Source organism: Comamonas denitrificans (assembly GCF_042654745.1).
Classification (GTDB): domain Bacteria; phylum Pseudomonadota; class Gammaproteobacteria; order Burkholderiales; family Burkholderiaceae_C; genus Comamonas; species Comamonas denitrificans.
The window spans coordinates 1-111095 of record NZ_JBHSEY010000001.1 but is presented as its reverse complement, the minus strand read 5'-3'; the positions used below and the strand labels follow the sequence as shown (position 1 = coordinate 111095).

Annotated in this window: 116 protein-coding genes and 2 pseudogenes (1 of these 118 running past the window's edge); 70 read left to right on the top strand and 48 right to left on the bottom strand. The window is 60.1% G+C overall.

Annotated elements, in window-relative coordinates; genetic code table 11:
* The 9 genes from ACFO24_RS00590 to fliR all read left to right on the top strand — a co-directional run.
* Positions 1-443: the 3' portion of a flagellar export protein FliJ gene (locus ACFO24_RS00590; RefSeq protein ID WP_207574596.1), read on the top strand. It extends 22 nt beyond the left edge of the window; the window shows 443 of its 465 coding nt (coding positions 23-465); its start codon lies beyond the left edge, outside the window; it ends in the stop codon at positions 441-443.
* 3 nt (positions 444-446) lie between these two features.
* The gene (gene fliK / locus ACFO24_RS00585; RefSeq protein WP_377736132.1) at positions 447-1718 is read left to right on the top strand and encodes a flagellar hook-length control protein FliK; all 1272 of its coding nucleotides are present in this window, start codon (positions 447-449) and stop codon (positions 1716-1718) included.
* A 163-nt stretch (positions 1719-1881) separates the two neighbouring features.
* Positions 1882-2457 carry a flagellar basal body-associated FliL family protein gene (locus tag ACFO24_RS00580; protein ID WP_207574594.1) on the top strand — a complete coding sequence of 192 codons (576 nt, stop codon included), beginning with the start codon at positions 1882-1884 and terminating at the stop codon, positions 2455-2457.
* 21 nt (positions 2458-2478) lie between these two features.
* Positions 2479-3474: a flagellar motor switch protein FliM gene (gene fliM / locus ACFO24_RS00575; protein ID WP_207574593.1), complete on the top strand. Its 996-nt coding sequence runs from the start codon at positions 2479-2481 to the stop codon at positions 3472-3474.
* Positions 3474-3920, top strand: a complete 447-nt coding sequence (gene fliN / locus ACFO24_RS00570; RefSeq protein ID WP_377736127.1) for a flagellar motor switch protein FliN — start codon at positions 3474-3476, stop codon at positions 3918-3920. The genes fliM and fliN overlap by 1 nt, the downstream gene beginning before the upstream one ends.
* Before the next feature lie 10 nt (positions 3921-3930).
* Entirely contained in the window at positions 3931-4290 is a 360-nt protein-coding gene (locus tag ACFO24_RS00565) for a flagellar biosynthetic protein FliO (protein WP_377736125.1), read from the top strand.
* The gene (fliP, locus tag ACFO24_RS00560; protein WP_207574591.1) at positions 4290-5027 is read left to right on the top strand and encodes a flagellar type III secretion system pore protein FliP; all 738 of its coding nucleotides are present in this window, start codon (positions 4290-4292) and stop codon (positions 5025-5027) included. Before ACFO24_RS00565 ends, fliP begins: the two co-directional genes overlap by 1 nt.
* 15 nt (positions 5028-5042) lie before the next feature.
* A complete protein-coding gene (gene fliQ / locus ACFO24_RS00555; RefSeq protein WP_377736122.1) occupies positions 5043-5312 on the top strand; it encodes a flagellar biosynthesis protein FliQ in 270 nt (89 codons plus the stop codon).
* A 25-nt stretch (positions 5313-5337) separates the two neighbouring features.
* On the top strand, positions 5338-6102 hold the full coding sequence (gene fliR, locus ACFO24_RS00550; RefSeq protein WP_207574589.1) for a flagellar biosynthetic protein FliR: 765 nt from the start codon (positions 5338-5340) through the stop codon (positions 6100-6102).
* Between the two features lie 103 nt (positions 6103-6205).
* On the opposite strand, the gene ACFO24_RS00545 is transcribed toward fliR, so the two are convergent.
* On the bottom strand, positions 6206-6835 hold the full coding sequence (locus ACFO24_RS00545) for a response regulator (RefSeq protein ID WP_207574588.1): 630 nt from the start codon (positions 6833-6835) through the stop codon (positions 6206-6208).
* Positions 6813-7958, bottom strand: a complete 1146-nt coding sequence (locus ACFO24_RS00540; protein WP_377736118.1) for a hybrid sensor histidine kinase/response regulator — start codon at positions 7956-7958, stop codon at positions 6813-6815. Before ACFO24_RS00540 ends, ACFO24_RS00545 begins: the two co-directional genes overlap by 23 nt.
* Positions 7959-8073: 115 nt before the next feature.
* Between ACFO24_RS00540 and ACFO24_RS00535 the strand changes: the two genes are divergently transcribed.
* From ACFO24_RS00535 to ACFO24_RS00505, 7 genes are all read left to right on the top strand, one after another.
* Entirely contained in the window at positions 8074-8526 is a 453-nt protein-coding gene (locus ACFO24_RS00535) for a hypothetical protein (RefSeq protein ID WP_207574642.1), read from the top strand.
* A 38-nt stretch (positions 8527-8564) separates the two neighbouring features.
* Positions 8565-8927, top strand: a complete 363-nt coding sequence (locus tag ACFO24_RS00530; RefSeq protein ID WP_377736116.1) for a response regulator — start codon at positions 8565-8567, stop codon at positions 8925-8927.
* A gap of 38 nt (positions 8928-8965) precedes the next feature.
* A complete protein-coding gene (locus tag ACFO24_RS00525) occupies positions 8966-11101 on the top strand; it encodes a chemotaxis protein CheW (protein WP_377736114.1) in 2136 nt (711 codons plus the stop codon).
* Between the two features lie 25 nt (positions 11102-11126).
* Positions 11127-11615, top strand: a complete 489-nt coding sequence (locus tag ACFO24_RS00520) for a chemotaxis protein CheW (RefSeq protein ID WP_207574584.1) — start codon at positions 11127-11129, stop codon at positions 11613-11615.
* Positions 11616-11707: 92 nt separating this feature from the next.
* On the top strand, positions 11708-12592 hold the full coding sequence (locus ACFO24_RS00515) for a CheR family methyltransferase (RefSeq protein ID WP_207574583.1): 885 nt from the start codon (positions 11708-11710) through the stop codon (positions 12590-12592).
* Between the two features lie 37 nt (positions 12593-12629).
* Positions 12630-13406, top strand: coding sequence for a chemoreceptor glutamine deamidase CheD (gene cheD / locus ACFO24_RS00510; RefSeq protein ID WP_377736110.1), 777 nt, complete (start codon positions 12630-12632; stop codon positions 13404-13406).
* 20 nt (positions 13407-13426) lie between these two features.
* Positions 13427-14518, top strand: coding sequence for a protein-glutamate methylesterase/protein-glutamine glutaminase (locus ACFO24_RS00505; protein ID WP_377736108.1), 1092 nt, complete (start codon positions 13427-13429; stop codon positions 14516-14518).
* Positions 14519-14834: 316 nt separating this feature from the next.
* Here the strand turns inward: ACFO24_RS00505 and wrbA are convergent, their stop codons facing one another.
* Both wrbA and ACFO24_RS00495 read right to left on the bottom strand, forming a co-directional pair.
* Positions 14835-15428 carry an NAD(P)H:quinone oxidoreductase type IV gene (gene wrbA / locus ACFO24_RS00500; RefSeq protein WP_377736106.1) on the bottom strand — a complete coding sequence of 198 codons (594 nt, stop codon included), beginning with the start codon at positions 15426-15428 and terminating at the stop codon, positions 14835-14837.
* Positions 15429-15501: 73 nt separating this feature from the next.
* Positions 15502-16127 (bottom strand): annotated as a pseudogene (locus ACFO24_RS00495) (uracil-DNA glycosylase family protein).
* A 58-nt stretch (positions 16128-16185) separates the two neighbouring features.
* Here ACFO24_RS00495 and ACFO24_RS00490 point away from each other — a divergent pair.
* From ACFO24_RS00490 to ACFO24_RS00445, 10 genes are all read left to right on the top strand, one after another.
* On the top strand, positions 16186-17541 hold the full coding sequence (locus ACFO24_RS00490) for a replication-associated recombination protein A (protein WP_377736103.1): 1356 nt from the start codon (positions 16186-16188) through the stop codon (positions 17539-17541).
* A gap of 391 nt (positions 17542-17932) precedes the next feature.
* A complete protein-coding gene (locus ACFO24_RS00485) occupies positions 17933-18580 on the top strand; it encodes a DUF47 domain-containing protein (RefSeq protein WP_377736101.1) in 648 nt (215 codons plus the stop codon).
* A 31-nt stretch (positions 18581-18611) separates the two neighbouring features.
* The gene (locus ACFO24_RS00480; protein ID WP_377736099.1) at positions 18612-19622 is read left to right on the top strand and encodes an inorganic phosphate transporter; all 1011 of its coding nucleotides are present in this window, start codon (positions 18612-18614) and stop codon (positions 19620-19622) included.
* 210 nt (positions 19623-19832) lie between these two features.
* The gene (rpsP, locus tag ACFO24_RS00475) at positions 19833-20087 is read left to right on the top strand and encodes a 30S ribosomal protein S16 (protein ID WP_377736097.1); all 255 of its coding nucleotides are present in this window, start codon (positions 19833-19835) and stop codon (positions 20085-20087) included.
* A gap of 92 nt (positions 20088-20179) precedes the next feature.
* The gene (rimM, locus tag ACFO24_RS00470) at positions 20180-20749 is read left to right on the top strand and encodes a ribosome maturation factor RimM (protein WP_377736094.1); all 570 of its coding nucleotides are present in this window, start codon (positions 20180-20182) and stop codon (positions 20747-20749) included.
* Between the two features lie 16 nt (positions 20750-20765).
* Positions 20766-21563: a tRNA (guanosine(37)-N1)-methyltransferase TrmD gene (gene trmD / locus ACFO24_RS00465; RefSeq protein ID WP_377736091.1), complete on the top strand. Its 798-nt coding sequence runs from the start codon at positions 20766-20768 to the stop codon at positions 21561-21563.
* A 137-nt stretch (positions 21564-21700) separates the two neighbouring features.
* Complete coding sequence (gene rplS / locus ACFO24_RS00460; protein WP_207574573.1) at positions 21701-22099, top strand: 50S ribosomal protein L19; 399 nt, start codon at positions 21701-21703, stop codon at positions 22097-22099.
* A gap of 84 nt (positions 22100-22183) precedes the next feature.
* Complete coding sequence (locus ACFO24_RS00455) at positions 22184-22909, top strand: CoA pyrophosphatase (protein WP_377736088.1); 726 nt, start codon at positions 22184-22186, stop codon at positions 22907-22909.
* Between the two features lie 39 nt (positions 22910-22948).
* The gene (gene ampE / locus ACFO24_RS00450; RefSeq protein ID WP_207574571.1) at positions 22949-23887 is read left to right on the top strand and encodes a regulatory signaling modulator protein AmpE; all 939 of its coding nucleotides are present in this window, start codon (positions 22949-22951) and stop codon (positions 23885-23887) included.
* Positions 23888-24176: 289 nt separating this feature from the next.
* Positions 24177-25685 (top strand): methyl-accepting chemotaxis protein, encoded by a 1509-nt coding sequence (locus tag ACFO24_RS00445; RefSeq protein ID WP_377736085.1) that lies wholly within the window; start codon positions 24177-24179, stop codon positions 25683-25685.
* Positions 25686-25744: 59 nt separating this feature from the next.
* Here ACFO24_RS00445 and rsgA read toward each other — a convergent pair whose 3' ends face one another.
* Together rsgA and ACFO24_RS00435 are read right to left on the bottom strand one after the other, a co-directional pair.
* On the bottom strand, positions 25745-26728 hold the full coding sequence (gene rsgA / locus ACFO24_RS00440; protein ID WP_377736082.1) for a ribosome small subunit-dependent GTPase A: 984 nt from the start codon (positions 26726-26728) through the stop codon (positions 25745-25747).
* A complete protein-coding gene (locus tag ACFO24_RS00435) occupies positions 26725-28059 on the bottom strand; it encodes a M48 family metallopeptidase (RefSeq protein WP_377736079.1) in 1335 nt (444 codons plus the stop codon). The genes rsgA and ACFO24_RS00435 overlap by 4 nt, the downstream gene beginning before the upstream one ends.
* Positions 28060-28088: 29 nt before the next feature.
* Here ACFO24_RS00435 and orn point away from each other — a divergent pair, with 29 nt between their 5' ends.
* On the top strand, positions 28089-28694 hold the full coding sequence (gene orn, locus ACFO24_RS00430) for an oligoribonuclease (protein ID WP_377736077.1): 606 nt from the start codon (positions 28089-28091) through the stop codon (positions 28692-28694).
* A 317-nt stretch (positions 28695-29011) separates the two neighbouring features.
* Complete coding sequence (locus ACFO24_RS00425) at positions 29012-30964, top strand: DEAD/DEAH box helicase (protein ID WP_377736075.1); 1953 nt, start codon at positions 29012-29014, stop codon at positions 30962-30964.
* Positions 30965-31049: 85 nt separating this feature from the next.
* On the opposite strand, the gene ACFO24_RS00420 is transcribed toward ACFO24_RS00425, so the two are convergent.
* The 4 genes from ACFO24_RS00420 to ACFO24_RS00405 form a co-directional block, all read right to left on the bottom strand.
* Positions 31050-31400 (bottom strand): DUF1840 domain-containing protein, encoded by a 351-nt coding sequence (locus ACFO24_RS00420; RefSeq protein WP_377736073.1) that lies wholly within the window; start codon positions 31398-31400, stop codon positions 31050-31052.
* Between the two features lie 259 nt (positions 31401-31659).
* The gene (locus ACFO24_RS00415; RefSeq protein WP_377736071.1) at positions 31660-32277 is read right to left on the bottom strand and encodes a hypothetical protein; all 618 of its coding nucleotides are present in this window, start codon (positions 32275-32277) and stop codon (positions 31660-31662) included.
* Between the two features lie 96 nt (positions 32278-32373).
* Positions 32374-32628 carry an acyl-CoA-binding protein gene (locus ACFO24_RS00410; RefSeq protein ID WP_207574563.1) on the bottom strand — a complete coding sequence of 85 codons (255 nt, stop codon included), beginning with the start codon at positions 32626-32628 and terminating at the stop codon, positions 32374-32376.
* 133 nt (positions 32629-32761) lie between these two features.
* Positions 32762-33442, bottom strand: a complete 681-nt coding sequence (locus tag ACFO24_RS00405) for an RNA pyrophosphohydrolase (protein ID WP_207574562.1) — start codon at positions 33440-33442, stop codon at positions 32762-32764.
* Between the two features lie 111 nt (positions 33443-33553).
* Here ACFO24_RS00405 and ACFO24_RS00400 point away from each other — a divergent pair, with 111 nt between their 5' ends.
* Together ACFO24_RS00400 and ACFO24_RS00395 are read left to right on the top strand one after the other, a co-directional pair.
* Positions 33554-35296, top strand: coding sequence for a proline--tRNA ligase (locus tag ACFO24_RS00400; protein WP_377736065.1), 1743 nt, complete (start codon positions 33554-33556; stop codon positions 35294-35296).
* Between the two features lie 4 nt (positions 35297-35300).
* The gene (locus ACFO24_RS00395) at positions 35301-35930 is read left to right on the top strand and encodes a lytic transglycosylase domain-containing protein (protein ID WP_207574560.1); all 630 of its coding nucleotides are present in this window, start codon (positions 35301-35303) and stop codon (positions 35928-35930) included.
* Between the two features lie 124 nt (positions 35931-36054).
* On the opposite strand, the gene ACFO24_RS00390 is transcribed toward ACFO24_RS00395, so the two are convergent.
* From ACFO24_RS00390 to ACFO24_RS00370, 5 genes are all read right to left on the bottom strand, one after another.
* A complete protein-coding gene (locus ACFO24_RS00390; RefSeq protein WP_207574559.1) occupies positions 36055-36792 on the bottom strand; it encodes an amino acid ABC transporter ATP-binding protein in 738 nt (245 codons plus the stop codon).
* 202 nt (positions 36793-36994) lie between these two features.
* Positions 36995-37666, bottom strand: a complete 672-nt coding sequence (locus ACFO24_RS00385) for an amino acid ABC transporter permease (RefSeq protein ID WP_207574558.1) — start codon at positions 37664-37666, stop codon at positions 36995-36997.
* Between the two features lie 2 nt (positions 37667-37668).
* The gene (locus tag ACFO24_RS00380) at positions 37669-38427 is read right to left on the bottom strand and encodes an amino acid ABC transporter permease (RefSeq protein ID WP_377736060.1); all 759 of its coding nucleotides are present in this window, start codon (positions 38425-38427) and stop codon (positions 37669-37671) included.
* A 105-nt stretch (positions 38428-38532) separates the two neighbouring features.
* Positions 38533-39432: an amino acid ABC transporter substrate-binding protein gene (locus ACFO24_RS00375; protein ID WP_377736057.1), complete on the bottom strand. Its 900-nt coding sequence runs from the start codon at positions 39430-39432 to the stop codon at positions 38533-38535.
* Between the two features lie 164 nt (positions 39433-39596).
* On the bottom strand, positions 39597-40547 hold the full coding sequence (locus ACFO24_RS00370) for a LysR substrate-binding domain-containing protein (protein WP_207574555.1): 951 nt from the start codon (positions 40545-40547) through the stop codon (positions 39597-39599).
* Between the two features lie 84 nt (positions 40548-40631).
* Here ACFO24_RS00370 and ACFO24_RS00365 point away from each other — a divergent pair, with 84 nt between their 5' ends.
* The 3 genes from ACFO24_RS00365 to ACFO24_RS00355 are packed head-to-tail and all read left to right on the top strand — an operon-like array spanning position 40632 to position 43605.
* Positions 40632-41198, top strand: coding sequence for a TRAP transporter small permease (locus ACFO24_RS00365; RefSeq protein ID WP_377736054.1), 567 nt, complete (start codon positions 40632-40634; stop codon positions 41196-41198).
* A gap of 20 nt (positions 41199-41218) precedes the next feature.
* A complete protein-coding gene (locus ACFO24_RS00360) occupies positions 41219-42517 on the top strand; it encodes a TRAP transporter large permease (protein WP_377736051.1) in 1299 nt (432 codons plus the stop codon).
* A gap of 35 nt (positions 42518-42552) precedes the next feature.
* A complete protein-coding gene (locus ACFO24_RS00355) occupies positions 42553-43605 on the top strand; it encodes a DctP family TRAP transporter solute-binding subunit (protein ID WP_377736049.1) in 1053 nt (350 codons plus the stop codon).
* Positions 43606-43687: 82 nt separating this feature from the next.
* On the opposite strand, the gene ACFO24_RS00350 is transcribed toward ACFO24_RS00355, so the two are convergent.
* Positions 43688-43981 carry a hypothetical protein gene (locus ACFO24_RS00350; RefSeq protein ID WP_377736047.1) on the bottom strand — a complete coding sequence of 98 codons (294 nt, stop codon included), beginning with the start codon at positions 43979-43981 and terminating at the stop codon, positions 43688-43690.
* Positions 43982-44047: 66 nt separating this feature from the next.
* On the opposite strand from ACFO24_RS00350, the gene hemA reads away from it, so the two are divergent.
* From hemA to paeA, 5 genes are all read left to right on the top strand, one after another.
* Positions 44048-45352, top strand: coding sequence for a glutamyl-tRNA reductase (gene hemA / locus ACFO24_RS00345; protein WP_377736045.1), 1305 nt, complete (start codon positions 44048-44050; stop codon positions 45350-45352).
* Positions 45353-45483: 131 nt separating this feature from the next.
* Positions 45484-46566 (top strand): peptide chain release factor 1, encoded by a 1083-nt coding sequence (gene prfA, locus ACFO24_RS00340; RefSeq protein WP_377736042.1) that lies wholly within the window; start codon positions 45484-45486, stop codon positions 46564-46566.
* Entirely contained in the window at positions 46559-47446 is an 888-nt protein-coding gene (gene prmC / locus ACFO24_RS00335) for a peptide chain release factor N(5)-glutamine methyltransferase (protein ID WP_377736040.1), read from the top strand. Before prfA ends, prmC begins: the two co-directional genes overlap by 8 nt.
* A 106-nt stretch (positions 47447-47552) precedes the next feature.
* Entirely contained in the window at positions 47553-47870 is a 318-nt protein-coding gene (gene grxD, locus ACFO24_RS00330; protein ID WP_207574548.1) for a Grx4 family monothiol glutaredoxin, read from the top strand.
* Positions 47871-48075: 205 nt separating this feature from the next.
* Positions 48076-49410, top strand: coding sequence for a polyamine export protein PaeA (paeA, locus tag ACFO24_RS00325; protein ID WP_377736037.1), 1335 nt, complete (start codon positions 48076-48078; stop codon positions 49408-49410).
* A gap of 30 nt (positions 49411-49440) precedes the next feature.
* Here paeA and ACFO24_RS00320 read toward each other — a convergent pair whose 3' ends face one another.
* The 11 genes from ACFO24_RS00320 to ACFO24_RS00270 form a co-directional block, all read right to left on the bottom strand.
* Positions 49441-50583 (bottom strand): acetyl-CoA C-acyltransferase, encoded by a 1143-nt coding sequence (locus ACFO24_RS00320; RefSeq protein WP_377736035.1) that lies wholly within the window; start codon positions 50581-50583, stop codon positions 49441-49443.
* On the bottom strand, positions 50574-52037 hold the full coding sequence (locus ACFO24_RS00315; protein WP_377736033.1) for an AMP-binding protein: 1464 nt from the start codon (positions 52035-52037) through the stop codon (positions 50574-50576). The genes ACFO24_RS00320 and ACFO24_RS00315 overlap by 10 nt, the downstream gene beginning before the upstream one ends.
* 14 nt (positions 52038-52051) lie before the next feature.
* Positions 52052-52633, bottom strand: a complete 582-nt coding sequence (locus ACFO24_RS00310; protein ID WP_377736031.1) for a biotin transporter BioY — start codon at positions 52631-52633, stop codon at positions 52052-52054.
* A 25-nt stretch (positions 52634-52658) separates the two neighbouring features.
* Positions 52659-53252 (bottom strand): CbiQ family ECF transporter T component, encoded by a 594-nt coding sequence (locus ACFO24_RS00305; RefSeq protein WP_377736029.1) that lies wholly within the window; start codon positions 53250-53252, stop codon positions 52659-52661.
* The gene (locus tag ACFO24_RS00300; protein ID WP_377736026.1) at positions 53245-53979 is read right to left on the bottom strand and encodes an energy-coupling factor ABC transporter ATP-binding protein; all 735 of its coding nucleotides are present in this window, start codon (positions 53977-53979) and stop codon (positions 53245-53247) included. The genes ACFO24_RS00305 and ACFO24_RS00300 overlap by 8 nt, the downstream gene beginning before the upstream one ends.
* A gap of 209 nt (positions 53980-54188) precedes the next feature.
* A complete protein-coding gene (gene moaD, locus ACFO24_RS00295) occupies positions 54189-54446 on the bottom strand; it encodes a molybdopterin converting factor subunit 1 (RefSeq protein ID WP_377736024.1) in 258 nt (85 codons plus the stop codon).
* Complete coding sequence (locus ACFO24_RS00290) at positions 54443-55693, bottom strand: molybdopterin molybdotransferase MoeA (RefSeq protein WP_377736022.1); 1251 nt, start codon at positions 55691-55693, stop codon at positions 54443-54445. The genes moaD and ACFO24_RS00290 overlap by 4 nt, the downstream gene beginning before the upstream one ends.
* A gap of 6 nt (positions 55694-55699) precedes the next feature.
* A complete protein-coding gene (mobB, locus tag ACFO24_RS00285) occupies positions 55700-56251 on the bottom strand; it encodes a molybdopterin-guanine dinucleotide biosynthesis protein B (RefSeq protein ID WP_377736020.1) in 552 nt (183 codons plus the stop codon).
* Between the two features lie 81 nt (positions 56252-56332).
* A complete protein-coding gene (thrC, locus tag ACFO24_RS00280; protein WP_377736018.1) occupies positions 56333-57757 on the bottom strand; it encodes a threonine synthase in 1425 nt (474 codons plus the stop codon).
* Complete coding sequence (locus tag ACFO24_RS00275; protein ID WP_377736013.1) at positions 57757-59091, bottom strand: homoserine dehydrogenase; 1335 nt, start codon at positions 59089-59091, stop codon at positions 57757-57759. The genes thrC and ACFO24_RS00275 overlap by 1 nt, the downstream gene beginning before the upstream one ends.
* 281 nt (positions 59092-59372) lie before the next feature.
* Positions 59373-60644, bottom strand: a complete 1272-nt coding sequence (locus ACFO24_RS00270) for a pyridoxal phosphate-dependent aminotransferase (RefSeq protein WP_377736010.1) — start codon at positions 60642-60644, stop codon at positions 59373-59375.
* Between the two features lie 153 nt (positions 60645-60797).
* Here ACFO24_RS00270 and ACFO24_RS00265 point away from each other — a divergent pair, with 153 nt between their 5' ends.
* The 26 genes and pseudogenes from ACFO24_RS00265 (at position 60798) to ACFO24_RS00140 (ending at position 83257) form a co-directional block, all read left to right on the top strand.
* The gene (locus ACFO24_RS00265; RefSeq protein ID WP_377736007.1) at positions 60798-61175 is read left to right on the top strand and encodes an Mth938-like domain-containing protein; all 378 of its coding nucleotides are present in this window, start codon (positions 60798-60800) and stop codon (positions 61173-61175) included.
* A 176-nt stretch (positions 61176-61351) separates the two neighbouring features.
* Positions 61352-61849, top strand: a complete 498-nt coding sequence (locus tag ACFO24_RS00260; RefSeq protein WP_207574535.1) for a peroxiredoxin — start codon at positions 61352-61354, stop codon at positions 61847-61849.
* Between the two features lie 143 nt (positions 61850-61992).
* Entirely contained in the window at positions 61993-63798 is a 1806-nt protein-coding gene (locus ACFO24_RS00255; RefSeq protein WP_377736004.1) for a PhoH family protein, read from the top strand.
* A 3-nt stretch (positions 63799-63801) separates the two neighbouring features.
* Entirely contained in the window at positions 63802-64203 is a 402-nt protein-coding gene (locus ACFO24_RS00250; protein ID WP_207574533.1) for a hypothetical protein, read from the top strand.
* 328 nt (positions 64204-64531) lie between these two features.
* Positions 64532-65644 (top strand): aspartate-semialdehyde dehydrogenase, encoded by a 1113-nt coding sequence (asd, locus tag ACFO24_RS00245; RefSeq protein WP_377736002.1) that lies wholly within the window; start codon positions 64532-64534, stop codon positions 65642-65644.
* Positions 65645-65977: 333 nt separating this feature from the next.
* On the top strand, positions 65978-68653 hold the full coding sequence (locus tag ACFO24_RS00240) for a motility hub landmark protein FimV (protein ID WP_377735999.1): 2676 nt from the start codon (positions 65978-65980) through the stop codon (positions 68651-68653).
* Positions 68654-68687: 34 nt separating this feature from the next.
* The gene (gene truA, locus ACFO24_RS00235; protein ID WP_377735997.1) at positions 68688-69542 is read left to right on the top strand and encodes a tRNA pseudouridine(38-40) synthase TruA; all 855 of its coding nucleotides are present in this window, start codon (positions 68688-68690) and stop codon (positions 69540-69542) included.
* 17 nt (positions 69543-69559) lie between these two features.
* Positions 69560-70252 (top strand): phosphoribosylanthranilate isomerase, encoded by a 693-nt coding sequence (locus ACFO24_RS00230; RefSeq protein ID WP_377735995.1) that lies wholly within the window; start codon positions 69560-69562, stop codon positions 70250-70252.
* Positions 70253-70264: 12 nt separating this feature from the next.
* Positions 70265-71533: a tryptophan synthase subunit beta gene (gene trpB / locus ACFO24_RS00225; RefSeq protein WP_377735993.1), complete on the top strand. Its 1269-nt coding sequence runs from the start codon at positions 70265-70267 to the stop codon at positions 71531-71533.
* Positions 71530-72345 (top strand): tryptophan synthase subunit alpha, encoded by an 816-nt coding sequence (gene trpA / locus ACFO24_RS00220; protein WP_207575701.1) that lies wholly within the window; start codon positions 71530-71532, stop codon positions 72343-72345. The genes trpB and trpA overlap by 4 nt, the downstream gene beginning before the upstream one ends.
* A 68-nt stretch (positions 72346-72413) precedes the next feature.
* On the top strand, positions 72414-73289 hold the full coding sequence (accD, locus tag ACFO24_RS00215) for an acetyl-CoA carboxylase, carboxyltransferase subunit beta (protein WP_207575702.1): 876 nt from the start codon (positions 72414-72416) through the stop codon (positions 73287-73289).
* A gap of 78 nt (positions 73290-73367) precedes the next feature.
* A complete protein-coding gene (gene asd / locus ACFO24_RS00210) occupies positions 73368-74222 on the top strand; it encodes an archaetidylserine decarboxylase (protein ID WP_377735989.1) in 855 nt (284 codons plus the stop codon).
* 359 nt (positions 74223-74581) lie between these two features.
* Positions 74582-74947, top strand: coding sequence for a hypothetical protein (locus tag ACFO24_RS00205; protein WP_377735987.1), 366 nt, complete (start codon positions 74582-74584; stop codon positions 74945-74947).
* Positions 74948-74964: 17 nt separating this feature from the next.
* Positions 74965-75036 (top strand): annotated as a pseudogene (locus ACFO24_RS00200) (zinc ribbon domain-containing protein); the annotation flags it as partial.
* A gap of 3 nt (positions 75037-75039) precedes the next feature.
* Positions 75040-75921: a hypothetical protein gene (locus ACFO24_RS00195; protein WP_377736244.1), complete on the top strand. Its 882-nt coding sequence runs from the start codon at positions 75040-75042 to the stop codon at positions 75919-75921.
* 66 nt (positions 75922-75987) lie between these two features.
* Positions 75988-76326 (top strand): hypothetical protein, encoded by a 339-nt coding sequence (locus ACFO24_RS00190; RefSeq protein WP_377735985.1) that lies wholly within the window; start codon positions 75988-75990, stop codon positions 76324-76326.
* A 276-nt stretch (positions 76327-76602) separates the two neighbouring features.
* Positions 76603-77526 (top strand): helix-turn-helix transcriptional regulator, encoded by a 924-nt coding sequence (locus tag ACFO24_RS00185; protein WP_377735982.1) that lies wholly within the window; start codon positions 76603-76605, stop codon positions 77524-77526.
* Positions 77527-77547: 21 nt separating this feature from the next.
* A complete protein-coding gene (locus ACFO24_RS00180) occupies positions 77548-77868 on the top strand; it encodes an SHOCT domain-containing protein (protein ID WP_377735979.1) in 321 nt (106 codons plus the stop codon).
* A 7-nt stretch (positions 77869-77875) separates the two neighbouring features.
* Positions 77876-79456, top strand: a complete 1581-nt coding sequence (locus ACFO24_RS00175) for a hypothetical protein (RefSeq protein ID WP_377735977.1) — start codon at positions 77876-77878, stop codon at positions 79454-79456.
* Between the two features lie 21 nt (positions 79457-79477).
* Positions 79478-80476: a hypothetical protein gene (locus ACFO24_RS00170; RefSeq protein WP_377735975.1), complete on the top strand. Its 999-nt coding sequence runs from the start codon at positions 79478-79480 to the stop codon at positions 80474-80476.
* Positions 80477-80550: 74 nt separating this feature from the next.
* Complete coding sequence (locus tag ACFO24_RS00165; RefSeq protein ID WP_377735972.1) at positions 80551-80835, top strand: YkgJ family cysteine cluster protein; 285 nt, start codon at positions 80551-80553, stop codon at positions 80833-80835.
* Between the two features lie 149 nt (positions 80836-80984).
* A complete protein-coding gene (locus tag ACFO24_RS00160; RefSeq protein ID WP_377735970.1) occupies positions 80985-81200 on the top strand; it encodes a hypothetical protein in 216 nt (71 codons plus the stop codon).
* Positions 81201-81207: 7 nt separating this feature from the next.
* The gene (locus ACFO24_RS00155) at positions 81208-81978 is read left to right on the top strand and encodes a hypothetical protein (RefSeq protein WP_377735968.1); all 771 of its coding nucleotides are present in this window, start codon (positions 81208-81210) and stop codon (positions 81976-81978) included.
* A gap of 70 nt (positions 81979-82048) precedes the next feature.
* Positions 82049-82534: a helix-turn-helix domain-containing protein gene (locus ACFO24_RS00150; RefSeq protein ID WP_377735965.1), complete on the top strand. Its 486-nt coding sequence runs from the start codon at positions 82049-82051 to the stop codon at positions 82532-82534.
* Positions 82531-82791, top strand: a complete 261-nt coding sequence (locus ACFO24_RS00145) for a hypothetical protein (RefSeq protein WP_377735963.1) — start codon at positions 82531-82533, stop codon at positions 82789-82791. Before ACFO24_RS00150 ends, ACFO24_RS00145 begins: the two co-directional genes overlap by 4 nt.
* A gap of 133 nt (positions 82792-82924) precedes the next feature.
* On the top strand, positions 82925-83257 hold the full coding sequence (locus ACFO24_RS00140; protein ID WP_242700503.1) for a helix-turn-helix domain-containing protein: 333 nt from the start codon (positions 82925-82927) through the stop codon (positions 83255-83257).
* Between the two features lie 20 nt (positions 83258-83277).
* On the opposite strand, the gene ACFO24_RS00135 is transcribed toward ACFO24_RS00140, so the two are convergent.
* From ACFO24_RS00135 to ACFO24_RS00110, 6 genes are all read right to left on the bottom strand, one after another.
* Positions 83278-84009: an ABC transporter ATP-binding protein gene (locus tag ACFO24_RS00135; RefSeq protein ID WP_377735960.1), complete on the bottom strand. Its 732-nt coding sequence runs from the start codon at positions 84007-84009 to the stop codon at positions 83278-83280.
* On the bottom strand, positions 84006-84878 hold the full coding sequence (locus ACFO24_RS00130; protein ID WP_377735957.1) for an ABC transporter ATP-binding protein: 873 nt from the start codon (positions 84876-84878) through the stop codon (positions 84006-84008). The genes ACFO24_RS00135 and ACFO24_RS00130 overlap by 4 nt, the downstream gene beginning before the upstream one ends.
* Positions 84875-85969: an ABC transporter permease subunit gene (locus tag ACFO24_RS00125; RefSeq protein WP_377735955.1), complete on the bottom strand. Its 1095-nt coding sequence runs from the start codon at positions 85967-85969 to the stop codon at positions 84875-84877. The genes ACFO24_RS00130 and ACFO24_RS00125 overlap by 4 nt, the downstream gene beginning before the upstream one ends.
* On the bottom strand, positions 85966-86895 hold the full coding sequence (locus ACFO24_RS00120; RefSeq protein WP_207575716.1) for a branched-chain amino acid ABC transporter permease: 930 nt from the start codon (positions 86893-86895) through the stop codon (positions 85966-85968). Before ACFO24_RS00120 ends, ACFO24_RS00125 begins: the two co-directional genes overlap by 4 nt.
* Before the next feature lie 129 nt (positions 86896-87024).
* Complete coding sequence (locus ACFO24_RS00115; protein ID WP_377735953.1) at positions 87025-88185, bottom strand: branched-chain amino acid ABC transporter substrate-binding protein; 1161 nt, start codon at positions 88183-88185, stop codon at positions 87025-87027.
* 324 nt (positions 88186-88509) lie between these two features.
* On the bottom strand, positions 88510-90699 hold the full coding sequence (locus tag ACFO24_RS00110; RefSeq protein WP_377736238.1) for a TonB-dependent receptor domain-containing protein: 2190 nt from the start codon (positions 90697-90699) through the stop codon (positions 88510-88512).
* Positions 90700-90992: 293 nt separating this feature from the next.
* On the opposite strand from ACFO24_RS00110, the gene ACFO24_RS00105 reads away from it, so the two are divergent.
* Together ACFO24_RS00105 and ACFO24_RS00100 are read left to right on the top strand one after the other, a co-directional pair.
* Complete coding sequence (locus ACFO24_RS00105) at positions 90993-91436, top strand: hypothetical protein (RefSeq protein WP_377735951.1); 444 nt, start codon at positions 90993-90995, stop codon at positions 91434-91436.
* A 158-nt stretch (positions 91437-91594) separates the two neighbouring features.
* Positions 91595-93580, top strand: coding sequence for a TonB-dependent copper receptor (locus ACFO24_RS00100; RefSeq protein ID WP_377735948.1), 1986 nt, complete (start codon positions 91595-91597; stop codon positions 93578-93580).
* Positions 93581-93671: 91 nt separating this feature from the next.
* On the opposite strand, the gene ACFO24_RS00095 is transcribed toward ACFO24_RS00100, so the two are convergent.
* The 6 genes from ACFO24_RS00095 to ACFO24_RS00070 form a co-directional block, all read right to left on the bottom strand.
* A complete protein-coding gene (locus ACFO24_RS00095) occupies positions 93672-95168 on the bottom strand; it encodes an FAD-linked oxidase C-terminal domain-containing protein (RefSeq protein ID WP_377735945.1) in 1497 nt (498 codons plus the stop codon).
* A 183-nt stretch (positions 95169-95351) separates the two neighbouring features.
* Entirely contained in the window at positions 95352-96263 is a 912-nt protein-coding gene (locus tag ACFO24_RS00090; protein WP_377735942.1) for a LysR substrate-binding domain-containing protein, read from the bottom strand.
* Positions 96263-97114 (bottom strand): formyltetrahydrofolate deformylase, encoded by an 852-nt coding sequence (gene purU / locus ACFO24_RS00085; RefSeq protein WP_207575721.1) that lies wholly within the window; start codon positions 97112-97114, stop codon positions 96263-96265. Before purU ends, ACFO24_RS00090 begins: the two co-directional genes overlap by 1 nt.
* 64 nt (positions 97115-97178) lie before the next feature.
* A complete protein-coding gene (locus tag ACFO24_RS00080; RefSeq protein ID WP_207575722.1) occupies positions 97179-97475 on the bottom strand; it encodes a BTH_I0359 family protein in 297 nt (98 codons plus the stop codon).
* Between the two features lie 41 nt (positions 97476-97516).
* Positions 97517-98302, bottom strand: a complete 786-nt coding sequence (locus ACFO24_RS00075) for a DUF3108 domain-containing protein (RefSeq protein ID WP_377735938.1) — start codon at positions 98300-98302, stop codon at positions 97517-97519.
* Positions 98303-98381: 79 nt separating this feature from the next.
* Complete coding sequence (locus ACFO24_RS00070) at positions 98382-98858, bottom strand: hypothetical protein (protein WP_377735936.1); 477 nt, start codon at positions 98856-98858, stop codon at positions 98382-98384.
* A gap of 164 nt (positions 98859-99022) precedes the next feature.
* On the opposite strand from ACFO24_RS00070, the gene modA reads away from it, so the two are divergent.
* On the top strand, positions 99023-99760 hold the full coding sequence (gene modA, locus ACFO24_RS00065; protein ID WP_377735934.1) for a molybdate ABC transporter substrate-binding protein: 738 nt from the start codon (positions 99023-99025) through the stop codon (positions 99758-99760).
* Positions 99761-99794: 34 nt separating this feature from the next.
* Here modA and ACFO24_RS00060 read toward each other — a convergent pair whose 3' ends face one another.
* Positions 99795-101255 (bottom strand): aminotransferase-like domain-containing protein, encoded by a 1461-nt coding sequence (locus ACFO24_RS00060; protein ID WP_377735932.1) that lies wholly within the window; start codon positions 101253-101255, stop codon positions 99795-99797.
* Positions 101256-101347: 92 nt separating this feature from the next.
* Between ACFO24_RS00060 and ACFO24_RS00055 the strand changes: the two genes are divergently transcribed.
* Positions 101348-101992, top strand: a complete 645-nt coding sequence (locus ACFO24_RS00055) for a LysE family translocator (protein WP_207575727.1) — start codon at positions 101348-101350, stop codon at positions 101990-101992.
* Positions 101993-102002: 10 nt separating this feature from the next.
* On the opposite strand, the gene ACFO24_RS00050 is transcribed toward ACFO24_RS00055, so the two are convergent.
* The 6 genes from ACFO24_RS00050 to ACFO24_RS00025 all read right to left on the bottom strand — a co-directional run bounded on the left by ACFO24_RS00050 (position 102003) and on the right by ACFO24_RS00025 (position 107288).
* A complete protein-coding gene (locus ACFO24_RS00050) occupies positions 102003-102878 on the bottom strand; it encodes a YkvI family membrane protein (protein WP_377735930.1) in 876 nt (291 codons plus the stop codon).
* Positions 102879-102884: 6 nt separating this feature from the next.
* A complete protein-coding gene (locus ACFO24_RS00045; protein ID WP_377735928.1) occupies positions 102885-103070 on the bottom strand; it encodes a hypothetical protein in 186 nt (61 codons plus the stop codon).
* 197 nt (positions 103071-103267) lie between these two features.
* Positions 103268-103756, bottom strand: coding sequence for a pantetheine-phosphate adenylyltransferase (gene coaD, locus ACFO24_RS00040; protein WP_207575731.1), 489 nt, complete (start codon positions 103754-103756; stop codon positions 103268-103270).
* A 9-nt stretch (positions 103757-103765) separates the two neighbouring features.
* On the bottom strand, positions 103766-104482 hold the full coding sequence (gene rsmD / locus ACFO24_RS00035; protein ID WP_377735926.1) for a 16S rRNA (guanine(966)-N(2))-methyltransferase RsmD: 717 nt from the start codon (positions 104480-104482) through the stop codon (positions 103766-103768).
* A complete protein-coding gene (locus ACFO24_RS00030; protein ID WP_377735923.1) occupies positions 104479-105864 on the bottom strand; it encodes a M16 family metallopeptidase in 1386 nt (461 codons plus the stop codon). The genes rsmD and ACFO24_RS00030 overlap by 4 nt, the downstream gene beginning before the upstream one ends.
* Positions 105864-107288 carry a M16 family metallopeptidase gene (locus ACFO24_RS00025; protein ID WP_377735921.1) on the bottom strand — a complete coding sequence of 475 codons (1425 nt, stop codon included), beginning with the start codon at positions 107286-107288 and terminating at the stop codon, positions 105864-105866. Before ACFO24_RS00025 ends, ACFO24_RS00030 begins: the two co-directional genes overlap by 1 nt.
* Before the next feature lie 157 nt (positions 107289-107445).
* On the opposite strand from ACFO24_RS00025, the gene ftsY reads away from it, so the two are divergent.
* Positions 107446-108699, top strand: a complete 1254-nt coding sequence (gene ftsY / locus ACFO24_RS00020) for a signal recognition particle-docking protein FtsY (protein WP_377736234.1) — start codon at positions 107446-107448, stop codon at positions 108697-108699.
* A gap of 15 nt (positions 108700-108714) precedes the next feature.
* On the opposite strand, the gene ACFO24_RS00015 is transcribed toward ftsY, so the two are convergent.
* The gene (locus tag ACFO24_RS00015) at positions 108715-108861 is read right to left on the bottom strand and encodes a hypothetical protein (protein ID WP_207576021.1); all 147 of its coding nucleotides are present in this window, start codon (positions 108859-108861) and stop codon (positions 108715-108717) included.
* A gap of 4 nt (positions 108862-108865) precedes the next feature.
* Positions 108866-109297: a helix-turn-helix transcriptional regulator gene (locus tag ACFO24_RS13325; protein ID WP_417286491.1), complete on the bottom strand. Its 432-nt coding sequence runs from the start codon at positions 109295-109297 to the stop codon at positions 108866-108868.
* Between the two features lie 274 nt (positions 109298-109571).
* On the opposite strand from ACFO24_RS13325, the gene ACFO24_RS00005 reads away from it, so the two are divergent.
* The gene (locus ACFO24_RS00005) at positions 109572-109997 is read left to right on the top strand and encodes a pilin (RefSeq protein ID WP_377735916.1); all 426 of its coding nucleotides are present in this window, start codon (positions 109572-109574) and stop codon (positions 109995-109997) included.
* Positions 109998-111095 lie beyond the last annotated feature (1098 nt).

The window sequence follows — 111095 nt, the reverse complement described above, 5'->3', positions numbered from 1 at the left end:
TGGTGGCCATTGAGTTGGCTACGCGCAAGCGTGACGAAGCCCGCCAGCTGTTGCGCCAGCGCCAGCAATCTCTGGCTGCCGCCCAGGAGCAAATGCAGCAGCTGCAGTCCTACCAAGCCGAAATGCAGCAGCGCTGGGGGGCCCACGAGGGGGCCCAGCTCAAACCCGAGGTGATGTACCACCACCACCAATTTATGCAGCGTCTGCAGCACGCCATTGAGCTGCAAACCAAAGTGCTGCGCGACCAAGAGCTGCGCCTGCAGGCGGCCCAACAAGCCCTGATGAATACCGAGCTGCGCCTCACCAGTTTGCAAAAAGTAGTGCAGATGCGGCGCAAGGACATGGCATTAGCACAACAAAGACGCGAACAAAAGCAGACAGATGAGCGTGCAGCGCTACAGTTTATTGGCCGTACCTTCGGCATGCAGTTTCAGGAGGCATAAGCCATGGCAGTGACCACTTCGGCATCGATTGCCCCGCCGCCCGGCCTGGCCAAACCAGGGGCCAACGGAGCCGCGAAAAAAGAAGCCGACCATGACCTAGCCGCCCTGCCCTTTGGGCAGCTGCTCCAAGGCCTGGCAGACGACCCCCAGGCAGAGGCCCACAGTGCGCTGGCCGCCTTAGCCCAGCTGGCCGCAGCAACCCCAGGGGCTAAAGAATCCGCACTAGATTCGGAGGCGCTGAACGCCGAAACTGCAGGGCTGCTCCCCGGTGCCGTACTGGGTTTGGAGCATCTGCAAACCTTGGTGGGACAAACCTTGCGTTTGGATACCCAGGCCGATCGGCTGCAGCGCGAGGGCAGCAGCACCCCGTTGCCCTCGGCATTGCTGCCTGCGCAGTCCGCTATGGCCAAAGCGCTGGCAAGCGGCGAAACCCCCGCCGTGGCTTTGGGTGTTCAGTCGGCTGGCACCAACCCTCTTGCTGCCGGGCAGGCGCTTGTTGTTGATGCGCAGCAGGGGCAGATGGAGGCTGCGGCCGAAGATGCCCAAAGCCTGCTGGGCACTGCCCAGGCCGAGCCCGAAGTTGATACCAGCGCGGGCAAATTGCTGTTGCAAACAGGAGTATGGCAATTGGTCAGCCCCAGCGCCGCCGCGCCAGCGGCAGCCCTATTGGGGCACATGGGCCAATGGGCCACACAATGGCTGGGCAGCGCCGGTGGTGGTGGCGTGGCCGGGAAAAATTCTGAATCAGCCAATGGGTCAAAAAATACCGTGGGGCTGGAAGCCCTGCTGAGCGGGGGAGGAACTGGGCAGCGCCTGACCGAGCAAGCCGTCCAAGCCAGCACCGCCAGTCAAAATGCCCAAAACAACCCGGCCCCACAACCGCAGGCACAAGAGAATTTGCGCTTTTGGCTGCAAGGTGATCAGCAGCGCGGCGAAGTGGTAGTGCAACGCGACGGCAAGCCTTTGCGCGTGCAAGTGCAGATGCGGGGCAATCAAGCGCATGTAGTGTTTCGCAGCGACGAGGCCGAAGTGCGCACCCAGCTGGATGCTGGCTTGGCGCAATTGGGCGATTTGCTGGCCCAGCAGGGGCTGGCCTTGGCCGGTGCCCAGGTTCAGCCAGAGGCCCAGCCGGGGCAGTCGCACAATGCCGCACCCTACGAAGGCCAGGCACACCAAGGCCGCGTACAAGTGGCAGCCTCTGCTGTGGCCGGGGCAGCTGAAAACGCCAATGCCGGCCAGCCCAGCGGGCCAGGGCAGCTCAACGTTTATGTGTAGACAATCGCTGCTGCGCACGGCCGATGGCGGAAAATCATTTCTGTTTTAGGTGCTTATTCCGTGAAGAGCTTTGGACTAATTTGGCTATGATTTGTCACCTTGGTAGTAAATAGAGAGAATCCGCCCCTTATGGGTAAAACACTGATCGTGTTCCTTGAGAGGAATGGATCGGTTTCAAGAAGGAACCAACGTGGCCGCCTCTGGAGCAGCAACCGGTGATCAACCACCGGTAAAAAGTAAGAAAAAGTTAGTCATCATCATCCTTGCCGTTGTGGTGCTGCTGGTTGCAGCGGCAGGGGCTTTTTTGGTTCTGAATCAACGCAAGAATGAAGCCGACGAGGATGCCAAAGCGGCCGTGGTGGTGGTTCCTACCTTTTTGCCCTTGGAAAACTTGGTGGTCAATTTGTCCGATCCAGGGGGCGATCGCTTTATTCAGCTGGGCATCACCCTGGAATTGCGCGATGAAAAAGTGGCGGAACAGGTCAAGCAATACATGCCCAGCATTCGCGATGCGATTTTGCGCCTGGTGTCGCAGCACACTGCAGAAGACTTGCTGGGCCGCGAAGGCAAAGAGCAGCTCGCGCTTGCCATCCGCAAAGAGGTCGCCCGCCCGCTGACGGGCGAGACCAGGCGTAGCCGTGTGCAGGATGATGAAGACGGTTTTGAAGACGATGCGCCACGCCGCAAACCGGCTGAGCCGGTGCGCCGCGTGCTGTTTTCCAGCTTCATCATCCAGTAATTTAAGACTGGAGTGGTTGCCATGAGTGATTCTTTCCTGTCGCAAGAAGAAGTCGATGCCCTCTTGGAAGGGGTGACGGGCGAGAGCCAAAAAACCGATGTTGCCGAGGCGGAAGAAGGTGCGTTTCGCAATTACGACATTTCCAGCCAAGAGCGCATTGTGCGCGGTCGGATGCCGACGATGGAAATCGTCAATGAGCGTTTTGCCCGCAACTTCCGCATCGGCCTGTTTAACTTTATTCGGCGCAGCCCCGAGGTATCGGTGGGCAACGTCAGCGTGCAGCGCTACAGCGCCTTTTTGCGGCGTTTGGCGGTGCCGACCAACTTTAATATTGTTGGCATTCGACCTCTGCGCGGTAACGGCTTGGTGGTATGCGATCCGTCGCTGGTGTTTGGCATTATTGACACCTTGTACGGTGGCGCTGGCCGTTTGCAAACCCGGATTGAGGGGCGTGATTTTTCTGCGACTGAGCAGCGCGTGATCAACCGTCTGGTCGATGTCATCAGCGAGGAATACAAAAAGGCCTGGAATGGTATTTACCCATTAGAACTGGCCTACCAGCGCTCGGAAATGCAGCCGCAGTTTGCCAACATTGCCACGCCCAGTGAGATTGTGGTGTCCACCTCGTTTCAGCTGGAAATTGGCGATGTCTCGGGCGCAATCCATATTTGCATGCCCTATGCCACGATGGAGCCGATTCGCGATATTTTGTATTCCTCCACCCAGGGCGACTCGATGGAGGTCGATCGTCGTTGGGTGAAGGTACTGACCCGCGAAATTCAGTCGGCGGAGGTGACCTTGGTGGCGGAGCTGGCCCGCACCGACGCATCGGTGGAGCAACTCTTGGCGATGAAACCGGGTGACTTTATTGAGTTAGTGCGGGAGCCGCGCATTCGCGCCTCGATTGGCGGGGTTCCTGTGTTCGAATGCCAATATGGCACGCACAATAACAAATACGCAATTCGCATTGAGCAGTGCTTGCGCAGTGTTGAGTCCAATTGGACCGGAGAGAAATAATGGCGATAGACCAGAATAACGAAGCACCAGGTGGCGATGATCCATTTTCGGATTGGGCCGAAGCCTTGGAAGAGCAAAAACAGGTCGATGGCACCCCCGCAGCGTTGGACAGCGAGCAAGGCGGTCCTTTAACCGGCAAACCCAGCAGCGCCTATGCGCCCACTGGCACAGAAGTGCCGGTAAACGATATCAACATGGTGCTGGACATTCCAGTGCAGTTGTCCGTGGAGCTGGGGCGCACGAAAGTGCCAATCAAATACATCTTGCAACTGGCCCAAGGCTCGGTGGTGGAGCTGGACGCTTTGGCCGGCGAGCCCATGGATGTGCTGGTCAATGGCTACCTCATTGCCCAGGGGGAAGTGGTGGTGGTGAACGACAAATTCGGTATCCGCCTGACCGACGTGGTCACCCCCTCGGAGCGCCTGCGGCGCGTCAGCCGTGGCTGATGCCAGCAGTTTGAGCACCTCTCTTTTGGCTTTAGCGGCCATGGTGGTCGCCATGGCCGCTTTGCCGTGGGGACTGCGCCGCTGGCAGCAGCGCAACCAGATGGCGCGCGGGGTGGTGCAGGCCCAGATTCAGGTGCTGGGGGCCCTGGCCGTGGGGCCGGGGCAGCGCATTGTGACGGTGCAAGTACAGCGCAATGAGCAGACGACGTGTTTGGTTCTGGGGGTGACGGCGCACAGTATTCAGTGCCTGCACGTCCTGGGAGAGTCAGCGCAATCGGCCTCTTTAACGCCTGAAACCATTACCCCATCAGCGCAGAGTGCTACTCATTTTGCGCAAACCCTGGTGGCCGAGCAGGGCAAGGATTCGTGATGCGTGGAGCCAGGCTTTTACTGCTGGCCGCCAGCTTGCTGCCTGCACTGGTCGGTGCCCAAGAGGCCCCAAGCCTGCCCTTGATGGTGGGCAGTGGGCCCAACAACAGCTTTTCTGTTCCGATTCAAACGCTGCTGTTTTTTACCGCGCTATCGTTTTTGCCGGCCGTGTTGTTGATGATGACCGGGTTTACCCGCATCGTGATTGTGTTGAGCCTGATGCGCCAGGCGCTGGGAACCCAATCGTCGCCCCCCAACCAGGTGGTGATTGGCCTGTCGTTGTTCCTGACTTTGTTTGTCATGGGGCCGACGCTGGACCGGGTGTATGCCGAAGCGTACAAGCCCTACAGCGAAGGCAGCCTGACTTTTGAGCAGGCATTGCCCCGGGCCGAGGCACCCATGCGGGCCTTCATGATCCGCCAAACGCGCCAGTCCGATTACGCTTTGTTTGCCCGCTTGGCCAAGCTGCCCGAAGGCACGCAAATTGAAGAAGCCCCGTTTCGCGTGGTCGTGCCATCGTTTGTGATCAGTGAGTTGAAAACGGCTTTTCAAATCGGCTTCATGATTTTTATCCCGTTTTTGGTCATCGACATGGTGGTCTCCTCGGTGCTGATGTCCTTGGGGATGATGATGCTCTCACCGGTGCTGGTGGCGTTGCCCTTCAAGCTCATGCTGTTTGTGCTGGCCGATGGCTGGAATTTGCTGGTCGGGTCGCTGGCGGCCAGTTTTGCCACCTAGCCAAGGAGTGCTGCCATGAATGCACAAGCCGTTTTAACCTTTGCCCAAGAAGCGCTGTTGCTGTTGCTGACGATTTCGCTGCCGGTACTTTTGACGGTGATGGTGGTGGGGCTGGTGGTGAGTATTTTCCAGGCCGTCACCCAGATCAACGAAAGCACCCTGTCGTTTGTGCCCAAGATGGTGGCGGCGGTGGTCGTGTTTGCGGTGGCCGGGCCGTGGATGATCAGCACCATTGTTGATTTCATTCGACGCACGTTTGAAAACATCCCCACGGCGCTGGGCTAACCGCCAGCGTGCCAGGCAGCTGCCCGTGATTGGATTTTCCGAAGCGCAAATCATGGCGTGGCTCTCGCCCGTCATTTGGCCGTTTTTGCGCATCTTGGCTTTGTTTTCGGTAGCCCCCGTGTTTTCACAGCGGGCCATCCCGATGCGCTACAAGGTGGGCATGGCCTTGGTGATTGCCCTGGGGGCCCAGGCCACGTTGGCCAACCAGCCCGTGATTGCCGTCAATGACCCACGGGCGGTGGTGGTGGCCATTCAGCAAGTGGGCATTGGCCTGTCGGTCGGTTTTGCCGCGCGGCTGATCATTGCCTCCCTGGAAATGGCGGGCGAGGCCATTGGGCTGCAAATGGGGCTGAATTTTGCGTCCTTTTTCGATCCCGTCAGCGGGGGGCAATTAAGTGCCGTCTCGCGCTTTTTAGTGCAAACCTTCACCTTGTTTTTTATTGTGGTGAATGGCCATATTTTTGTCTTGCTGGCCGTGATCAAAAGCTTTGAAGCCTTTCCGGTGGATGGGCACTTTCTCGATGCCGTCGCCCAAATGCGCTTGCATGAACTGGGCAGCGCCTTGTTTTCCAGTGCCTTGTGGCTGGCCTTGCCCATGATGGCGCTGCTGCTGTTTGTGAACTTGACCATGGGGGTGATCACCCGTATTGCGCCGCAAATGAATATTTTTGCGGTGGGTTTTCCCATCACTTTAACGCTGGGCATGATCGGCATTACCGCGACGTTGCCCGTCATGGAGCAGCCATTTTTTCGCCTGCTGGAGCAGGTGTTTGCGGTGTTTGGTGTCTAAATAAAGAGCGCTTCGCGCACTGTTTAAAGCAAAAATTAATTAAAACAGCCTAAAAATAAATAACAACAAGCGGTCAATGCTCTGATTATTGATATTTCTGGGCTTACACCAGATTGTTGCGGATGGCATACACCGTCAGCTCAGCATTGTTCGTCAGCTGCAGTTTTTCTAGCACCCGGGCCCGGTAAACGCTAACCGTTTTGGGGCTGAGCATCAGCTCTTGTGCAATATCTGTCAGCCGTTTGCCGGTGGCGATTTTTTGCAATGTCTGCATTTCACGCTCAGACAAGCTGGCGTGGGGCGCTTGGTCGATGGGGTGCGCCAGGCTCTGGGCCAGCATTTGCGCCACCTCCTGCGTGAGGTATTTGCGCCCGCTGGCCACGGTGCGCACGGCTTCGACCAGTGCCAGGGGATCGCCCGATTTGTTGGCATAGCCCTCGGCCCCCGCTTTGATGCAGCGCAGGGCGTATTGGTCCTCGGGGTACATCGAGACCATCAGCACCCGAATGTGCGGGTGGCTTTCGCGCACGCTGGCCAGCACCTCCAGGCCATTGCGCCCCGGCATGTCAATATCCAGCAGCAGCACCTGGCACGGGGCGCTGCGCAGCAGCTCGCGCAGCTCAGTGTAGTTGCCCGCCTCACCGGTCACGCGAATATCGACCGCCTCGGCCAGCGTATCGCAAATGCCGCGGCGCAGCACAGCGTGGTCGTCACACAGTACAACGTGGATCAAGCTCATCTCCTTGGCAGTCTGAACCGGCCAATGGTAGCGAAACGATGATGCTGGTTCCCGCTCCGGGCTGGCTGCTGATGTCCAGCCAGCCGCCCACAGTGCGCGCCCGCTCTGCCAAACCGCGCAGGCCAAAGGCTTTCGATTTTTCTCGGGCTGTTGCACTTATGCCACAGCCATCGTCGCGCACCTCCAGGGTGAGGAAGTCGGCATCGCACGCCAGCTCCACGCTCACCTTGGTGGCTTGGGCGTGTTTGCTGATATTGGTCAGCGCCTCTTGCGCCGTGCGGTAGGCCACCACTTGCAGCGCTGCGGGCACCTGCATCTGCGGGTTTTGGCACACCCAGTGCACTGGCAGTTGTGTGCGCTGGGAAAAATTTTGCGTCAGCCAGTGCACCGCCGCTACCAGCCCCTGGTCCAGCACGGGGGGACGCAGATTCATCATGATGCGCTGGCTGGCTCCCAGGGCGTGCTGCAGCATCTCCAGGGCCGCCTGGCCATGCTCGGCCACCCCGGTGGCGTTGTGCGCATTGCGCACCATCCACGACACATCAAACTTCACGGCCGTGAGGGCACCGCCAATGTCGTCATGAATTTCACGAGCAATACCCGCACGCTCTTGCTCAATAGATGTCTGTAAATGCTCTGTTAATGCGGCCAACTGTGCGCGAGATGCTTCTAAATCTTGCAGTGCCTGGGCTTTGGCCCGGCGTGTTTCGGCCATCTCCAGGGCGCGGGCCAAGACGTGGGGCAGGCGCACGATGGCATCTTTCAAAACATAGTCCGCCAGCCCTTGCTGGATCGCCTCCACCGCCGCCGTCTCACCAATGGCCCCCGATAGCAAGATAAATGGGGTGTCCCGTGCCTGGGCCTGCTGCTGCAGGGCCTGCCATGCATCCAGGGCCGTAAAGCCAGGCAGGTAGTAATCGGCAATCACGGCATCGAATACCTTGGTACTAACCTCAGTAGTGAAATCCTGCAGATTGTCCGTCCAGTGGATGTTGCAGACTATCCCCGCTTGGCGCAGACAATGCCGCAGCAGCTTGTGATCGGCCACGCAGTCCTCCAAGTGCAACAACTGCAATGTGCAGGACGTAGAAGAATTCGACGGCGGGGACGCTATCATTAGAGACATTTTGAAATAGTTGGACAAAACCAAATTGCTAAATGGAACACACTATTGTGCTGCCTAGATGAAAGAAGAAGGATCGGCAACCATGATCCCTAACCACGGAGAAGTCATGCAGGAAACACAAACGCCACCCACTGAGCCTGTGGTTCAGGTGCCGGTCATGGTGGCGGCCGAATTGCAAGATTCCTTGTTGGTCGTTATGCGTGATTTACAGCGCTTGGTCGGTCTTTTAGACCATGCCACAAGCAACTTGATGGCGCGGTTTTCCGAGGCCAACGGCCTGCTTAACGACGGCGTAGAGCTTGGCTCCAATACCGCTGAACTTGAAGCGGCACGCACGGCCCTGCGCAGTGCGGTGACGGAGTTGCAATTTCACGACATGGCCACCCAGCTCATTTGGCACACCTCGCAGGTCCTGCAAGGCTGTGCCTTTCGTCTGTCGGCAGAAACCATGGAACGGGATGAAGATGAGCTAGAGGCACCGATTGAGCCCATTGTTCCTGAGCGTCCCAACCCCGTCACCCAAAGCGAGATGGACGTAGGCTCCATCGAACTGTTTTAATTTTTTAGATAAACAACACCCTCTGCTGGAGTTTGTACATGCACGTAATTCTTACTGTCGATGACTCGCCATCCATGCGAAAAATGGTGTCGTTCACTTTAACCGGCGCAGGTTACAAAGTGATCGAAGCGGTCGATGGCGTAGATGCCTTGGAAAAGGCCCAAGCACACCCCTTCGCTCTGGTTTTAGCCGACCAGAATATGCCCCGGCTCGATGGCATTGGGCTGACCAAAAAACTACGCGAAGACCCGCGCTTTAAGCAAGTGCCGATTCTGATTTTGACCACCGAATCGAGCGATCAAATGAAGCAAGCTGGCCGTGCAGCAGGTGCCACGGGGTGGCTGGTAAAACCCTTTGACCCCAATCGCTTAATTGAAGTGATTCAAAAAGTTATTCGCTAAGCGCTGCCTAAGAACTGCAGCAGTTAAGGAGTTTGAAGATGGCAGATACCCACGGCAGTGCGGATAGCGATTTTGACCTGACCCAGTTTTACCAGGTCTTTTTTGAAGAGGCGGCCGAAAATCTAGATCAGATGGAGCAAATGCTGCTCAATTTGGATTTAACGCAAGCCAACGATGAAGAGCTCAACGGCATCTTCCGCTGTGCCCACTCGATTAAAGGGGGCTCGGCCACCTTTGGCTTCACCGATGTGGCTGAATTAACCCACAAGATGGAATCGCTCCTCGACCGACTGCGCCGCCATGAAATCACTCCGATTCCAGAAATGGTCGATGCCCTGCTTGAATCGGCCGATGCCTCGCGCAGCTTGTTGGCCCGCCACCAAGCTGGTGGGGCCGGCGAGGCCGTGGCCACCGGGGATTTGGTGCGGCGCATTGTGGATTTGGCCGCAGGCAACCGCCCCAATGCAGCCCCCGCCACAGCCACGGCAGCAGTGGCGGCACCAGCGCCGCAGGCTCCAGCCCCAATCAAGGTGGCTGCACCAGCACCGGCCTTGGCCCAGGGCGAGCGCTTGCTGCAGCTGAAAATCGGCCCCGTCGAAAATTTGGAGGCGGTCGATGCCATCAAAGAACTGTTTCGCGATATTCCAGGCCTGGGAAGCATCGAAGACCTGGCGTGTGATCAGCCTCAGCACCGCCTGTTTCAAGTAAAAACACAAGCCACCAACGACGATTTGCTCGACTTGATGGTCTTTCATGTCAGCAAAGAACAAGTCCACATCACCGACCAGGTGGGCGCTGTGCCATCTGCAACGGCCCCGATGGCCATGGGCTTGGCCGATCCCGATGCAGCCTTAATGGAGGCCGATGTCGATCACATTCAGCCTTATGGCTTGTTCGATGGCGCACCGGGCACCCCCAATACAGCGGTCGCCATACCCTCCGCTGCTGAGACGGATGCCGTAAAAACCGAAGCCCCCAAAGCGGCTGTGCGGGCCAATATGGCGCAGATGGAATCGACCAGCATCCGGGTGGATGTGAAAAAAGTTGATCAGTTGATCAATTTGGCTGGTGAGCTGGTCATTATTCAGGCCATGCTGGCACAAAACAGCCAAACCCTTGATCCCACAGCCAATCAGCAATTGCTCTCTGGTTTAGCTGATTTGGATCGCAACACCCGTGATTTGCAAGAAGCGGTGATGTCGATTCGGATGATTCCGATGTCCACGGTATTTAGCCGCTTCCCGCGCATGCTGCGGGACCTGGCGAATAAATTAGGCAAAAAAATCAACTTGGTCACCCAAGGTGAAGCCACCGAACTGGACAAAGGTTTGGTTGAAAAAATCACCGACCCGCTGACCCATTTGGTGCGCAACAGCTTGGACCACGGCATTGAGATGCCAGAGGACCGAATCAAAGCCGGCAAGAGCGAACAAGGCACTTTGACACTGTCTGCCGCCCACCAAGGCGGCTCCATTGTGATTGAGGTGCGCGACGATGGCCGTGGCATGAACCGCGAAAAACTCATCCGCAAGGCCCGAGAGCGCGGTATTGATGCCCCGGACACGATGACCGATAACGAGGTCTGGATGCTGATTTTTGCCCCAGGCTTTTCGACTGCCGAGCAGGTGACGGACGTTTCCGGACGCGGTGTTGGCATGGACGTGGTGCGCAAAAACATCGCTGCCTTGAATGGTTCGGTGGAAATTGATTCCGTCGAAGGGGTGGGCATGCGCGTCTCGATCCGCTTGCCACTGACCCTGGCCATCATGGATGGCATGTCGGTGGGCGTGGGCAAGGAGGTATATATCCTGCCGCTGTCCTCGGTGGTCGAATCCTTCCAAGTCAATTCCGCCGATGTCAGCACAGTCACCCAAGGCTCTCAGCTGGTCAAAGTGCGCGATGAATATATGCCGGTTATCGGATTGGAGAAGGTCTTTGCCGTACCGCGCCAACCGGGTGACAAATCCACCAGCGATATTATGGTTGTGATTGAATCGGATGGCAGTCGGGTGGCCTTGTTGGTCGATGAGCTCTTGGGGCAGCACCAAGTGGTTGTGAAAAATCTGGAAAGTAATTATCGTAAGGTTCCAAATATTTCTGGAGCAACTATTTTAGGTGATGGCACCGTTGCCCTTATTTTGGACACCAGTAGTTTGGTGCGTAAATCTCGATAAACATCGAAAATGCAAGGGATCAGGAATGGCAACGCTTATTAAAAATACAGGAAATAAAGATTCTGGTACGCGTGAGTATCTTACTTTTCGACTTGGAGAAGAAGAGTATGGCATTGATATCCTGAAGGTGCAGGAAATCCGTGGCTATGAAGAGCCTACACGCATTGCAAATGCACCTGATTTTATTCGAGGTGTTGTGAATTTGCGTGGCACCATCGTGCCTATTGTGGATATGCGGCGTAAATTAAATTGCGCCAACGTTGAATACAATAGTTTTACGGTGGTGATTATTCTTAATTTGCATAATCGTATCGTGGGTGGGGTGGTGGATTCCGTCAGTGATGTGATGGAGCTGGCCGCCGATGCGATTCGTCCTGCACCAGATATTGAGAGTGCCATTGACAGCTCCTGCATTCTTGGGTTGGGATCCACAGGGGGAAGAATGTTAATTTTGCTGGATATTGAAAAACTCATGTCCAGTGTAGAAATGGGATTGGTGGCACCCACTGAATAAAACAGGAAGAAAAATACATTCTTTTATCGATGGAGTTACGAAGTCGTTCGTACTGTTAGTGCTGCAAAAGTTTGCAGCAGCAGGTGGAGTTCATGCGCCAATTTGATCGTTCTACGCCTCTGGCTGTGCAGCCAGCAACCGCAATGGGCAGCGGATCTGTTGCGCAAGAGCGCGAGTTTGCCTGGACTTCTGCGGATTTTTCCCGTGTCCAAAGTTTGATTTATAAGCATGCCGGCATCAGCCTGCACGATGGCAAACACGCCATGGTGTATAGCCGTTTATCGCGGCGACTTCGAGAAACCGGATACGAAAGTTTTGATGCTTATTTGGATTGGTTAGAGCGACACGGCGATGCCAATGAGTGGCAGCAATTTGTTAATGCATTAACAACCAACTTAACGGCTTTTTTTCGCGAAAATCATCACTTTGAGGCACTGGCTCAGTTGTTAAAAACCAAGCCTGCCAATACCCCTTGGAGGGTGTGGTGCAGTGCCGCTTCTACAGGCGAAGAGCCCTATTCTATTGTGATGACAGCCCTTGAAAGCCTGGGTGCTCAGGCAAATTTTAAACTCATTGCCAGTGATATTGATTCCAGAGTACTGGGTGCTGGGGCCCATGCTGTTTATCGTATGGAGACTGTAAAAAGTCTGAGCCAAGAGCGATTAAAGAATTTTTTCTTGCGCGGTAAAAATAGCAATGCAGGGATGGTACGCGTCAAGCCTGAGCTGCGGAAGATGATTGACTTTATTCAGGTTAATTTAATTAAAGATGATTGGCCTTTTAAAGATTTATTTGATGTGGTTTTTTGTCGCAATGTTATGATTTACTTTGATGCATCTACACAGCGAAAAGTGCTTGAAAAAATTCACCGCGTTATGAAACCAGGCGGAACATTGTTTGTTGGGCATGCGGAAAATTTTAGTGATTCGCGAGATTTGTTTGTCTTAAAGGGAAAAACAATCTATGAACGCGTTTAACTTTTTTAAAAAATAACTAGAGAAATAAAGGCAAACCATGAATCCTATGCACACAGGGCAGGGGAGCACCTCACCCCAGGCGGGGAGCAGCGGGAGTGCCTGGGAAAGCAAGCGCAGCATCATGCCGCAAATTGCGAGACCAAGTATTGCGGGGGTTGGTCGGCGTGCGCCAGTGGGCGGACCTCCTTTGTCTTTGGCTGATTTGGGGAATTTACGAGAACGCCAGCATAAGCCTGGAGAAGCTTCTTTTTATTATTTTGATCATCATTTTCAATATGGCGCTGTAAAAGTATTGCCGGGTGAATATTATGTCACCACTGAAAATATGATGATTTGCACGGTGCTGGGATCATGCATTGCAGCGTGTTTGTGGGATCGTAGTTTAAACATTGGCGGCATGAATCATTTCATGTTACCCGAAGGGGATATTGCAGATACCTCGGGCCGTTATGGTTCTTTTGCCATGGAGGTTTTGATTAACGAGATGTTTAAACTAGGTGCCCGCCGGGAAAATATGCAAGCCAAAATATTTGGTGGCGGCCAGGTCATGGCAAGTTTTACCACGATGAATGTGGGGGAGCGCAATACCGATTTTGTAACTCAGTATTTGCAAACGGAGCGTATTCCCATCGTTTCAGAAGATGTGCTAGATATTTATCCCCGCAAAGTCGTGTACTTTCCCACAACCGGGAAAGCCATGGTTAAACGTTTAGCCCACGCCCATCCGGAGGCATTGGTTGAGCGCGAACGCTCAACCGGCAGCGCAGTCCAATTGGCCAAGCGCAGTGCCGGTGGCAGTGTGGATTTGTTTTGAATAATTAAGGCTAAAAACGCATGAGTAGCAAGATTCGGGTAGTGGTGGTGGATGATTCTGCATTAGTGCGCAGTTTACTGACCGAAATCATTAATCGCCAACCAGATATGGAGTGCATCGGCACGGCCAACGATCCTTTGATTGCACGTGAAATGATTCGTGAGCTCAATCCCGATGTCATTACCCTGGATGTTGAAATGCCGCGCATGGATGGCATTGATTTTTTGGGGCGCTTGATGCGTTTGCGGCCCATGCCGGTGCTGATGATTTCCACTTTGACCGAGCGTGGAGCGGAGGTCACCATGCGGGCGTTGGAGTTGGGGGCGGTGGATTTTGTGGCCAAACCCCGGATTGGGGTGGCCAATGGCTTGACCCAGCTAGCGACCGAAATTGTCGAAAAAATCCGTATCGCGGCAAAAGCCCATGTGCATCGCATGGTGCGTCCACCAGTCCCTACGGGCACGCAGGCAAGTGCGCCAGTGCTGTCCAGTACCGCCTTGCTGGGGCGGCTGTCCACCGAAAAATTAATAGCTATTGGCGCTTCAACTGGGGGCACTGAGGCTATTAAAGAGGTGCTTATCCAGATGCCTGCAGATGCACCCGCTATCATTATTACCCAGCACATGCCGCCGGGGTTTACCACCAGCTTTGCGGCACGGTTAAACAGCCTTTGCCAAATTACCGTCAAAGAGGCGGTGCATGGTGAGCGCATCTTGCCTGGGCACGCCTATATTGCGCCCGGTGGCAAACAGTTTGCGATCAGCCGCAGTGGTGCCAACTATGTGGCGGTGGTCAATGATGATCCACCCGTCAATCGCCACAAACCTTCGGTCGAAGTGCTGTTCAAATCGGTGGCCCAGCATGTGGGGCGCAATGCGTTTGGCATCATGCTCACCGGCATGGGGGCGGATGGTGCTGCGGCCATGCGGCAGATGAAGGATGCAGGCAGCTACAACTATGTGCAGGATGAGGCCAGTTGCATCGTCTTTGGCATGCCCCGTGAAGCCATCGCCCATGGCGCAGCCGATGAAGTATTGCCTTTGGGAAAAATTGGCGAGGCCTTGCTGGGCCGTCTGCGCTCGGCGGGTGGAGAAGTGCGCCACCGGATTTAATTTCGCTCGCTGGTTCGCAGCTTTGGGTCGGCGGCACTTGGCTGCCTGCGCAGGCCACCCTGCAGGGGCGATGGCCAGGGGCACCAAAAAGCCCCTGCATAACAGGGGCTCGGTGGCCATTGGGCTTGTCGTGCTCAGGCCTGTTTAGAACGTGTTTACGATTTCCGCGCGAAGGGGTGCGGGATGCGGATCGGGATGGGCTGCAAGGCGCAAACCACAGACATAGCCGTAGCTATGGCGAGGATTTGCAACGCCGCAGACCGCCCGAGGCCGCGACTGCACACCCGCGAGGAGATCGTGAACACGTTCTTAGTGGTTAGGCCGTTAATTTGTCGGCCATCTCGATGAGGCGCTTGGTTTGGTGACCGATCGAGGCTTTGACCTCGTCGGTAAATGCAGCCCCTTGGGTGTGGCTGTACCCATAAGGGTTGCCGCCGGTTTTAAAGAGGGCCGGGTCGGTAAACCCTGGGGCAACGATGATGCTGCCCCAGTGCATCGCGGTGTAATAAAAGGTCAGAAGGGTCGATTCCTGCCCGCCGTGGGCGTTTTGCGCGGAAGTCATCGCCGAGACGGCTTTGTTTGCCAAGCCGCCTTGGGCCCATACACCCCCCAAGGTATCAATAAACGCCCGCATTTGACTGGCCATGCCGCCAAAGCGGGTGGGGGCGCAGAACAGGTAGGCGTTGGCCCACGCCATGTCAGCGGCGCTGGCCGTGGGGATGTGGGCCATGGCATCGGCTTGGGCTTTCCAGGCGGCTTGCCCTTCGACCACAGCGGCGGGCGCGGTTTCGGCCACCTTCAGCAGCCGCACTTGAGCGCCTGCTGCTTTCCCCGCTTCGGCAGCGATGCTAGCGATTTGGTAGTTGGTGCCGTAAGTGGAGTAATAGACCACAGCAAGTTGCACACGCATACATCATCTCCTTGAATAGCCATCGAAAGACATGGGGCATCTTGCTACAGATGGTGCCCAGGGAGAACTAGGGTTAGCCATCAACGGCCAGGAGCTGGGCGATCCGCTGGCGCAGCACGGGCAGAAACTCTGCCTCCAGCCAGGGGTGCTGTTTTAACCAACCGTTGTTGCGCGGGCTGGGGTGCGGCAGGACGATGGTGCTGGGCAGTTGTGCCAGCTGCTTGCCGCGCAGTTGCTCCACGGCTTGGGTGATATTGCGCGGCAGATGCGGCAGGTGCCAGGCCAGGGCGTACTGCCCCAGGACGATGGTCAGTGCCACCTGGGGCATGCGTGCCAGCAGCGGTGCTCGCCAGGTGGGGGCGCACTCTGGGCGCGGGGGCAAGTCGCCAGATTTGCCCGTGCCAGGGTAGCAAAACCCATGGGGAGCAGGCTGACCAGGTGGGGGGCGTAAAACTGCGCGGGGGTCAAACCCAGCCAGGCACGCAAACGTTGGCCGCTGGCATCGTCAAACGGGATACCGCTGGCATGCACTTTGCGTCCGGGCGCTTGCCCGGCGATCACGATGCGGGCGCTGCTGCCCGCCTGCACCACCGGGCGCGGGCCCAATGGCAGATGGGCCGCACACAGGGTGCAGGCCCGTACGCGGCGCAGCAGGGTGTCCAAATCTTGTTCTGGCGGGGTGACGTAGTGCGCATCCATAACGGGCAAGTGTAGGAAAGAGCGCGACGGGGGCGGTAGGCGCTAGGATGGCAGCCCTATGGCCAAAGCAGCTTCTTTTCCCAGTTCGACACCCTCCCCCCACCCGCCACTGGCAGAGCGCCTGCGCCCGCAGTCCCTGGCCGAAGTGATTGGCCAGCAGCATGTGCTGGGGCCGGGAATGCCGCTGCGCCTGGCCTTTGAATCGGGGCGGCCCCACAGCTGTATTTTGTGGGGGCCGCCGGGCGTGGGTAAAACCACGATTGCCCGGTTGATGGCCCAGGCGTTTGATGCCCAATTCATTGCCATCAGTGCCGTGCTGGGCGGCGTGAAAGAAATCCGCGAGGCGGTGGAGCAGGCCCAGGCCGCTGCCAGCGGCTTGCTGGCGCAGCGCACCATTGTGTTTGTCGATGAGGTACACCGCTTCAACAAAAGCCAGCAGGATGCTTTCTTGCCGCATGTGGAAAGCGGACTGTTTACCTTTGTGGGAGCCACCACCGAAAACCCATCGTTTGAAGTTAATAGCGCCTTGCTCTCGCGCTCGGTGGTGTATGTGCTGCAGCCATTGGCCTTGGAAGATTTAGAGCAAATTGTGGTCAAAGCGCAGACTGTACAATCGCTACCAGCTATCGAAAAAGAAGCATTGCAAACCCTGGTGGCCTATGCCGATGGCGATGCCCGGCGGTTGCTCAATACCCTGGAGACGTTGGCGGTGAGCGCTGAACAGGCCGGTGTCCACGAAATCACCACCGCCTGGCTACAGCAGGTGCTGGGCCAACAATTGCGCCGCTACGACAAGGGCGGCGAACAGTTCTACGACACCATCAGCGCCCTGCACAAAAGCGTGCGCGGCTCCGACCCCGATGCCGCCCTGTACTGGCTGGTGCGCATGCTCGATGGCGGGGCTGATCCACGCTATCTGGCGCGGCGCATTGTGCGCATGGCGTGGGAAGACATTGGCCTGGCGGACCCCCGGGCCTTGCAAATGGCCAATGATGCCGCGCACACCTATGAGCGCCTGGGCAGCCCGGAAGGCGAATTGGCCCTGGCCCAAGCCGTGCTGTACCTGGCGGCTGCGCCCAAAAGCAATGCCGGCTACATCGCCTACAAACGCGCCCGGGCCCTGGTGCAAAACGATGGCAGCCGCCCCGTGCCGCTGCACTTGCGCAATGCGCCAACCAAACTCATGCAGCAACTGGACTATGGCAAAGGCTACCGCTACGCCCACGATGAGGCCGATGGCTTTGCTGCAGGGGAAAATTATTTTCCTGAAGGCCTGCAGCCGCCCCCGCTGTATGAGCCGGTAGCGCGCGGGCTGGAAATCAAGATTGGCGAGAAACTGCACACGCTGCGCCAGCGCAATGCACAGGCACAGGCACAGGCACCAAGCCCACCCCTGGCCAAAGAAGCCAAATAAGCCCAATCCGCCTGGGCGAGCGGCTGGGGCATGGCCTGCCCAGCGCGTTGCAGTGAAACAACAAAAAACAAAAAATTGTTATCTTTTGTTTTATAAATTTATAAGCCATTGAAAAAATTCAATAAATATTAGAAATTGAAGTTTTTCGCCCCCTGCTTTTCCAGCACTCCCTAGGGTTATGCCTAGGTTCTTCCGCCGCAGCAGCACCGCTGTCGTGGAAAATTGCGCCACTTGGCCAGGTAGGCATCCACTGCTTGCCTGGCTTTTATATCGGCTGCTTCCTGACTTGATGGTGTCAAGCCCAGGAGCAGCCACCCCAGAGCTGGTGTGCATCCTGCGTGACGGGCACACTGGGTTTAATCTATTACGCAATCCATCCGAAGGAGCGTTCATGCTGTTTGGCAAGCTATTGCCGCGCGAAGGCAATTTTTTTGAAATGTTCAACCAGCACGCCCAGCGCATGGTTGAAGCAGCGCAAGCATTTTCTGATCTGGTGGCGAACTACAGCGATGTTGAGCTACGCGAGAAATTCAACCAAGCGGTCGATGAGGCCGAGCAAGCCGCTGACCGTGTAACCGATGAAGTCAATCGCACCTTGCACCAAACCTTCATCACCCCCCTGGATCGCGAGCACATCCATGCCTTGATCGACACCATGGACGATGTGGCCGACCTGATTCAGGACAGCGCCGACACCATGTTCCTCTACGACGTGCGCGTAATGACCCCCGAAGTCATTGAGCTGACGGGGCTGAACATGCGTTGCTGTGAGCTGGTGCGCGATGTAGTCAAGCTGCTGGACCGCGTCAGCGATAGCAAAACGGCCGATGCCGCACTCAAACTGTGCAATGAAATCGACAAGGTCGAATCCGACGCGGACCGCGTCCTGCGCTCGGCCATGAGCAAGCTGTTCCGTGAAGAGCAAGACATGCGCGAGCTGCTCAAGCTCAAGGTGCTCTATGAGCTGATGGAGTCGGTCACCGACAAATGCGAAGACGTTGCCAAGGTGGTTGAGGGCATCGTCCTCGAAAACGCCTGATTTCTCCCAGCACAACAAGGAATTCCGGATTATGGAACCCATACAAGCTGCCCTATGGGTGGTCATCCTGCTGGTAACAATGGCCTTGGTGTTCGACTTCATGAACGGGTTTCATGATGCTGCTAACTCCATTGCCACGGTTGTCTCTACCGGCGTGCTCAGACCGGGCCAAGCGGTGCTGTTTGCCGCATTTTTTAACGTTGCCGCGATCTTCGTCTTTCACCTGAGCGTGGCCGCCACCGTCGGCAAAGGCATCGTCGAGGCCGATATTGTCGATACCCACGTGGTCTTCGGCGCACTGGTGGGGGCCATTACGTGGAACCTTATCACCTGGTATTACGGCATCCCGTCCAGCTCCTCGCACGCCTTGATCGGTGGGCTGGTGGGCGCGGGCTTGGCCAAGGGCGGTTTCAGCGCCCTGATTGCCGGCGGAATTTTGAAAACAGTGGCGTTTATTGTCATCTCGCCGCTGCTGGGCTTTTTGCTCGGTTCGTTGATGATGGTGCTCGTTGCCTGGGTTTTTCGCCGCGCCCGCCCCAACCGGGTCGATGGCCTGTTTCGCAAGCTGCAACTGGTCTCGGCGGGTGCTTACTCTCTGGGCCACGGCGGCAACGATGCCCAAAAAACCATTGGCATCATCTGGTTGCTGCTGATTGCCACGGGCTACACCTCGGCCAGCGAGGCCAGCCCCCCCACCTGGGTCATCATCAGCTGCTACGCCGCCATTGGCTTTGGCACCATGTTTGGCGGCTGGCGCATCGTTAAAACCATGGGACAAAAGATCACCAAACTCAAACCTGTGGGCGGCTTCTGCGCCGAAACCGGCGGTGCCCTGACCCTGTTTGTGGCCACCTTCCTGGGCGTGCCAGTCTCGACCACGCACACCATCACGGGGGCGATTGTGGGCGTGGGCTCCACCCAGCGGGCCAGTGCTGTGCGCTGGGGCGTAGCGGGCAACATCGTCTGGGCGTGGCTTTTGACCATTCCGGCCAGCGCCTTTGTGGCCTCGATTGCCTACTGGATTAGCTTGCAGCTGTATTAAAAAAGAAGCTGCTCACGCTTTATTTACAAAGGTTTGAGTGCATTTGCAGGCTAAAACCTTTGTTTTTAAAGCGCAGACAGCTCTTTTTTTAAAATCACCCCATCCTCTTCTTTTCCTATATAATCGCGCGTTTTCGGCGTGTCGCTGGCCGGGTGGCCATGTCGCGTGTCTCAAACGTTGAAAAATTTACCACCACCCGAAGGAATAACCATGGTCGTCATCCGACTTTCCCGCAGCGGCTCCAAAGCCCGCCCGTTCTTCAACATCGTTGCCGCTGACAAGCGTGTGCGTCGCGACGGCGCTTTCATTGAGCGCCTGGGTTTCTACAACCCCAACGCCCGTGGCGCTGAAGAAGGCCTGCGCCTGGCGCTGGACCGCGTGGCTTACTGGAAGAGCGTTGGTGCGCAAGCTTCGGACACCGTTGAGCGTCTGGTCAAGCAAGCTGCTGCCAAAGTGGCTGCCTAACTAGCGGTCGCTAAGCCTCGCGCTTCTGACTGCAAGCAAAGCTCCGTTAGCATCGCTGACGGGGCTTTTTTTATGGATTCAATGAGTTGTTTATGAGCGAATTGCCCCTGTTATCTGCCACCGACCTGCCCAGCGATGCCGTTGAAGTTGGGCGCATTGCCGATGCTTGGGGGGTGAAGGGCTGGTTCAAGGTTGTAGCCTTCAGCAGCGATCCGCAGGCTTTGATGGCCGCGCCGCAATGGTTTTTGCAGCCCGCGGAAAAAGGCGCCAAAACCTTTGCGGGCACCGTCATCCTGCCCGTCAAGCAAATTCGCTGGCATGGCGATGGCCTGGTGGCCACCAGCCTGGACGTGGTCAGCCGCAACCACGCCGAAGCCTTGCGCGGTGCCCGTATTTTTGTGGCCCGCGAGCATTTTCCGCAGGCCCAAGATGGTGAGTATTACTGGGTTGATTTACTCGGGCTGACAGTGCGCAACCGCGAGGGCGTGGTGCTGGGCGTGGTCAAAGACCTGCTGTCCACCGGCCCGCAAACCGTGCTGGTGCTCAGTCAAGCGCTTGAGGGCAAAACGATCGAGCGCATGATTCCTTTTGTCGATGCCTATATCGACAGCGTTGATCTGCCGGGCAAAACCATCGTCGCCGATTGGCAACTGGATTACTAAGACTGCCGCCTGGGCCATGCGCTTTGACATCCTGACCCTGTTCCCGCAAATGTTTGCGCCATTTCTTGAAAACGGCGTGACCCGCCGTGCCTTTGCCAGCGGCCAGGTCGAAGTGCATTTATGGAATCCGCGCGACTTTGCCGAGGGCAATTACCGCCGGGTGGATGACCGCCCTTTTGGCGGCGGCCCTGGCATGGTGATGCTGGCCGATCCGCTGCAGCGCTGCCTGGATGCCGCCCAGCAAAGCCGGGCGCAAGCGCTGCCCGAAGAGGCGGTGGTGCCTGTGGTGCTGTTTTCACCCATTGGCCACACCTTGCACCATGGCGCGGTGGCGCAGTGGGCCCAGGGCAGCGGGGCCATTTTGCTGTGTGGGCGTTACGAAGGCATCGACCAGCGCTTTATTGATGCCAACGTCACCCACCAAATCAGCCTGGGGGATTTTGTTCTCTCCGGTGGGGAGCTGGCCGCGCTGGTGCTGCTCGATGCCATCACCCGCCTGCAGCCTGGGGTGCTCAATGACGCGGGCAGCTTTCAGCAAGACAGCTTTAATCCGGCCTTGGATGGTTTGCTCGATTGCCCGCACTACACCCGCCCCGAAGTGTGGCAAGGCCACAGCGTGCCTGCGCCGCTGCTGTCGGGCCACCATGCCCACATTGAGCGCTGGCGGCGTGAGCAAAGCCTGCGCCTCACCGCCCAGCAGCGCCCACAACTGCTGCAACAAGCCCGCCGCCAAGGGCGTTTGACGGCGCAGGACGAGGCCTTCTTGCGCACACTGCCAACTGCGCCGGACGATGCCGATATTGCAGGGCATTAGTTGCTCCTGATTGGGGGATTGCTATAATGCGCGGTTCTTTGATCCTCTTTCCGGCCGCTGCAAAATGTTTTGCAGCTTATGGTGCCAATCCCGGCACTTGCCAATTTCGGCGCGGTTACGATCAATGTGGATGAACCATGAATTTGCTGCAAACCCTTGAGCAAGAAGAAATTGCTCGTTTGAACAAAGAGATCCCTGACTTCAACCCTGGTGACACCGTCATCGTGAGCGTGAACGTCGTCGAAGGCAGCCGCAAGCGCGTGCAGGCTTACGAAGGTGTGGTGATCGCCAAGCGCAACCGTGGCCTCAACAGCGGCTTCATTGTGCGCAAGATCTCCAACGGTGAAGGTGTGGAACGTACCTTCCAAACTTACTCGCCCCTGATCGCCAAAATCGAAGTCAAGCGCCGTGGTGACGTGCGCCGTGCCAAGCTGTACTACCTGCGTGGTCTGACTGGCAAGAAAGCCCGCATCAAGGAAAAACTGCCCCAGCGCAAAGCGGCTGTGGCCGCCGCAGCCCCTGCTGCTGCGGAGTAAGCACCGCCCCCCTGCCCAGCAGGGGAACATGGGACTGGACAAAAGCCGCTACAGTTTTGCTGTGGCGGCTTTTTTGTTTTTGCTATGTCTTCCCCCTCTTCTTCCCCCGGTTTTCAGCGCCCTGTCGGCATTCCATCGTTCGACCCCCGGCAAGTACCGATTTCTGGCCGCGATAGCCACTTGCCCGCGGTGGCCCGCCTGGCGCAAACGGAGCAAGCCCTGCGCCAGCGCTTTGCCAAGCCCCCGGTGTGGCAGCCAGAGTTGCGTGGCGAGCCGGCCTTTGTTGAGCGCCCGGTGGCTGAAGCGGCTGTGCTTTTGCCCCTGGTGCAGCGCTCCAGCGGGCTGACGGTGCTGCTGACCCAACGCAGCGCGCAGCTTTCCAGCCACTCAGGGCAAGTGGCATTCCCGGGGGGGCGCACCGACCCTGAAGACCGCGATGCCATCGCCACCGCCTTGCGCGAAGCCTGGGAAGAGGTGGGCTTGGCCCCGCAGCGCGCCCAGGTGCTGGGCAGCCTGCCGGTGTACACCACGGGCTCGGCGTTCAACGTAACCCCTGTAGTAGCCCTGGTGCCGCCCCAGCCACTCAAGCCCAATCCGCAAGAGGTGGCCCAGGTGTTTGAAGTGCCGCTGGCCTTCATCCTCGATCCGGCCAACCACCAACGCCACCGCATGTTCTGGCAAGGGCGTGAGCGCGAATGGTTTGCCATGCCTTACAAAGACCCGCACGACCCCTTGGGAGCTGAGCACTTTATCTGGGGTGCCACGGCGGGCATGCTGCGCAACTTTTACCGCTTTATGGCTGCGCAATAAACACCTCATGTGCCGCTGGTGGCCGCTATGATCGACGGCATGAGTTTTTTTGCCATCCTGTTTGCCTTGATGCTGGAGCAGGCCCGCCCCCTGCAGCGTGACAACCCCGCTTACCAAGGTTTGAAAGCCTGGGCCGTCTCGGTGCGCCGCAGCTTGGATGCCCAAGTCGATGAAAGTGAGCAAGTTCTTGCCACCTCGCCCTGGCTGGCCGTAGGCACCGCCGTGCTGGTGCCCGTCCTGGCGGCCATGGGTGTGTATTGGCTGCTGTTGGCCACGGTTGGCTGGCCGCTGGCGCTGCTGTGGAACGTGGCAATTCTTTACCTCACCCTGGGGTTCCGGCAATTTAGCCACCATTTCACGGCCATTCGCGATGCCTTGACCGAGGGCGACTTGCCTGCCGCACGCAGCGCCTTTGCCCACTGGCACCCACAGGCCGATCCCGCACCGACTGAGCAAGGCTTGCTGGAGCAGGTGGTGGCCCACTCCGTGGTGCAAGCCCACCGCCATGTATTTGGCGTATTTGTGTGGTTCACCCTCTCCATGCTGTTGGGCTTGGGGCCGGCGGGTGCGGTGCTCTACCGCACAGCGGAATATTTGGGGCGCGACTGGTCAGCCCAGCCCAGTGCGGGGGTGCAACCGGTCAGTGAACGCCTGCAAGCGGCAGTGCAGCGTGCCTGGTGGTGGCTCGATTGGCTGCCCGCCCGCTTAACGGCCATTGGCTTTGCGGTTGTTGGAAGCTTTGAAGACACCCTGGCCGGGTGGCGCACCTATGCGCAAAAAGCCCCCCAGGACAACGATGGCCTGGTGATCGCAGCCACGGCTGGGGCACTGCACATTGATCTGGGGGCGTACGGCATGCCCAACGGCCTGGCACCTCAAATGCAGCATTTGTACAGCTTGGTGGGCTTGGTATGGCGCTTGGTTGCGGTGTGGCTGCTACTGCTGGCGCTATTAACCCTGGGGCGCTTATTGGGTTAATTGATCTGCCTCAACAAAGACATAGGCTTTTTGTTGGATTGGTGTTAAACCGTTGTTAGCACGGTTCTTCTAGACACAAAAAACCTCTAGTATCAGCGGCTGCACAGCACATTCATCCAAACATTGGTTTTGGCCAATGTGCTTTACACAGTGAGGCCCTATGCGCTCTATTGCTGATTTATCGACACAGCCTGCCACTGCGGCAGCTGCTTTCTCGTCTTTGCCATCGCACCGGGCGGGCGCGCAAAGCGCTTCCTCGGTGGGTCGGGGTTACGATTTTCCAGAGTCCATGCTCTTGATGTCCACCACCGACAAGCAAGGGCGCATCACCCACTGCAATCAGGCGTTTGAAGAGGTCAGTGGCTTTAGCAAGCACGAGCTAATGGGGCAACCGCACAACATCGTGCGCCACCCCGACGTGCCGTCCGAGATTTTCAAGGATCTGTGGGCCACCATTGGACATGGCCGCATTTGGCAAGGCACGGTGAAAAATGCACGCCATGGCGGTGGCCATTATTGGGTGCGGGCTTACGTTACCCCGGTGCTGCAAGCGGGTAAACCGATTGGTTATATGTCGGTGCGGGCCCGGGCCAGCGACCAAGAAATTGCCGAGGCCCAAAAACTCTACGCAGACATCGTGGCCGAGCGCGGTCGTGCCAAACCGCGCTTTATTCTGCACGGGGGCCGCATTCGCGTCTTTGGCTGGCGCAACCAGTGGGGCAAGTTGCAGCGCCTGAGTTTGACCCAGCGCCAAGCCGTTTTGCAGCTGCCGCTGGTGGTCTTGGCGCTGCTGTTTCCCCTGCTGGGATGGACGGCACCTTGGCAGCTGGGCGTATTGGCCGCCTTGCTGCTGGGCTGGTCGGCGATGGCGCTGGGCTGGTTGCACCGGCGCATTACCCAGCCATTGGAGGCCATTCATGCCCTGAGCGCTGAAATCGCCAGCGGTGAGCTATCGGGCACCTTGCCCAAAGATTTGCCACCGCATCCGCTGGGTTTGCTGCAGGAGCGGATGAAGCAAATCCACATCAACCTGCGGGCCGTGTTTGGCGATGCCAAACACGAAATTGATGGCTTCTATGCCGTGGCCCGGGAGCTGACCGAGGGTGCAGGGCGCTTGTCCGAATGCACGGACCGCCAAGCGCAGGACTTGCAAGAGACGGCCACCGCCATGGAGCAAATGGCCCAAACCATTGCGCAAAGCCGGCAAACAACAGAGCAAATTCAGCGTGAGACCGAGCGCAGTGCCCAGCTCTCGACCGAAAGCGAACAAGCCATGCAGCGCAGCCAGCAGTTGATGCAAGAGCTGCAGCAATCGTCCCAGCAGATGGGGCACATCATCTCCACCATCGAAAGCATTGCTTTTCAAACCAATATCTTGGCCTTGAATGCCGCCGTCGAGGCCGCCCGTGCCGGGGAGCAAGGCCGAGGGTTTGCCGTGGTGGCCGCTGAGGTGCGCAATCTGGCGCAAAACAGCGCCAAGGCGGCGGGGGAAATCCGCCAGCTGATTGCCGGCTCAACCGAGCAAATTAGCCGCAGCGCAGCGCAAATGCAGTCGGCCAGCCAATCCATGGGCCAGTCGGTGCAGGCGGTGCAACAGGTGCGCAAGGAAATGCAAGGCATGCTGGTCACCATGACCGAACAAAGCGCGGGCATCGCCCAGGTGAATGTGGCGCTGGCCGATCTGGACCACGTCACCCAGGACAACGCCCGCATGGCGCACGACTACGCCCAGTCGGCCGAGCGCATGGACGGCAGCACGGGGGTGTTGCGGCGCACGCTGGATGTTTTTCGGTTTTAATATTTAGATAGCTGTCACCGCTTGTATATCAACAACTTCATGGCTTTAATAGCCTGAAATCAATAATTCACAGGCGCAGACAGCTCTTCAAACAATGCGGCATACAGCCGATGCCGTTGGGCGTTGATGCTGTGCCCCACCTGTGCCAGCACGGCGCAACCAGGTTCGTGCAAGTGGGTGCAGTTGTAGAACTTGCAGCTGCTGGCGTGTTGGTGGATGTCGGGCATAAAGTGCGCCAGCGCTGTGGGGGCAATGTGGCGCAGGCCAAATTCTTGAAAGCCGGGCGAATCAATCAAGGCGCTGCGCCGCGCGCCATCCAGCCAGTACCAGGTGGTGGTGGTGGTGGTGTGGCGGCCCGAGTTGAGCGCTTGCGAGATTTCCCCCGTCGCCGCCTGCGCTTGGGGAATGAGCAGGTTGATCAGCGTGCTCTTGCCCGAACCGGACGGCCCCAGCACCAAGGTGGCTTTGTCGGCAAACAGCTGGGCCAGCAGGGCGGTTTGTGCATCGCTGGGCTGGGCCAGATTCAGCCCCAGCGTGCGGTAGTGCGGCTGCCCCTCTTCATCGGTGATGGCGCGGTACGCCGCCAAGCGCTCCCAGGCCTGGGCAAAGGGCGCGGTTAAATCACTTTTGTTCAGGGCAATGATGGGGGGGATGCCAGCGGCCTCTGCGGCAATCAAGGCGCGGGCCAGTTGGCTTTCAGAGAACACCGGCTCGGCCGCGATCAGGATCAGCACTTGGTCAATATTGGCCGCAAAGGATTTGGTGCGAATCTCGTCCTGGCGGTAGAGCAGATTGCGCCGCGCCTGTACTTTTTCGATACTGCCCTCCTCCCCCTGGCCTGGGGGGGCGGGCAGCCACAGCACGCGGTCACCGACCAGGGCTTGATTTTTTTTGCCCCGGGGGTGGCAGATGCGGCGGTTGCCATCGGCGCTCTCCACCACGCAGTGGCGGCCATGGCTGCCCACGACCAAGCCCTCTTGCAAGCCCACACCTTCTGTATTGCTAGCAGCTGGCGCTGATTTGGCGCTATTTTTACGACTCATACACGGCTTTCTTGGCGCTGTAGCTGCGCTAAGCGCTCTACTGCTGGGGGGTGTGAATAGTAAAAGCGGGCGTACAGCGGGTCCGGGGTGAGGGTGGCCGCGTTGTCCTCATACAGCTTGAGCAGCGCACTGGCCAAGGCCGCCGGCTGCGCTTGGGCGGCCGCGTAGGCATCGGCCTGAAATTCATCGCGGCGCGAAAAATGCGCCATCAGCGGTGCCAGCCAAAAACTAAACACCGGCACCACCAGCAAAAACAGCAGCAGCGCCACGCCAGGGACGTGGCCCATTTGCGCCCCGCTTAACATGCTGCTGCTCGATCCCAGGGCCAAGGCCAGCGAGGGGGCCACGCCCAGGCCGGTATAAAACCACGGCTGCTGGCTGACCCAGCCCAGCAGCGCCAACCCGCCCAGGCTGAGGGCAAACATGCCCAGCATGCGTTTGGTGATGTGGCGGTGTTTGAAGTGGCCCAGCTCGTGCGCCAGCACCGCTTCGACCTCATCGACATTGAGTTTTTTTAATAGCGTGTCGTAGAACACCACGCGCTTGGCATTGCCCAGGCCGGTGAAATAAGCATTGGCATGGGCCGAGCGACGGCTGCCATCCATCACAAACAAGCCCTTGGCGGCAAAGCCGCAGCGCTGCATCAAGGTGGTGACGCGCTCTTTCAGGGCCGCATCTTCCAGGGGCTGAAATTTGTTGAACAGTGGTGCGATAAAGGTCGGGAAAATCCACATCAGCAACAGCTGAAAGCCCGTCCACAGCCCCCAGGCCCACAGCCACCACAGGCTGCCAGCGGCTTGCATCAGCCACAGCACGGCAGCCACCAGGGGCAGGCCAATCACGGCGGCCAGTACGCTGCTTTTGCACAAATCTGCCAGCCACAGGCCCAGCGTGCTTTGGTTAAAGCCAAAGCGCTGCTCCACCACAAAGGTTTGGTAGAGCGAAAACGGCAGCTCCAACACGCCGGAAATCAAGGCAAACGCAGCCACCAGCGCAATTTGCTGCCCCAGCCCAGGCCCCATGGCGGCCAGCAGTGCCTGGTGCAGGGCATCTAGCCCGCCCAGCAGCGTCCAACCCAAAAGCAGCATGGCCCCCCAGGCCAGTTGCAGCAGGCCCACTTGCGCCTTGGCCAAGGTGTAGTCGGCCGCTTTTTGGTGCGCGGCCAGGGTGATTTTTTCAGCAAATGCGGCAGGCACGGCGCTGCGGTGGCGGGCCACATGGCGCACTTGGCGGGTGAGCAAACCCACTTGGGCCAAAAGTTGCAGCGCCAAGGCGCAGGCAAAGGCCGCCGTGAGGAGAAAACTGGGGGAAAAGAGGCTGGAGGACGACATGTGGCGCGAGTGTAGGCGACAATTTGTCCATGCTTTCCCCCGCTTCCAGTGAAACCCCGGCTGTTGTCAGCCCTCCTGCCGTTCCCCATTTGCCCAAGTCCGACCTTAACTTGGTGTGGCTCGATTGCGAGATGACGGGGCTGAACCCCACCACCGAACGCATCATCGAAATTGCTGTGGTCGTCACCGATGCCAATCTCCAAGTGCGCGTGCCTGGCCCGGTGCTGGTGATTCACCAAAGTGATGAACTGCTGAACGCCATGGATGCTTGGAACAAAGGCACACACGGGCGCAGCGGCCTGATCGACAAGGTCAAAGCATCCACCCTGAGCGAAGAGGATGCGCAGGAGCAGTTGCTCACCTTCCTGCGCCAGTACGTCCCCAAGAGCAAAGTGCCGCTGTGCGGCAACAGCATTGGGCAAGACCGGCGTTTTTTGGCGCTCTACATGCCCAAGCTAGAGGCCTACCTGCACTACCGCAATGTGGACGTAAGCACCTTGAAAGAACTGGCCCTGCGCTGGAAGCCCGAGGCCGTGAAATCTTTTAAAAAAGCCCAGCGCCATACCGCCTTGGCCGATGTGCTTGAATCCATTGACGAATTGCAGCACTACCGCCAGCATTTTTTATTGCCGTGACAAAAATCAGTAACTAGGCTAGAATCGCTGGCTTGCCTTTAAGGGTTGTCCCTAGAACTCTTTGGCAGATTTGTTACATCTTCCCATCACACTACCGGGCACGTTCATGCCACGGCGCTTTCAAGCTTTTACAGCCCAGTGCCCGCATTAGAACCATCCAGGCCCACCGCGATGCCGCTGCACCCTGCAGCCCAAAGGCATCAGACGGAATGTTTGACGGTGGATGTTGTTCCCCGTAACCGTCAAAAACGTAGCCATCCTTTTTGATCTCCACTGCGCAAAGGGCAGTGGCATGGCCGCGTTGTTATTGCATCACTATGAATACTGAAACTTTAGACCAGCCCATCGTGGCTGACGTGGCCGTGTCTGCTCCTGCCGTGGTTATTGAATCTGCTGCCCCTGCGGTGGCCGCTGTGGCCGAAGGCCCCAACCCCTTTATCGCTTTAGGCCTGGATGGCGCGCTGGTTCGTGCTGTCTCCGATCTGGGCTACACCCAGCCCACCGAAGTGCAAGCCAAAGTCATTCCCCTGGCCATGGGCAGTGGCAAGGCCGACGAAGCCAGCATCGACTTGATGGTGTCCAGCCAAACCGGCTCGGGCAAAACGGCTGCTTTCTTGCTGCCCGTGCTCAATACCCTGATCGCACAAAAAGCCATCGAAGCCGCTGCCGAGCAAGCCGAATTTGAGCGCCAGCGTGCCCAAGCGGCTGCCAGCGGTGAGGCCGCCCCAAAGCGTGCCAGGCGCAAAAACCCCATGCAGTCGCGCAATTTCAAGGCGGCCGTGCCCGGTGCCTTGGTGCTGTGCCCCACCCGTGAGCTGGCCCAACAGGTGGCGCAAGATGCCATTGAGCTGGTCAAGCACTGCAAAAATCTGCGTGTGGCCAACGTCGTCGGTGGCATGCCCTACCAACTACAAATTGCCAAGCTGCAAAACGCCGATTTGGTCGTGGCCACGCCGGGCCGTTTGCTGGACTTGCAGCGCAGCCTGCAAATCAAGCTGGACAAGGTGCAGTTCTTGGTGGTCGATGAGGCCGACCGCATGCTCGACCTGGGTTTTGCCGATGATCTGGAAGAGGTCCACCAAATGACCGCCCAGCGCAAGCAAACCATGATGTTCAGCGCCACCTTTGCGCCGCGCATTCAGCAGCTGGCCATGCGCGTGATGCACGACGGCGGTGCCAATGTGCAAAAAATCACCATCGCCACGCCCCAGCAGGGCCACGACAACATCCAGCAAAAACTGTACTGGGCTGACCATGCCCAGCACAAGCGCAAGCTGCTGGACCACTGGCTGCGTGACACCACCATCAACCAGGCCATCGTGTTTGCCTCCACCCAAGTGGAGTGCGACGGCCTGGCGCAAGACTTGGCAGAGGCCGGTTTCTCGGCCGCCGCTTTGCATGGCGCATTGAGCCAAGGGCTGCGCAACCGCCGTCTGCGGGCACTGCGTGAAGGGCAAATTCAGATTCTGGTTGCCACCGACGTGGCGGCACGCGGTATTGATGTGCCCACCATCACCCACGTCTTCAACTACGGTCTGCCCATGAAGGCCGAGGACTACACCCACCGCATTGGCCGCACCGGCCGCGCTGGGCGCGAAGGCATGGCCGTGACCTTTGCCGAATTCCGTGACCGCCGCCGTATTTTTGATATTGAAGGCTTTACCCGCCTGCAATTCAAACCCGAGACCATTGAAGGGCTGGAGCCACAGCAACGCTTCCCCAGCGGCTCCGAAGGCCGCCGTGGTGCGGGTGGCAACGACCGCGGTGGCTTCCGCGGTGGCCGCAGCGAAGGCGCGCCACGCCGCGAGGGTGGGTTTGGCGGCGGCAGCAGCTATGGCCGCAAGAGCGGGTTTGGCGGTGCCGGTGCTGCTGGCGGCGGCTTTGGCCGTGATAGCGAGCGTCCCCGCTTTGGTGACCGTCCCCAGCGCGATTTCCGTGATGCAGGTGGTGATCGTGGTGGCTTTGGTGCTGGCCGTGGCTTTGGCAACCGCGAAGCTGGCAATCGTGAAGGCGGCAGCCGTGACTTTGGTGCCAGCCGTGGTTTTGGCAATCGCGAAGGCGGTAGCCGCGACTTTGGCGCTGCACCCGCGCGTGAGTTCGCCCCCCGCCGCGATGGCGAAGGCTTTGGCCGTGGCAAACCCTTTGGCGATCGCAGCGAAGTGCGCCGCTTTGACGGTGAGCGCCGCGGCGCTGGTAATTTCGGTGGCGGCAAACCCGCTGGCAAGCCTTATGAACCCCGTGGCGGCAAGCGTTTTGCACGTGAGCATTAAGCAGCCCTAGCGGCAGCGCGCCAGCCATAAAAAAAACCGCTGCTCAACACAGCGGTTTTTTTGTGGGTGAGGGCGAAAGACCGGCTTACTTTTTCGGTGTCCAGGTCAGGTCTTTGTTTTCGGCCAGGCTGGCGCGCAGCATGTCCGCCAAAGGAGCCACCCGCTGGCGCAAGCTGATAGCCCCCAACTCGGCCGATTCCGCACCCGCTTTGGCACTGGTCTCGGCATCGGGCGACTGCGCGGCCAGCTCCAGCGCTTTGCGCCGCGCTTCATCGGCCTCAACCGCCTTGGCCAGGGTCTCCAAGGCTGCGGGAATTTGCGCCACCGTGATGATGCCGGGCTCGCCAGGTGTTTTGTCCAGCAACTGCAAGATGTGTTTGGCAGTGGCCTCCAGCATCAGCAAATCAGCTGCTGCACGCGATTGGAAGGTGTACATACAGAGTCCCTTTCTTTTGTGAGTAGTTTTGATGCATCCCGAAAGCCATTGTGCCGCGCTTATCCTGAAAAAGTCATTCGGCACAGCCCTTAGAACGTGATCACGATCTCCTCATGGGTGTGCGGGCGCGGCTTCGGGCGGTCTGCGTCGTTGCAAATCCTCGCAATAGCCAAGCTATTGCTGTGGTTTGCGCCTCGCAACCCATCCCGAACCGCATCCCCCACACCTTCATTCGAGATCATGAACACGTTCTTAGTGGCTAATTGCTGTCGCCAATCAACTTCAAATACGCCCGCCGTGTGGTCGGTGCGACCGAAGCGACCACCTGCTCGTACTGGGTTTTATGCCGTGTGACCAGCCGAATCGAGGCAATCGTGCGTGTTTTACCAAACCAATGGCAGGTGTGCTGCATCAGTAGCAGCTCGGCCGTCATGGTGAATGCAAAATCGCGCCGGGCCGCTGCATCCAGCCCTTCCGGGGCACAGGCAGCGCGAATGGCCTGGGCATGCAGCGCCAGCGCCTGGCGCATGTCAAAGGTGTAGGCGGGCAAGATGCGGTCCAGCAGCGGCAAGCCCAGGGGCAAGGTACTCACCCGAGTGGCTTCGGCGCTTTCTGTGGCAAAACCATCGGCAAAACGCTGGAAATGCTCCACCAATTCTTGCTCTTGCCGCCCCAAGGCATTCCAGGCGTGCTGCTGGCGCTCTGGGTCTTGAAACTCCAACGCCTTGAGATAACCATCAATCAAGGTGCCAAGAATTTTTTCTACCCGCGTGGGGGCCAAATGCTTGGCCAGCAATCCCATGCGACGGCGCTGCTCATTGGTTTGCAACCAAAAAATGCCTGCCCCAATGATCAATATCCAACTTAAACCACTCATAGCCACTCCCTGATCTGCCAAGTGTAGTCAGGGAATGCCGCGCTCCGCGCATAAAAAAACGGCCATTGCGGCCGTTGTGTTCGGCATGCGCTGTTTTTAGCGCAGCGAGGTAATCAGGTCGATGTAGCCTTGCTTGGCTTCGTCCAGGCTTTGGCCTTTGAGCTTTTCCCAAGCATCCCACTTGGCGCGGCCCACCATATCGGTGAAGCTGGGTTTTTTGGCTTCGTTATCCCCTTCGGTCGCTTGCTTGTACAAGGCGTAAATTTTCAGCAGCGTGGCGTTGTCGGGGCGCTCGCTCAGGCTGGTGGAGTTTTTTACGGCATCTTCAAAGGCAGCGTGCAAATCGGACATGGCGGGTCTCCAAAACAAAATTTGTAAAAACGACAGGAAAGTTGCAGTGTAGTCGAATTAAAAGAACGATCGTTCTTTATTTTGATTCGGGCGCAAAAATGGCCCCGCAGGGCCATTACGTGCAGCTGAAATTTTAGATGGTGCCGGAGGGCGGCTCAGGATCAAAGCTGGCCCCTGGGGGCAAAGCCATGGGCAGGTTGCCCGGGGCCCAGGGGGTGCGCAAAGCGCTGCGGGTCGGCTCAAGACCAGCATCTGGGCCGCGCAGCTCACGCCGTTCACCTTCGCGCTCGCCTTCGCGGTTGCGCATGCCGCCGCGCAGGTAGCGGTTGCGTGGCTGCTCGCCGCGCGGTAAGAAGCGGGCCAACTCAGTCAGCGCCATCTCGTACACACCGCGTTTAAATTCCACAACCACTTCCAGCGGCACCCAGTAATCGTTCCAACGCCAAGCATCAAACTCGGGGTGGTCGGTGGCCCGCAAGTTCAGATTCCAGTCGTAGCCCGTAAGCTGCAGCAAGAACCAAATTTGCTTTTGCCCTCGGTAATGGCCGCGTGCTTCGCGGCGTATAAATCGGTCTGGCACCTCGTAGCGCAACCAGTCGCGGGTGCGGGCCACGATGCGCACATGTTCAGGCTGGAGCCCGACTTCCTCGTGCAGTTCTCGGAACATGGCCTGCTCGGGCGATTCACCCCGATCAATGCCACCTTGCGGAAACTGCCAACTGTGTGTGCGTATGCGTTTGCCCCAGAACACCTGGTTCTTCTGGTTGAGCAAGATGATGCCGACGTTTGGGCGAAATCCGTCCCGGTCAAGCATAATCAAACCCCAATTTTTAACTTGGGTTCATTATGCATGGCCCCTTGCTCTCGGCAAGCGGGCCATGCCCATTTCCTGCACTACCACGCTCTTACTACCGGCCTCATTGCTATGAAAGCTTCGCATTTTTTAATCTCGACCCTGAAGGAAGCGCCTGCCGACGCTGAGATCGTCAGCCACCAACTCATGACCCGTGCGGGGATGATTAAAAAGCTCGGTGCTGGCGTGTACAGCTACATGCCCATGGGCCTGCGCGTGATCCGCAAAGTCGAAGCCATCGTGCGCGAGGAGATGAATCGCGCCGGAGCAATTGAAGTGACCATGCCCGTAGTGCAGCCGGCAGAGGCATGGCAAGAGACGGGGCGCTTTAGCAAAATGGGGCCTGAGCTGCTGCGCTTTCAGGATCGCCACGGGCGCGATTTTGTGATTCAACCGACCAGCGAAGAAGTGGTCACCGACATCGCCCGCCAAGAGTTCAAAAGCTACAAGCAGCTGCCCAAGAATCTGTACCAAATTCAAACCAAATTCCGCGATGAGCGCCGCCCCCGGTTTGGCCTGATGCGCGGGCGCGAATTCACCATGAAGGATGCCTACTCCTTCGACAAAGACCGCGACAGCGCCCAAGCCAGCTACCAAACCATGCGCGATGCTTACCAGCGCATTTTTGACCGTTTTGGCCTGCAATACCGTGCCGTGCGGGCCGACAGTGGTGCCATTGGCGGGGACTTGAGCGAAGAGTTTCAGGTGATTGCTGCCACCGGTGAAGATGCCATCGTGTACTGCCCGAACAGCGATTACGCCGCCAACATCGAAAAAGCCGAGAGCTTGGCCCCCGCCGGCCCCCGCCCAGCGGCCAGCGAGGCGCTGGAAAAAATCGCCACCCCCGGCAACAGCACCTGCCAGGCCGTGGCCGATCAGCTGGGCTTGCCGCTGGCCCGCACCATCAAATCCCTGGTGCTGGCGACGGACGAGGTCAATGAAGCAGGCGAAATTGTTAAAACCCAAGTCTGGCTGCTGCTGCTGCGTGGCGACCACGATATGAATGAGGTGAAAGTCGGCAAGGTCGAAGGCTTGGCCAATTTCCGCTTTGCCAGCCTGGCAGAGATCCAAGACCATTTCGGGTGCGAGCCGGGCTATTTGGGGCCGCTGAACTTGCAAAAACCCGTGAAACTGGTGGTCGATCGGGAAGTTGCCGTCATGGCCGACTGGATTTGTGGTGCCAATGAGAAAGACTTTCACATCCGGGGCGTGAACTTTGGCCGTGACCTGCCCGAGCCCGCGCTGGTGGCCGACCTGCGCAACGTGGTGGCTGGCGACCCCTCGCCCGACGGCCAAGGCCCGCTGGCCATTGAGCGCGGCATTGAAATTGGCCATGTGTTCTACCTGGGCACCAAATATTCCGAGGCCATGAACGCCACCTTCTTGGCAGACAACGGCAAACCCACGCATTTTGAAATGGGTTGCTACGGTATTGGCATTACGCGCCTGCCGGCCGCAGCCATTGAGCAAAACCACGATGAGCGCGGCATCATCTGGCCCGATGCGATTGCGCCGTTCACCGTGGTGCTTTGCCCCATTGGCATGGACCGCAGCGAATTGGTCAAACAAGCCGCCGAAAAACTCTATGCCGACCTGCTGGCGCTGGGCGTGGATGTGATTTTGGATGACCGGGGCGAACGCCCAGGGGCCATGTTTGCCGATTGGGAGCTGATTGGCGTACCCCACCGCGTGGTGTTGGGCGACCGGGGCCTGAAAGAGGGCCTGGTCGAATACCAACACCGGCGCGATGCCGCCGCCACCCCCGTGCCGCTGGCCGACGTGGTGGCACAACTCAAAACCCGGCTGGGGCTGTAACGCCATGGGCCTGCTCACGCGCCGCCATTGTTTGCTCGGGGCCGGTGCCTGGGCGGCTTTGGCCCAGCTGCCAGCCCAGGCCGGGGCGCAGATTGAAGAGCCGCTGATCGACTCTGTGCGCTCGGCACTGCAAGCGGCGGTGAATGAGCTCTCGCCCCCAGAGCCGATTTTTGCCTCGACCGATTCGCGCCTGCAGTATCTGCGCTGGCTGACCGCCACCAGCGACAAGCTGCGCAAGCGCATGCCCGACTGGGAGGTGCGCCGCGATTTTTTACAAACCCTGTGGTATGAGGCCACCCGCGCCGGGCTGGAAGTGTCGCTGGTGCTGGGGCTGATTCAGGTGGAAAGCGGCTTTCGCAAATTCGTCATCTCCCACGCCGGGGCACGGGGTTATATGCAGATCATGCCGTTTTGGACGCGGGTGATTGGCGACGGCGACCCCGGCAAGCTGTTTCACATGCAGACCAATCTGCGCTTTGGCTGCGTCATCCTGCGCCACTACCTGGAGCGCGAAAAAGGCAATATGTACTTGGCATTGGGCCGCTACAACGGCAGCCGGGGCAAGCCGCAATACCCCAATGCCGTGTTTGCTGCGCAGCGCCAGTGGGTGTTTCAAGCGCAAGAGCAAATATAAATAATATAAAAAAGAGAGCTGTAAGCGCTTATTTATATGGATTTATAAGGCTTTAAGCCCTAAAAATTATATAGATAAAGCGCAAACAGCTCTCTTTTAAAGAGCAAAAGCAGCCACGCTGCAATCAATGCTGCAAGATTTTGCTTAAGAAATCCTTGGTGCGCGGCTGGCGGGCCTCGGGGTGGCCGAAGAAGTCGTCTTTCGAGCAGTCCTCCAGCATCTTGCCGCCCACGTCCATAAAGATGACGCGGCTGGCCACTTTTTTGGCAAAGCCCATTTCGTGGGTCACGCACATCATGGTCATGCCCTCATGGGCCAGGCTGACCATCACATCCAGCACCTCGCCCACCATTTCGGGGTCGAGGGCGCTGGTGGGCTCATCGAACAGCATGACGATGGGGTCCATGGACAGCGCCCGGGCAATCGCCACGCGCTGCTGCTGACCGCCCGAGAGCTGGCCGGGGAATTTGTCCCGGTGCGCCAGCAGGCCCACGCGCTCAAGGTACTTCAGGCCGTGGGCCTTGGCATCGGTGTCGTTGCGGCCCAGCACCTTCATTTGGGCGATGGTCAGGTTCTCGGTCACCGTCAGGTGCGGAAACAGCTCAAAGTGCTGAAACACCATGCCCACCTGGCTGCGCAGCTTGGGCAGATTGGTTTTGGGGTCGTGTACACCCACGCCATTCACCCAGATTTCGCCCTGCTGGATAGGCTCCAGCGCGTTGATGGTTTTGATCAAGGTCGATTTGCCCGAGCCAGACGGCCCGCAGACCACGACCACTTCGCCTTTTTCGATGTTGGTCGAGCACTCGTTCAGCACCTGAAAGCTGCCGTACCACTTGGAGACGTTTTTCATTTCAATCATAAGAATTCCTTTCGCTGTTGCGCTGTGCACGCGCCGGGCTTAGAACGTGTTCACGATCTCCTCATGGGTGTGTGGGCGCGGCTTCGGGCGGTCTGCGTCGTTGCAAATCCTCGCAATAGCCAAGCTATTGCTGTGGTTTGCGCCTCGCAACCCATCCCGAACCGCATCCCTCACACCTTCATTCGAGATCATGAACACGTTCTTAGCGGATGATGGCAATCTTCTTGTGGATGCGTTTGACAATCCACGACAGGCCAAAGCAAATCACAAAATAAAGTACCGCCGCAGCGATATAAGCCTCGACCGGGCGGCCATAGTTTTTGCCCGCCACTTCAAAGCCCTTGAGCATGTCGTAAGCGCCAATGGCGTACACCAGCGAGGTGTCCTGGAACAGGATGATGGTTTGCGTCAGCAGCACCGGCAGCATGTTGCGAAACGCTTGCGGCAGCACCACCAAGCGCATGTTCTGCCCATAGCTCATGCCCAGCGCCTGCCCGGCAAACACCTGACCACGGGGCACGGACTGGATGCCCGCCCGCATGATTTCCGAGAAGTACGCCGCCTCAAAGGCCGTGAAGGTGATGATGGCCGAAATCTCTGCGCCAATCGGGCGGCCAATGAGCATGGGCACCAGCAGAAAGAACCACAAAATCACCATCACCAGCGGAATGGAGCGCATACCGTTCACGTAGATGGTGGCGGGCACATCCAGCCACTTTTTCCCGGACAAGCGCATCAGCGCCAGCAGCGTGCCAAAAAACACCCCGCCCACGGTGGCAATCACTGTCAGCATCAGGCTAAAGGCCAGCCCTTTAAGGACAAAGTTGCTGATCAAGTCCCAGTTGTAAAACGACCAATCGAGTGAAAGATTCATGCTCAATGCCCCCCACCTGCCATGCTCGGCGCACTCAGACCCGGCACCCGCGAGCGTTTCTCAATCCAGGCCATGATGCGGTTGATGGCAAAGGCCGAAATGACGTACAGGCCCGTCACTGCCAGGTACACCTCGACCCCGCGCCCGGTTTCTTCCTGCACCTGCATGGCGTACATGGTCAGCTCGGCCACCGAGACGGCAAAGGCCACGGAAGAGTTTTTGAAAATATTCATCGTCTCGCTGGTCAGCGGCGGAATGATGATGCGCAGCGCATTGGGCAGCAGCACATAGCGGTACACCTGCCAGGTGGTAAAGCCCATGGCCATGGCCGCATGGCGCTGGCCGCGTGGCAGCGCCTCGATCCCTGAGCGCACCTGCTCGGCAATGCGCGCCGAGGTGAAAAACCCCAGGGCCAGCACCACCAACACAAAGCCGGAAACCGATTTGAGCGCCGGGAAAATCGCCGGAATCACGTGGTACCACAGAAAAATCTGCACCAGCAGCGGAATATTGCGGAAAAACTCCACCCACGCATTGCCAAAGCGCACCGCCCACTTGTTATTGGGCAGGGTGCGCAGCACGCCAATAATCATGCCGCTGGCCAACGCCAGCAGCAGGGCCAATACCGACACCGACACCGTCCAGCCCCAGGCAGACAGCATCCAGTCAAGGTAAGTGATGTCACCATTCTTACCAAAACATCCGGGCACCGGGCTGCGGTCCAGGGTGTCTTCACAAAACATTTGCCAATCCCATGCCATAGGGGGCACCTCCTCTTAAAGCAGAGCGATCACCAACAATGAAACACCAACAAAAACGCCCCGCCCGCGCAAAGCGGGCAGGGGCGTGATCGGCCAACTCAGTAATTACTTGTTGTAATCTTCCTTGGGCTTGTTGTTGGGGTTGGCCCAGGCATTTTTGGTGGCATCCGACAGGGGCAGGCCCACAGCCACGTTGGCAGGCGGGATCGGCTGGATGAACCACTTATCCCACAGCTTGGCCAAGGTGCCATCGTTGGCTTGGCGGGCGATGGAGTCGTTCACGGCTTTCAGGAACGCTGGGTCGTTCTTGCGCACCATGCAGGCGATGGGTTCGGTGGACAGGGGCTCGCCCACAATCACGAAATCCTTGGCGTTTTTGGATTTGGAGATGTTGCCCGCCAAGATGGAGCCATCCATCACAAAGGCATCGGCCCGGCCGGTTTCCAGCAGCAAGAAGCTGTCGGCATGGTCTTTGCCAAGGATGTTTTTAAAGTCGATGTTGCCGCCGCGCTTGCTTTGGCGCAGCAGTTGCACCGAAGTGGTGCCGGTGGTGGTGGCCACGGTCTTGCCGTTGAGGTCTTCCACGTCTTTGATGTTGGAGTCTTTGCGCACTGCAATGCGCACCTGCTCCACATAGGTGGTATTGGCAAAATCCACCTCTTTTTGGCGGTTCAGGTCGTTAGTGGTGGAGCCGCACTCCAGATCCACCGTGCCATTGGTCACCAAGGGAATACGGTTTTGCGAGGTCACTGGCTGGTATTTAATGTCCAGCTTGGCCAAGCCCAGATTTTTTTGCATATCGCGGACAATGTTTTCGGCCATTTCCGTGTGGAAACCCACAAACTTGCCGTCGCCCAGGGTGTAGCCCAAAGCGCCGGACGATTCCCGCACGCCCAAAGTAATGGCACCCGAGGATTTGACTTTGGCCAGGGTGTCGCCCGCCTGGGCCATGGCGCTGGTGGCGGCCAATGCGGTTACCGCCAGTGCTAGCAAATGTTTTTTCATAAGGGGGGTCTCCTTGCTGTTGCCAGCGTGATACGAAAGCGTGTGCAAATTGTGCATGCAAAAAATGGCACGCAAAAGAATAAGCGCTTCATCGTAAAGGACGCAGGCTGCCCGGCTATTGGTGGTTTCCTCCGGAAAAACCCTTAAACCTGCATTTTTTTTGTTTATCCGGCCAAAGGCAAGCCTGCCGCCTGCTCTTGCAAGAAATGCCACAGGGCATGCACAACCCGGTTTTCTTTGTTGCTGTGATTGGGGTTGGGTTTTTCGCGGTAGCCCAACAAATTCATCGGCAGCGAAAATTGCGGGCCGCCAGGCAAGGCGGCATTCACCAAGCGGCCATTTTGCAGCTCATCGCGCACAGCGCTAAAGGGCAAAAAGGCCACCCCCAAGCCCTCCAGCGCCATGGCTTTCAAGCCTTCAGCCATGTCGGTTTCATAGGCCCGCTCTAAGTGCACGGGCACGCCGGCCTCTTTCAGAATCAGCTCCGTCAAGCGGCCCAAGTAAGCACCGGGGCCATAGGCCAAAAACGGCAAGGGGCGCTCACTGCTACCGGGCAGTGGAAACAGCGGCTGGCCCAGGTTGTCCGGTTTGCAATACGGGGCCAGCAGTTCTTGCCCCAGATTGACCATTTCGTAGCGCGAAGCATCCAGCTCCAGCGGTTGTGAGCTGTGGTGGTACACGATGAGCAGGTCACAACCGCCCTCCACCAAGCGCATCACCGCATCGTGGACGTTCAGCGCAATCAGGCGGCTTTTGAACGGCCCGAAGCTGGCTTGCACCTGCGCCACCCAGCGCGGAAAAAAGGTAAAAGCCAGCGTATGCGGCACGGCAAAGCCCACCATGCTGGCATCCGAGCTGGCGTGCGCCCGCAGCATCGAGCGCGTGCTTTGCAGCGCTTGCAGCATCTCCAGCGCCTGGTCATACATGGTCTTGCCTGCCGGGGTCAGGCGTGTGGGATAGGAGCTGCGATCGACCAGATCGGCCCCGGCCCAGGCCTCCAGCGCCTGGATGCGGCGCGAGAAAGCCGGTTGCGTAACGTGACGCAGCTGGGCAGAGCGGCTAAAGCTGCGCGTCTCGGCCAAGCTGACAAAATCTTCAAGCCATTTGGTTTCCATCGCGCAATTATCGCGCTGCCTTCGTGTTTGGCGGGTGCTGGCTTTGCAGTTCGTCAGGGGTGAAGTTCGCAATAATGCGCCGCTATGACCGATTTCCCGCCCACTGCCAATCCTGCATCCCCGCCCACGGCCAAAGCCTTGGCCTTAGAAGATTGGTTGGTCGTGCTCATCATGGCCGCCCTGGCCTTGATCACCTTTGCCAATGTGCTGCTGCGCTACTTCACCGACACCTCGTTTGCCTGGACCGAAGAAATTTCCATCTTTTTAATGATCGTGCTGGCCATGGTCGGTGGCAGTTCGGCCGTGGCGCGCGACCAGCACATTCGCATTGAATTTTTCAGCGGCAACGGCAGCGCCCAGCGCCGCCGCCGTTTGGCCCGACTGGGGGCGCTGATGACGGCCCTGCTCTTTACCGTGCTGGCCGTGCTCAGCGTGCGCCTGGTCTGGGACGACTGGCGCTACGAAGAAACCTCGCCCGGCATTGGCGTGCCGCAGTGGTGGTATTCGATGTGGCTGCCCATTTGCTCGGTGGCCATTGCCTTGCGTGCCTTGGGCTTGTTTGTGCGCCAAGGCCATCCAGCGGCCTTTGCCCCTGAAATGATCGAGGGCACCGAGGCCGCCGAAAACACCACCGCACCCGCCCAAACGTAGAAACCACAGGCGGATCAGCCATGATTGCCAGCCTGCTGTTTATTGTTTTCTTGAGCATGATGATGGCCGGCGTGCCCATTGGGGCCGCCCTGGGGCTGGCGGGGGCGGCCTGCATCGCCCTGGCCAATGCCGACAGCCAATGGTTTGGCCTGTTGGCCGTGCCGCAAAACTTTTACGCCGGACTGGGCAAATACCCGCTGCTGGCCATTCCGATGTTTGTGCTGGTGGGCTCAATTTTTGACCGCTCGGGCGTGGCGGCGCGGCTGGTAAATTTTGCCGTCGCCATCGTTGGGCGCGGGCCCGGCATGCTGCCGCTGGTGGCCATTGGCGTGGCCATGTTCATGGGCGGCATCTCCGGCTCGGGCCCGGCCACGGCCGCAGCGGTGGGTGGGGTGATGATTGCCGCCATGCACCGCGCCGGGTACCCCGCCGGTTTCTCCGCCAGCGTGGTGGCCGGCGCAGCGGCGACCGATATTTTGATTCCGCCCTCGGTGGCTTTTATTGTGTATTCGGTGCTGGTGCCCGGCGCTTCGGTGCCCGCGCTGTTTGCGGCCGGCCTGTTTCCTGGGGTGCTGGCCGGGCTGGCGCTGATTATTCCTGCCGTCTGGCTGGCCCGCCGCCACGGCATGGGCCAACTTGAAGCCAGCTTGCCACGCCCGCCGTTCTGGAAAAGCTTGCGCGAAGCCGCCTGGGGGCTGGCCGCGCCGGTGCTGATTTTGGGCGGTATGCGCATGGGCTGGTTCACCCCGACCGAGGCCGCCGTGGTGGCCGTGTTCTACGGCCTGTTTGTCGGCATGGTCGTGCACCGCAGCATTGGCGTGCGCGATTTGTTTGACATCCTGCGCGAAGCGGGCGAGTTGTCGGCGGTGATTTTGATCGTGGTCTCGCTGGCGGGCATCTTCGCCTTCTCGCTGTCCACTCTGGGGGTGATTGACCCGATCACCCAAGCCATCGTGAACTCCGGCCTGGGCTCCACGGGCATTTTGCTGTTGGTGCTGGCCCTGCTGCTGGTGCTGGGCATGTTTTTGGACGGCATCTCCATCCTGCTGATTTTTGTGCCCCTGCTGTACCCGCTGATGGTGCATTACCAATGGGACGTGGTGTGGTTCGGCGTGCTGACGGTGCTGACGGTGGCCATTGGCCAATTCACCCCTCCGATGGCCGTGAACCTGATGGTGGCCAGCAAGATCGCCCAAGTGCGCATGGAAGCCACCACCCGCTGGGTGCTGTGGTTGGTGCTGGCCATGACCGTGGCCATGCTCATGGTGTTGCAGTGGCCGCAGATAGCGCTGTGGCTGCCACACAAGCTGGGGTATTGATCACCCCGTGTTCGTAAAACGATAGGAGACATCTCATGAAACTGCAAAAACCTTCTTTGCGCACCCTGCTGACCGCCACGGCGGCTGCAGCCACCTTGCTGGCCGTGGGCCTGCCCACCGCCGCCCAGGCGCAGGCCAAGTACAAGGACGAATACCGCATGTCGCTGGTGCTGGGCACCGCCTTCCCCTGGGGACAAGGCGGCCAGCTGTGGGCCGATAAGGTGCGCGAGCGCACCAACGGGCGCATCAACATCAAGCTCTACCCCGGTACCTCGCTGGTGCAGGGCGACCAAACGCGCGAGTTCAGCGCCATCCGCCAGGGCGTGATCGACATGGCGGTGGGCTCCACCATCAACTGGTCACCCCAGGTCAAAGCGCTGAACCTGTTCTCGCTGCCCTTCTTGTTCCCCGACTTTGCTGCCGTCGATGCCGTCACCCAGGGCGCACCGGGCCAAGAGATTTTCAAAATTCTGGACAAAGCCGGCGTGCAGCCCCTGGCCTGGGGCGAAAACGGCTACCGCGAAATCAGCAACTCCAAACACGCCATCACCCAACCGGCCGATTTGAAAGGCCTGAAGCTGCGCGTGGTCGGCTCCCCGCTGTTCATGGACACCTTCACCGCCCTGGGGGCCAACCCCACCCAAATGAGCTGGGCCGATGCCCAGCCCGCCATGGCCAGCAAAGCGGTGGATGGGCAAGAAAACCCGCTGTCCGTATTTCAAGCGGCCAAGCTGCAATCGGTGGGCCAAAAACACGTCACCCTGTGGGGCTACATGAACGACCCGCTGATTTTTGTGGTGAACAAAGACGTGTGGGCCAGCTGGACCCCCGAAGACCGCGAGATCGTGCGCCAGGCCGCCATTGATGCGGGCCGCGAAGAAATCGCCATTGCCCGCAAAGGCTTGGTCGAAGCCGGCAAGCCTTTGGTCAAAGAGCTGGAGGCCCTGGGTGTGACCGTCACCGACCTGAACGCCGAGCAGCGCAAAGCCTTTGCCGATGCCACCAAGGCCGTTTACACCAAGTGGAAACCGCAAATTGGCACCAACCTGGTCGATATGGCCGAAAAGGCGATTGCTGCTCGCAAATAAAGAGCTGTTTACGCTCAATTTAAAAAGGGATTCAGGCATATATTTACCTGAATCCCTTTATTTATAAGCGGCAAGCGCTTTGCTATTTTTCAATTGCGGGCTTGCCCCCTGGGGTCAGCAGCCACTGGCCCGAGCCCATGGCCAGCACCAAAGCCACGTAAGTCACCAGCTTGCCATCGCTGCCCGTCAGCACCAAGCCCGCCCCCAGCACACTGCAGCCCACCACAAAATTCAGGCCCACGCCCGTCCACAGCGGCAAACGCCGAGGTATGCGCAGCAACCATGCCCCCAGGCCCAAGGCCACGGCCAAAAAGGCCGCCGGGGCGAAAAAGTTCAGCAAGTGCCAAAAAAAGACGATGAAATCCATGTTCAACATGACCCAGATCAAGTGTTTCCCCTCGGGCTAACCCTGGGCCGGTAACTAATTTTATAATCGCGCCCTATGGCAGTTTGGGCATTAGGCATCAACCACAACACGGCACCGCTTGATTTGCGCGGCCGTTTTGCGTTTGCACTCGATCAAATCGCCCCTACGTTGCAGGGGCTGCGCAGCGCATTGACCAGCGCCACCCACCACCCGCAGGTAGAAACTGCCATCCTCTCCACCTGCAACCGCACCGAAATTTACTGCGCCGCCAACGCCCCCGCGCTGGACCACACCCTGGGCTGGCTGGCCCAGTCCGGCGGTGTCAGCCCCGAGGTGCTGCGCTCGCACTCCTACTTGCTGGAAGACGGTGGTGTGGCCCGCCATGCCTTTCGCGTGGCATCGGGCCTCGACTCCATGGTGCTGGGCGAAGCGCAAATTTTGGGCCAACTGAAAAACGCCGTGCGCGCGGCCGAAGATGCCGGGGCGCTGGGCAGCACCTTGCACCAGCTGTTTCAGCGCAGCTTTGCGGTGGCCAAAGAGGTGCGCAGCAGCACCGAAATCGGTGCGCACAGCATCAGCATGGCCGCCGCTGCCGTGCGCCTGGCCAGCCAGCTGTTTGAGGATTTGACGCAAATTCGCATCCTGTTTGTTGGCGCGGGCGAGATGATTGAGCTGGTCTCAACCCACTTTGCCGCCCGCCATCCCAAGCAGATGACGATTGCCAACCGCACGGCCGAGCGCGGCGAAAAACTGGCCTCCCAGTTTGGTGCCAGCACCATGCCGCTGGGCGAGCTGCCCGAGCACCTGCACGAATACGACGCGGTGATCAGCTGCACCGCCTCCACCCTGCCCATCATCGGCCTGGGCGCGGTCGAACGGGCCTTAAAAAAGCGCAAACACCGCCCCATCTTCATGGTCGATCTGGCCGTGCCGCGCGACATCGAATCCGAGGTCAAAGACCTGCGCGACGTGTACCTCTACACCGTCGATGATCTGGCCAGCGTGGTGCGCACCGGCCAGGCCCAGCGCCAGGCGGCCGTCGAGCAGGCCGAAGTCATCATCGACCACGGCGTGCAAAGCTTTTTGCATTGGCTAGAGCAGCGCAACCCGCAAGGCGGCGCGGTGCCGCTCATCCAGCAGCTCAACCAGCAAACCGATGCCTGGCGGGCCCAAGAAATCGCCCGCGCCAAAAAGCTGCTGGCCAAGGGCGAGGATGTGGACGCCGTGCTCGAAGCCCTCTCGCGCGGCCTGACGCAAAAAATGCTGCACGGCAGCATGACCGCCCTGCGCCAAGGCAGCGACGCAGAGCGCGCGCAGGCCGCCGCCACGGTGCAGCGCCTGTTCCTGCGCGGACACACAGCCCAGGGTTCGCAGCGTTAGCGCTGCCCCTTGCTTTCGTAGCTGCTAGCGCTTGTCCTGATTGATTTTTAAGGATAAAACACCTGAAAACCTTGTATTTCAAGCGCTAACAGCTATTTATTCAATAGCTTTCTGCCTCTTTAGCCCTTCTTATGCAAGATTTTCTGCGCCGCCAGCTGGAGCGCTACACCCAGCGCCTGCACGAACTGGACTTTCTCCTCTCGCGCGAAGACATCATGGGCGACATGCAGCAGTACCGCCGCATCTCGCGCGAACACGCCGACGTGACGCAAATCGCCGGCCGCTACGCCCGCTACCAGCAATGCGAGGCCGACCGCGCCACCGCGCACGAGCTGCTCAATGACCCCGATATGGCCGAGATGGCCCAGGAAGAAATCGCCAGCGCCGATCAAGAGCTGCAGCAGCTGGAAGACGAATTGCAGCGCCTGCTGCTGCCCAAAGACCCGGACGACGAACGCAACGCCTTCATGGAAATCCGCGCCGGCACCGGCGGCGATGAATCGGCCCTGTTTGCCGGCGACCTCACGCGCATGTACACCCGCTACGCCGCCGAGCAAGGCTGGCGCGTGGAGATCATGAGCGCCAATGAAAACGAGATTGGCGGCTTCAAAGAAGTGGTGCTGCGCATCGAGGGCGACAACGTCTATGGCCGCCTGCGCTTTGAATCGGGCGGCCACCGCGTGCAGCGCGTGCCCGAAACCGAGACCCAGGGCCGCATCCACACCAGCGCCTGCACGGTGGCCGTCATGCCCGAGCCGGACGAAGCCCAGGCCATCACCCTGAACCCGGCCGACCTGCGCATCGACACCTTCCGCGCCAGCGGGGCCGGGGGCCAGCACATCAACAAAACGGACTCGGCCGTGCGCGTGGTCCACCTGCCCACCGGCATCGTCGCCGAGTGCCAGGACGGGCGCAGCCAGCACAGCAACAAGGCCAAGGCGCTGCAGGTGCTGCAAGCACGGATTCAAGAAAAAGAGCGCAAAGAGCGCGAAGCCAAAGAAGCGGCCCTGCGCAAAGGCTTGGTGGGCAGCGGCGACCGCAGCGACCGCATCCGCACCTACAACTTTCCACAGGGGCGGCTGACCGACCACCGCATCAACCTCACTTTGTACAAGTTGCTGAACATCATGGAAGGCGATTTGGGCGAAGTGCTCGATGCCCTGCAAGCCGCCCGCGAGGCCGAGTTGCTCGAAGAGCTGGCGATCAATGCCTGAGCCCGCCCTGTTCACCACTGCGCCCATTGATGCGCCCATTAGTGCGCCCATTGATGCGCTCACCATTGCCCAGGCGCTGCGCCAGGCCCAGCAGGCCGGGCTGGAGCGCATCGACGCGCAACTGCTGCTGCTGCACCTGCTGGGGCACAACAGCCGCGCCTGGCTGCTCACGCACGACGATCAGCTGCTCACCCCCGCGCAAGCGCAACAGTACGCCGCCCTGTGTGCCCAGCGCCTGGATGCGGTGCCGGTGGCGTACCTGACGGGCTGCAAAGAATTTTTCGGCTTGCCGTTGCAGGTGGATGCACGCGTGCTTGATCCGCGCCCGGATACAGAAATTTTGGTCGAATGGGCGCTGGAGCACATGGCCCCCCATACCCCCTGCTGTGTGGCCGATTTGGGCACCGGCAGCGGGGCGATTGCCTTGGCGCTGCAACACCAGCGCCCGCAGGCCAGCGTCACGGCCGTGGATGTCAGCGCCGATGCGCTGGCCGTGGCCCAGGCCAATGCCCAGCGGCTGCAGTTGCCGGTGCGCTTTATCCAGGGCGCATGGCTAAGCCGCGTCGATGGGGTGTTCGACCTCATCGTGAGCAATCCGCCCTACATCCGCCAGGACGATCCGCACATGGCGGCCCTGCGCCACGAACCCCGCCAAGCGCTGACCAGCGGCGCGGACGGGCTGGACGATATCCGCACCATCGCCGCCCAGGCCCCGGCACATTTGCACCCAGGCGGCTGGCTGCTGCTGGAGCACGGCTGGGACCAGGCCGAGGCGGTGCAAACCCTCTTGCGCCAGGCCGGTTTTGCGCACGTCAGCAGCCGCCAAGATCTGGCCGGGCAGTGGCGTTGTACCGGAGGGCAGTGGCTAAATCAAAATTGAAAATCCATCTTTCTCCCTGCGCCCCCCCAGTCCACCCAGACAATGAAATAATCCCCCGCTGTTGCGCCTTTGGAGCGCAGCGTCTTTTTAGCCCTGGAGTTACTGCATGAGCGACGTTCACCAACGCATCGACCAATTGGTCAAATCCAACAACATTTTGCTGTTCATGAAGGGCAGCGCCAGTTTTCCGCAGTGCGGCTTCTCGGGCCGTGCGGTGCAGATTTTGAAAGCCTGCGGCGTTGAGGCCAGCCAGATCGCCACCGTAAACGTGCTGGAAGATGACGAAATCCGCCAGGGCATCAAAGACTACAGCCAGTGGCCCACCATCCCCCAGCTGTATGTGAAGGGCGAATTTATTGGCGGCTCGGACATCATGATGGAGATGTACGAATCGGGCGAGCTGAAAAAGCTGCTGGCCGCCTGAACGGGCCACTACAGCGCGCAGTGTGGGCCTGGGGGTAAATATCCCAGCGTCCACAGAAACAAGCGCTTATGATGAACCGCCCATTTTTGGGCGGTTTTTTCGTTTTTGGCCGCAGGGCAGCGGCACAAAAAATCTTGCACGCCCGCATGCGCAGGAGGCATGCATTTTGGCAACCTTGGGCATGTTGCCAGCCACCCATTGACTTATGACTTTGACCCAAAGCCTTCTTACCATCGCCTTGCTGATTGCCACCAGCGCTTTTTTCTCTATGTCCGAAATTGCCCTCGCGGCCTCGCGGCGGGTGCGCCTGCGGCAGATGCTGGAGGATGGCGACAAGCGCGCAGAAGGGGTGATGCACATTCAAAGCCAGCCGGGGGAATATTTCACCGTCACCCAAATTGGCTTGAATGCGGTGGCCATTTTGGGCGGTGTGGTCGGCGAAGGGGCGCTATCGCCCTACCTGACCGAGGTGGTTGCGCTGTGGCTGCCGCAGCGGCCTGCGCAAACCACGGGGTTTTTGCTGTCGTTTGTGGCGGTAACTTCGCTGTTTATTTTGTTTGCCGATCTGCTGCCCAAGCGCGTGAGCATGGCCAAGCCCGAAGCCCTGGCCGTGCGCCTGCTGCAGCCCATGCTGTGGTGCATGTTGGTCTTAAAACCGCTGGTGTGGCTGTTTGACTGGCTGGCCAACGCGGTGGTCAAAATTTTCCGCCTGCCTGCCGTGCGCGATGAGCGCATCACCAGCGACGATATCTTGGCCATGACCAAGGATGGCACCCGCGCCGGGGTGCTGGCGCTGCGGGCGCAGCAGGTGATTGCCAATGTGATGGACATGAACTCGCGCACCGTGCCCTCGGCCATGACGCAGCGCGACCGCATCGCCTATTTTTTGCGCGATGACCCCGACCACATCATCCGCGCCCGCATTGCCGAAGAGCCCTATTCCACCTACCCGGTGTGCGATGGCGACATTGACCATGTGATTGGCTACGTGGATGCCAAAGACCTGTTCCAGCGGGCGCTGAACAACCAGCCGCTGTCGCTCAAAGACGGCAGCCTGATTCGCCGCGTGCTGATCGTGCCGGACAAACTCACCCTGGCCGAAGTGCTCGACCAGTTCCAGCAGGTGCGCGAAGACTTTGCCGTGATCTTGAACGAATACAGCCTGGTGGTGGGCGTGGTCACCTTGAACGATGTGATGAGCACGGTGATGGGCGATTTGGTCAGCCCCGATGCCGATGAAGAGCAAATCGTGCGCCGCGATGCCAACTCGTGGCTGATTGACGGCATCACGCCGATTGACGATGTGCTGCACGCCCTGCAGCTCGACGAGCTGCCGCACGATGAGGAATACGCCACCTTGGCCGGCTTTCTCATGGTCATGCTGCGCCGCGTGCCCCGGCGCACCGACAGCGTGGACTGGGGCGGCTACAAGTTTGAGGTGATCGACGTGGACAGCTACCGCATCGACCAGGTGCTGGTCACCCGCTTGGCCGCCGATGGCACGGCCATGCCCACCCCAGCAGAAACCGCGGCCGAATAATCACAAAAACAATAGCTGTATCCGCTTTATTTATAAGCCCAAACGCACTAAAATAGCACTACCCAGGCCCCCCGCCCCGGCAATGGCGGCCAGGCCGGTTTGCCCCGGCTGCAATTGCGCCAGGGCCTGCACCAGGGCAATCGCCCCCGAGGCCCCAATCGGATGCCCCCGCGCCAGCCCGCCGCCTTGGCGGTTGAGTGCCGCCAGCGGCACCCCCAAAGCCTGGGCAAAGACCAGCGCCTGGGCGGCAAAGGCATCGTGCAGCTCCAGCACCTGCAGCGCTGCGGCCTGCAGGCCATGCCGTTGCAAAAGCTGCAGCGCCGCACATTGGGCCGCCAGCATGGGGGTTTCGGGGGCCGCGCCCACACTCACCGCCCCCAACCAGTGCGCACGCGGCTGCAGCTGCCAGCGCTGGCAGGCCGCCGGGCTGGCCAGCAGCAGCAGGGCGGCCCCATCGGCTTTGGGCGAAATGGCCACGGTGCTCAGGCTGCAATCCTGGCCAGCGGCACTGCGCCCAGGGCGCACTACGGGCATGCGCGCGGCCCGCGCCGGGGTCAGGGCGCGGGGGTAGGCATCGCGCAGCAGTGCGGCCACCGGCACCACGTCATCCCCCGGCGCAGCAGCCAGCGCCCGGGCGTGGCTGGTCACCGCCCAGGCCTCCTGCGCCGCGCGGGCCAGCGATTGCGCACCGGCAATGGCCGCTGCGGCATCCAGCATGTCCCGATCGCGCCCCGGCGGGGCAAAGGCGGGGCGCTCGTAGGTTTGCGCCACTTCTGCGGCATGGCGTGGGCGGTGCTGGCGAATGGGGGCGCGGCTCCAGGCCTCGGCCCCACCGGCAATCACGATGTCGGCCTGCCCCAGCGCCAGCAGGGCGCAGGCGTGGGTGATGGCATCCAGCCCGGCGCAGCACTGGCTATCGAGCGTCCAGGCCGCCACCCGGTCGGGCAGCCCGGCACTCAAGGCGGCCAGGCGGGCCGGGTTGCCATTGGCCCCCAGGGCATTGCCCAGAATGAGCGCATCCACCGCCTGGGCCGGCACCCCCGCACGCTGCAGCAAGTGGGTGATGAGCGGGGTGGTCAAATCCGGCACCGCGCAAGCGGCCAGCGCCCCACCCACCGGGGCCACCGGGGTGCGCGCCCAGCCAAGAATGGGCCAGCAGGGACTTACCGCCATGGCTGCAAGGCGGCGGGCGGCTGCCCGGCCAGCGCCTGGGCCACGGCCGCTTGCAGGGCTGCCGTATCGGTTTTGCCGCTGCGCGTTTGCGGCCACGCGCCCTGCCAGCGCCACCAGCGGCGCGGGGTTTTAAAGGCTTCGAGCTGCGCCCGGCAGCCTGCGGCCAGGGCCGTGGCCGCTGGCAAATCCGCACCGTGCAGCACGGCATGGATGCGCAGGCCGCGCAGTGCATCGGGCAGGCCGATCACGCTGACCTGGGCCACACCAGGCTGGGCCAGCAGCCAGGCTTCCACTTCTTCGGGGAAAAGATTCTTGCCCTGGGTGACCAGCATGCGGCTTTCGCGCCCGCACAGGTAGAGCTGGCCGGCGGCATCCAGCCAGCCCATGTCGCGCACGGTCAGCCAGCCGTCGTGCAGCTCGGCGGCCGAGCCATCCAGGGCATGCACGTAATCCATGAACAGCATGGGGCTGCGCAGCCAGATGCGGCCCACCTCGCCCACCGGCAGGCTGCAGTGGGGCGTGGGGCCGATGCGCAGCTGCACATTGCCAAAGGGCTGGCCCACGGTCTGCGGGTGGGCGCGGTCGGCCACGTCCATCCAGGTGATGTAGCTGGCCTCAGAGGCACCGTAGAACTCTGTCACCCGCGCCTGCGGCACAAGCGCTTGCAGCTGCGGCGTGTGCTCGCGCATCCAGCGGGCCCCGCTGATCAAGACCAAGCTGGGCTGGGCCAACGGGGCCCAGCCCTTGCGCTGCGCCATCTGCATCAGCAGCAAAAGCTGGCTGGGCACGGCAACCAGGGTGCTGCCGGGGGCTTGCTGCAGCTGTGCCCAGGTGGTTTCTGCCGAAAATTTCTCTTGCACCCGCGCCCCGCGCCCCGTCCACAGCCCCAGCATGGCGGCAAACAAAAACAGCGAATGGCTGATGCGCCCTGGGGCCAGCACCGGGCCGGTGAGCTGCGCCCCAAAGGTGTGCGCGGTGATGGCAAAGCTTTCCACCCACGAGCGGTGGTGGCGGCGAAACCCCTTGGGCTGGCCCGAGCTGCCCGAGGTAAAGCCAATGTAGAACGGCATCAGGTCTGGCGCTGCAGCCCGGTAGGGGGGCAAAGCGGCCACCGCCGCCTGCACCGATTGGGCAATGGCCGGGGGCCAGGCCGCATCGCCAATGGCCGCACAACGGCCACTGACCAGCACGGCCAGAAACTGCACCAGTCCCTCGACCACCCCCAGGTGCAGCGGCAGCAACACGGTGGGCGCGGCTTGCTCGCACGCCGATTGCCCCCATTGCACCGCCTGCGCCTGCACCCGCTGGTGCAGTTGGGCAAAGGTGAGCTGCTCGCACTCACTGGCCAAGGCCACCGCCTGCGGCTGCACCTGGGCCCAGTGCGCGATGCAATCGTGGACTAAGCGCCACGCCGGTGGCACGGGCGCGGACATGGGCGCGGTGGTGGGATGCATGGGGTGCATGCAGCTCATGCGGCTTTGCCACCCAGCGGCCAATCGGGCAGGGCCTTGGCCACGGTATGCACCACCAGCGCACACAGCACGGCCTTGACTAGGTCGCCAGGCACAAAAGCCAAATCAACCAGAAAGGCTTTTTCCAGCGGCATTTGCGCAATCAGCACCAGCCCGGCAATGCCCAGGGCGTGCAAAAACACCACCCCACCCAGCACCGAGGCCACCAAGGCACTCAAGGCCGCTTGCTTGGGTGTTTTGCTGGGCAAGCGCCCCATGAGCAGGCCAATCACGCCCGCCGCCAAGGCGTAGCCAATCAAATACCCCGCCGAGGGCAGCATGAACACGCCAATCCCCCCGCGCCCGCCTGCGAGCAGCGGCAGCCCCACGGCCACGGCCAGCAAAAACAAGGCCAGCGACTGAAAGCCGCGCTTGCCGCCCAGCAAGCACCCGGCCAGCATCACCCCCAGCGACTGCAGGGTAATGGGCACGCCAAAGGGCAGGTCAATCTTGGGCACCAGGCCCAGCACCGCCATGACAGCGGCAAACAGGGCAACGGTGGACAGCGATTGGGCGCTGTTGCGCGTCAAAGTGGTCATAGCAAAACTTTCCTTTTTAAAAAAACTAACCGCCCAGGCGGACAAACAACGCATCGGCCACGCGCCGCGCGGTTTGCAACATGTGTACGGCCAGCGGGGCGACCAGCCGCCAGCCGCCGCCGCGCCCGGTGCGCAGGCGGTAGGCATCGTCCAGCTTGCCCCACTGGATGAAAAAGTGCTCGGTAAAGCGCAGCATCAAGCCCAGCTGCAGCGACAGGCGCTCGGGGTCCACCCCCAGCGGGCGCAGCGGCTGCAGCAGCCATTCCAGCACCGCCACCACATCGCCGGTGCGGGTGGTCACCGTCAGCGCCACCCCCAGGCTGGAAGCGCAAAACAGCCGCAAGGCACTGGCCACGCCCAGCTGCCAGGTGCCCATCCACACATGAAACCCTGCTACCAACAAAGCCGCCACCAGCACCGCCACCAGCAAGCGCCGCGCCGGTTGCGTGGCCGGCCCCAAACTCACCAGCACCCCGGCACACAGCGCCGCCACGGCGGCCAAAGCCCACAGCGGTTGAATAATAAACAGAGCTATTCCCGTAACCACCAAGCCAAATAACTTGAATCCTGCCCTGAAACCGTGCAACCACGTGCGGTACTCGCTATACAAACTACCCATGCTGCGCCCACCCCTGGTCGATGCCCAGGCCGCGCACATGCGCCTCGTACGCGGCGCACACCTGCTGGCCTGGCCCGTCCAGGCGCAACTGCCCCTGCTCCAGCCACAGCACGCGCGGGTAGTCGCGCACATAGTCCAGCACGTGGGTCGAGACCAGCACCTGCTGCGGGCAGGCGGCAATGTCGGCGGCCAGCCGCAACTGGCCGGGCAAATCCAGGCTGGCATAGGGCTCGTCCAGCAGCAGCACCTCGGGCTGGGCCACCCGCATGGCCAGCCAGCACACCCATTGGCGCTGGCCTTGGCTTAAGCTGCCCACGGCCCGCTCGGCCCAGTGCGCCAGGCCGCGCTGCTGTAAAAAATCCGCCACCGCCTGGGCCGCCTGCGCCCGGCTGCTGCCGGGGTGGGCGCTGCGCCAGGACAGCTGCAGCTCTTCCTGCACCGTGGGGAAGATGATTTGGTCGTCCGGGTTCTGAAACATCAGCCCCACCCGGCGGCTGGGGGCGTGGCCACGTTCGGCACTGTGCAAAGTCTCGCCCTGGCGCACGATGCGGCCCTGCTGGGGCACGTCCAGCCCGGCCAGCATGCGCAGCAAACTGGTTTTGCCCGCGCCGTTAAAGCCGATCAAGCCAATGCGCGCTTCGTGCAATTGCAGGTGCAACCCGGCAAACACCGGGGTTTGCCCCCGGCGTAAATGAATGTCCTGCAACTCCCAACCCTGCATCGTCATGAATCCGTTCCTGATGTGATGGCGGCGATTTTAGGAAGCCGCCCCGCCCCCGGTCAGCCTCCCGGCATGAAAAAGGCCAGGGGCGGCAACTGCGGCTATTTCCTGGCAAATTCATGCAAAAATGCCGACCAAAGTCGGCATTTTGAGTTCAGTTAAAGACAAAGCCATTAACTTCGGTCTTTTCGCCTTCAATTGCCGTTAAAAACAGCCTACCCCCCAGTCACTGGCGGAAAAAATGCCACTTCATCGCCCGCCGCAATCGGCGCATCGGGCGGGCACATGGCTTGGTTCAGCGCCAGCCGCACCGGCTGGTCTTCGGCCAGCGCCAGCGTGGCCTGGGCACTGCGCCCGGCCAGCTCTTGGCGCAAAGCCGCCACGGTGGGGGCCGTGGTGGCCCAGGTTTCTTCCCCCGTGCCCATGGCCTCGCGGATCGAGGCAAAGTAGCGCACGGTAATCGTCTTGGTCATGTGAGCAGCTCCGAAAAAGGCAAAAAGCGCACGCGATCACCGCGTGCAATCAAGGTCTGCGCCGGGTTGTCCACCAGGCCCTCGGCCCAGACGGTGGAGGTCAGCACCCCCGAGTTCTGGTTGGCAAACAGCTCCAGCCGCCCGGCTGCATTGCGCCGCGCGCGCAAAAACTCACGGCGGCTGTCGCGCTGGGTAATTTCAAAATCCGCCGTCAGCCAATGCGCTGGCGGCTGCACCACGCTGGCCCCTTGCAAGGCCAGCACAAAGGGGCGCAGCAGCACCAGCGCCGTGATCAGGCTGGACACGGGGTTGCCCGGCAGGCCGATAAAGTGCGCCTGCCCTGCTGTCTTGCCCTCACTGCTGCGGCGCACGTGGCCAAAGGCAAAGGGCTTGCCCGGCTTCATGGCAATCTTCCACAGCGACAGCGCCCCCAGCTGCTCGACCACCGGGCGCACATGGTCTTCTTCGCCCACCGACACCCCGGCGCTGGTCACCAGCAGGTCGCAATCCTGCGCCGCCTGGGCCAGGGCGGCGTGGGTGGCCACCCGGTCGTCGGGCAGGATGCCACCATCCACCACCTCGCAGCCCCAGCGCTGCAGCAAGCTGGCCAGCACATAGCGGTTGCTGTTAAAGATATGCCCCGGCGGCAAATCCTGCGGGGCGATGCTGCCAGGCAGCGCCAGCTCATCGCCCGTAGAAAACAGCGCCACCCGCGGTCGGCGGGCCACGGGCAGTTGCGCCAGTCCCAGGCTGGCCGCCAGCCCCAGCGCCGCCGGGGTCAGGCGCAGCCCGGCCTGCAGCGCGGTGCTGCCCAGGGCAATGTCTTGCCCGGCGCGGCGCACAAACTGGCCCGGTTGCGGCACCGCGTCAAAGCGCACCCGGCCATCGTCCAGCACCGTGCAGTCTTCCTGCATAACGATGGCATCGGCCCCCGGCGGCAGCGGGGCCCCGGTAAAAATCCGCGCCACGGTGCCCACCTGCAGCGCCGTGCCCACCTGCCCGGCGGGAATGCGCTGGCTGACGGGCAACACCGTGCCGGCCTGCGCCACCTCGGCACTGCGCACGGCGTAGCCATCCATGGCCGAGTTGTCCAGCGGCGGCACCTGCAAGGGCGCAATGCAGTCGGCCGCCAGCACCCGGCCATCGGCCTGCAGCAAATCGACAAAGGCCGCACCAGGGAGCGGCTGCGCCTGGGCCAGCACAGCGGCCAAAGCGTCTTCTAAGGGAGTAAGGGGTGCGCGAGACATGGCAGATCAAGGAGTTTTCGGAGGCACATACTGTAGCCGCTCGCCTTGCGCCAGCATCCAGGCAACGATGGCCTCAGGGACATTTAAGTCCAACAGCGCCACCTGCGCGGGCAAGGGCTGGGGCAGCTGCTGCGGCGCATCAGTGGCCAGCGCCAGCACGCTGGGATCGCTCAAGCACTGCAAAGGGCGCACTGGCTGGCCCGGCGCAGGAGCACGCCACAGCTCGATTTTGGGCAAATCGCCCTGCTTAAAGCCCTCGACCAGCGCCCAATCCATGCGCGGGTCGAGCTGGGCCAGCATGGCGTGGACATCCATTTCTTGCGGCGCATCGAACTCCTGCACCAGCGCCATGCGCCGGTCGCACACCAGCAGCACCTGGCTGGCCCCGGCCTGGCGGTGGCGCCAGCTGTCCTTGCCCGGCTGGTCGATGTCCACATCGTGGTGGGCGTGCTTGACGGTGGCCACCCGCAGCCCCTGCTGGCGCAGCAAGGCGATGATTTTTTCCAGCAAGGTCGTCTTGCCCGTGCCCGAATACGCGGCGAAACCCAGGGCGTGCATGGCCCCTCCTTTCACTTTTTTTTAATAGCAAACGGCGCTTGATAGACAAGCGCCGTTGGTAGTTTTTGATGTAAAAACCGATCAATCGCAGTGCTGGGCGATATAGGTTTTCACCAGCGCCACATCGGCGGGTAGCACCTGCACGCGCTTGGGCAGGGCTTCGATGCCGTTGAACTGCGCCGGGCGCTCGGGCTGGCGGCCCAGGGCCTCTTCGATGGTGGCGGCAAATTTGATGGGCAGGGCCGTCTCCAGCACCACCATCGGCTCTGTGCCCAGGTGCTCGCGGGCCACCTTGATGCCATCGGCGGTGTGGGTATCGACCATCTGGCCCAGGCGCTGGTAGCTGTCGCGGATGGTGGCCAGGCGGTCGGCATGGGTGCTTTTGCCGCTCGTAAAGCCAAATTTGCCCGCAATATCGGCAAACACCGGGTCGGCGCTCAGGTCAAAACGCCCCTCGCGGCCTACGCCTTGGGTAAACAAGGCCTGGGTGCGCACCCCATCGCGGCCGACCAGGTCGAAGATAAAGCGCTCAAAATTGCTCGCCTTGCTGATGTCCATCGACGGGCTGGAGGTCTCAAACGTCGCTGCGGCGCCGCGCACCTGGTACACGCCGGTGCGAAAGAACTCGTCCAGCACGTCGTTCTCGTTCGTGGCCACCACCAGTTTGGCAATCGGCAGGCCCATTTGCCGCGCCACATGGCCGGCACAGACGTTGCCAAAGTTGCCGCTGGGCACGGTGAAGCTGACTTGTTCCGTATCGCTTTGGGTCACCTGAAAATAACCGGCAAAGTAGTACACCACCTGCGCCAGCAGCCGCGCCCAGTTGATGGAATTGACGGTGCCGATCTTGTACTGCGCCTTAAAGGCATGGTCGTTGCTGACGGCCTTGACGATGTCTTGGCAGTCGTCAAACACGCCCTCGATGGCCAGGTTGTGGATGTTCTCATCCTGCAGACTGAACATCTGCGCCTGCTGGAAGGGGCTCATGCGCCCGTGCGGGCTGGTCATGAACACGCGCACGCCTTTTTTACCGCGCATGGCGTACTCGGCTGCGCTGCCGGTGTCGCCGCTGGTCGCGCCCAGGATGTTGAGCGCTTCACCCCGGCGGGCCAGCTCGTATTCAAACAGGTTGCCCAGCAGCTGCATGGCCATGTCTTTAAAGGCCAGCGTGGGGCCGTTGGACAGCGCCTGAATGTGCAGCGGGCCTTCCAGCGGGCGCACCGGGGTGATGGCGGCGCTGCCAAAGACGGCTTCGGTATAGGTTTTGGCGCACAGCGCGCGCAAATCGTCGGCCGGAATGTCGTCGATGTAGAGCGACAAAATCTCAAACGCCAGGGCCGCGTAGCCCTGTTCGGCATAAATCTGCCGCAACTGCCCCAGGCGCTCGGTGCTGATTTGTGGGTAGCTTTCGGGCAGGTACAGGCCGCCATCGGGGGCCAGCCCTTCGAGCAGGATGTCGCAAAAGCGTTTGCGCTCGGCGTGGCCGCGGGTGGAGAGGTAGCGCATCAGTTCAACTCCTCTTTGCGAATGCGGGTGATGGGTGCCAGCACCGAAGGCAGGGCCTGGATACGCGCCAGGGCCGCGTCCATGTCGCCCTCGCGCGTATCGTGGGTGAGGATGATCAGGTCGGTCTGCGCAACGCCTTCGCCACCGATTTCATCGGCTTCGCGCTGCAGCACCGCGTCGATGCTGATGTGGGCACCGGCAATCAGGCTGGTGATTTGGGCCAGCACGCCAGCCTCGTCGGCCACGCGAATGCGCAGGTAGTAGCTGGTGACCACCTCGGCCATGGGCAGCACCGGCAGGGCACCAGCGGCAGCGGCCAGGGTGTGGCTCTGGAAGGCCAGCGGCGGCACCCGGTGCGCCGGATCGGCATCGATCAGGCGGACGATATCGACCAAATCAGCAATCACGGCGCTGGCGGTGGGCTCGCTGCCTGCGCCCTTGCCGTAGTACAGCGTGGCCCCCACGGCATCGCCCTGCACCAGCACGGCATTCATCGCGCCCTCGACGTTGGCAATCAGGCGTTTGGCCGGAATCAGGCTGGGGTGAACGCGCAGCTCCACCCCTTTGTTGGTGCGCTTGGTGATGCCCAAGAGCTTGATGCGGTAGCCCAGCTGCTCAGCGTATTTGATGTCGGCAGCGGCCAGCTGGGTAATGCCTTCAACGTAGGCCTTGTCAAATTGCACCGGAATGCCAAACGCCATGGCGCTCAGGATGGTGGCCTTGTGCGCGGCATCCACGCCTTCGATGTCAAAGGTGGGATCGGCCTCGGCGTAGCCCAGGCGCTGGGCTTCTTTGAGCACCACGTCAAAGTCCAAGCCTTTGTCGCGCATTTCCGACAGGATGAAGTTGGTCGTGCCATTGATGATGCCCGCCACCCACTGAATCTGGTTGGCAGAGAGGCCCTCGCGCAGCGCCTTGATGATGGGAATGCCCCCGGCCACGGCCGCTTCAAAGGCCACAACCACGCCCTTGTCATGCGCCGCCTGGAAAATTTCCGTGCCATGCACCGCCAGCAGCGCCTTGTTGGCGGTGACCACATGCTTGCCGGCGGCAATCGCCTCCAGCACCAGCGTCTTGGCGATGCCGTAGCCGCCAATCAGCTCCACCACCACGTCGATATCGGGGTTGGCAATCACGGCGCGGGCATCGTTCACCACCTGAATCTGCTCGCCCACAATGGCGCGGGCGCGCTCCACGTCCAGATCGGCCACCATGGCAATTTCAATGCCCCGCCCAGCGCGGCGGGCAATCTCTTGCTGGTTGCGCTGCAAAACGGCAAACGTGCCACTACCGACGGTGCCAATGCCTAAAAGGCCAACTTGAATGGGTTTCATGGTGTGTTTAAAAATAAAGAACTATTTAAAAATAAGAGCTGCAAGCGCTGGTTATTAATTAACTTCAAGGCGTTTAATGCATTAATCCCTTGATTAACCAGCGCTACCAGCTATCGTTTTAGAACGTGTTCATGATCTCGAATGAAGGTGTGGGGGATGCGGTTCGGGATGGATTGCGAGGCGCAAACCACAGCAATAGCTTGGCTATTGCGAGGATTTGCAACGACGCAGGCCGCCCGAAGCCGCGCCCGCACACCCATGAGGAGATCGTGAACACGTTCTTAGGCCTCGGCCTTGGTTTTTTTTGCCGGTTTGGCCAGCAGCTTGTCGGTGCCCATGCGCAGGCGGTACCTGGCCAGAAAATCGGCCAAGCGGTTGATCGCCTCGCGCAGATCGGCCTCGTGCGGCAAAAAGACAATGCGAAAGTGGTCCGGGTGCGGCCAGTTAAAGCCCGTGCCCTGCACCAGCATCACCTTGGTTTCTTGCAGCACTTCCAGGAAAAACTCCTGGTCGTCCTTAATCGGGTAAATCTCGGGGTCCAGGCGCGGAAACATGTACAGCGCCCCCTGTGGCTTGACGCACGACACGCCGGGAATCGCATTGATCAGCTCGTAGGCCAAATCGCGCTGCTGGCGCAGGCGGCCGCCTTCGCAAATCAGGTCGTTGATGCTTTGGTAACCACCCAGCGCCGTCTGCACCGCCCACTGCCCTGGCACGTTGGCGCACAGGCGCATGTTCGAGAGCATGTTCAAGCCCTCGATGTAATCCTTGGCCAGTTTTTTGTCGCCCGAGACCACCATCCAGCCAGCCCGGTAGCCGCAGGAGCGGTAGGCCTTAGAGAGCGAGTTGAACGTCAGCGTCAGCACATCGGCCGACAGGCTGGCCAGCGGCGTGTGCACCGCGCCGTCGTAGAGCACTTTGTCGTACACCTCGTCGGCAAAAATCACCAACCCGTGCTCGCGGGCAATTTCCACAATGCCTTGCAGCAGCTCGCGGCTGTACAAAGCGCCGGTGGGGTTGTTGGGGTTGATCACCACAATCCCCTTGGTGCGCGGCGTGACCTTGCTGCGGATGTCGGCCAGATTGGGCATCCAGCCATTGGCCTCATCGCACACATAGTGCACCGGTGTGCCGCCCGAGAGGCTGGTCGCCGCCGTCCACAGCGGATAGTCAGGCGCAGGCAGCAGCAGCTCATCGCCGTTGTCCAGCAGCGCGTTGGTGGCCATGCTGATCAATTCAGAAGCACCATTGCCCAGGTAAATATCATCCAGCGTCACGCCCCTGATGCCCTGCTTTTGGGTTTCGTGCATGACGGCTTTGCGGGCGGCAAAAATGCCCTTGCTGTCCGAATACCCGGCCGAGTTGGGCAGGTTGCGGATCATGTCCTGCTGCACCTCCTCCGGGGCATCAAAGCCAAACACAGCCAAGTTGCCGATATTGAGCTTGATGATCTTTTGCCCATCGTCCTCCATCTTCTTGGCCGCATCCATGATGGGGCCCCGAATGTCGTAGCAGACGTTGGCCAGTTTGGCGGATTTGGTCACAGTCCTCATAGCACTTCACCTTTAGCAGCCCCACTGCGCCCAGTGCATCGCGGGGAAACGCATAATTTGACCACAAGAAAGCACCGCCCCCAGCGTGCCCGCCCACGCCAAACGGGGGGCGCACCTTCGCCAAATTGCCAAAAAATCACCAAGGAATGCCCCATGAAATTCAAAGCCGAACGCGCCGATGACCTGCAACTGATCACCGGCTACGGCCCCGGCTGGCTCGAAGTGAACAAAACCCGGCACACCACCAGCCTGCTCATTGGCAGCAGCGGCCTGCTGCAAGCCTGGGATTGCGCCCGCTTCAATGACCTCAATGCCAGCGCCTTGCAAGCGCTGGCCCACCAATGCCCAGGGGTGGAAGTGCTCCTGCTGGGCAGCGGCCCGCGCCTGCAGTTTTGCCACCCCAGCTGGCTGCAGCCTTTCATGCAACAGCGCATCGGCGTAGAAACCATGGACACCCCAGCGGCCCTGCGCACTTACAACGTTTTGGCCATGGAAGGCCGGAAAGTGTTGGCAGCACTGGTTTTAGGGTAGTATCGGAACGCCCCTAGTCAAAACCTACGCTTGAAGGTACAATTACAGGTTGCGGTCGAGGGGCAATGATCGTTTTAATCAACGTGATGAACGTAATAAACGGCAAAAAAATAAAAACAATACTGTTTTTGCCAAGCCCCTCGGTTTTTTAAGAACTACACCTGAGAGATAGGCGCATGGCGATTGTTGTTAATAAACCCCTTCCCGAATTTGAAGCAAACGCAACCGGGGGCGTGAAGGTGACCAATACCTCCCACAATGGTCAAACCTTTATTCTGTACTTCTACCCCAAGGACAACACTCCGGGCTGCACCACCGAGGCCATGCAGTTTCGCGACAAATTCAAGGAATTTGAAAAAGCCGGGGCCATTATTTTCGGTGTGTCTCGCGACAACATGAAATCGCACGATGAATTCAAAGAAAAGCTGGAACTGCCCTTTGAACTCATCGCCGATACCGAAGAAAAAATGTGCCATATGTTTGGCGTAGTGAAAAACAAAATCATGTACGGCAAAAAGGTCAAAGGCATTGAGCGCTCGACCTTTTTGGTCAATGCCGACGGCATCCTGGTGCAAGAGTGGCGCGGCCTGAAAGTGCCTGGCCACGTCGAGGAAGTCTTAAAGGCCGTCAAAGCCCTGAATAAAGCCAGCGCCAAACAAGCGGTTGCCGCATAAACAGGCGTGTAAAACAGACGCGTTAATCGGCGGGCATCACCCCGGCCTAAGCGCTGCATAATGGGCTCAAGCCCCTTCGCACACCCACCACAGCCGCCGGGCCCTGCCTTGGCGGCTGTATTGTTTTTCAACAGGTGAACACCATGCCCCTGCCTCCCGCCCCGAAAAAACGCGCCGCCCGCCTCAGCCCCGACCAGAGCGAAGCGGCCACGCCTGCCGCCAAAACCCGCGCCACGGCCTCCACTGTGAAAACCAGCGCGGACAAAACCAGCGCCGCCAGCGCGGCCACCACGGCGGCGGCCCAAGGCTTGGCCGAATTGCGTGCCCAGAGCGCTACCGTGCCGGCTGCAGCCACGGCACCTGCAGCGGCCCCCAAGACAGCCACAACTGCAACCGTGACCGCAGCCGTAACGGCAGCCGCAGCGGCTCGCCCGGCCGCACCCAGCGCCAATCACCAGCGCAGCGCACCCAAAACAGAAAAAAAAGAAGCTGTCTCCGCTAGTAATAACAAGCAAAATAGCAATAAAACTATCCCAAAACCAAGTAAACGTGGCGCAAAGCGCTGCTTATTTGTTCTGGACACCAACGTTCTGCTGCACGACCCCACCTGCCTGTTTCGCTTTCAAGAGCACGACATCTTCCTGCCCATGGTGGTGCTCGAAGAGCTGGACAGCCACAAGCGCGGTGGCACCGAAGTGGCCCGCAATGGCCGCCAGGTCAGCCGCACCCTGGATGCCTTGGTCGAAGCCCACAAAAACACCGATCTGGCCGCCGGGCTGAAGCTGGATGCCACCGGCACCAAGGGCGTGACGGGCCAACTGTTTTTCCAGACCGTGCCGCTGCACTACACCTTGCCGCTGTCGCTGCCCCAGGGCAAGGCGGACAACCAAATTCTGGGCGTGGTGCAAGCCCTGCGCGAGCAAGAAAGCCAAGGCCGCGAGGTGTTGCTGGTGTCCAAAGACATCAACATGCGCGTCAAAGCCCGCGCCTTGGGGGTGCCCGCCGAGGATTACCACAACGACAAGGTGCTGGACGACAACGACCTGCTCTACACCGGCGCACTGGCCCTGCCCCTGGACTTTTGGCGCAAAGCCAAGGACGTGCAAAGCTGGCAAGAAGGCAATAGCAGCTTCTACAGCCTGCGCGGGCCGATGACCGACCAACTGCTCATCAACCAATTCGTTTATTTTGAAGCCCCCAGCGAGCCCAGCCTGTACGCCCGCGTGGTCGAGCTGCGCGGTGACACCGCTGTGCTGGAAGTGCTGCGCGACTACGGCAGCGCCAAGCACAACGTCTGGGGGGTGAATGCCCGCAACCGGGAGCAAAATTTTGCGCTCAACCTGCTGATGGATCCCGAGGTGGACTTTGTCACCATGACCGGCCAGGCCGGCACGGGCAAAACGCTGCTGACGCTGGCGGCCGGCTTGGCCCAAGTGCTCGACAGCCGCCGCTACAGCGAAATCATCATGACCCGCGCCACCGTCAGCGTGGGCGAGGACATCGGCTTTCTGCCCGGCACCGAGGAAGAAAAAATGGGCCCCTGGATGGGCGCCTTGGACGACAACCTGGAGTTTTTGGCCAAAGGCAGCGGCGGCAATGGGCACGAGTGGGGGCGCTCAGCAACCACCGACCTGATCCGCAGCCGCATCAAAATCAAGAGCTTGAACTTCATGCGTGGGCGCACTTTTTTAAATAAATTCGTCATCATCGACGAGGCGCAAAACCTCACGCCCAAGCAGATGAAAACGCTAATCACCCGCGCCGGGCCAGGCACCAAAATCGTCTGCATGGGCAACCTGGCACAGATTGATACGCCCTACCTCACCGAAGGCAGCTCGGGCCTGACCTACGTGGTCGATCGCTTCAAGGGCTGGCAGCACGGCGGCCACATCCAGTTGGCGCGGGGCGAGCGCTCACGCCTGGCCGACTTTGCCAGCGAGGTGCTGTAAGCCATGGCCATCCCTTGGATCACGGCACTGAAGATGGTGCCCTGGGGCGATGTCATTGAAGCGGCCCCCAGTGTCATTAAAACCGCCAAAGGACTGCTGAAAAAAGCACCGGCCCAAAACGATGCGGCACCCGCGCCCAGCCCCGCCTCATCGGCCGTCACCAGCACGCCGGCCGATGCTGGTGAGCTGGCCTTGCAACACATCATCCAATTGCAAAAGCGCATCGACCAGTTGGAACACGCCCAGCAAGCCAGCGCTGCCGTGATCGAGCAAATGGCCGAGCAACAAGCCCGCATCGTAGAAACCGTGGGCTTGTTGCGCACCGGTGCCACCCGCTTGGCCTGGGCCTGCGCCATTCTTGCGGGCAGTACGCTGGGGCTGGGCATTTACAGCTTTTTGCGCTAGATCGTCCAGGGCCAGTGGGCGCTGCAATTTGCAATTCGGCAAAATTAACGGGGTTTTTTCGTCATTTCGACGATTGATACCGCCATAGTGGATATTCTGCCGCCCAGGGTTTCCTCTAGAATGCATGCCGTTATGTTCTCCACGCACCCCATCCTTCTCTCTGTCCAGCAGCCCCTGCTGGGCACTGCGGTGCGTGCCACCATTACAACCACCACGATTACCGGCTGATCCAGCCCGGTTCGTCGTGTGCCCGTAGAACCGGCCCGGCGAGCCGGACGAAAACAGACGGCCGTTTTCACACCTGTTTTCACACACGAAAGGGCAATTTATGAGCAAGCAATTGGTAGGCCTGGTTGGCTGGCGCGGCATGGTCGGCTCCGTTTTGATGGAGCGCATGCAGGCCGAGGGTGACTTTGACCTGATTGAACCGGTGTTCTTCTCCACCTCCAACGCCGGTGGCCCAGCCCCGGCCATGGCCACAACGCACACCCAGCTCAAAGATGCCCACGACATTGCCGAGCTGGCCAAATGCGACATCGTCATCACCTGCCAGGGCGGCGACTACACCAACGAAGTGTTCCCCAAAATTCGCGCCGCCGGTTGGAATGGGCACTGGATTGATGCCGCCTCGGCGCTGCGCATGAAGGACGATGCGGTCATCGTCCTCGACCCCGTGAACCAGGATTTGATCGAGCAAAAACTGGCCGCTGGCGGAAAAAACTGGATTGGCGGCAACTGCACCAACTCCATCTTGCTGATGGGCGTGGGCAGCCTGTTCAAGGCCGGGTTGGTCGAATGGGTCAGCTCCATGACCTACCAAGCTGCTTCGGGCGGTGGGGCCAACCACATGCGCGAACTGCTCAAAGGCATGGGCGTTATCCACAACGCCGTGGCCGACAAGCTGGCCACCCCCGCATCGGCTATTTTGGAAATCGACCGCCAGGTGGCGCACACCATTCGCCACGATGTACCGACCGAGTTCTTTGGCGCTCCGCTGGCCGGTGGCCTGATCCCTTGGATTGACTCCCAACTCGAGAATGGCCAGTCCAAAGAAGAGTGGAAGGGCCAGGCCGAGGTGAACAAAATCTTGGGCACCCCCACCACCATCCCCGTCGATGGTCTGTGCGTGCGCATCGGCGCCATGCGCTGCCACTCGCTGGCCCTGACGCTGAAGCTGAAAAAAGACCTGCCCCTGGCCGAGATTGAAGCACTCATCCAAGCGGGCAATCCCTGGGTGAAATTCGTCGCCAACGACCGCGCCCTGACCGTGCAAGAGCTCACCCCGGCCAGCATCACCGGCGGCCTGCAAGTGGGCGTGGGCCGCGTGCGCAAGCTGAACATGGGGCCACAGTACCTGTCGGCCTTTGTGATTGGCGACCAACTGCTGTGGGGTGCGGCCGAGCCGCTGCGCCGCATGCTGCGCATCTTGCTCAAGGCATAAAGCACGGGCCAATTCAGGCAACAAGGAGGGGTTGAGCCCCTCCTTTTTTGTTAATAAAAGAAAACATCTTGTGTTTTAGCTGCAACAATCCCGGCTTTTCTCCTGACTAAGCGGCAAGGGCAGTACGTATTCTTGAGCAAACAGATTGTGCGTCGCCATAATCGCGTTTTATTCATCCCGTCGCTGCAGCGACAGGGGACAGAGCTGCGCGTCTTACACAGCTACCAAAACACTTGCCGCTGCCCAGCGGTTGATGACCGGGATATGAACACAACTATGCACCGCTGGAAATTTTCTGCCCTTGCCTCTGCCCTCAGCCTATGCACTGCCTTCATGGCCAGCCCTGCCGCCGCACTCTCGCTGGGCGCCATTCATGTGCAGTCGCATCTGGGCGAACCCCTCCGCGCTGAAATTGATATTACCCAAATCACCGCAGCCGAAGCCGGTTCACTGCAAGCCACGCTGGCCTCGCCCGATGTCTTTCAAGCCCATGGCATGGAATTGAGCCCTACGGCACGCAACGTTCGCGTAGAGCTGATCTCACCGGCCAAAGGCGGTTCAAAAATTCGCCTGACCACCACCTCCCCGGTGAATGATCCGTTTATTGATCTCATTCTTCAGGCCAACTGGAGCGCAGGCAACCTCACCCGGGGCTACACCCTGCTGCTGGATCCGCCCCCGGTGCAAAAACCCCCCGCACCCACCACCGCCGTACAAGCCTCCACACCAGCCCAAACAGGGCAAACCTACCGCTCACAACCGCGCACCGCAGCGCCCAGCGCCTCCAGCGCCGCAGCAGCAACGGGGACAACCGATGCCACCAGCAGCGTGACCGTGCGCACGGGGGACACCGCAGGGCGCATTGCCGCCGCCCACGCCATCTCCGGCATCTCGCTGGACCAAATGCTGGTGGCCATGCTGCGCAACAACCCCAGCGCGTTCATCAACGGCAATATCAACCGCATCAAGGCTGGCGCGGTGGTCAGCATTCCTAACGCCGAACAAGCCCAAAGTACCAGCGCCAAAGAAGCGCGGCAAATCATTGCCACCCAAAGCAAGGATTTCAACGCCTATCGCCGCAAATTGGCCGAACGCACCACCCAAGCCCAGGTCGGCGAGGCCGAGCGCAGCGCCTCTGGCAAAGTGCAAGCACAGGTGGAAGATGCCACGGCGGCCACCACGCCCACCGACAAGCTCACGCTCTCCAAAGGGGCTGCCGCCTCCAAAGTCGAAGACAAGCTCATGGCGGAAAAACAATCCACCGCCCAAAATGACCGCACCAAAGAGCTTGAACGCAACCTGGCAGAGCTGGAAAAACTCAGCGATGCATCGGCTGCAACCACGGCCGCTGGCAGCGTGGCCGCTTCCGCCGAAACCGCCATGCCACCCACGCCCGGCGACAACGCCACGGCAGGCGATGCCCCTGCGTCGCCTTTGACAATTGAGGCCAACGCCCCCGTCCTGCCCACGGACGCAGGCCAGCCCGCCCCTGCAGACCCAGCGCCGGCCAGCACGGCCGCTGCGGCCCCAGACACCCCGGCAGAGCCCGCCCCCCCTGCACGCAAAGCAGCGCAAAAAGCCCCCCAACCCGCGCCCGTGCCTGAGCCTTCATTGGTCGATCAGTTGCTCGAAAACCCCCTGCTCCCGGCCGGTGGCGTGGCCGTATTGGGCTTGCTGGGGCTGCTGGCATGGCGTAAACGCAAACAACAAGCAGCCGCGGCCAGCGCATTCAATGACTCAAGCTTAGAGGTGGCACCGGCCCCTGATTCTTTGTTTGACAGCAGCGGCGGCCAACAAATTGATACCAACAGCGACACCCCGGCCAGCACCATGGCGTACTCGCCAAGCCAGTTGGATGCCAATGGCGATGTGGACCCCATCGCCGAGGCCGATGTGTACCTGGCCTATGGCAAAGAAGATGAAGCCATCAAAATTTTGGCTGAAGCCCTGCGCAGCGCCCCAGATCGGCTGAACATTCACATCAAACTGGCCGAAATTTACGCCAAGCAGCAAGACCTCACCCAACTGGAAGTGACGGCGCGCGCCGTCAAGGGCCTGACCCAAGGCCAGGGGAGCGATTGGGAGCGCGTGCGCACCCTGGGCTTCAACATGGACCCCTACAACTCCTTGTACGCAGAGGGCAACACCACCAGTGCCGGTACCGCTGCGGCGGCGGCGGCCACCACCACCGGTTTTGCCCAGGCCTTGGCGCAATCTGCCGAGACTGCCGCGCCCACGCCTTCTTTGGAAAGCGAACTGCTCATCCCGCCCAGCATCCAAGACGATGACTCAACCGACCAATTCATTGCGTCGATAGACAGCAGCCTCAACATTGAAGCCCCGCCGTCGCAGCCAGAGCTGCCCTCCCAAATTCAAGACACCCAATTTGCGGACAGCATGCTCAGCCCACAAGAGGCCGTGCCCAGTTTTGACTTCAGCCGCGTCGATCTTGACCTGCCTTCCGGAACCGACAACGCCACCACTCCGGCGACCGAGGCCAATGCTGCGCCAGCACCTGCGCCCGCCGAGACGCTGGACTTTTCTCTGGACAGCAGCTTTGGCTTCCCGACCCCGGCCCCCGCTGCTGAAACACCGGCCGAGGAAGACGATTTTGGCTTGAGCCGTTTGGATTTCACCGACACGCCCGCCACCTTCGACACCCCCGCCGCCCCGGCCACCACCCCACCGGATGATGATTTCGGCTTGGGCGCTCTGGACTTGCCCACCGCAGAGGCAGCCACTGCGCCCCCAGCGGTGACCGACGCCCTGCCAGACTTTGCCGCAGACTTTGGCCTGGATGGCTTGGATCTGGACCTGCCCTCCAGCCCATCGACCGAGGCCGAAGCCACCGACAGCAACGATCCCCTCAACACCAAACTCGATCTGGCCCAAGAGTTCGCCATGATTGGCGACTCCGAAGGCGCGCGCACCCTCATCGAAGAAGTGCTGAGTGAGGCCCAAGGCACCTTGAAAACCCGGGCCCAAAAAATGCTCAACGAGCTTGAATAATGACCACCCTTCTCCCTGCTCTGCAAGGCCTACTATGCGCATCGCCTTAGGGGTCAGCTACAACGGCAGCCGCTACCAGGGCTGGCAAAGCCAGCCCAGCGGCAACACCGTACAAGACCAACTCGAAGCGGCCCTGGGCCGCTTTGCTGCTGAAAAAATCAGCACAACCTGTGCGGGCCGCACCGATGCTGGGGTCCACGGCCTGATGCAGGTGGTGCATTTCGACACCCGATTGCAGCGCTCGCCCAACTCCTGGGTGCGCGGCACCAATGCCTTTTTACCCCGTGACATTGCCGTGCACTGGGCCCGCGAAATGCCCAACAGCGCCGACGGCCGCCCCAGCTTTCACTGCCGCACCCATGCAACGGCCCGCCGCTATGCCTATGTGCTGCTGCAATCGCCCGTGCGCCCCAGCATTGAGGCCGAACGCGTTGGCTGGGTCTTTTTGCCACTGCAGGCGCACGCCATGCAGCAAGCGGCGCAAGCCCTGCTGGGGGAGCATGATTTCTCCTCCTTTCGGGCCTCGGGGTGCCAGGCCAAAACCCCCATCAAAACCCTGCACCGCATTGACATCTCCTTCACCCCAGCCGGCCACGCGGCAATGCGCGAAGACCACGCCATGCCCTGCGGTTACTGGCGGTTTGAATTTGAGGGCAGCGCTTTTTTGCACCACATGATCCGCAACATCATGGGCTGCCTGATCTACATCGGCCAAGGCAAGCAACCGGCGGCTTGGATGCAGCAGGTGCTGCAGGCCCGCTCACGCGATGCGGCCGCCCCCACCTTCAGCCCCGATGGGCTGTACTTCCTCGGCCCGGTGTACGACGCACATTGGAATCTGCCCAGCAGCACCCCCGCTTTTGCCTGGTTGCCGGGCAGCCCCTTATGAAGAATGGTTCTGAGCCCATGCCACCCCGCACCCGTATCAAAATTTGTGGACTGACGCGCGAGGAAGATGTCGATGCCGCCGTCGCCGCCGGGGTCGATGCCCTGGGTTTTGTGCTCTACGCGCCCAGCCCGCGCGCCGTCACCGCCCTGCGGGCCGCCCAATTGGCACGGCGCTTGCCCCCCTTTGTTACGCCGGTGTTGCTGTTTGTCAATGCAAGCCCTGCAGATGTTATAGCTGCTTGCGCTTTAGTACCGGGCGCTACAGCACAGTTTCATGGCGATGAATCCCCTGAGCAATGCTGGGCAGCTAGCGATTTTGGAAGAATCCCCTATCTGCGCGCCGCCCGCATTCCGCTGGGCCCCAACGCCCGCGCGTTTGACCTCGTAGAATACGCATCTCGTTACTCTCAAGCCCAAGCCATCTTGCTCGATGCCCACGTAGAGGGCTACGGCGGCGGCGGGCACGCATTCAATTGGTCACTGCTACCACCAAACGTCGCTGCTCACCTCGTTTTATCTGGTGGACTCACACCTGCAAACGTGACCGATGGCGTGCGCTTGCTGCGCCCGCGCTGCCGCTCGCTGGCCGTTGATGTCAGCTCCGGCGTGGAAGCCTCCGCGCCCAATGGCAGCCCTCTTAAAGGCATCAAAGATGCCGCCAAAATGAAGCAATTTATCGCCGCCGTACGGGCGGCCGATGTCCCCCTTTAGAGTACTGATCGCATGTTTAACTACCACTACCCCGACGCTGCCGGCCACTTTGGCCCCTACGGCGGCAGCTTTGCCAGCGAAACCCTGACCTTTGCCCTCCAAGAGCTGCGCGATGCCTGGGCCCGTTACCAGAACGATCCCGAATTTCAGGCCGAATACCAGCGCGAGCTGGCGCATTTTGTCGGCCGCCCCTCCCCCGTGTACCACGCCCAACGCCTGAGCGCAGAAATCGGCGGCGCGCAAATCTTCTTGAAGCGCGAAGACCTCAACCACACAGGCGCGCACAAGATCAACAACGTCATCGGCCAGGCCATGCTGGCACGGCGCATGGGCAAGCCGCGCATCATTGCCGAAACCGGCGCGGGCCAGCACGGCGTGGCCACGGCCACCATCTGCGCGCGCTACGGGCTGGAATGCATCGTGTACATGGGTGCTGAAGATGTGAAGCGCCAAAGCCCCAACGTCTTTCGCATGAAGCTGCTGGGCGCCACCGTGGTGCCCGTCGAATCGGGTAGCAAAACCCTGAAAGACGCGCTCAACGAAGCCATGCGCGACTGGGTGGCGAATGTGGACAACACCTTCTACATCATCGGCACCGTGGCGGGCCCTGCCCCCTACCCGGCCATGGTGCGCGACTTTCAGCGCGTAATTGGCGAAGAGTGCCTGACGCAAATGCCCGAGCTGCTGCGCAGCCTGCAGCTGGCGGGCGAACAGCCCGATGCCGTGGTCGCCTGCGTGGGCGGCGGCAGCAACGCCATGGGCATCTTCCACCCCTACATCCCCCTGGAAAACACCCGCCTGATTGGCGTAGAAGCCGCTGGCGAGGGGCTGGACACGCCCAAGCACGCCGCCTCGCTGCAAAAAGGCACGCGCGGGGTGCTGCACGGCAACCGCACGCTGATCCTGCAAGACCAAGACGGCCAGATCACCGAAACGCACAGCATCAGCGCCGGCCTGGATTACCCCGGTGTCGGCCCCGAGCACGCCTGGCTGCAAGAGCTGGGCCGCGCCCAGTACGTGGGCTGCACCGACAGCGACGCGCTGGCCGCCTTCCACCGCCTGTGCCGCACCGAAGGCATCATCCCCGCGCTGGAATCGAGCCACGCCGTGGCCTATGCCATCCAACTGGCCCAAACGATGCGCCCCGATCAATCCATCTTGGTCAATCTCTCGGGCCGGGGTGACAAAGACATTGGCACCGTGGCCGACTTCTCGGGCGAAGATTTTTACGACCGCCCCTCCATGCGGGGACTGAAGGTCAAAGGAAGCGACAAACTATGAGCAACCGCCGCATCACTGCAACATTCGACAAACTGCGCAGCGAGGGCCGCCAGGCGCTGATCCCGTTTGTCACCGCCGGCTACCCCTTTGCCGCCATCACCCCGGGATTGATGCACGGCATGGTCGAGGCCGGCGTGGACATCATCGAGTTGGGCGTGCCCTTCTCCGACCCCATGGCCGATGGCCCCGTCATCCAAAAAGCGGGCGAACGCGCCATTGCCAACGGCGTGAATCTGGCCAAAGTGCTGGGCTACGTGCGCGAGTTCCGCCAGAAAAACCAGCACACCCCCGTGGTGCTGATGGGCTACGCCAACCCCGTCGAGCGCTACGACCTGCAGCATGGCGAGGGGGCCTTTGTGCGCGATGCCGCAGCTGCCGGCCTGGATGGCATGCTGGTGGTCGATTACCCGCCCGAAGAATGCCAAGACTTTGCCGCCGCCCTCAAAGCCCACGGCATGGACATGATCTTCCTGCTGGCACCCACCAGCAGCGACGCACGCATCCAGGAAATTGCCCAAATCGCCAGCGGTTACGTTTACTACGTCTCGCTCAAAGGCGTGACCGGCTCGGCCGCGCTGGATACCGACGATGTCGCCCGCATGCTGGCGCGCATCCAACAACACGTCCACATCCCTGTGGGCGTGGGCTTTGGCATCCGCGATGGCCAAACTGCCCACACCGTGGCCCAAATGGCCGATGCGGTCATCATTGGCAGCCGCATCATCCAGCTGCTGGAAGACCAGCCGCACGAAAAAGTCATCCCCCTGGCGATCGACTTTCTGCGTGGCATCCGCAAAGCAATGGACGCATAATGCCGCCCTTGGCCAGCACCAGAACTGTTCTGGGCGCTGGCCACTCTCGCTAGATTGAAGGAGGAGCCATGTCCTGGCTTGAAAAGCTGCTGCCCACCAAGGCCCAAGCAACCGAACCCAAGGAACGCCACCAGCAAATTCCTGAAGGCCTGTGGGTGAAATGTCCCTGCTGCGAAGCGGTGCTGTACAAAACCGATTTGCAAAAAAATCAGAACGTCTGCCCCACCTGCAGTCACCACCACCGCATCAACGCCCGCGACCGCCTGAACCACTTCATGGACGGCGAAGGCCGCTACGAAATCGGCCAAGAAGTCATCCCCGTCGATGCCCTCAAATTCAAAGACAGCCGCAAATACCCCGAGCGCCTGAAAGAAGCGCTGGAAAACACCGGCGAAACCGATGCCCTGGTCGTCATGGGTGGCACCGTCAAAGGCATCGAGCTGGTCGCGGCCTGCTTTGAATTCGACTTCATGGGCGGCTCCATGGGCTCCGTGGTGGGCGAGCGCTTTTGCCGGGGCGTGGAAACCGCCATTGAGCAAAAAGTGCCCTTCATCTGCTTTACCGCCACCGGCGGCGCACGCATGCAAGAAGGCCTGCTCTCGCTCATGCAAATGGCCAAAACCAACGCCGCCCTCACGCGCCTGGCACAAAAAGGCCTGCCCTACATCAGCGTGCTCACCGACCCCACCATGGGCGGTGTCTCGGCCGGGTTTGCCTTTGTGGGCGACATCGTCATGGCCGAACCCAACGCCCTGATCGGCTTTGCCGGCCCGCGCGTGATTGAAACCACCGTGCGCGTCAAACTGCCCGAAGGCTTTCAGCGCGCTGAATTCCTGCAAGAAAAAGGCGCCGTGGACATGATCGTCGATCGCCGCGAACTACGCGAGCGCATCGCCAGCAGCCTGGCCATGCTGCAGCGCCTGCCCGCTGACGCCATCATCTGATTATTTTCATAGCTACCAGCGCCCGCCAGGCCTAGCTTTGCGGGCGTTTTTTTATATTTTTCACATCGCTGCCCGCCTATGTCCGACCGCCTTGCTGTTTTGCCCCAATACCTGCTGCCCAAACAGGCACTTACCCAACTCATGGGCAAACTCGCCGGCCTGGAAGGCGGCAGCGCCACCACCGCCGTCATCCGCTGGTTCATCCAGCGCTACAAGGTCAATATGAGCGAAGCGCTGGAGGCCGACCCCGCCGCCTACAAAAGCTTCAACCAATTCTTCACCCGGCCCCTGCGCCCCGGCGTGCGCCCCCTGGCCGATGCCGACTGGGTCTGCCCCGTCGATGGCGCCATCAGCCAGCTGGGCCGCATCACCGGCGCTGCGGGCGACCAGATTTTTCAGGCCAAAGGCCACCACTACAGCACCCAGGCCCTGGTCGGCGGCAATGCCGCCCTGGCCGCGCAATTTGCCCATGGGCACTTTGCCACCATCTACTTAAGCCCGCGCGACTACCACCGCATCCACATGCCCTGCGCTGGGCGGCTGCTGCGCATGATTTACGTGCCCGGCGAGCTGTTTTCGGTCAATCCCACCACCGCCCGGGGCGTGCCCGGCCTGTTCGCCCGCAACGAGCGCGTGGTCTGCGTGTTTGAGGGCGAATTTGGCCCCTTTGTGCTGGTGCTGGTCGGTGCCACCATCGTCGGCAGCATGGCCACCGTCTGGCACGGCGTGGTCAATCCCCCGCGCCCCGGCACCTTGCGCGACTGGGATTACCAGGCGCAAAACATCCACCTCCACCGTGGCGATGAAATGGGCCGCTTTCTGCTGGGCTCCACCGTCGTGCTGCTCATGCCCCAAGGCGATTTGCAATTCACTGCCGACTGGCAGGCCACCCGCCCCGTGCGCCTGGGCGAAGCCATGGCGCAGCAGGGCTAGCGCCCCTGCTGCAGCGCACGCGCAGATTTCCAACCCCAAGTGCCGCCCAGCCTACGCTGCGGCGGCACTTTTTATGCCTTGGACAGGCTCTCGACACAACGTGTCGCTGCGGCTGCTTACATTGGCTTGCACGGCCCGGCGCTCAGCGCCAAGCCCACCCCCAAGCCAACAACGGAAAGAAGCCCATGTCCTCTTTTTGCTCTCAATGCGGCAAACCCTACCCTGAACACGACCCATCCTGCCTGGTACACCGGCTCGCGCAGCAAGCTTTGCCACCCCTGGCGAAAAAAACGCCCTTTTCCAATGCCACCCCAAAGCCAGCGAATAACGAACCCCATGCGGCCCAACCATGCACACCCGTGAACAAAGCGGCCCCGCATGCTTTCGGCCCTCTGAATAAATTTATTTGGATATTGGCCTTTGCGCCGCTCATTGGCATGGTGCTTGAATACGCTATTGCCCATATTTTTTACAGCAGCAGTTACGCCGCCAATGCCGCTGTGGGTAATGGATATTTTTTCTGGGTCACGCTCTTATTGAATATTGGACTGTGTACGCTGGATGAAAAACATTTAAGAAACCACAGCATTAACACCCAACCCATTGGGGCAGCTTGGCTGGTACCGGTCTATATCTTTAAAAGAAGCAAACACCTGCAAGACGGCCCGGTGTATTTCTACCTCTGGATTGGCACCCTGGTAACTGCCGCCATTTTCAGCATTTAATCGAACGGAAATTAAAAATGTCGCACCTCTTTTGCCCCCACTGCGGCCAACAGATTGCCGCCACCGACCGGCATTGCCCCCACTGCGGCACCATGCAAACTGCCGTCATCCCCCCTCTTGCTGTGCCTGGGAAAAAAGCCGTACCAGACGGCATTCGTGGCTGGTCTTGGGGGGCGTTTCTGCTCAGTTGGGTCTGGGCCATTGGCAACAAAACCTGGATTGGCCTGCTCGCCCTCATTCCCTACGTTGGTCTGATCATGGCCATCATCCTGGGCATCAAAGGCCGGGAATGGGCCTGGCAAAACAAAGAATGGGACAGCATCGAACACTTCCAGCGCGTGCAAAAACAATGGAACCGCTGGGCCTTCATCATCGTAGGTGCCCTGCTGGTCATCGGCCTGCTCGCCGGCATCGGCATCGCAATGTACGAAGAACATGCCCCATCCACCCACACCTCCCAAGCGCAAGACATCCCACCCCCAGCACCCACTGCAGCCACTGCAGCCACTGCAGCCACTGCAGCCAGTGCCCCAGCAAGCACCCCATTTGCGCAGGCATTCGATGAACCCCTAACGCACTCGGCCAGTGCGCAGAAATATGAGCCTGTTTTTCTCTCTGAGAATGATGACGGGCATCTGTTCAAAATATCCAGCTACCCCAAAAAAATCATCTACAAGAATACCAATCTTCTGGATTATTTATTTGAAGATACTGACATGATCGGTTATCTGGCATTTGAAAAAACTTACCAATTTGGCGAAAACTATATTTTCATCATATCTACCGGAGAGAATGGAAACTCCTGCCCCGCCACCACTTACGCCTTTCAGGTAGATACAGCCGCCAACCGCATCTCTGACAAGCACGAAATCGACGGCTGCTCAGAAAACGTAGAAACTTTTTCCGAAGGCAACACGCTGATGGTCAAAAAAGAAGGCAATGCCAGCATTTTCTACAACGGCGAAGTTCAGTAATCCGATCATCCGATCATCCGATCATCCGGTCATCCGGTCATCCCCCCAAATTCAGAAAGCCCCACCATGAGTTTTTGCCGAGGCTGCGGCACCGCGCTGCACGAAACCGCCCCCACCTGCCCGCACTGCGGTGCGCCCCAAAACCTACCGTCGGCCGAGCCCCCCGGCACGCTCTGGCTGCCCGTACCGGCGCTAATCGTGGGCATCCTGGCGCTGCTGGCGGCCATCGGTTTGGCCGACTCCGCACTGATCGACCCAGATGAATACATGGGCACCCTGCTGTTCGCCGGCATCGCCATCATCCTGGGGGCCATTGGCACCTACCAGCAGAAAAAAGGCCGGGGCCTGTCTATTGCCGGATTGGTACTGGGCGGCCTGGCCTTGCTCATCAGCCTGGGCGTTTAAAACAAGAGCTTATAGCGCTTATTTTTAATAGCTTTTTATGGTTAAAAGCCGATAAATCCATTAAACACAAGCGCTACAAGCTTCTTTTTTTGCGCTAACTCCTGGCACAGGCATGCAGCCGCTGGTATCGCAAAACACCGCAATAAATGCGGCAGAATGCATCTAACAAATATTTATATCAAGGCAGAAAAATTACTCAGCATGCGGCACACCCTGTCGCACCCCATTTTTACAGTACGCCACACTGCGGCCCCTTGTTATGGACGGACCCTGACCATGCCCAACCACGCCCTTGTCACTGCAACGACTGCCGATACCAAAAGCGAAAAACTCGCACAACGTCTGTCGCGCATCATTGCCCGTCTGCACCAGGGCGAGCACATCGACAAACACCAGCTGGCGGCTGAATTTGGCACCACCATCCGCACCATCGAGCGCGACCTGCACCAGCGCCTGCACGGCATCGCCGAGCGCAACGCCCAAGGTCAATGGCAACTGACCCTGACCGCCCGCAGCACCATCCCGGCGCGACACCTGCACGGCTACGCCCGCATGGCCGGCACCGAGCGCCTATTCCCCGATGCCAGCCTGCCCTACCTGCTGAGCCAGCTCAACATCCCCGAACCGCACCGCGCCACCCACGTGCAGCCCATACCGCACGAAGACCTGGGCGGAGGCACCCGCACCTTCGCGGCGCTGCAAGCGGCCATCGAGCAGCAGCACACCTGCCACTTCACCTACAAAACCAAACCGCGCCACGCCCACCCCTACCGCCTGATCCACAAAAACGGTGTCTGGTACCTGGCCGCCGAAGAAGCAGGCCGCCTGAAAAACTTCAGCGTCGCACTCATCGAACAACTGCAGGTGGACAGCAGCGCCCCCTTCACCCCCAAACGCACACACCTGGACTACATCGCCAACAAAGACGACGTGTGGTTTACCGAACAAACCACCGAAGTGCTACTGCGCATCGCCCCCGACATCGCCCACTACTTCGCCCGCCGCCAGCTGCTGCCCCAACAACAGCACCGCCAAGACAGCGATGGCTCTTTGCTGGTCACCACCCAGATCAACCACATTAACCAGCTACTGCCCGTGGTGCGGTATTGGCTACCGCATGTGCGCATTGTTCAGCCCAAGGCTTGGGAGGAGGAGTTGGTGAGGGAGTTGCGGGAGGTTTTGGGGCGGTGGGATCAATAACCTACATATAGGAAGAACACCATGCAATTCATTCTTTTTTTGCTACTTCTATTCACCATCGGCTGCGTGTTGTATGGGATTTCAGCGGGGGTGCAAGGCATTCAACGTGGAGCTGCCAGATTGGCTCAATATAGCGACCCAAAAAATAAAAACACACAAAAAGAACCAAACCATGAAGCTAGAGCCGAAACAAAAAAACTAAATTCCACCCAGCGTTGTCTATCTATCTTGGAGGAGTTACGTGAACTCCATCAGCAAGGCGGATTAAGTCAGGAAGATTTTAACAATCTTCAAAAACATCTAATTTCTTCTTTTTCATCGGCTACTAACCATACTGAGTAAAATTTTAATGAAAAATAAAAATATCTCATCATCGAAACGCAGTGATTCTGATAAAAAAGAAATCACGAAAGACATCACACGTACCACCACAGCATTATCTGCCAGCGAGACAGTGAATCGTTTTGGTAGTGCCAACGCAGAATTTATTAAAGGCTATACTGGTACAGATAAAGAAACAGGGCAAATTTTCTCTAAAGGTTTAGAAAAGATATTTACCCATAAAATCAATGACAACCCAGAAAAAGCAGCCGCTAATATTAAACAACAAGCTGGTTTCAGCGCAGAAGTTGCCACTACCAGTCGCGATAATGCAGAAGCCATTATTAATCGCTCAGAAATAAGAACATCTCGCAGTGATGATTTGCCACAATACGGAAAGAATCATAATATTGTTGATCGAGTGCAAATTTTAGATGGAAATATCATAGAGGGCACTCAAACTCAAATGAAGTTTGTTGGAGATCGCAATGAACTTTTCAAAAACATTGCAGAAGATAATCAAAAAGGAAATTCTAAATTCGCCCGCTATCGAGGTACAAAAATAGAACTCCCCTCTGAACAAATACCAGGCGCTGCCGACTATTGCACCAACAAAGCAAAGGCATTACGCGAACAGGCTGAAGCTGTTGCTGCCAAAGGTGGCCCTCCTGACGTTGTCGAGCGCTTGCGTAACAATGCAGAAAATTATGATCAACTTGCCACCAATATAAAAGATAGCGGCCTAACCACCGAACAAGCCATTTTTTACCGACAGCATCCAAAAATAGCAACCGCCCTAGATATTGCTCGCACCAGCCACCGGGCAGGCGTAGAGGGTGCAACTTACGGCGCAGCTATTGGAGGCAGCATCTCACTTTTACAAAATATCTTTGCATTAGCTCAGAATGAAAAAAACTTGAGTGAAGCCACAACCGACTTAACAATTGATATTTCTAAAGCTGGTCTCGTAGGTTACGGCACAGCATCCATTGGCTCGGCAATTAAAAGTGGTATGCAGCAATCAGGCAATACAGCATTACGTACTCTTTCAAAAACGAATGCCCCGGCGTTGGTTGTTAATATTTGTCTATCGCTGGGTAGCTCCGTAAAGCGTTATATCGCAGGGGATATCACTGAATCCCAATTTTTAACCGAGGTCGGCGAAAAGGGTGCGGGTATGCTCTCTAGTGGAATGATGGCTGCTCTTGGCCAGTTAGCAATTCCAATTCCTTTTGTCGGCGCAGCCATTGGCGGAATGATTGGCTACACCCTCTCATCCCTTTTTTATCAAAGTGCATTGGATTCAGCCCGCGCAGTTGAAACCTCACGAGCCATGCTTGCACGCACCCGCGCGATCCAAGTCGCAGCCCGAGACCGCATGGCTCAGGAGCAAGCATCCTTAGATGCATTCATACGCCAAGAAATACCTCAGCTATTGCAAGAAACCCAAGAATTTTTTTCCTTGATTCAAGACACCAGCAACAGTACAGACCAGTTGGCAGCCGGAATTAATCGTTATGCAAGCCTTTTAGGTAAAAAATTGCAATTTGAAAATCTTCAAGATTTTGATGATTTTATGATAAATTCCACCGAACTTTTAAAACTTTAACCACCACTCTAAGGAGAAATTATGCCCATCCCAATTATTATCGGTGCCGTTGCAGGTGCAGCAGCAATTTATGGAGCTGTCAAAGGCGTTAGCGGTGCTATGGATCACAGCAAGGCAAAAGATATCAATGCCGATGCTCGCTCCATCGTTGATGATGCCAATATTAATGTAGAAAAACAACGTCAATCTACGTTCAATATTCTAGAAAAATACGGAAAACGAAAAATCACTGCGTTTGATGGTGTTATTTCAGATTTCATCCATACGTTTGGACGAATAAAAAACGTAGAAATAGTTAACACCCCTGAATTAGAAAAATTAGGTATTAATGATTTTTCCAGCCAGTCATTATCAGATTTGCGTCAAGACTACCAAGCCTTGAAGGATGCCGGCTTAGGGCTTGGCGCAGGATTGGGCGGTGGGGCTGCACTCGCTTTTGGTGCCTACAACGGCACGATGCTGCTTGCAGCAGCGGGCACAGGCACAGCAATTTCCTCTCTGTCGGGTGTTGCTGCCACTAATGCTACGCTAGCATGGCTAGGTGGCGGAACATTGGCAGCAGGTGGCGGCGGTATGGCTTTAGGTACGATGGTACTTGGAGGTATTGTTGCTGGCCCTGCACTTGCTATTTTTGGCCATATTATGGGCAATAAAGGCGAAGAAGCGCTAAATAATGCCTATAGCAACTTAGAGCAAGCACGTACTATCCGTGATGAAGCCAAGCTAACCATTACAAAACTTCAAGCAATTTCACAAGTAAGCACACTAGCCAGTGAAATTCTTCAAAAAATTACGATACAACTTCGCCGCTCCATAGAAAACCTATCTGAAGTAATCTCACAAGAAGGAACCGATTACCAAAAATTTAGTCCCTCAGCCAAGAAGGTTACCCTTGAATCTGTTAAGTTTGCTCAACTAATCAAAGCAATCATAGACACTCCAATTTTGGATAAAGATGGAAATTTAGTACTTTCAACAAAAAAGAAAATAGAAAATATTCAGACATCTATTGATATTTAATAATTTAATATCTCTTTAATAATTAAGCCACTGCTTTTAGCAGTGGCTTAAATTTTTAATATATCGCAGATTAAATGCACACTCCCTTTCCATGCACTCAATGCGGTCTGTGCTGCCAAAATGTCCATCTTTCCGATGAAACACGATTCCTAGACCGTGGCGATGGCACATGCCAGCATTACGATGCCGCAAGCAAAGGTTGTTCTATTTATGCCAATCGCCCCAATATTTGCCGTGTCGATCGCATGTATGCCTTGCGATATCAAAAGGAATATACATGGGCAACATTCGTTCGCTTAAATCAAGAGGTATGCGCCACGTTGCAAACACAGGCCAACGATACGTACTTGGATAAATAATATTTAATATCCAAATGATATATACCCAAGACGCATGCCTATTCACCCGCACAGCCAAGCCCCATGTGTTGGAGCTGGCAACCGCCCTGAATGCGGAAGAATTGAAAACAGAGGGGCTGGCCATTCAAAATTTTGAACTGAAATAAACCATGCCCATCCCCCCACCCCCACGCCAATACCACTGCCCTGTCTGCCACTGGAGCAAGATCGTCGCCCCCCGAAGCGATGTGCTGATGCCGGGCCACGACACCTTTCATAGCTGCCCCAAGTGTGGGCACGCACCGCTGGATTCCCAAGCGGCGGATGGCTGGGCAGCGGGTGTGGGGCAGGCGCTGGACGTATTGACCCAATGGCTCAAACGCTGAACTGACCATGAACACCAAAGCCACCCCAATTTCCCCCACCCCCACGCTGGCCACCCTCAGCGCCCGCCACCAAGCCCAAATTGCCCAGCAGCGCACGCCCTTCACCCTGCGCATACACCGTGCCTTGAGCTGGCTTAAGCGGGCTGAGGCGGCAGGGGAAGATGACGATGTGGCCTTTATCTGCCTGTGGATTGGCTTCAATGCGGCTTATGCACAGGATTTGGGTGAAGGCGGCGGTACGGCGGCCTCTGAGCGGCAAACGTTTCGCAACTTCATGGCCGACTTGTGTGCGCTGGATGGCGACAAGGCACTAGCCAAGCTGGTGTGGCAAGTGTTCCCCGGCCCAATCCGCGTGCTGCTGAACAATCAATATGTGTTTCAGCCGTTTTGGGATGCGCACAGCAACCCGCGCAGCGATGGCAGCATTCCCGACCATTGGCGCGAGGCGTTTGATGAGGCGCGCCAGCGCGTGCATCGGGCGTTGGGGCAGCAGGATACCGAGCGGGTGCTGTACGAGGTGTTTGTGCGCCTGTACACGCTGCGCAACCAGCTGATGCACGGCGGCGCAACGTGGAACAGCACCGTGAACCGCGCCCAGGTGCGCGATGGCCGGGCGCTGCTGGCGCGGGTGCTGCCCGCCATGCTGGGCGTGATGATGAACCACCCCGCGCGCTTTGAGGGGCGGCCGTTTTATCCGGTGGTGCCAGACGCACCCTCTCACACCAAACGCAGCCCCCTGCAATCACCCCCTTTCAAAAGCACTGCCGCAGACTGCTGAGGCCGCTTTTATCACCTTAAATGCTAATATTTTTACTTTTAAAAGTAAAAAATGACAAAATATTAGCACCATGGCCAAAAAAATCGCTCCTCTGCTGCCGACCACCAACAAGCTCCTTGTCGAGTTTGGGGAGCGGCTCAAGCTTGCGCGGCTGCGCAGAAAGCTGACAGCCAAGCAGGTTGCCGAGCGTGCAGGCATGTCTGCCATGACACTGCGCTCGTTGGAGGCCGGTGGGACAGGCGTAACAATGGGGGCCTACCTTTCTGTCATGCAGGTACTTGGGCTGGCAAATGATTTGGCCAAGCTAGCCACTGAGGACGAGCTTGGACGCCAGCTCCAAGATGCACGGCTGAGAAAAAACGCAACAACACCCCCTGTATTAGCCCGGCAAACGGGTGGCACTCAGGTGAAGAGCGCGCCGCGCAACCTACCGCCCGTAGATATGGGAATGGCGGACAGCTCCAGCGCGGGACGCGCTTTGGATGACGCAAAAAGCACATCGGCTCTGAGTGCGTTGCTCAAAAAGCCCCAACGTAAGGGGAGCGCCGAATCATGAGCAAGATTGCCGTCTATGCGGACTGGGAAGGGCTGCACGGGCCACAGCGGCTTGGTTTTCTGCACAGCCGAAGGACTCGCGCGAGCGAACTGTTTGACACAGCAGCGCGTGCTCTTTTGCCTGGCGTGACCATGCTGCGCTGTGGTTCAGCCTGGGCGCGGGTGCTGCCCGCCATGCTGGGCGTGATGATGAACCACCCCGCGCGCTTTGAGGGTCGGACGTTTTATCCGGTGGTGCCAGACGGGGGGCGACGCTGACAGAACGTATCCGTGGGCACCGAGAACTGAATATTCTTAAAAAGTGGGCCAAAGAACTACGAATGCACGCTACGCAGCGATGTGATTCGCATCATCTCGGCCCGCAAGGCCAATCAACGGGAGATTCAGCGCCATGAAAACAGTACGCCACAAGATTGATTTGCCCCGTCCCGCAACGGTACCTGCGGGGCGCGTGGATATAGCCCGTGTGGATGCCACGACAGAGGCGGACATCGCTCGGCATATTGCCGAGGACGAGGCCCAGTCAAGGCAGGATGCCGCCCTTTTTGCGCAACGGGTGCGCAAGCGCCTGGGGTTGAGCCAAGCGGAGTTCTCTGCCCGCATCCACGTTTCGCTGGACACCATTCGCAATTGGGAGCAAGGCAAGCCCGCCCCCACCGGGGCGGCCAAGGCGTTGCTGCGGATTCTGGACAAAGCACCCGAAATGGCTCTGGCGGTGTTGTAAGAGCGTGTTCAGCGCACCCCCTACTCCCCCAAATACGCCGCGCGCACTTTGGGGTCGTGCAGCAGGTCGCGGGCGGGGCCTTGCAGGGTGAGTTCGCCCGATTCGAGCACGTAGCCGCGCTGGCTCACTTCCAGGGCAAGGCGGGCGTTTTGCTCGATGAGCAAGATCGTCACGCCTTGCTGAGCGATGTCTTCGATGACTTCAAAGATTTTGTCCACCATGATGGGGGCCAGGCCCATGGTGGGCTCGTCCAGCAGCAGCAGTTTGGGCTTGGACAAAATAGCCCGGCCCATGGCCAGCAGTTGCTGTTCGCCGCCCGAGAGGGTGCCCGCCGTTTGCAGTCGGCGCTCGGCCAGGCGCGGAAAGCGCTGGTACACCTGTTGCAGCTCTGCGGCAAAATTGATTTTGTCTTGGCGGCTGTACGCGCCCATGTGCAGGTTTTCTTCAATGGTCAGCTGCGGGAAGATGCCGCGCCCCTCGGGCACCATGACCAGGCCTTGGCGCACCATGGCGTGTACGGGTTGGCCCGCCAGGCTTTTGCCTTGGTAATGCACGCTGCCCGCAGCCAGCGGCACCAGGCCGCAAATGGCCCGCAGCGTGGTGCTTTTGCCGGCACCATTGGCCCCGATCAGCGCCACCCGCTCGCCGGGGTGGACGTGCAGGTTGAGCTGGCGCACGGCGCGGATGCCGCCATAGGCCACGTCCATGTTGCGGATGTCCAGCAAGGGCGTAGAAGCGGTGGGATGGCTCATGGTTGGGCGCTTTCTGCTGCAGAAGGATTGGACAAATTATTAGGAGCACTGTCCGCTTGCTGTGCAAGGTCTTGCGCAGCTCCTTTACCTAAATATGCTTCAATCACGCGCGGGTCGCGCTGCACTTCTTGAGGCAGACCATAGGACAGCACCTGGCCGTATTCAAGCACCAGCACGCGGTCGCACATGTTCATGACCAGTTTCATGTCGTGCTCGATCAGCAGCACGGTGATGCCGTCGGCGCGGATTTTTTCAATCAGGGCGCGCAGCACCACCGTCTCGGACGGGTTCATGCCAGCGGCCGGTTCGTCCAGCGCCAGCAGGGCGGGGCCGGTGGCCAGGGCGCGGGCAATTTCCAGGCGGCGCTGGTCGCCGTAAGACAGGGACGAGGCCACCTCGTTGGCCACATGGCCGATGCCCACGTAGTCAAGCAGCTCCAGCGCCCGCGCTTGCACGCGGGCCTCTTCGTCGCGGGTGGCTTTGTTGCGCACCACCGCGCCCCACAGGCCCGCTTTGGTGCGCAGGTGCTGGCCGATCATGACGTTCTCCAGCGCCGTCAGCGCGGAGAACAGGCGGATGTTTTGGAATGTTCGCGCCAGGCCTTTATCGGCAATCTGGTGGGGTTTGAGCCGGGTCAGCTCCACGCCCTGAAAGTTGCAGCTGCCCGATTCGGGGATGTAGAGCGCGGTCATGACGTTGAACAGCGTGGTTTTACCCGCGCCGTTGGGGCCGATCAGGCCGAAGATTTCGCCTTTGCGGATCTCAAAGCTCACGTCTTTCAAAGCCTGCAGACCGCCAAAGCGCTTGCTCAGGCCCTGGGCAATCAGCAAGGGGTCGCCGTTTTTTAAGCTTGCTACGGGGGCGCTCATGCGGGCTGCTCCTTACCACGGTTGAGTTCGCGCTTGCGCACTTGCGAGGGCCACAGCCCCTCGGGCCGGAAGATCATGATGGCCACCATGGCCACGCCAAACAGCAGCATGCGGATGCCGTCGGGGTCAATCACCACTTCGCCAAACAGCGTTTCTTGCAGCGGCACGACGATGCTGCGCAGCACTTCCGGAAAAATCGACAGCAAGATCGCCCCCGCCACCACGCCCGGCACATGGCCCATGCCGCCCAGCACCACCATGCACAGGATGGCGATGGATTCGGTCAGGCCAAAGCTCTCGGGGCTGACAAAGCCTTGCATCGAGGCAAACAAACACCCCGCCACGCCGCCAAAGCTGGCCCCCATGCCAAAGGCCATCAGCTTGATGCTGCGGGTGTTGATGCCCATGGCCTTGGCGGCCACTTCGTCCTCGCGCACGGCTTCCCAGGCGCGGCCCACGCGCGAGTTTTGCAGGCGAATGCAGACAAAGATGATGAGGATGACCAGCGCAAGCAGCAGGTAGTAGTACTTTTCTGGACCGGTGATGCGAAAGCCCAAAATCGTCTCGGGGCGGCCCAGCGCCCATTCACCGATTTTGAAGGTATCCACCCGGTTGATGCCCTGGGGGCCGTTGGTGATGTTCACCGGCGCATCCAGGTTGTTCATGAAGATGCGGATGATCTCGCCAAAGCCCAGCGTCACAATCGCCAGGTAATCGCCGCGCAGCTTGAGCACCGGAAAGCCCAGCGCAATCCCCGCCGCCGCCGCCAGCGCCACACCGATGGGCAGCACCATCCAAAACGGCAGGTGCAGATCAAAATGCGGCGAAGCCAGCAGCGCCCAGGTATAGGCCCCCACGGCATAAAAGGCGATGTAGCCCAAATCCAGCAGCCCGGCAAAGCCAACCACAATGTTCAGCCCCAGGGCCAGCATCACGTACAGCAAGGCAAAGTTCAGGATGCGAATCCAGCCCTGCCCGGCCGTGGCCCCCAGCAAAAAGGGCAGCACCAACAGCACCGCGCCAATGGCAAAGGCCCCCAGCCAAACTTTGGCCGGTGTGCGGTCTTGGGAAGTGGAAAGTGTGTGCTTCATGCGCGGTCTCCCGAACGTTCACCCAGCAGGCCCGAGGGGCGGAAGATCAACACCACCACCAGCACGATGAAGCTAAACACGTCTTGGTAATGGCTGCCAAACACGCCATTGGTCAGGTTGCCGACATAGCCCGAGCCCAGCGCCTCGATCAGCCCCAGCAGCAAGCCGCCCAGCATGGCACCGCCCAGGTTGCCAATGCCGCCCAGCACGGCAGCGGTAAAGGCTTTCAGGCCCAGCATGAAGCCCATGGTGTACTGGGCCACGCCGTAGTAGCTGGTAATCATCACCCCGGCGACTGCGGCCAGGGCCGAGCCAATCAAAAACGCCGCCGAAATCACGGTGTTGATGTTCACCCCCATCAGCCCGGCCACTTCGCGGTTTTGCGCCGTGGCGCGCATGGCCATGCCCAGGCGGGTTTTGTGCACCAGCAGCAGCAAGGCGGCCATGATCAGCGCCGAGCCCAGCATGATCACAATCTGCAGCAGGCTCAGGCGGGCATCGCCCAGCTGGAACACGCTGGGCTGCGCCAGCTGGGGAAAGTTCAAGTAGTTGCGGCCCCAGAACATCATGGCCACGTTCTGAATGATGATGGACACGCCAATGGCCGTAATCAGCGCCGCCAGCCGGGGCGCACGGCGCAGGGGACGGTAGGCGATGCGCTCGGCCGTCCAGCCCAGCGCCATGCACACGGGAATCGACACCACCAGCGCTGCGCCAATGGCCACAATGGCCGACACATCGCCGTAGTGGCCCACCAGCGCCAGCACGATGCTGGTGGCCACCATCGCGCCCACCATCACCACGTCGCCGTGGGCAAAGTTGATCAGCCCGATGATGCCGTACACCATGGTGTAGCCCAGCGCCACCAGCGCGTACACGCTGCCGGCGGTCAGGCCATTAATAATTTGTTGGAGAAAAATATCCATGACAGTCGCGCCGCACGGCGGGGTCAGGCCAAGGGAAACAGGCTGGGGGTGAGAGCCACAACAGCACACTCACCCCCAGCCCGAAGAACCTGCGGCAGCGTCAGCACCGCAGGCAAATGCCAAGGGGAATTACTTGGCCGAATCGACGATGGTTTTCACCTCTTCCCACTTGCCGCCTTTCACGGTGTAGATGGTCACAGCCACTTCGTTCAAATCACCGTTTTTGTCGTAGGCGATGTGGGCACTGGTGGCACCGCTGCGCTTGAGGTTGGCCAGCTTGGGCAGGTATTTGTCGGCCTTGGCTGAACCGGCCTGCTCCATGGCGGCGATCATGTTCCACGCACCGTCATAGGCGTAGGGGGCATACACGCCGGGATCGACCTTGAAACGGGCTTTGTAGGCGGCGGCAAACTGCTCGCCCTGGGCCATGGTTTTCAGTGGCACACCGGCCAGCGAGGCGTAGGTGCCGTTGGCGGCTTCACCGGCCAGTTTCAAAAAGGTGTCGCTGCGCGTCATCTCGCCCGACACCAGCGGCTGGGTAATGCCCAGAGTCTGCATCTGGCGGCGCATGGGGCCGGACTGCGCGTCCAGGCCGCCAAAGAAAATCGCCTCAGCGCCCTTGGCCTTGATGCTGGTCAGGATGGCGGTGAAGTCGGTTGCTTTGTCGGTGGTGTATTCGCGTGCCACGATCTCGCCACCGGCGCGTTTCACGGCGGCAATCACCTGGTCGGTCAGGCCCTGGCCGTAGGCCGTGCGGTCGTCAATCACGGCCACTTTCTTGGCTTTCAAGTCTTTCACAATGAACACCCCCACGGCCGCGCCCTGCTGGGTGTCGCTGGTCATCATGCGGAAGGTGGTGTCATAGCCTTGCAAGGTGTATTCGGGCGAAGTGGCCATGGCGATTTGGGGGATACCCGCATCGTTGTACACGCGCGAGGCGGGAATGGTGGTGCCCGAGTTGAAGTGCCCCAGCATGCCGTTGACCTTGGCATCGGCAATCTGCTGCGCCACCTGCACGGCGGTGCGCGGGTCGGCCTGGTCGTCCTTGGAGACCAGCACGAACTTGGCCGTATCGCCATCGAGCTTGATGCCCTTGGCGTTGGCCTCTTCCAGCGCCAGGGTCAGGCCGTTGCGCATGTCTTCGCCGTAGTGGGCCTGGGGGCCGGTCAGCGGCGCAGCAAACCCTAAGCGCACAGTGGTTTCGGCCTGGGCGGTGCCCACCAAGCCAGCACAGGCCAGCGCGGCGCTGACGGCCAGAGTCTTGATCTTGAAAGCGGAAGAAGGGGTCATGCTGCGTTGCCCCTTGGTTGAAAAGATGCTCGATTGCAGGGAGGTGCAACCGAATGAAACACTAGGGTTTTCCTGGTTTTTGCAAAACAGGCACAACCATAAAAACCAAAGGTGCAACCCTACAGCAGCCATGGTTTTACCATTTAAGTAATAGCTATAGCCGCTTGATATTTCAATGTTTTATTTTGTTTTTAATAAAGAAATCAATAAATACAAGCGCAAACAGCTCTTATTTTAGGAAGGCATAAAAAAACCCGCGCCAGCCGGGAAGGCGTGCGCGGGTTGGTTGCAGCCACTTTATCCCGGTGGCTGTACTGAGCTATATCAGAAGCTTACGTTTGCCGAAATCCACAAAGTGCGACCCGGCAACGTAGTACCTGCCACGGATGCACCCCCTTGGAAGTAGGAATTGACCCACGTAGGAACACCGTTCACATTCACCAGACTGTACTTACGGAAATCCTTGTTCAACAGGTTGAAGATATTGGCGTTCAGGCTAACGTTCTTCGATACTTTGTAGGTACCGCCCAAGTGGAGCAGGCCATAGCCTTTGATATCGCCTACAGCGTCATAGATGGCCTTGTTGCCAGCGCTCAACTTGTCATAAGAACCGCTGAAGCGCGGGCTTTTGCCCCGGTATTCACCGCGCAGCCACAGGCTCCAATCCTGGGCAGGTTTCCAGTCCAGTTGCAAGCTGGCAATGTGCTTGGCGGTATTTGCCAGTTGTCCATTCTTGACACCTTTTTCAATAACTTCGCTTTGCGTCCAGGTGTAGCCTGCTTTCACACCCCACTGCGGATTGAATTGCACGCGGGTGCTCAACTCCAGCCCCCAGGTCTTGGCTTCATCGACGTTGATGGAGTAGGTAGCAGCGGGATTCGCAGCACAGCTAGAAATAAAGTTCGCTGCGCAATCGCCGCCAGAGCTGATTTTGTCTTTCACCTTGTTGTGGAACACAGTAGCAGAGCCAGTTACCCCCTTCTGGTTGTCGAACAGGGCAGCAAATTCGGTACTGGTACTGACTTCCGGCTGGAGGTTAGGGTTACCAATGTTGATATTGGTACCCTGCCCACTGATGCCGCTGACACCATCAATCAACTGATTCAGACGCGGTGCACGGAAGCCCTTGCTGACACCGCCCTTCAGCGTCCATTGCGTGTTGGCATCCCACACAAGATAGGCACGGGGACTGACCTTGCCGCCAAAAGCATCATGGTGGTCATAACGCCCACCGAAAGTTGCGGTCAGACTATCCACTAGGCGCCATTCATCCTCGGCAAACAGCGACCACATGGTCTGCTGATGCTTTTCTGGCAACAGGCCGTCAGTGAGCTTGGCATCCCACCACTGGGCACCAGCAGTCAAAACATGCGCAGCCCCCAGCGGAGCAACGAGTTTGGTATCCAGCACCGTATTGGTCGTCTTGAGCTCACGATCCGTGCCACTGCGGGGATCACCAACAGGCACGGAAGCTCCAGGAATAGAGCGTCCTTCGGTTTCCGTCACAGTACGCATCAGACTGCTTTCCAACAAACCAAAGCCAAAGCGGCTGGTATGACCGATGGCAACCTGATCGCGGTTGAAGCGCAAGGCATCTTTGTAGCCCGGGTATTTGCTCGGAATGTTGTCAGCATCGCGACCACCCAGCCGACCATCATCGTTGTTGTACCAAGTGCGGCCTTGCTCCACATCCAGCCACAGTTCGTGCTGCTTGGTCGGTGTCAGTGTCAGACGTGCACCGATGTTGTGCTGACGGCTCTGTGCAGGTGCCGGGTTACGAGCGTTGGCAAGCTGCACTGCACCCGGTGCCAACACCGGATCGGAAGCATCACGACGGTACAAGCTGCCACGCACCGCCAGGCCCAGCACGTCCTGCTTGATCGGGCCATTCAGGTACAAATTGAGCTTGTTCTCTGCACCCCAATCGTTGTCCTCAGGAATGCTTTGGGTCATGCTCACTTCACCGCCCCAGGTTTTAGCAACCTTACGGGTGATGATGTTGATCACCCCGCCCATAGCGTCAGAACCATACAGGGTGGACATGGGGCCACGGATGACCTCGATACGCTCAATAGCCGAAACTGGCGGCATAAAGCTATTGAGGGCTGCACCAAAACCGTTGGGCGTGACATCACCAGCCACGTTCTGACGCCGGCCATCAATCAAGATCAGCGTGTAATCACTGGGCATCCCACGGATACTGATGTCCAAGCCACCTGTTTTGCCGGTACCACCCAGTACATCAATCCCTTCAACACCTTGCAAGGCTTCGGCTAGATCGCGGAAGTTTTTATTTTCCAGTTCTTCACGACTGACAACCGAGATCGATGCCGGCGCTTGCTTTAGCTCCTGCTCAAACCCCGCAGCCGACACCACCACTTCCGACAAGGTGGTGGCCGTGGCCGTCGTCGCCCCCTCTTGTGCCCCCACCGAGGCGCACACCAGTGCAGCAGCCAAGGCCACCCAGGTGCGCTGGCACTGAGCGGCGGGCCGCCCTCCCTGCTCTTGCAACATTCCCATTGCCATATAAAAAACTTTCTCAGCCCAACAGCTGGTTTTGAAATGAAAAAATCTGAAAAAACCCAAAAAAGCCCAAAAAAGCCCCCGGCTTCTTGTGGGCTCGTCGTGCAATAGGGCGTGATTATTACGATAAATAATGCGAATCGTTCTTGTTTTGCTTGCGAAGCATGCAAGGTGTTTCTTATTTGCAACAAATTTCTATGCCGCGTGCATTCTTTTGACCCACGGCAAGCCTGCGCTCCCTGGCTGCCACACCCTGGGTAAAACCCTCCCCATAATGCGGGCCCATGTTTGAGTGCCTGCGCCGCCGTCACCGCCACCTTCGTACTTGGGTACTGGGGCTGTTTGCGGCGTTGTGGCTGGTGGCCCTGTCCTCGGCGGCCCCCACCCGCATGGTGCTGCCCCTGCTGGCCAATGGGGCGCAGGCCAGCTTCAGCATGGCCGAGATGGGGTTTTGCGGCATGCCCCCGCAGGCCGACGAATGGGCCGCCTGGCTGGGGGAAGACCCCGGTGCCGACCCACCCAGCACCCCCAGCGCCCACTCCCCTGCCTGTTTGCTGTGCATTGCCCTGGCCACCCCCCAGGAAGTGCGCACCAGCGCCTACCGCCCGCCCTTGCTGGCGGGCTTGCGCCTGCCGGGCAACCCCGGCGCAGCACCCCAGGGCTGGCTCGCCCAGGCCCCTGCCAGCGCGGGGGCCACCGCGGCTGCACGGTTGAAATTCTTGCGCTGATGCGCCCTGGCCCCTGGCGTGCCGCTGTGCTGTGCGCTGTCGGCTAGCGCCAGCGCGGGCGGCCTGTTGGCGGCCCTTGTTTTCACCATGCAGTGCTCCCCCATGCCCCCACGCGGCAGGTCGGCAGGGCGGCAGGGCGGAGCCTGGAGTTATCTCTTATGAAATTGCGTTCTTTCCCCAAAAACACCCCTTTGGCGCTGGCCTGCACCGCCCTGTTTACCCCGCTGGTTTACGGGCAAGACAGCGCCCCAACAACAACACTGGACGAGGTGGTCGTCACCGCGATTCACGACCAATCAGCCGTGCAAGTGGTCACCGACCCGAAAATCCCGCGCCAGCCCGTCCCGGCCAGCGATGCCGCCGATTACCTCCAAACGATCCCCGGCTTTAGCGCCGTGCGCAGTGGCGGCACGAATGGCGACCCGGTGTTCCGTGGCCAATTTGGCTCGCGCCTGCCGCTGCTGACCAATGGCATGCAAATGCTGGGTGCTTGCCCAGGCCGCATGGACACGCCCAGCTCCTACATCGCGCCAGAGACGTTCGATGTGCTCACCCTGATCAAAGGGCCGCAAACCGTGCTCTGGGGGCCGGGGGCTTCCGCCGGGGTGGTGCGCTTTGAGCGCGAGCGCCCCGACTTTGCCGCCGGCCCGGTGAATTTCACTGCCAGCCTGCTGGGTGCCAGCGCCGGGCGCAATGACCAAAACGCCGATCTGGCTGCAGGCAATGACCAGTTCTACGCCCGCATCAGCGCCAACCATTCACACGGCCAAGACTACAAAGACGGTGACGGCACCTCCATCCCGTCCGGCTGGAACAAATGGAATGCCGATGCCGCCCTGGGCTGGACACCCGATGCCGACACCCTGGTGGAGCTGAGCGCCGGGGCTGGAGACGGCTGGGCGCGCTCGGCCGCCCGCGGCATGGACGGCACCCAGTTTCGCCGCGACAGCCTGGGCCTGCGGCTGCAAAAGCAAAACATCACGCCCTGGCTGAGCAAAGTCGAGGCGCAGATTTACCGCAACGAGGCCGACCACTTGATGGACAACTTCCAGCGCCGCCCCCTGCCCCAGGGCAAGATGGCCATGGCCAGCAACGTCAAGCGCGTTGTCACCGGTGGCCGCATCGCTGCAACCTTGCAACCGACCCCGGCGCTGACCGCCGACATCGGCCTGGACCTGCAGCGCAACACGCACGAAGGGCGCAGCGGCATGGGCATGAGCTACCTGAACAAGCCATGGGTGCGCGATGCCAAGTTTGCCAACCTGGGCCTGTTTAGCGAACTGCGCTGGCAAGCCGCGCCCAGCACCCTGTGGGTGGGCGGCCTGCGCCTGGACCGTGCCCAAGCCTGGGATTACCGCAACCCAGCCAGCACCCACAAGCGCGACGAAAGCGCCCTGCCCAGCGGCTTTGTGCGCTGGGAGCAAACGCTGGCCAGCGGGGCCACCACCTACGTTGGCCTGGGGCATGTGCAGCGTTTTCCGGATTACTGGGAGCTCATTTCGGGCAAAGCAGGCAATGTCTTTGCCACCCTGGAGCCAGAAAAAACCACCCAGCTGGACGTGGGTGCCAACTGGAAGGGGCAAAACTGGCAGTTCTGGACCTCGGCCTACGTCGGGATGGTGCGCGACTTTATCTTGTTCGACTACGCCAGCAACCCCAGCAAGGCACGCAACATTGATGCCCGCACCGCCGGTTTCGAGCTGGGCGGCAGCTACAAACTGGCACCGGCCTGGACGGCCCAGGCCACGGTGGCCTACACCTGGGGGAGCAACCGCAGCGATGGCACGGCCCTGCCACAAATGCCCCCGCTGGAAGCGCGCCTGGGCCTGGACTACGCCCAAGGCCCGTGGACGGCGGGCGCCCTGTGGCGACTGGTCGCCGCGCAGCACCGCTACACCCAAGACCAGGGCAATGTCGTGGGCCGCGACATGGGGGCCAGCAGCGGTTTTGGCGTGCTGTCGCTGCACGCCAGCTACCGCGTGCAACGGCAGCTGAAAATCACCGTCGGCGTGGACAACCTGCTGGACAAAACCTATGCCGAGCATCTGAACCTGGCGGGCAACGCCGGTTTTGGCTTCCCCGCCAACACCCGGCTGAACGAGCCGGGACGCACCCTGTGGCTGCGGGCGGATATGCAGTTTTAAGCCCTAGATTTTCAGCATAAAAAGAGCTGGTAGCGCTTATTTAACAAGCGCTACCAGCTCTCTTTTTTGAAAAGGGCAATGAAAAGGGCAATTAAAACCGTGGCAAATCCGGGTGGCTGAGCTTGCCGCCGCGCACCAGCATCTTGCCGTACTCGGCACAGCGGTTGAGCGTAGGAATGAGCTTGCCGGGGTTGAGCAGCCCGGCCGGGTCAAACGCCGCTTTCAGGGCGAACATCTGCGCGTTTTCTGCCGCCGTGAACTGCACGCACATGCTGTTGAGCTTTTCCACGCCCACGCCATGCTCGCCGGTGATGGTGCCGCCCATGGCCACGCTGGTTTCCAGAATGTCCGCGCCAAACAGCTCGCAGCGGCGCAGCTCATCGGCGTTGTTGGCATCAAACAAAATCAGCGGGTGCAGGTTGCCATCGCCCGCGTGGAACACGTTCACGCAGCGCAGCTGGTATTTTTTTTCCATCGCTTGAATGGCCAGCAAGATGTCGGCCAGGCGCTTGCGCGGAATGGTCGAATCCATGCACATGTAGTCGGCGCTGATGCGGCCACTGGCCGGAAAAGCGTTTTTGCGCCCACTCCAAAAGCGCAGGCGCTCTTCCTCGTTGTTGCTCACGGTAATGGCCGTGGCCCCCGCGCCGCGCAGCACGTCGCTCATGCGGGCGATTTCTTCTTCCACCTCTTCGGGCGTGCCATCGCTTTCGCACAGCAAAATGGCCTCGGCGCTCAGGTCGTAGCCGGCGTGAACAAAGTCCTCGACGGCAGCGGTCATGGGCTTGTCCATCATTTCCAGCCCGGCGGGAATGATGCCCTGGGCAATCACGGCGGCCACGGCATCGCCGGCTTTGCGCACATCGTCAAAGCTAGCCATGATGCAGCGGGCCAGTTTGGGCTGGGGAATGAGTTTGACGGTCACCTCGGTGACCACGGCCAGCATGCCCTCGCTGCCCATCATCACCGCCAGCAGGTCGTAGCCGGGCACATCCAGCGCCTCACTGCCAAACTCAATCGGCTCGCCCGCCACGGTAAAACCGCTAACTTTCAGGATGTTGTGCACCGTCAGTCCGTACTTCAGGCAGTGCACGCCGCCGGAGTTTTCCGCCACGTTGCCGCCGATGGTGCAGGCAATCTGGCTGCTGGGGTCGGGCGCGTAGTACAGGCCGTGGGGCGCAGCCGCCTCGCTGATGGCCAGGTTGCGCACACCGCACTGCACCCGGGCGGTGCGGCTGAGCGGGTTCACATCCAAAATTTTGTTGAACTTGGCCAGCGACAGCGTCACCCCCATGGCATGCGGCATGGCCCCACCCGACAGGCCCGTGCCCGCGCCCCGGGCCACGACCGGCACTTGCAGGCGGTGGCACACCTGCAGCACGGCTTGCACCTGGGCATAGGTCTCGGGCAGCGCCACGACCAGCGGGCGCTGGCGGTAGGCGGTCAGGCCGTCGCATTCGTAGGGGGTGGTCTCTTCGCTTTGCCACAGCAGGGTGTGGCCGGGCAGGTGCTGGCTCAAGGCCTGCACCACTTCGGTCTGGCGGGCCAAGCGCTCAGACGCAGGTGGGGTTTCGGTGGCAGTCATCATGGCGTGACTGTAGACGATGCGACCGGCAGGCTGGCGTGAACTTTCTTGCAGCCCGCTGTGAAAGTGCGTGCATTAAAAAAAGGAGCTTTTTGCGCTGATAAATAAACGATTTAAGATGCTTTTTCATCTAAAAACCAATAAATTCAAGCGCAACAAGCTCCTTTTTTAAAGAGGCGTTTAAGTTTAATTCACCACCTTGACCAACCACTCGGCAAACGCATTGCATTCCCAGCGGTCCATGGTGCCGGTGCGCCAGCACAGGTAATGGGCATTGACGCTGGGCACATCCAAATCGAACAAACGCACCAAAGTGCCGTTGTCCAGCCAGGGTGCGCCCAGCTTCAGGCGCACTGGCGCAATGCCCAGGCCGCCTGCGGCGGCATCGCACAGCAGGCCGACATCGTTGAACTGCGAGCCTTCGGTCGGCTCGGCCCAGTCCAGGCCGGCCGCCCTGAACCACGGCTGCCAGGGCTCCAGCGGGCTGCGCAGCAAGGGCAGATCGCTTAAAGCCTCAGGGGCATCAATCGGGCCATGCTGGCGCAAAAAGGCGGGCGAGGCCAGCGGGGTGTACACATCGCGGGCAATTTCCATGTGCTCGACATCGGCGTAGTGGCCGGTGCCGTAGCGCACGACCAAGTCGGCATCTTCGGCCACCACATCCAGCAAGGGAATGGCCACTTGCAAGGCAATATCAATCTCGGGATAGGCCACCATGAATTGCGAGAGCTTGGGGATCAGCAAGCACCGCGCAAAAGTGGGCGTGACCGCAATCTTCAGCCGCTTGCGCCCGGACGATAAGGGCAGGTTGGGAAAGCGCTGCAGCACCCCCAGCCCTTCGCGCACCTGCTGCAAATAATTGGTGCCCTCGGTGGTGAGCGAAAAATCCGAGCGGCCAAACAGCTGGGTGCCCAGCACCTCTTCCAACTGGCGCACCCGGTGGCTGACCGCGCTGGGCGTGACGCTTAATTCATCGGCCGTCAAGGTCACGCTGCGCAGCCGCGCCAAGGCTTCAAACGTGAGCAGGCACTGAATGGGCGGAATGCGCCGCGCTGCACGGCTATCAAAACTGGGGCGGCCGGCGCGGGGCGTAGTCATTAGCGGAACACCACGGTTTTATGGCCGTTCAAAATCACCCGGCGCTCGCTGTGCCACTGCACGGCACGGGCCAGCACCTGGCTTTCGGTGTCCTGGCCACGGGCGGTGAGGTCATCGACCGTGTCGGTGTGGTCGGCGCGGGCCACGTCCTGCTCGATGATGGGGCCTTCGTCCAAATCGGCGGTGACGTAGTGCGCCGTGGCCCCGATCAGCTTCACACCCCGGTCATGGGCCTGGTAATAGGGCTTGGCCCCCTTGAAGCTGGGCAAAAAGCTGTGGTGGATGTTGATGGCGCGGCCTTGCAGTTTTTCGCACAGGTTGTTGGACAGCACCTGCATGTAACGGGCCAGCACGACCAGTTCTGCGCCCTCTTGTTCGATCACTTCCAATTGGCGTGCTTCGGCCTGCGCCTTGGTGGCGGCCGTGACGGGGATGTGGTGGAAGGGAATGTTGTAGCTGGCCGCCAGCTGGTAAAAATCGCGGTGGTTGCTGATGATGGCGCGAATATCGACCGGCAACAGCCCGGACTTGAAGCGAAACAGCAGGTCGTTCAGGCAATGGCCCTGGCGGCTGACCATGATGACGGTCTTCATGCGCTCGGCCCGGGGGTGGATGCTCCAGCGCATTTGCAGCGGCTCGGCCAAGGCGGCAAACGCTGCTTTCAAGCTGGCCAGATCGTGGGCCGCGCAGGCAAATTGCACACGCATAAAAAACAGGCCGGTGGCCTGGTCGTTGTATTGCGCGGCTTCTTCAATATTGGCGCTTTGCTCCAGCAAGAAGCCAGAAACCGTGTGCACCAGGCCCAAGCGGTCAGGGCAGGAAAGGGTCAGGATGTAGGCGTGTTCAGTCATAACCGGCGAATTGTCGCAGCTAATAGCGGGGCTTGCGCCCCGCCGCTGCAGGTGGTGCGCTGCTTTAGTGGATCAACACCGGATTTTGCGCCAAGCTGGCGTAGCGCTCGAGGGTGGCTTCTACCTCTTCCTCAGAAGGGGATTCAATTTGCCAAGCGCGAATCTGGCGCTGGAACAACTCCGCCCACTCGCCATCCAGGTACACCTCTTTGCCCGTGCGCTTATCGACAATCTCAAAGCCATGGCGTGGCAGCGCGGGGGTTTCGGTTTTGCCATCGGAGAGCAAAATCTTCTCTGGCTGCCCCAAATCGGGCTGCATGTGCAGCACTACGAAAGTGTCTGAGTCGTACAGCATTTGCATGGTGGGCCCTCCTCTCATCGTGTTACAGCTAGGAATCACCATCACTTGCGAAGTTCCTCGGGGACAGTTTGCAGCTGCAAATCCAGGCTGTCATTCGCGCTTTCCTGCATGCGAATGCGCACTGGCAAATAACCCCACTGCGGTGCCACCCACAAGGCCGAATGGCTGGCGTGCGCCCCGGCCTGCGCGTTATCGGCATCCAGGTGCAGCAATTTCAGCGCCTTGATCCCCCCAGCGGGCAGCTGCAGGTTTTCTTGCCGATCCACCACAAACACCCAGGGCTTGACGCTTTTATTGCTGGCCGCCTGCACGGCAATGCGTGTGCCCTGGGGATAGTCCTGCGGGGCCGCCGCCAGCATCCCCGCCACTTGGAAAAACACGCTCACCCGGTCTTGGGTCAGCGCCTGCCACGGCGCCGCCGGGCTGCCTCGGCTGAAAGTAATTTGCCCGCTGGCCGCGTCAAAGCTGACGCTGTACTCCTTGCGCGCGCGGTCCATGAACACTTCAGGCTGCAGGCCCTGCGCCGTCAGCTGCCCGGTACTGACTTGGCGGCGCCCGCCCAGCAGCGGCATCTGCACCTCTTGCGCAGCCTCGTAGCGGCCCGCTTGCACTTGCCAGCGCAATTGGGCTTGGGCTTTGAAATGAAAACCCTTGGCCACCCCCGACACCGCAAACGGCAACACCGCATTGGGGGGCGCTTGCCAGGTCACAGGCGCATGGCGCAGGCTGCCTTGCGCATTGGTCACTTCAATGGCCGCCGCCTGCACCGATCCGACCAGCCAGGGCGCAAGCAGACACAGCCCGCACCACGCTTTTATGGTTTTCATGGCTACCGTTTCCTTGTGTTGCAGAAAAAAGAAAAGCACCCTGCGGGTGCTGGATGGCACAGCGCAGCGCGGCTTATGCCTACCCCGCGTCTTGCCCAGCCTCTTCCTCACTGCGCAGGCGCACCCGCATCCAAAACCCGCGTGCTTCGCCCTTGAGCACCAGTTTGGAGCGCACCTGCACTTTGTTGCTGGACAACGGCATGGGAATTTTGTAGTGCTTGGGCATGGCCATGATGGCACCCAAGGTGGGCATCTTCCAGTACTGGTCGTACCCGGCGTGGTAGGCCACTTCTTCGCACCAGCCCACGCGCTCAATGTCGGCGCGTTGTACGGTGTTGATTTCTTTGCCTTCACTTTGGCCCAGTCCCTCCACCCAGATCAGGGTTTGGGTGTTGGGGGGAATGTGCAGCCAGATCTCGGCCGCATCACCAAAACCTTCGGTGCGCACACCCGACTGGCTGGCAACAGCAGCCCCTTCAGCCTCCGGACGCCCCATGTAGCGCCGGGGGCCGCTTCCCTCGGGCCGTTCGCTAGGATTGGGTACTTCGGTATTCACAGCAATGCTTTCTTGATAAAAGTTATGGTTTTATTGGTATGGGGGCTATTGTGACAAATACTAGCGCAAGTGACGCAGAATAAAACCGAAGCGCGCCAAGCCGCCAACCAACCCTCCCTGAAAAACCACTTCTACTCTATTTATTTCATTAACAAAAATTGACCATGCAAAAACTCCTTGGCTGCTGCGCAGCACTTGTGTTGTCCACTTCCCCGGCCCAGGCCGATACCGTGGCCGCCGCCGTCGCCGCCAACTTCAGTGCCCCCATGCAAGCCATCGCACCGCTGTTTGCCCAGGCGACGGGCCATGAAGCCCAGCTGTCGTTTGGGGCCACGGGCAAGTTCTACGCTCAAATCAATAACGGTGCGCCTTTTGATGTGCTGCTTTCGGCCGACAGCAGCACCCCCAGCAAGCTGGCTGCCGAGAAAAAGGCCGTTGCCACCAGCCAAATCACCTATGCCCAGGGCCAATTGCTGCTCTGGAGCGCCCAGCCTGGCTACGTCGATGGTGCCGGTGTCGTGCTGAAAACCGGCACTTGGAAGCACCTGGCACTGGCCAACCCCAAATTGGCCCCGTACGGCGCAGCCGGGCAAGAGGTGCTGCAACAGCTGGGCGTGGATGCCACGGGCCGCACCGTGCTGGGCGAGAACATTGCGCAGACTTACCAGTTTGTCGCCTCGGGGAATGCGCAGCTGGGCTTTGTGGCGGCCTCCCAAGTGATGAAAGATGGCCAACTGCAAAGCGGCTCGGCCTGGGTCATTCCGCAGGCGCTGTACAGCCCGATTCGGCAAGATGCCATCGTGCTGGAGCACGGTCGCAACAACCCCGCCGCCCAGGCCCTGCTGGACTACCTGCAGACCCCTGCGGCACGGGCCATCATGCAGGCCTACGGCTACCGCTAACTGCGCCAGCTGCTGACAACCGGCACGGCCCCGCTCACAAACACCGCCCCAGCACCGCCATACTGGCCGGGTCGTCGGCCATGGAGACGGGCAGGCGCAGCATGGTCGATGCCTGCTGGTTGGCCGAAAACAGCACCCCCGGCGCCAGCAGTACGCCCTGGGCGGCGGCTTTGCGGGCCAGTACTTCGGTGTCCTGCTGGGCATCCACCCAAACGAACATGCCCGCCAAAGGCTCCTGGCGCACCTGCAAGCCCAAGTGCTCGACCAACTTCAGGCAGCGCTGACGGGTGGTGTCCAAGCGCTCGCGCAGGCGCTGCACATGCTTGCGGTACTGCCCTTGGGCCAGGATGCGGTGGACCACGCGCTCGCCCAGCTCGGGGCTGGTCAGGCCGCTGAGCAGTTTGGCATCGGTCAGGGCGCAGATGCGTTCAGGCTGGGCGGCGATGTAGCCCACGCGCAGGCTGCCGGCCAGGGTTTTGGAAAAGCCCCCCACCAGCACCACCCGACGCAGGCGGTCCAGCGTGGCCAAGCGCATGGGCGGCTGGGGGGCGAAATCGGCGTAGGTGTCGTCCTCCAGAATCAAAAAGTCATGCTGCTCGGCCAGGCGCAGCACGTCGTACGCCACGGGCAGGCTCAGGCCAAAGCCGGTCGGGTTGTGTACCACGGTGTTGGTGATGAACAGCTTGGGCCGGTGCGCGGCGGCCAGGCGCTGCAAACTGTCCACATCCGGCCCATCGCGCAGGCGTGGCACGGCCAGCACCTGCACGCCCAAGGCCCGCAGCAGGCCAAACACCAGGAACCAGGCCGGGTCTTCGACCAGCACCGTATCGCCGGGGCGCAACAGGCTGCGCAGCACCAGATCCATGCCCTGGGTCACGCCGGTGACGGTCATCAGCTCCTGCTGCGGATCCACCGCCAGCCCCTGCGCCAGCAGGTAGGCGGCCAGTTGCTGGCGCAGCGGCGCATAGCCTTGCGGCGCACCATAGCCCAGCAGTTGCAGGCCAGCGCTGCGCCCCACGGTGCGCACGGCCGTGTTGAGCATGTCGTGGTCCAGCCAGCTGGCGGGCAGGATGCCGGTGCTGCCGTCAAACTGCGTGCCCTGGGTGGGGCGGAACATGCTGCGCAGCAAAAATGAAGTATCGAAAGCAGCATCCGCAGACAGGCCGGGCATTTGCGGTGCTTTTGCATCCACATTGTTGCTATACAAGCGCTGAGCGCTCACAAAAAAACCAGCACCTGGGCGGGAATGGGCCACGCCCTGGGCCACCAACCGGTCATAGGCCTGCACCACGGTGTCGCGGCTGACCCCGGCGCTGTCGGCCAGTTGGCGCACCGAAGGCAGGCGGGTGCCAGCGCGCAAGCTGTGGCCCGCCAGCAATTGCAGGCAGTGCTGCACCAGTTGCTCGACCAGGGGCGGCATGCCCGGCGCGCGCTGGGGCTGCCAGCCCAGGGCATTGCTGGCAGCGGCATGGACTGTGGGGGTGGTTTGATCCATACAGTAGGTCAATTGATTCGATAAAGTGTACGGCAACTGTACCGCTTAAACCCTCTAGGATGCCAGCATTGTTGTTACCGGAGCGCCGCTGTATGCCGCTGAATTTTGACCTCGCCCTCCTGCCCTCCAGCTCGGTGCTGCTGCCGCTGGCGGCGTTTATCTTTGTCAGCTCGATCACGCCGGGGCCCAACAATGTGATGCTGACCGCCTCGGGCGCAAACTTTGGCTACCAGCGCAGCGTGCCGCACATGCTGGGGATTTCGGTGGGGGCCACGCTCATGCTGTTGGTGGTGGGCGCGGGCTTGGGCGCAGTGTTTGCACGCTGGCCCCAGCTCTACACCCTGCTGCAATGGGTGGGCGCGGCTTACTTGGTGTGGCTGGCCTGGAAGATTGCCACCGCTGGCCGCGTGCAGACCGGGCAGGCCAAGCCCCAGCCGTTGAATTTTTGGCAGGCCGCAGCGTTTCAGTGGGTCAATCCCAAGGCCTGGCTGATGTCGGTGGGCGTGGTGGCGGCCTATACCTCGCCCACCGCCTACTGGGCCAGTCTGGCGCTGGGGGCAGGGGTAATGCTGGTGGTGAACTACCCCTGCATCAGCGTGTGGACGCTGTTTGGCAGCGTGATTGGCCGCTGGCTGCAATCGCCCCGTGCGCTGCAGATGTTCAATGGGGCGATGGCTGTTTTGTTATTGCTGTCGCTGTACCCTTTGCTGGCGGGCGGGGGGCACAGCGCCACGTAGCGAGGCGTTCTTAGGCGGCGACCGACGACTTGCCACGGTTGCGCAGCCAGTACACCAGCACGGCCGCAATCAGGGCCAGGCCCAAATACCCGAGCAGGGGGTACACGGTGCCGACCAGCTTGGTAAAGCCGGCAAAGCTCAGCAGCAGCCCCACCAGGCACGAGGCCAGCCCAATCAGGCGGAACTTCTTGGTGTTGGGCATGGCAAACCGGGCGGTAAATGCAAAGAACATGCCCACGCCGGTGCTGTAAATCATGCAGAACACAGAAACCATCATCAGCACGCCAATCCAAGAGCCCACGCCTTTGGCCAAGAGCACGGTGGGCATTTGCGCATTCTGAATCTGGTCAATGTTGAAAAACAGGCCGATGTTGAGCAAAAAGATCAGCGCCCCCAGCCCCAGACCGCCATAAATGCCGCCCCAGGTGGTGTTGCGCAGGTTCGTGTCGCTGCCAGCGAGCACGGCCAGCAGCGGAAAGCCCACCGCAATATTGAACGAGGCGTACAACAAGCCACTCAAGGCCCAATGGCCAGCGGCTTTCTCGCCCTGCACGGCGACGGCTTCCAGGGCGGCGGTATCGGCACCGCTGTTATTGAACAGGGCGTAGCTGACAACGATCACCACCATGACGATCAAAAACGGGGTCACCGCGCTGATCAAATCCACGATGCGGTGCAAATTCAGGCACAAGGTGGCGGCAATCACCACCGTCATGGCCACAGCCCCCACCACGGACGGCAAGCCCAAATGCTCTTGGAACAGCGAGCCCGAGCCCGCCAGCATGGCCACCCCCACCCCAAACAGGAAAAAGATCAAGGCCAAATCGACCAGCAAGCTCAGTTGTTTGCCAAAAATAGCCTGCAGCACTTCTTTGTGCGAATCCACCTTGAGCTAGGTGCCGATGCGGGCAATCTGCATGCCCAAAAACGCAAACAGCACGCCGGAGATGACCGTGCCAGCGACACCCATCCAGCCAAAGTTGGTGAAAAACTGCAGTACCTCTTGGCCGGAGGCAAAGCCGCCGCCAACGATGACGCTCATGTAGGCCGAAGCGATTTGAAAAATTTTCCGATTCATGGGATCTCTCTGCTTTGTAAACAGTGTGGTATGTGAATAAATAGTTTGTAGTTACTCACGCGCATGGCGTTCACCAATCAGTGCCGCCAGCGAAAGGGCACAATGATAGAGAGATTCATTCGCTGTTCTTTTGGGTGCAACCTATTGTTTACCCTAGATATTGGGGCATTTTCTTTGTCGCTAGGCCGACACGGAGATCAGCGCCCCAGCCGCGCTTGCAACGCTGCCAGCACAGTGGGCGACACCAGTTGGCCCACGTCGCCGCCCAAGGTGGCGATTTCGCGCACCAGGGTGCTGCTGATGCACTGCAGCTGCGGCGCGGGGGTGAGAAAGGCGGTGTCCACCTGCGGGCGCAGGTGGCGGTTCATGCTGGCCAGTTGCAGTTCGTAATCAAAATCGGTGCCCGAGCGCAGGCCGCGCACCATCACCTGGGCGTGGTGGGCCACGGCAAATTCAGTCACCAAGCCCTCGAACGGCTCCACGCGCACCTTGGGCATGTCGGCCAGCGCCTGGCGGGTGATGCTCAGGCGCTCGTCCAGGGTGAACAGTGTTTTTTTGTGGTGGGCCATGGCCACGGCGACGATGACTTCGCCAAACAGGGCACAAGCGCGGCGCAGCATGTCCTCGTGGCCCAGGGTGATGGGGTCGAAAGTGCCGGGAAAGACAGCGCGAACAAGGGTGGGCATGGCGAATCCTTACGGTGTTTTTTGCAGCAAATGGGCGTGGACGGCCCCGGCCTTCAGGTGGCGGTAGCGCACCAGCCCCAGGGGGGCCAGTTGCGCATCGTCCCACGCCTGCGGGGCTTCCAGATAAATAAAGCCATCGTGCGCCAGCACCTGCGCCGCTGCGGTCAAGGCGGGCACAAACAGGTTGCCAAGATCAAAGGGCGGGTCAATAAAAATCGCATGCCAATGGCCCGGGGCGCTGGCGTTGAGCGCGGCAATGCCATCGCCCCGCTGCACTTGAATCACCGCCTGCGCCCCCAGCTGGGTGCTGATGCGCTCCAGCTGCAAGGTCAGGCCGCCATCTTGCTCCACCAGCCGCACTTGCTGGGCCCCGCGCGAAGCGGCTTCAAAGCCCAAGGCCCCGGTGCCCGCAAAGGCATCCAGGCAGCGCCAGCCGGTCAAATCCTGCCCCAGCCAGTTGAACAAGGTTTCGCGCACGCGGTCGGGCGTGGGGCGCAGGCCGGGGCGCTGGGCAACACTGAGCTTGGTGCGCCGCCATTGGCCGCCGATGATGCGCACCTCGCCTGCACCATTTTTGCTAGCGCTTCGCGCTGATGGATTGGCGGCTTTATGGCTTTTTAACTCTTTAGCGTTAGCAATATCAGCCAGTTGGCGCTCTTGTATTTTTTTGAAGCGGGCCTCCATGGCCAAGGCTTCTTCAAGGGTGCGGACGCGGTTGCGGCTCATGGTTGTTTCTCTTGTTCAGTGGCAGAGGGGGCGGATGGCGACGCTGGGGCCTGTGCACCCAGCACCACGGTGACCAGCCGATCGGGCTGCCAGTGGCGCTGCAAGGCACTGCGCACATCGGCCACGGTGAGGGCTTGCAGGCGATGCGTCCAATGGTCTAAATAATCCAGCGGCAAATCATTCCAGGCAATGTTGGCCACGTTGCCCAGCAGCTTGCGGTTGCTGTCCAGGCGCAGGGCAAAGCCGCCGATCAGGTTGTCTTTGGCGGCTTGCAATTCGGCCTCGGTCGGGCCGTGGGCGATGAAATCGGCCAGCACCTGGCGGGTAATGGCCAGCGCCTGCTCGGCCTGGTCGGGGCGGGTTTTCAGGCCAATGGTGAACGCCCCGGCGTGCAGGCCCGGGGCCAGGCTGCTGGAGATGCCATAGGTCAGGCCGCGCTTTTCGCGCACCTCTTCCATCAAGCGCGAGGTAAAACCGCCCCCGCCCAGAATGTGGTCACCCAGCAGCAGGGCCAGAAAATCGGGGTCGCTGCGCCGAATGCCCGGCTGGCCAACGATGATTTGCGCCTGCGCGGCGGCAAAGGGGATGCGGATGTCCTGCGCCTGGGTCAGCGGCGGCACCTCGGCCACGGCGGGCAAGGCCGGGCAAGCGCCCAACTGGGGCAGGCGCTGCAGCAGCTGCGTGACCAGGGCATCGGTCTGGGCCTTGTCCAGCGCCCCAACCACACTCACCTTGGCGCGGCAAGGCTGCACGGTTTGGCGATAGAAGGCTTGCATGGCCGGGATGTCAATCTGGGCCAGCGTCTGCGCCGTGGTAAAGCGGCCATAAGGGTGGCCGCCATACACCGCCTGGGCAAAGGCTTTGCCGGCCACGGTACCGGGGCGGGTATCGGCCTCGGCCAGGCCCGCCGTCCAGCGCTGGCGCTCGCGCTGCCACACCTTGCCATCCCACAGCGGCTGGGCGATTTGGCGGCTGGCCAAGGCCGTCACCTGGGCCAGCAAAGCGGGCTGGGTCAGGCTGCGCAGGCTAAAGCTAAAGCTGTCGTTGCCCGCACTGGCCTCCAGGCTGGCCCCAAAATCGGCCCAGGCTTGGCCCAGGGCGTTTTCATCCAACGGTTTTTGCCCCTGCGCCGCTTGAATGCCTTTGCCCATCATCAGCGCGGTGGCATTGGCCAGCCCCTCTTGCCCCACAGGATCGCGGCGGCTGCCGCCATCAAACTGCAGTTGCACATCCACCATGGGAATGCTGGGGCTGTGCACCAGCCAGACCTGGGCCCCACTGGGCTGCTGCCAATGCTCAATCGGCAAAATAGCCAAGGCAGAATTTGCATAAAAAGTGGCAATAACGCTTACCAAACCTGCGCGAATAGCTATCTTTTTCATTATTTCACCTCGTGGCTGACAGGGCTTGGCACCCCGGCGACTGCGCCGTGCGCACCAGCGCGGGGTTGCGGGATGAGGGTGGCCACCGTCAGCCCATCCTCCCCAAAAAAGCGCCGCGCCACCGACTGCACATCGGCCGCCGTCACGCTTTGCACCTGCTCCAGCAAAAGATCATCGGCCTGCACGGGCAAGCCCAGCACCCAGTTGCTGCCCGCGTTTTGCGCCTGCCCCATGATGGAATCGCGGGCATACACCTGCCCCGCCTGCCACTGGGTTTTTACGCGCTGCAGCTCGGCGGCATCCACCCCGTCGCGGGCAATGCGCTCAATCTCAGCCCGCAAGCCGGCCTCCAGCGCGGCGGGCGTTTGGCCTTTGGCGGGCGTGCCAATCAGCAAAAAAGCCCCCGGCCCACGCCCCAACACATCGGCCCCGCTGCCGGCGCTATCGGCCAGGCGGGTTTGCACCAGGTGGCGCTCTAAGCGGGCACCGTCATAGCCATCGAGCACCGCCGAGAGCACCAGCAAAGCCAGCGCATCTTTGTCGTCGGCCGTCATGTCGGTCACCCGGCGCAGCGCCGGCACCTTCCAGGCCAAGGCCACATAGGCTTGCTCGGCCGGTTGCTTAACGCTGATGCGCTTAATGCCCAGCTGCGCCGGCTCGGTGCGCGGCTTGCGCTCGGGCAGCGCCCGGGCGGCCATGGGGCCGTAGTACTGCTGGGCCCAGGTTTTGACCTGCTGCGCATCGACATCGCCCGCCACCACCACGGCGGCGTTGTTCGGCGCATACCAGTCGCGGTAAAAGCTGCGGGCATCGTCGGGGCGCATGGCTTGCAAATCACTCATCCAGCCCACAATCGGGCGGCGGTAAGGGTGGGCGCTGAACATGGTGGCGTACAGCTGCTCCATCAGCATGGCGCGGGGGTTGTCCTCGGTGCGCATGCGCCGCTCTTCCTTCACCACCTCCAGCTCTTTGACAAATTCCTCATCCGGCCATTGGTTGTGGGCAAAGCGCTCGGCCTCCAGCTGCATCACCTCGGGCAGGCGGTGGGCCGGCACTTGTTGGTAATACCCGGTGTAGTCGCGGCTGGTGAAGGCATTTTCCTGTCCGCCCAAAGCTGCCACCCGGCGCGAAAACTCGCCCGGCGGCAAGGCTTTGGAGCCTTTGAACAGCATGTGCTCCAGCATGTGCGCCAAACCGCTGCGGCCATCGACCTCGTCCATGGCCCCGGTGCGCAACCACAGCATGTGCACCGCCGTTGGTGCGCGGCGGTCGGGCAAAACCAGCACTTGCAGCCCGTTATCCAGCGTAAATTGCTCTACTTTTTGAGAAGTTGCCCCCCCATCAACAGAGGGCGCAGGCGGGGTGTCAGCAGCCCCAGCATGCAAACTGAAGGCCAAACAAAATAGGGGTAGGAAGTGTTTCATAGAATCGGCTGATTCTAAGAAGTGCGCAATGTTCAGTTTCCTTAAAAAAAAATCTCCCCCACCCGCCCCTGTGGCTGACGATCCATCGGCCACGGCTGCGGCCCCTGCCGCCCCGCCTGTAGCCGCCCCCAGCGGAGCCATCGGCAAGCTGCGCTCCATGTTTGGCCTGGGCGACAAAACCCCGGTGGCCGCCCCAGTGCCACCCCCTGAGCCACCCGCCACCGCCCCGGCCCTGCAAGCCCCCCCACCGGCCAGCCCCCCAACGCCCGCCCCTACCACGCCGCCAGCGGTGCCCTCAGTAGCGCCTGCCACCAGCGTAGCCCCCACGCCCACCGCTGCACCGCGTCCGGCCGAGCCCATCGCGCCACCGGCCAGCGCCAGCCCGGCTGCCGTCACCACCGCACCGCCCCCCGCCGTGGTGGCCACGCCCGCTGCGCCCGCCAGCCCCGTGGCACCGGACTTACCGCCCCCCCCCGCCAGCCCCGAGCCGCAGGCCAAACCCCAGCCCGCCGAGCGCCAAGGCTGGATGGCCCGCCTCAAGGCCGGACTGCGCAAAACCGGCAGCAGCATCACCACCGTCTTTACCGGCACCAAGATTGACGATGCCCTGTACGAAGAACTGGAAGATGCCCTGCTCATGGCCGACACCGGCGTGAAAGCCACCGAAGCCTTGCTGCACGACTTAAAGCGCCGCGTCAAAGAGGCCAAGGCCACCGACCCCGCTGCCGTCAAAGCGCTGCTGGCCGAGGCCCTGGCCGACCTGCTGCAGCCGCTGGAAAAATCCATCGTCATCGGTGCCCACCAGCCCACCGTCATCATGGTGGCGGGGGTCAATGGCGCGGGCAAAACCACCTCCATCGGCAAACTCACCAAATACCTGGCCGACCACGACCAGCAGGTGCTGCTGGCCGCCGCCGATACCTTCCGCGCCGCAGCCCGCGAGCAACTGGGCGTGTGGGCCACGCGCAACACGGTAGAAATCGTCAGCCAGGAAGGCGGCGACCCAGCGGCCGTCAGCTTTGATGCCGTCACCGCCGGCAAAGCCCGGGGCAAAGATGTGGTGCTGGTCGATACCGCAGGCCGCCTGCCCACGCAACTGCACCTGATGCAAGAACTGCAAAAAATCAAGCGCGTCATCACCAAAGCCGACGGCAGCGCCCCGCACGAGGTGCTACTGGTCATTGATGGCAACACCGGCCAAAACGCCCTGCACCAGGTCAAAGCCTTTGACGAAGCCCTGGGCCTAACGGGCCTGATCGTCACCAAACTGGACGGCACCGCCAAGGGCGGCGTGCTGGCCGCCATTGCGCAGGAAAAACCCATTCCGGTGTACTTCATCGGCGTGGGCGAGCAGGTGCAAGACCTGCAAACCTTCAATGCGCGGGAGTTTGCCCAGGCGTTGCTGGGGTAAGCACCTAAACACGTTCTAAGTCAGCACCGCATCCAGCAAGGCCTGCAACTGCGCCGTGGCAATGGGGTGGCCTTGCATCGCGGCCTTGGCCAGCCACATCAGCGACTCATAATGGCCTTGCTGCGTACCCGTATTTGCCGCCACCGTGGCCAACCAGTGCATGGCATCACCATGGTTTTGCTCCGCCGCTAGGTGCAGCCAATACAGGGCTGGCTGGCTGGCTGGCTGGCTGGCTGGCTGGCTGGCTGGCTGGCTGGCTGGCTGGCTGGCTGGCTGGCTGGCTGGCTGGCTGGCTGGCTGGCTGGCTATTTTCCACCCTTGGCACCGCGCGTGGGCTGGTATAGAGCCACGCCCCCAGATCCACCTGGGCCTGCGCATCGCCCGCATCCGCTTGGCACAAGCGGTGTAAGTCCTGGGCACCGAACACTAGCCCGGTATGGCCCTGCATCCACCCCTGCAACCCCTCCAGCGCCAGCACCGCCCGGTTGCGGGCATCTTTGCCGGTGCTGGTCAATTCCCCATCAGCCACCCGCCGCCACAGTGTGCGGCGGCTGATGCCGGTCATGGCCTCGGCCGCATCCAGACTGATACTTTGCATAGTGCCTCCTTGTAGTGAGCGGGAATTCTAAGAGCGTGTGCCACCGCGCAGCACCTTTGGGGTAGCGCCACAGCGGCCCCACCCTCTTTGGCACACCACTGTCTGTGCCAATGCGGTGCTGGCACGGCCATGCTGGGCCAAGGTGGGAGGGATTGGCACGGCTAAGGGTGTGCCAAGGGAAGGGGATGGGCCTTTTGCCCAGGGGCTGAAAAGTTGGCATGGGGTTTGCTTATAGAGATGCGTGTTCATTTTTTTACTCTCTAAGGAGCTGGTTATGAAACGTACTCTGCGTTCTGTGCAAAAGGGTTTTACTTTGATTGAGCTGATGATCGTGGTGGCGATTATTGGTATTTTGGCGGCGGTGGCGTTGCCGGCGTATCAGGATTACACGGCTAAGGCAAAAATGTCTGAAGTCGTTCTCGCTGCAAGTTCTGCACGGACTTGTGTCAGTGAAATCAACCAAGGGGCCAAAGATTTGTCAACGGCTGATTTCACTTCATGCTCCAGCACTGCAGCAACACAATATGTTAATAAAGTTGATGTCGATGCGGCTGGTGTTATTGTTGCAGAGGGTTCCATCGACGGTACCACTGTTACAGTAACTTTGACCCCAACTCCTGCTGATGCAACAACGGGCCCAATTACGGGTTGGACATGCACGGGTGATACACCCAAATGGATGCCCGGCAGCTGCAAATAATTTTTGCAGGCTTAAACTAAAAGCACCTTCGGGTGCTTTTTTTATTTCCGCTGGCCGGGTTTCGCGCCCACCCCCCGTAGGGGCGAACCTATGTGTTCGCCCTGATTCCATGGTTCATGCCTGCGGCACCTGGGCAGACACGCAGGTCTGCCCCTACTGGCATTGGCCTTCATATGCTTTTTTTATTTCCGCTGGCCGGGTCTCGCGCCCAACCCCGTAGGGGCGAACCTATGTGTTCGCCCTGATTCCATGGTTCATGCCTGCGGCACCTGGGCAGACACGCAGGTCTGCCCCTACTGGCATTGGCCTTCATATGCTTTTTTTATTTCCGTTGGCCGGGTTTCGCCCCCACCCCCGTAGGGGCGAACCTATGTGTTCGCCCTGATTCCAGGATTCATGCCTGCGGCACCTGGGCAGACACGCAGGTCTGCCCCTACTGGCATTGACCTTCATATGCTTTTTTTATTTCCGCTGGCCGGGTCTCGCGCCCAACCCCGTAGGGGCGAACCTATGTGTTCGCCCTGATTCCAGGATTCATGCCTGCGGCACCTGGGCAGACACGCAGGTCTGCCCCTACTGGCATTGACCTTCGGGTGCTTTTTTTATTTCCGTTGGCCGGGTCTCGCCCCCACCCCCGTAGGGGCGAACCTATGTGTTCGCCCTGATTCCAGGATTCATGCCTGCGGCACCTGGGCAGACACGCAGGTCTGCCCCTACTGGCATTGACCTTCATATGCTTTTTTTATTTCCGTTGGCCGGGTCTCGCCCCCCGTAGGGGCGAACCTATGTGTTCGCCCTGATTCCATGATTCATGCCTGCGGCACCTGGGCAGACACGCAGGTCTGCCCCTACTGGCATTGGCCTTCATATGCTTTTTTTATTTCCGCTGGCCGGGTCTCGCGCCCACCCCCCGTAGGGGCGAACCTATGTGTTCGCCCTGATCCCAGGATTCATGCCTGCGGCACCTGGGCAGACACGCAGGCCTGCCCCTACTGGCATTGACCTTCATATGCTTTTTTTATTTCCGCTGGCCGGGTCTCGCCCCCACCCCCGTAGGGGCGAACCTATGTGTTCGCCCTGATTCCATGGTTCATGCCT

Coding starts and splice junctions, on each gene's coding strand:
- ACFO24_RS00580 (WP_207574594.1), top strand. CDS start 1,882: ATGGATCGGTTTCAAGAAGGAACCAACGTGGCCGCCTCTGGAGCAGCA.
- ACFO24_RS00265 (WP_377736007.1), top strand. CDS start 60,798: ATGAAATTCAAAGCCGAACGCGCCGATGACCTGCAACTGATCACCGGC.
- ACFO24_RS00520 (WP_207574584.1), top strand. CDS start 11,127: ATGGCAACGCTTATTAAAAATACAGGAAATAAAGATTCTGGTACGCGT.
- ACFO24_RS00130 (WP_377735957.1), bottom strand. CDS start 84,878: ATGAGCGCCCCCGTAGCAAGCTTAAAAAACGGCGACCCCTTGCTGATT.
- fliK (WP_377736132.1), top strand. CDS start 447: ATGGCAGTGACCACTTCGGCATCGATTGCCCCGCCGCCCGGCCTGGCC.
- ftsY (WP_377736234.1), top strand. CDS start 107,446: ATGTTTGGCCTGGGCGACAAAACCCCGGTGGCCGCCCCAGTGCCACCC.
- ACFO24_RS00080 (WP_207575722.1), bottom strand. CDS start 97,475: ATGCAAATGCTGTACGACTCAGACACTTTCGTAGTGCTGCACATGCAG.
- grxD (WP_207574548.1), top strand. CDS start 47,553: ATGAGCGACGTTCACCAACGCATCGACCAATTGGTCAAATCCAACAAC.
- ACFO24_RS00310 (WP_377736031.1), bottom strand. CDS start 52,633: ATGACCACTTTGACGCGCAACAGCGCCCAATCGCTGTCCACCGTTGCC.
- ACFO24_RS00255 (WP_377736004.1), top strand. CDS start 61,993: ATGCCCCTGCCTCCCGCCCCGAAAAAACGCGCCGCCCGCCTCAGCCCC.
- modA (WP_377735934.1), top strand. CDS start 99,023: ATGCAAAAACTCCTTGGCTGCTGCGCAGCACTTGTGTTGTCCACTTCC.
- trpB (WP_377735993.1), top strand. CDS start 70,265: ATGTTTAACTACCACTACCCCGACGCTGCCGGCCACTTTGGCCCCTAC.
- ACFO24_RS00150 (WP_377735965.1), top strand. CDS start 82,049: ATGGCCAAAAAAATCGCTCCTCTGCTGCCGACCACCAACAAGCTCCTT.
- fliQ (WP_377736122.1), top strand. CDS start 5,043: ATGAATGCACAAGCCGTTTTAACCTTTGCCCAAGAAGCGCTGTTGCTG.
- ACFO24_RS00305 (WP_377736029.1), bottom strand. CDS start 53,252: ATGGGTAGTTTGTATAGCGAGTACCGCACGTGGTTGCACGGTTTCAGG.
- ACFO24_RS00320 (WP_377736035.1), bottom strand. CDS start 50,583: ATGGCGGTAAGTCCCTGCTGGCCCATTCTTGGCTGGGCGCGCACCCCG.
- ACFO24_RS00100 (WP_377735948.1), top strand. CDS start 91,595: ATGAAATTGCGTTCTTTCCCCAAAAACACCCCTTTGGCGCTGGCCTGC.
- ACFO24_RS00195 (WP_377736244.1), top strand. CDS start 75,040: ATGCAAACTGCCGTCATCCCCCCTCTTGCTGTGCCTGGGAAAAAAGCC.
- ACFO24_RS00045 (WP_377735928.1), bottom strand. CDS start 103,070: ATGAATCGGAAAATTTTTCAAATCGCTTCGGCCTACATGAGCGTCATC.
- ACFO24_RS00290 (WP_377736022.1), bottom strand. CDS start 55,693: ATGTCTCGCGCACCCCTTACTCCCTTAGAAGACGCTTTGGCCGCTGTG.
- ACFO24_RS00110 (WP_377736238.1), bottom strand. CDS start 90,699: ATGTTGCAAGAGCAGGGAGGGCGGCCCGCCGCTCAGTGCCAGCGCACC.
- thrC (WP_377736018.1), bottom strand. CDS start 57,757: ATGCGCTACCTCTCCACCCGCGGCCACGCCGAGCGCAAACGCTTTTGC.
- ACFO24_RS00180 (WP_377735979.1), top strand. CDS start 77,548: ATGCAATTCATTCTTTTTTTGCTACTTCTATTCACCATCGGCTGCGTG.
- ACFO24_RS00420 (WP_377736073.1), bottom strand. CDS start 31,400: ATGTACACCTTCCAATCGCGTGCAGCAGCTGATTTGCTGATGCTGGAG.
- coaD (WP_207575731.1), bottom strand. CDS start 103,756: ATGCCCACCCTTGTTCGCGCTGTCTTTCCCGGCACTTTCGACCCCATC.
- fliP (WP_207574591.1), top strand. CDS start 4,290: ATGCGTGGAGCCAGGCTTTTACTGCTGGCCGCCAGCTTGCTGCCTGCA.
- trmD (WP_377736091.1), top strand. CDS start 20,766: ATGCGCTTTGACATCCTGACCCTGTTCCCGCAAATGTTTGCGCCATTT.
- ACFO24_RS00240 (WP_377735999.1), top strand. CDS start 65,978: ATGGCCAGCCCTGCCGCCGCACTCTCGCTGGGCGCCATTCATGTGCAG.
- ACFO24_RS00090 (WP_377735942.1), bottom strand. CDS start 96,263: ATGACTACGCCCCGCGCCGGCCGCCCCAGTTTTGATAGCCGTGCAGCG.
- ACFO24_RS00480 (WP_377736099.1), top strand. CDS start 18,612: ATGGAACCCATACAAGCTGCCCTATGGGTGGTCATCCTGCTGGTAACA.
- ACFO24_RS00270 (WP_377736010.1), bottom strand. CDS start 60,644: ATGAGGACTGTGACCAAATCCGCCAAACTGGCCAACGTCTGCTACGAC.
- orn (WP_377736077.1), top strand. CDS start 28,089: ATGCTTTCCCCCGCTTCCAGTGAAACCCCGGCTGTTGTCAGCCCTCCT.
- rplS (WP_207574573.1), top strand. CDS start 21,701: ATGAATTTGCTGCAAACCCTTGAGCAAGAAGAAATTGCTCGTTTGAAC.
- ACFO24_RS00315 (WP_377736033.1), bottom strand. CDS start 52,037: ATGCATCCCACCACCGCGCCCATGTCCGCGCCCGTGCCACCGGCGTGG.
- ACFO24_RS00515 (WP_207574583.1), top strand. CDS start 11,708: ATGCGCCAATTTGATCGTTCTACGCCTCTGGCTGTGCAGCCAGCAACC.
- moaD (WP_377736024.1), bottom strand. CDS start 54,446: ATGACCAAGACGATTACCGTGCGCTACTTTGCCTCGATCCGCGAGGCC.
- ACFO24_RS00145 (WP_377735963.1), top strand. CDS start 82,531: ATGAGCAAGATTGCCGTCTATGCGGACTGGGAAGGGCTGCACGGGCCA.
- ACFO24_RS00120 (WP_207575716.1), bottom strand. CDS start 86,895: ATGGATATTTTTCTCCAACAAATTATTAATGGCCTGACCGCCGGCAGC.
- ACFO24_RS00175 (WP_377735977.1), top strand. CDS start 77,876: ATGAAAAATAAAAATATCTCATCATCGAAACGCAGTGATTCTGATAAA.
- ACFO24_RS00405 (WP_207574562.1), bottom strand. CDS start 33,442: ATGCTTGACCGGGACGGATTTCGCCCAAACGTCGGCATCATCTTGCTC.
- ACFO24_RS00160 (WP_377735970.1), top strand. CDS start 80,985: ATGCCCATCCCCCCACCCCCACGCCAATACCACTGCCCTGTCTGCCAC.
- fliN (WP_377736127.1), top strand. CDS start 3,474: ATGGCGATAGACCAGAATAACGAAGCACCAGGTGGCGATGATCCATTT.
- ACFO24_RS00015 (WP_207576021.1), bottom strand. CDS start 108,861: ATGCACTGGTTGGCCACGGTGGCGGCAAATACGGGTACGCAGCAAGGC.
- ACFO24_RS13325 (WP_417286491.1), bottom strand. CDS start 109,297: ATGCAAAGTATCAGTCTGGATGCGGCCGAGGCCATGACCGGCATCAGC.
- ACFO24_RS00490 (WP_377736103.1), top strand. CDS start 16,186: ATGGCCAAAGCAGCTTCTTTTCCCAGTTCGACACCCTCCCCCCACCCG.
- ACFO24_RS00385 (WP_207574558.1), bottom strand. CDS start 37,666: ATGAATCTTTCACTCGATTGGTCGTTTTACAACTGGGACTTGATCAGC.
- ACFO24_RS00275 (WP_377736013.1), bottom strand. CDS start 59,091: ATGAAACCCATTCAAGTTGGCCTTTTAGGCATTGGCACCGTCGGTAGT.
- ampE (WP_207574571.1), top strand. CDS start 22,949: ATGAGTTTTTTTGCCATCCTGTTTGCCTTGATGCTGGAGCAGGCCCGC.
- ACFO24_RS00365 (WP_377736054.1), top strand. CDS start 40,632: ATGACCGATTTCCCGCCCACTGCCAATCCTGCATCCCCGCCCACGGCC.
- ACFO24_RS00350 (WP_377736047.1), bottom strand. CDS start 43,981: ATGTTGAACATGGATTTCATCGTCTTTTTTTGGCACTTGCTGAACTTT.
- hemA (WP_377736045.1), top strand. CDS start 44,048: ATGGCAGTTTGGGCATTAGGCATCAACCACAACACGGCACCGCTTGAT.
- mobB (WP_377736020.1), bottom strand. CDS start 56,251: ATGCACGCCCTGGGTTTCGCCGCGTATTCGGGCACGGGCAAGACGACC.
- rpsP (WP_377736097.1), top strand. CDS start 19,833: ATGGTCGTCATCCGACTTTCCCGCAGCGGCTCCAAAGCCCGCCCGTTC.
- ACFO24_RS00375 (WP_377736057.1), bottom strand. CDS start 39,432: ATGAAAAAACATTTGCTAGCACTGGCGGTAACCGCATTGGCCGCCACC.
- ACFO24_RS00370 (WP_207574555.1), bottom strand. CDS start 40,547: ATGGAAACCAAATGGCTTGAAGATTTTGTCAGCTTGGCCGAGACGCGC.
- ACFO24_RS00105 (WP_377735951.1), top strand. CDS start 90,993: ATGTTTGAGTGCCTGCGCCGCCGTCACCGCCACCTTCGTACTTGGGTA.
- ACFO24_RS00300 (WP_377736026.1), bottom strand. CDS start 53,979: ATGACGATGCAGGGTTGGGAGTTGCAGGACATTCATTTACGCCGGGGG.
- ACFO24_RS00400 (WP_377736065.1), top strand. CDS start 33,554: ATGAAAGCTTCGCATTTTTTAATCTCGACCCTGAAGGAAGCGCCTGCC.
- ACFO24_RS00025 (WP_377735921.1), bottom strand. CDS start 107,288: ATGAAACACTTCCTACCCCTATTTTGTTTGGCCTTCAGTTTGCATGCT.
- ACFO24_RS00540 (WP_377736118.1), bottom strand. CDS start 7,958: ATGATAGCGTCCCCGCCGTCGAATTCTTCTACGTCCTGCACATTGCAG.
- ACFO24_RS00360 (WP_377736051.1), top strand. CDS start 41,219: ATGATTGCCAGCCTGCTGTTTATTGTTTTCTTGAGCATGATGATGGCC.
- purU (WP_207575721.1), bottom strand. CDS start 97,114: ATGACTGAACACGCCTACATCCTGACCCTTTCCTGCCCTGACCGCTTG.
- ACFO24_RS00095 (WP_377735945.1), bottom strand. CDS start 95,168: ATGATGACTGCCACCGAAACCCCACCTGCGTCTGAGCGCTTGGCCCGC.
- wrbA (WP_377736106.1), bottom strand. CDS start 15,428: ATGCGTGTGCAACTTGCTGTGGTCTATTACTCCACTTACGGCACCAAC.
- prmC (WP_377736040.1), top strand. CDS start 46,559: ATGCCTGAGCCCGCCCTGTTCACCACTGCGCCCATTGATGCGCCCATT.
- rsmD (WP_377735926.1), bottom strand. CDS start 104,482: ATGAGCCGCAACCGCGTCCGCACCCTTGAAGAAGCCTTGGCCATGGAG.
- ACFO24_RS00445 (WP_377736085.1), top strand. CDS start 24,177: ATGCTCTTGATGTCCACCACCGACAAGCAAGGGCGCATCACCCACTGC.
- ACFO24_RS00115 (WP_377735953.1), bottom strand. CDS start 88,185: ATGACCCCTTCTTCCGCTTTCAAGATCAAGACTCTGGCCGTCAGCGCC.
- ACFO24_RS00005 (WP_377735916.1), top strand. CDS start 109,572: ATGAAACGTACTCTGCGTTCTGTGCAAAAGGGTTTTACTTTGATTGAG.
- prfA (WP_377736042.1), top strand. CDS start 45,484: ATGCAAGATTTTCTGCGCCGCCAGCTGGAGCGCTACACCCAGCGCCTG.
- ACFO24_RS00060 (WP_377735932.1), bottom strand. CDS start 101,255: ATGGATCAAACCACCCCCACAGTCCATGCCGCTGCCAGCAATGCCCTG.
- ACFO24_RS00030 (WP_377735923.1), bottom strand. CDS start 105,864: ATGAAAAAGATAGCTATTCGCGCAGGTTTGGTAAGCGTTATTGCCACT.
- fliM (WP_207574593.1), top strand. CDS start 2,479: ATGAGTGATTCTTTCCTGTCGCAAGAAGAAGTCGATGCCCTCTTGGAA.
- ACFO24_RS00410 (WP_207574563.1), bottom strand. CDS start 32,628: ATGTCCGATTTGCACGCTGCCTTTGAAGATGCCGTAAAAAACTCCACC.
- ACFO24_RS00380 (WP_377736060.1), bottom strand. CDS start 38,427: ATGGCATGGGATTGGCAAATGTTTTGTGAAGACACCCTGGACCGCAGC.
- ACFO24_RS00415 (WP_377736071.1), bottom strand. CDS start 32,277: ATGAGTGGTTTAAGTTGGATATTGATCATTGGGGCAGGCATTTTTTGG.
- truA (WP_377735997.1), top strand. CDS start 68,688: ATGCGCATCGCCTTAGGGGTCAGCTACAACGGCAGCCGCTACCAGGGC.
- ACFO24_RS00390 (WP_207574559.1), bottom strand. CDS start 36,792: ATGATTGAAATGAAAAACGTCTCCAAGTGGTACGGCAGCTTTCAGGTG.
- ACFO24_RS00355 (WP_377736049.1), top strand. CDS start 42,553: ATGAAACTGCAAAAACCTTCTTTGCGCACCCTGCTGACCGCCACGGCG.
- ACFO24_RS00185 (WP_377735982.1), top strand. CDS start 76,603: ATGCCCAACCACGCCCTTGTCACTGCAACGACTGCCGATACCAAAAGC.
- ACFO24_RS00435 (WP_377736079.1), bottom strand. CDS start 28,059: ATGTCGTCCTCCAGCCTCTTTTCCCCCAGTTTTCTCCTCACGGCGGCC.
- ACFO24_RS00125 (WP_377735955.1), bottom strand. CDS start 85,969: ATGAAGCACACACTTTCCACTTCCCAAGACCGCACACCGGCCAAAGTT.
- rimM (WP_377736094.1), top strand. CDS start 20,180: ATGAGCGAATTGCCCCTGTTATCTGCCACCGACCTGCCCAGCGATGCC.
- ACFO24_RS00055 (WP_207575727.1), top strand. CDS start 101,348: ATGCCGCTGAATTTTGACCTCGCCCTCCTGCCCTCCAGCTCGGTGCTG.
- trpA (WP_207575701.1), top strand. CDS start 71,530: ATGAGCAACCGCCGCATCACTGCAACATTCGACAAACTGCGCAGCGAG.
- cheD (WP_377736110.1), top strand. CDS start 12,630: ATGAATCCTATGCACACAGGGCAGGGGAGCACCTCACCCCAGGCGGGG.
- rsgA (WP_377736082.1), bottom strand. CDS start 26,728: ATGAGTCGTAAAAATAGCGCCAAATCAGCGCCAGCTGCTAGCAATACA.
- ACFO24_RS00250 (WP_207574533.1), top strand. CDS start 63,802: ATGGCCATCCCTTGGATCACGGCACTGAAGATGGTGCCCTGGGGCGAT.
- ACFO24_RS00230 (WP_377735995.1), top strand. CDS start 69,560: ATGCCACCCCGCACCCGTATCAAAATTTGTGGACTGACGCGCGAGGAA.
- ACFO24_RS00155 (WP_377735968.1), top strand. CDS start 81,208: ATGAACACCAAAGCCACCCCAATTTCCCCCACCCCCACGCTGGCCACC.
- accD (WP_207575702.1), top strand. CDS start 72,414: ATGTCCTGGCTTGAAAAGCTGCTGCCCACCAAGGCCCAAGCAACCGAA.
- ACFO24_RS00485 (WP_377736101.1), top strand. CDS start 17,933: ATGCTGTTTGGCAAGCTATTGCCGCGCGAAGGCAATTTTTTTGAAATG.
- ACFO24_RS00425 (WP_377736075.1), top strand. CDS start 29,012: ATGAATACTGAAACTTTAGACCAGCCCATCGTGGCTGACGTGGCCGTG.
- asd (WP_377736002.1), top strand. CDS start 64,532: ATGAGCAAGCAATTGGTAGGCCTGGTTGGCTGGCGCGGCATGGTCGGC.
- paeA (WP_377736037.1), top strand. CDS start 48,076: ATGACTTTGACCCAAAGCCTTCTTACCATCGCCTTGCTGATTGCCACC.
- ACFO24_RS00395 (WP_207574560.1), top strand. CDS start 35,301: ATGGGCCTGCTCACGCGCCGCCATTGTTTGCTCGGGGCCGGTGCCTGG.
- ACFO24_RS00455 (WP_377736088.1), top strand. CDS start 22,184: ATGTCTTCCCCCTCTTCTTCCCCCGGTTTTCAGCGCCCTGTCGGCATT.
- ACFO24_RS00190 (WP_377735985.1), top strand. CDS start 75,988: ATGAGTTTTTGCCGAGGCTGCGGCACCGCGCTGCACGAAACCGCCCCC.
- ACFO24_RS00530 (WP_377736116.1), top strand. CDS start 8,565: ATGCACGTAATTCTTACTGTCGATGACTCGCCATCCATGCGAAAAATG.
- ACFO24_RS00170 (WP_377735975.1), top strand. CDS start 79,478: ATGCCCATCCCAATTATTATCGGTGCCGTTGCAGGTGCAGCAGCAATT.
- ACFO24_RS00165 (WP_377735972.1), top strand. CDS start 80,551: ATGCACACTCCCTTTCCATGCACTCAATGCGGTCTGTGCTGCCAAAAT.
- asd (WP_377735989.1), top strand. CDS start 73,368: ATGTCCGACCGCCTTGCTGTTTTGCCCCAATACCTGCTGCCCAAACAG.
- ACFO24_RS00140 (WP_242700503.1), top strand. CDS start 82,925: ATGAAAACAGTACGCCACAAGATTGATTTGCCCCGTCCCGCAACGGTA.
- ACFO24_RS00505 (WP_377736108.1), top strand. CDS start 13,427: ATGAGTAGCAAGATTCGGGTAGTGGTGGTGGATGATTCTGCATTAGTG.
- ACFO24_RS00260 (WP_207574535.1), top strand. CDS start 61,352: ATGGCGATTGTTGTTAATAAACCCCTTCCCGAATTTGAAGCAAACGCA.
- ACFO24_RS00135 (WP_377735960.1), bottom strand. CDS start 84,009: ATGAGCCATCCCACCGCTTCTACGCCCTTGCTGGACATCCGCAACATG.
- ACFO24_RS00535 (WP_207574642.1), top strand. CDS start 8,074: ATGCAGGAAACACAAACGCCACCCACTGAGCCTGTGGTTCAGGTGCCG.
- ACFO24_RS00075 (WP_377735938.1), bottom strand. CDS start 98,302: ATGAAAACCATAAAAGCGTGGTGCGGGCTGTGTCTGCTTGCGCCCTGG.
- ACFO24_RS00525 (WP_377736114.1), top strand. CDS start 8,966: ATGGCAGATACCCACGGCAGTGCGGATAGCGATTTTGACCTGACCCAG.